The sequence below is a fragment of the Cohnella sp. GbtcB17 genome, assembly GCF_019091135.1.
Lineage (GTDB): Bacteria > Bacillota > Bacilli > Paenibacillales > Paenibacillaceae > Cohnella.
In genome coordinates this window covers 1-107,656 of sequence record NZ_JAGXJW010000025.1, presented here as the reverse complement: position 1 = coordinate 107,656, position 107,656 = coordinate 1, and the positions used below count along the sequence as shown (strand labels likewise).

Genomic DNA, 107,656 nt, shown 5'->3' with positions numbered 1-107,656 from the left:
GGCTTGAGCACGACCGCCTTGCCCGCGGCCAGCGCGGGACCGACCTTGTGCGCGCCCAGGTCCATCGGAAAATTAAACGGCGTAATGGCGCCGGCGACGCCGATCGGCTCGCGCTTCGTGTAGGCGACGCGTCCCTCGCCGCCCGGCGCGGCATCCATCGGAACGGTCTCGCCATGGAGCCGCTTGGCTTCCTCGGCCGCGAACTTGTAGGTGGCAGCCGTGCGGTCGATTTCCGCATAGGCGGCCTTGAGCGGCTTCGCAGCCTCGCGGGCAACGATGCGTGCGGCTTCCTCCCTGCGCTCCGTCAGCAGATCCGACAGCCGCTCCAAAATCGCCGATCGGCGATACCCCGGCATCGCCCGCATCTCCTTCGCGGCCTCCGCCGCGGAAGCGATCGCCAGGTCCACGTCCTCCGGAGCCGCATCGGCAATCTCGGCCAGCTCCGCTCCGTCGTAAGGAGCCGTTAATTTGACGTACGACTTCGTCTCGTACTCGGCGCCGCCGATCCATAGATGCTTGCGCACGCTCATTTTGCATCGCTCCTTCATAAAAAGGATGTTAAACAACCATACTTCCAAGAATAGCACTTGCCGCGATGCGGTTCAAAAGCAAATAAAGGCGTGTTTGACGCAAGCTGATCTTCATGCGATCTTCATGTTTTCGCCGTATGTTTATGCTATGATGAATTCAGAATTTAGATTAAGTCTAAATATAAATTTTGGAGGGATTCGAAATGACCGCAACCAAACAAACCGAACGTCTGAGCGTCGTCCTGAATCGTCAAGTCGCCAACTGGACCGTGCTGTACACGAAGCTGCACCATTTCCACTGGTATGTGAAAGGCAGCGAATTTTTTACGCTTCACGCGAAATTCGAGGAACTGTACGAGGAAGCGGCAGCGCGTATGGACGAGGTCGCCGAGCGTCTGCTCGCCATCGACGGCCGGCCCGTCTCGACGCTGAAGGAGAGCCTGTCGCTTGCGACCGTGGAAGAAGCGGCAGGCGGCGAATCTGCGGCGCAAATGGTCGGCAGCGTGATCGCCGATTACGCCAAGCTCGTCGATGAGCTCGCCGCCGGCATCGAGTCGGCGCAAGCGGCCGGCGACGAAGCGACAGCCGACCTGTTCATCGGACAGACGGCCGACCTGCAGAAGACGATCTGGATGCTGAATGCGTTTCTCGGCAAATAAAACTTAAAAACGGGGCTGTCCAAAGTCCTCTGAAGTTAAAGCGAAGAGCTAGTAAGAAACCGTTCCTTTCGTAAATGGTTGCTCAACACTTCCATTTACCTAAGAACGGTTTCTTTTTGTTTTCGAAAATAAAAAGCTGAGCCGTCTCTCGGGCATTATTTGGCGCAAACAAATAAGTGATCTATTAAACAATCACAACTAAAAACTGAAATTGCCGCAAATTAAAAATATAAATCAGTTGTATTTTAACCATTTATTTGAATCAATCTTTGCTATATAATCAAATCCGGGGCTCGTTTGCGATAGCCAAATAACACATTTTTGCCCCAAATCAATTGTGAGGAGTGATGTTTTCAGCAAGCTGCATCCGGTCAGTCCGCACGGATTCACATCCTAAACGACAAGGGAGATGTTTCATTCATGCGTAAAAAACCGGCTCGGTTCGGCTTGATCCTCACGCTCTGGGCATCAATGCTGCTCGGCGCGCTCGCCCCTGCGGCAGCTGCCGCGGATCCCATCGTCCCGCTTCCTAAACTCGGCGTTTATTACGGCTGGCCCTCGCTCGTCAACGGGGCGGCCGGCAACCTGACGACCGCCGCGAACACCTTCAGCCAATTCGACGTCCTCGTATTCGGCGACGGCATCGAACATGCGACCCACGGCGACAACGCCAACACAAAGACGATCATGGCGACACTGAAGGCGAACGGCAAGAAGGTGTTCGGTTACGTCGACCTCGGCGTGAGCACGCAGAACCTGAGCATCGCGACGCTGCAGACGTACGTCGACGAATGGAAGAGCATGGGTGCCTACGGCATCTTCCTCGACGATTACGGCTTCGATTACGGTGTGACGCGCGCCAGGCAAAATACGATCCTGCAATACATTCACAGCGTCGGCCTCAAAGCGTTCATGAACGCCTGGAATATCGACGACGCTCTCGGCAATCTCGACGAGAACGGCGCGAGCAATCCGCCCAGCGTCGTCGCTGGCGACTATTATCTGGCAGAAAGCTGGCTCATCTCAGGCAACGCCTACCAATCCGTCTCTGCCTGGTCGGCGAAGGCGGACAAAGCGCTCGGCTATTACCGGAGCAAAGGCGTCATCACGGCCGCGCTCGCGACCAATGCGGCGGGCGGAGCCGCGGCAACGGACAACACGACCGATAAATTCAAAATGGCCTGGTGGGCGGCCGCGATGTACGGATTCCCGTTCCAATGGACGGATCTTTGGTACTCCGCCAGCAACAACTCCCTTTATTCGTACAATAACCTGAGTACGTCGTACGGCTCCTCGTTCCCCTCCGATCCCGTGCACGCCAGCGGATCGACGGTCAACACGCGAACGTCCAACACAGGGACCATCACGGTGTCCGGCAATGGATCGACGACGGGTACAGGCTCATATTCGGCGGGCGGCGGCACCGGTTATCCGACCGTCACAATCGATGGCAGCGCATCCGACTGGAGCGGTATCGGGGCGCTCGCGACCGGCTCGACCACCGTACAGACGCTGAAGGCGACGAATGACGGCACCGCCCTCAAGCTGCTAATCCAGGGTACAGCGCTCAATGTCAAAGGACAGTTTTTCATCAACGCGGACAACAACACCGCGACCGGCTACAGCGCTTCCGGCTGGGCCGCCAATGGGGCGGACTTCATGATCGAGAACAATACGGTCTATCAGAATACCGGCGCGGGGTGGACCTGGACCGCCGTACGCACGCTATCCACCTCCGGCACGGGCATTGAATTCAGCAAGAACGCGACGGTCGTCGAGTTGAAGGTACCGCTATGGACGTTCGGCATCGCGACGGGCTCGACCATTAGAGTCGGCTATATCAAGAACGACTCGACGACCGATCGCTTGCCTGCATCCGGCGGTACGCTTCCCGCTTATACGATCTATTAAGTTAAAAGACAGGGCTGTCTCCAAAGGGTCATCAAATGACCCCGGAGACAGCCCTGTTTGTTTTTTGATCATGATCCGGTCAATCCTTCGTCGCCAGCAAATCCGCGACCAGCTTCGCATAAGCCTGCGAGCCGGCTTTGCCCAGATGCACGCCATCCTTGCCGAAGTACTCGTCGCGGTCGGCGCTTGCGCCGTACCAGTCGCCGATCGAGACATTCGGATAGTCGGGCGCGACGTCGTTCAGCATGTCGTTGACCGTATCCTGCCATTTGCGCGGAACGCGGGTGTTCATCAAGATCACTTCGTCCGCGTCGGCAAGCGCGTCCAGCAGCTTCGTCAGCTGTTTTTTCGTGAACGAGCCGTTCGTGCCGAGCTCGACGACGACGCGGTCTCCCAGCTGGCCGTTGCGCTTTAAGGCTTCGATCTCCTCAGGCGCCTCCCGCATCTGCCGGCCGACCTCGCCGTCGACAACGATGCCCGGCAGCGCCGCCTCCAAATACGGCTTTACGTTCAGCATGACCGAATCGCCGATGACGGTGACGCCTTCTCCGCTGCGCGGCTCCGGCGCACTTGCGCTTCCCGAACCGTCCCCCGCGCCTTGCTGCGGCGCCGGAGAGCCGGACGACGTCGGTGTCGGCGTTGCCGTCGGCGTCGGTGTCGGCGAATGCACGGGCTTCGAGGAAGCATTGACGCCCGTGGAAGGCTTAGGCGTCGGCTTGGCCGTTGGATCGGAAGTCGGCTTGGCCGTCGCTTCGGAAGTCGGCGTCGGTGTCGGCTTGGCCGTGCCGATCGGATCTTTGACGGGAATGACTGCCGCGTCCCCTTGCCCGCCGGCGGACGTCGGACCGCCTGACGGGCCGTCGGCGTCCGTATAGGAGCCTGCGGCAACGCCGGTTCCGTCTTCTTGGGCGGCGGCCGTTGAACCGTGACCGAGCGGCTGCGCGCCGCCCGTGCAGGACACGCACAGCAAGATCAGTGCCGTGACGGACAAGCATGCCGCCGGACGGCTCGGAGCGGACGAACGATCGGTTCGCAGGCCGATTGCCAGATTTGCCGTAGCGGCGAGCAAGCCGTCCCGGACGGCGGACAGACCGCGTCGGCGAATCGGGTTTTCGACGTAGCGGTAGGACAGCTCAGCCAAGGCGACGCTGACCGCGAGCTGAAGCGCGATGCGCAGCGGCTCGGGGCCGCCCGTGTTCACTTGCATTTCAGAGAGTGCGATGACCGGATAATGCCATAAATAAATGCCGTAAGACCGCTTGCCGATCCAGCGCATCGGTCCGCAGCCCAGCCAGACGCCGAGTCGGCTGTCCGGATGAGCGAGCGCAGCGACGAGCGCCGCGGCGAGAAGCGAAAGCAAGACCAATCCGCCCCGGTACAGGAAAGAATCGTACTCGCTCGTGTACCGCATCATAAGCAAAATGCCGGCAAGTGCGGCGAATCCGGCGGCGTCGAGACCTACGCGATAGCGCCCCGGCAATCCCGCGGACAGCCTGCCGCTCGGCCAGACGAGCGCGAGCGCTGCGCCGATCAGCAGCCCGAACGCCCGCGTGTCGGTGCCGTAATAAATGCGGCTCGGATCGGCTCCGGGCACGTACAGCACGGCCATCAGAACGGCCGATGCGGCAGCGGCCGCGATAACGGCCAGCACCGTCTTGCCCCGGCGTCCGAGCAGCATGGCCGCAGCCGGCAGGAGCAGCGGCCACAGCAGGTAGAACTGCTCTTCGACCGCCAACGACCACAGATGCCCGAAAGGCGAAGGCGGCCCGAAGCTCTCGAAGTAGGACACGTGATGAAAAATTAAGTACCAATTGCTTGTATAGGTGACGGCCGACCACACGTCGCCTGCCAGCGACGGCAGCCGATCACGGTCGAATAACAGTAAATAAAACGATACGGCGGCCATGACGAGCAGCATGGCGGGCAGCAATCTGCGTGCACGGCGCAGCCAGAACCTTTTCAGATTCAGACGTCCCTCCCGATGAAGCTCGGAGGCGATCTGATCCGTAATGAGGTAACCGGACAGCACAAAAAACACGCCTACGCCCAATAGGCCTCCCGAGGCCCAGTCGAAGTCCAGATGATAGGCGATGACCGCGATGACCGCGATCGCTCTCAGACCGTCCAGACCCGGCATGTAGCGGGATGGTTCTGCTTTAGTTGTATGCATGCTTAGCGGACTCCTTTGGCAGCTCTTGACACTTGCTGGGAAAAACGGATTCGATCTTCTTAAGGACGATATTTGTCGTTCGTTAGCCCCGTTGTCGGGGATGATGCCGTTGCCGGTGCGAAAAGACCCGGGCGATGCCTGATCATGCGGCGTTCTAGCGGTCACTTGCGTGTCAAGGACTAGCGCTGCGTTCGGTCTAACATCCGACTATGCGACTGCTTCGGCATCCCTCCTCTTGTCCCGTGAATCGGACAAATTTCCAATGATTTTGACATTCAAACATTAGACGGCGCACCCCTGTCCAATGTTCAAGGAAAAAAGATATTTTTAATGATTTTCCTATACCAAAAAGAAACGGTCTCCAAAGTCGAGCCCGGAACAACTTTGTGCAGCGGGTAAGCACCCTCTCCAATACGATCCATATGAACATGATATGGCCTCGGACAGTTTTGGCTATCGGCGAGAGGGGCAATTTGTCTGCGAAAAGGGATGGCATGCGTGCGCAAGATGGCAATCTCAGGACGTCCGCAGCGATGGCACGAAAGAGCGCTGCGGCGGGGTAACTTACGGGATTCGAAAAAATGAAAAGAGGGACGCCCCTCGGTCATCAAGGATGACTGAAGGGCGTCCCTCTGGTGCGGCAATGGCCGCTCGGCGGTGCACGTGCGTTTGGGTAAGCACCATTTTGGGGCTTACAGTCACAGCAACGGCCGTGAATCGGCGCACTTGCGTTTCGCAAGCACAGATTTGGTGCTTACAGGCACAACTACGCCCGCGCGGTGGCGGGCTTGCGTTGCGAAAGCACCAGTTTGGTGCTTACAGGCACGGCACTGGCCATGCAGCGGCGCACTTGAGTATCGCAAACACCATTTTGATGCTTACAGGCACAGCAACGCCCGCGCGACAGCGCGTTCCGCCAGCCTCTGCCTTCCATTCGTACATGTCTATGCACGGCTCCCGAGGCCGAATCGCTGCCGGTAGCCGCATTTTCTGCACAGCTCCTCGACCACTTCGCGACGGGAAAAACCGTCGTACATGCGCTTCGCCCGCTCGCCCTCGATAATGTCGGCGAACGGCCGCTCGTGAATATTGCCGAGATTAATGACGCCTTCGCCGTCCAGACAGCAGGGGATGACCGTGCCGTCGGACAGTACGCCCGCCTGATTACGCAGTCCGTGGCAGAAGCCTCTGCCCTCGTCCTCCGGCTCGGCGAGATCCGGCCATTTGAACTCATGGTCCTGGTTCAAATAGATGCGCTCGGCAAGCTTCAAGCCTTTGCCGCGTTCCCAGCTTTCCTCAATCGGACGTTCGAGTCCGAATTCGCGTTCGAGCAGCGTTAAAATGTCGCGGTTGCGGCCTATAGCGGCGTTTTCGGCGTTGTCCTGCTCCAGATTCCACAGCCGCAGCGAGATCGTGACGCCGCTCGACCGCACGGCCTCCTTCGCGAATGCGACGATGCCGAGCACGTAATTTTCCTTATTCGGCGCTTCCATATGCGGTCCTTCGCTATGCAGCGAAAAGTTGATCTGTCTGAGCGCCGGCTTGCCGAGCAGCTTCGGTCCCGCCTTGTGCAGCAGCGTGCCGTTGGTCGTCAGGTTCACCTTGAACCCTTTGTCGTGACTCAAATCCATGAGCTGATCAAGCTTCGGATGAAGCATCGGCTCGCCCTTGACGTGCAGGTATATATGATCCGTAAACGGCTTGACCTGATCGAGCGTGAGCGCGAAGTCTTCGATCTTGATGAACTTCGCCTTCCGTTCGGTCGGCGGGCAGAACGAGCAAGCCAGGTTGCATACGCTCGTAATTTCGATATAAAACTTTTTGAATCTTTTCAAACGAATGTCGCTCCTTCCGGCGTCCGGCGTCAGACGCCTCTAGCCCTTCTGCGCTCCCGCAGCAGCTGCGCCGCGAAAATGCCGGTCAGCGCCACGCAAAACAGTAAATAGGATCCGATCAGCAATCCGATATCGGTCTCGGGGAATAAAATCGACGAGCTGACGATGCCGAACAGCCAGATATGGGACATGACGCCGACAAGCGACGATACCATGTACGACCGATGCGAAATTTTGGACAATGACGCCATAAAAGAAATGACGTTGTTCGGCATGATCGGCAGCGTGCGCAGGAAAATGATCGACCAGACGCCGTATTTCATGAAGTAGCCCTGCCACTTTTCGTAGCGTCCGGCCTTCGCCTTCATCTTGCGGTCGAACCAGTCCGCGAACAAGTACTTGCACGCGTAATAGACGACCAGCGACGCGACGATGCCGACGAGCCAGCTCGTGATCAGACCGTTGACCAGGCCCAGCGCAGAGATCTGCAAAAAGATCAGCGTGGAAAAAGGAAAAATGCCGAAAAAACCTTGTATGATCGCCAGAGGCACGGTGAGGAGCAGCACATAGAATCCTTGGAGATTGGTCGTCTCCAGCAGCCAGTCTATGGCATTGTTGATCATATCGCTCAAGCTCCGTCCCCCTTTATCTCTCTTTATCCTTGTCTGCCATGTCCGTTTGCCGCACGCAGGCTCTTCTTGTACCTTACCATGATGGCGGCCATCCAAGCAAAAGGATTATACGCGGGACAGGGCCGATCAATGCCTCAAAGACATCGTTTTCATCGCCGAGCGGACGCTTTTGCCCTAAAAATTCCCTAAAATTTTCGTTTTTGCGTTTTCGATTCGGCGCTGCGGTGTACATTCAACAAAGTACCACATTTATCTGATTTGAACATCCGACAGAAAAAAGGGAGAGAGAGAAGTCATGAAAATCAAGGCAAATCAAACGAATTCCATCATCAAATGGACGGCCCCGCTCGGTCTGGCGCTGATGCTGGCCGCATGCGGAAACAGCGGAAACAACAATGAACCGGCAGCGACGGAAAGCCCGGCGGCGACGGCGACCGCAACCGTGTCAGCCAGTCCAAGCGCCAGCGCAGACGCAAGCCCGAGCGCGAATGCCAGTCCGAGCGCCAGCGAAAATGCCGGCTCCGCGTCGGAGGCCGCCGCTCCTTCCGCTGGAGCGCTTAAATCGGGCTTCCAGCTGTACGAGGACGCCGACGACGGCTACAGCATTCAATATCCGAAGGATTGGACCGTGCAGACCGACATTACGGGCGTAAGCGCCGCATTTTTGTCGCCGTCCGAAGGCGATTCGGATGCCTTTAAAGAAAACGTGACGCTGGTCGTCCAGGAGTTGGGCGGCGCCACTACAGGCTCGATCGATCAATATGCGGCCGAGACGCAAAAGGCACTTGAAAAAATGATCACGGACTTCAAGCTCGTCAGCTCCGAAAAGTCCGACGAGGACAACGCCTTCTTCCTCGAATATACCGGCAAGCAAGGCCAATACGATCTGCATTGGCAGCAGGCGGCGATCATCGAAAAAGACAAGGCTTATATCGTCACCTACACGGCCGAGCCCGGCAACGTGGAAAAATATCAAGATACGGTCGGCGAAATGATCGATACGCTATCTTACAAATAACGTCCGAACGAATGCCAAGGGACCGAAGGCCGCTTACAAAGCGGCCCCGGTCCCTTTTTCGTCGAGCCTTCCTGCTACTTGAACGATTTCCAATCGAGACGGCTGTTGTCCAGCAAATGCCCGAAGTCGCTCGCGAGCCGCTTCTCCTCCGCCCGCTTGGCCTCCTCTTCGGCCGCCCGCTTCTCCTCCGCCTTCTTCCGGTCTTCTTCCTTGATCGAATCCGCGCGCGCCTTCAGCTTTTGCAGCGTCTCCGCGCTCAGCAAATCCTTTAGCGTCGATCCCAACGCCGCTGGTTGTTCTTCCCGAGCTGCCGGCCTGCGCGGCGCGCCTGCTTTTTTCTTCGCCATCGCGATCACCTCTAGCATTCATTATAGCGCGGTTGTGGAAATTTCGTCCTGCAGGTATAATAGTCAAACAAATGTTCGCATGCCTGCATTTGCATTTGCATTTGCCATCGCCAAACCAGACTTACGGAGGTTCTCGTCATGAAAGGTTCTACCCATCTCGCCATCGGTCTAGTCATCGGCGCCGCCGCGGCCTGCTATTACCCGCCCGGTCCGATTCAATCCTCCGCCTACATAGCGGCAGCCGCCCTGTCCGCGCTCGCGCCCGACTTGGACGGGACGAACATGCTGAGCGCCAAGCTCGGCGGCCTCTCCAGAGCGATCCATCGCGGCGCACTCGGCGGCGGCGTAGTCGCTGCCGCTGTCGCGCTATATCTATATTCGACCGGCCAGGCCGTTCCGGCGGTGCTCGGCTGGATCGGCATTCCGCTCATGCTCGTGCTCATGTCGGTGTCCTCGGGCACGATCCGCAACGGCCTCGTCTCCCTCGTCGGCATCGGACTGGCCGTCGCCGGCTACCGAAGCGGCCAGACGTGGCTCATCGGCCTCGGCGCTTATACGGCATGGGCGCCTTGGCTGAAGCATCGCGGCATGACCCATACCGTCTGGGCGCTGGCCATCTGGTACTGGCTGGGCCGGGAGCTCGAAGCCGAGCGGAACATCCCTGGCATCGCCGTCGTCGCAGCGGCCGGCTACGCCTCCCACTTGGTCGCGGATACGCTGACCTCGCTCGGCGTCAAATGGCTGTATCCCCTCTACCGCAAGTCGATTAAGCTGCCTTTCTTTTGATGCCGCTTCAGAATATTGCCGCTTATCGCTTCGGGAGCAGGCGGACATAGCGGTCCGACAGCCCCATCAGCTTCATGATATAGTCGTAGTCTCCGCGATAAGGCGACAGGTCGTTGACCGGCTCCATCGTGTCGAGCGACACGGCCTTGCCGTCTTCGAAGCCCGTGCCCGGTACGTACAGCACATCGTCGTTAAAAAAGGAGCCCGTCGGCAAGTAATATCGGCTGCCGACCACGTTGCGGTCGATATTCAGCAGGTCATGACCGAAGGCGACGATGCCGGCGTCGCGCGGCTTCTTTCCGAGCAGGTTGGCGATCGTCGGCATCATGTCGAGCTGCCCGCCGACCTGGTCTACCCGCTTTCCGCTCGGCTGGCCAGGCGTATGCACGATGAACGGAATGTTCATGCGGGAGATGCGCGAGTCGTATTTGATGCCGAGCACGTCGCTTACCCATTTAGGATCGTTGTCGTCCGGCTGCAGGCCGTAATGGTCCCCGTATACGGCGAGCGTCGTACGTTCCCACAGCCCTTCCTTTTTAAGCCCCTCGATCAACTGGCCGATCGCATAATCCGTATAATTCGCCGCAATCAAATAATCGCCGAGCTGCGTGCCCTCCAGCGCGTCCGGCACCTGCAGCCTTTGGCGGTCCTTCGGCACCTTGAACGGGAAGTGGCTTGAAGCGGTCACGAATTGCGCGTAAAACGGCGTTCCCGCCGCGCTCGTCTTCGTCAACTCCTCCAGGCCGAACCGATATAGCTCTTCGTCGGACGCGCCGAATTCGTTAAAGCGGTCGTTCTCGTAATAGGGCTTGTCGAAATATTGATCGAAATGAAGCGCCGGATACAGCCGGTTGCGATCCCAGAACTTGACGTCGTTCACATGGAACGTAAAAGCCTTGTAGCCCTCCCGCTGCAATAGACGCGGCAGGCTAGGCAGCGCTCTGTCGCCGTAGCCCGTGGACATCGCGATCTTAGCGGTCGGATAGATCGATGTGTTGGCCATAAATTCGGCGTCAGACGTGTTGCCCTGCCCGATCTGCTGGTAGACGCGGGGAAAATAATACGATTCGTCCGCCAGCTTGTTCAGCACGGGCGTCACCTCAAGTCCCCCGACCTTCAGATGAAGCGGGAAGTTCTGGAACGCCTCGAGCTGGAGCACGATCAGATTGCTGCCGGAAGCTTCGCCGAAATGCGCCGGCATCGCGCCGGCGTTGGCACTATTGCGATAGGGGAACGACGCTTGCAGCGCATCGACCTCGCTTACGGTCTGCGCCAGATCGGCCGCCGACGCTTGCCGGGATTCGCGATTCGCCTTGATCGCGGCGATGACCTGGTAGCTCAAAAAGCCTTCGCGATCGGCGGCGGCCAGCTCGTTGTCGATGCCAAGCCCCTGTCGGACGTCGGTCGCGACGATGCCTGCACAGACGACGAGCGCGACCGCGGCCAACCATCTGCGATTGGCGGCGGAAGCGACCCGGATGGCCGGACGCCTCCGCCAGACGAAGCGCGCCGCCGCCCATACGGGCAAATCGGCGAAATACAAATAATAGAGCGGGTTCATCGTCGATTGAACGCTGGCCTGAACCTGCGGTACCTGGTTCAGCTCCAGCAGCGCCGTATACGTCGGCATCGAGCCGAAGTGAGCGAAATAAAGCGTTGCCGCCAGCAATAGGATCGACACGAGCGCGTCGAACAGCCAGCAGGCGACGAAGCGGCCCCGGCCGGGCAGGATCAAGGCCACAAGACTGGCCAGCGCCGCTACCGCGGCCGCGTCGGCGCCGACATGGCGCCAGGCGACTTCGCCGAACGTAAAGTAGCGGAGCAGCGCCATCTTGATCCAGAGCAAAGCGGTCAGGACGAGATAGACCGAAGGTAGTCTGCGCAAACGACCGATCGCCGGCCTTCCCCTCGACAAACCGACGGAAGCGCCGCCGCCCCCTTCCCGTTCGACGCCGCCGGCCTCATGGCTGCCGTTAATCCGCAACATACGCGATCAGCAGCGCGGCCGTTCCCAATATGGCGTCCGCATGCGTACGCTCCATGCCGTGCGAAGCGTGCACGCCGGGTCCGATGAGCGCGGCGCGCACATTGCTGCCGCCCCGAAGCGCGGCCGTGGCGTCCGAGCCGTAATGCGGATAGATGTCGACCGCATGCGGAATGCCCTCCCGCTTCGCGAGCTCCACCAGGCGCGTCGTCATGCCGTAGTCGTAAGGCCCCGACGAATCCTTGGCACAGATCGAGACGTCCCGCTCCGTCGCGGACAGATCGTCGCCGAGCGCGCCCATATCGACCGCGATCAGCTCCTCGATGTCGGCCGGAATCCAGGCGGCGCCGTGCCCGACCTCCTCGTACGTCGAGAAGACGAGCTTCAGCGTCTTGACCGGCGTCCGGCCCGTTCGCTTCAGCCATTCGAGCAGTCCGAACAATGCTGCGACGCTCGCCTTGTCGTCCAGATGGCGAGACTTGATCCAGCCGTTCGGATAGATCCGTGTCCGGGGATCCCAGGACACGAAGTCGCCGGGCGCGATGCCGAGGGCAAGCGCGTCGTCTTTGGCGCGGACGTACTCGTCCAGCCGAATCTCCATATTTTCTTCCTCGCGCTTCCATTCCCGGGCGTCCGAATAGACGTGGACCGACGGCTTCGTGGACAGCACCGTTCCTTCGTACTTACGTCCGTCGCGCGTATGCACGGTGCAGTATTCGCCTTCGACCGTCTGCATCGCATAGCCGCCGATCGGCGTGAACCGCAGCGTGCCGGCCGCCTTGACCGCGCGCACCATCGCGCCGAGCGTATCGACGTGGGCGGACAGGCCGATGGCCGCCCCGTCCTCGCGCCCCGGCACGGTGACGATCACGTTGCCTTTAGGCGTCGTCTCGCTGGCGTAGCCGAGTCTCGCGGCCTCCTCTTGCAGCATCGACGCGATTTCCATGCAATAGCCGCTCGGGCTCGGACAGCCGAGCAAGCGCGCCAGAAATGCCAGTATATAATCCCGGTCGAGCGACCGGTAGACGGATTCCGTCATCTGAACGACCTCCCGTGAAACTCGCTGATATGCTTGAACAACGCCTTGCCCTCCGGCGCCGGAAAGCGGTCCGGCTCGAAGTATCGGACCATCGCCCGGTAAGGCTCCGGCACCCAAATATATTGATGGACGTAAGCCGTGCGCGCGAACCCGCATTTTTCCCAAAACCGGATGCGGGCCGCGTTGTCCGGCGTGTCCTCCGCCTCTGCCTCGATCAACAGGCCGTCGAGCTTTTGCGTTCTGGCCCAATCGGCGATCAGAGACACAAAGACTGTGCCAACGCCGCGGCCCCGATCGCTCTCGCGAACCGCCAAATAATCGATCAGCAGCAGCTTCGGTCCCTTCAGGACGCCGCAAACGGCCATCGCCTTCATGACGCCGTCTTCCCTGCCCGCCGCCAGCAAGCTGAGCCGCTTTTCGAACATGCGGGCCAAGATCGCATCGGGTTTGCGGCCCTCGGCCGGGAACGCTTCATGGTACAGCGCGAGCGCCTCGCGCCAGCTCGATTCATCCGGCTTGTCCTGTAGCGTGAGCTCCATGGAAGCACCTCCCGCGCGTCCGTTTTTTTATTCCATAATATTAGTCCAGCGGATTTGAAAAGTCCAACGGCTGCGCATCGTCCGCGGCTCATTCTCGTCTTGCGCGCAAAGAGCGCTGGCGTTTTGCCGTTAAATGTGCGATTATAAATCACAGATAAAATACGCAAGCTGGAACGCACAAATCCGATCGCCGAGGTGAAGGCATTATGAAATTAAGCATTCTGGATCAATCGCAAATCGCCGAAGGGCGCACCGCGACCGACGCGCTCCGCGAGACGACCGAGCTGGCCAAAGAAGCGGACCGGCTCGGCTATCACCGCTATTGGGTTGCCGAGCATCACGCCTCCCACGCGCTCGCGTCTTCGAGCCCCGAGGTGCTGATCGCCCATCTGGCCGCCAATACGCAGCGCATCAAGGTCGGCTCCGGCGGCGTCATGCTGTCCCACTACAGCGCCTACAAGGTTGCCGAGAACTTCCGGGTGCTCGAGGCGCTTCATCCGGGACGCATCGACGTCGGCCTCGGGCGCGCGCCGGGCGGCATGCCGATCTCGACCCGCGCGCTGCAGGAAGGCAAAGTCTCGCACATTGACAACTATCCGCAGCAGGTCGCCGATCTGATCGGCTATCTGAACGATGCGCTGCCCGAAAAGCACAGGTTCAAAGGACTGACGGCTTCGCCCTCCATTCCGACGGCGCCCGAGCTTTGGCTGCTAGGATCGAGCTTCGGCAGTGCCGCCATCGCCGCGGAGATCGGGGCCGCTTACGGTTATGCCCAATTTTTCGGCGTCCCCGACAGCGAAGTGTCGGTGCAGCACTACAAGGACCGCTTCAAGCCGTCCGCGCTGAACGAAGCGCCGAAGCTGCTCGCCGCCGTATACGTCGTCTGCGCGGATACCGAGGAGGAGGCGCGCCGCCTGGCCTCGAGCACCGAGCTGTTTTTCTTGTCGCTGGAGAGCGGACGCCTGCTTGACCGCTTCCCGAGCGTCGAGACCGCCGAGGCGTACCCTTATACCGATTACGACCGCATGCGAATCGCGTCCGGCGCCCACCGCCGGATCGTCGGCACGCCGGCGTCCGTCAAGCGGCAGCTCGAGGAGATGTCCGAGCGCCTCGGCATCGACGAGATGATGATCGTCACCGTGACGCATAGCTTCGAGGCGCGGCTGCGCTCGTACCGCCTTATCGCCGAAGCTTTCGGCCTAGAGCAAGCCGGCGTCTGAGCGAACCCGCATACCAGCGAACCCGCGCACCGACGCTTCCGCCTTCCGCTGCGAACGACCGAATAACGACGCAAAGAAGCCGCCTCGCGAGGCGGCTTCTTCTGCGGGTGCGCGATCAACGATCCGCGCCGATCCGATTATTGCTTGTTAAACGTGTCCGTAAGCACCGGCACGATCTGCGACTTGCGGGACACGACGCCCTTGAGGGTCGCCTTGTTGCCGTCCAGCTTGACGCCGTAAGCTTGCTCGACGATCGCGGCGGACTTGCCCAGGGCGACGCCGACCGAATCGTTGTTCAGGATGTCGGTCACGACGAACAGGAACAGGTCGAGTCCCTTCGCCGCGATGATGCCGTTCAGCTTGTCTTCGAGCTCGCCTTGACGGGACAGCACGTCGTTCACGTCGACGGCGTTCACTTGCGCGATCTCGACCTTGGCGGAGCCCATCGAAAACTCCTTCGCGTCAAGCGCGACGAGCTCGTCGATCGACTTGTCGAGCAGGTTCGCGCCTGCCTTCAGCATGTCTAGGCCGTACGCATCGGCGTCGACGCCGGCGATCTCGGCCAGCTCGCGAGCGGCGTCGATGTCTTCCTGCGTGCAGGTCGGCGACTTGAACAGCAAGGAATCGGAGATGATGGCAGAGAGCATCAGGCCCGCGACGTTCTTCTCGATCTCGACGCCGTTTTCCTTGTACAGCTTCTTAAGGATCGTAGCTGTGCAGCCGACCGGCTCGGCGCGGTAATACAGCGGCGCGCTCGTCTCGAAGTTGGCGATCCGGTGGTGGTCGATCACTTCGATCACCTGCACCTGATCGATATCTGCGGCGCTTTGCTGGCGCTCGTTGTGGTCGACGAGAATGACTTGCTTCGCCTCGGAGGCGACCGTCTCGACGAGACGCGGAGCGGCCGCGCCGAACTTGTCGAGCGCGAACTGCGTCTCGGCGCTTACGTTGCCGAGGCGAACGGCTTCGGCTTCGACGCCGAGCTTGTTCTTAAGCGCCGCGTAAGCGATCGCGGAGCAGATCGTATCCGTATCGGGGTTTTTGTGACCGAAGATCAATACTTTTCCCATCTTCATACTCCTCTTTAATAGAATTGGCTTCAAAATTATAACGCACAAGAAGCGGGCCAGGCAAGTCGCCCCTTCCGTATTTTGTCAGTCCTTGCGCTGGACGTACAGATCTTCGCCTTCGCTCCATTCGGCGTACAGCACACTCCTGATGTCCTCGATGCCCCGCCGCTCAAGCTCGCGGACGAGCCATCCGCCGTCCCTTCCGATCTCCCGCAGGCTGGCCGCATCGATTCGCCCGTTGACGACGAGCGCCACCGGAAGCACGACCTCCGCGGTCGGCGGCTTCAGATCCTCGCGCTCCCCCTCCTCTATATCGGATTTGAGCATGACGCTCAGGCTGCCGTTCGTCTCCAGCACCGCGTACTCCACCTGGCTGATCGCAAACACCCCGCTCTGCCTGAGCATCGCATGAAGCTGCTCGAAGTCCAGATTGTTGCGCCTCATCGCGCGATACAAAATTTTGCGATTATGTATAATCAGCTCGGGCTTGCCGCTCGCGAGACGGCCGAGGCGCGGGAACAGGATGCTGAGCTTCTCGAGGCCGATTGACAAACATGTCCAGAGCGCCAGCGCGTACAGCAAGTGAACCAGCTTCACGTCCTTGTCGTAGATCGTATTGCCGACCAGCTCGCTCAGCATAAGCGACGACACGAAGTCGAACGCGGTCAACTGGGAGATTTCCTTTTTCCCGAGCAGCCGCGTCATGACCCAGAGACCGAAGATCGCGATGACCAGCTTAAACGTTATCATCTCAATCATGGACAACCTCTCCTCTCCGGCCGATTCCGGCGAATGCCTCTCATTACCCGCAACGTTCGGGCGCTTAACATGCCAAAATCCCCCGATCGCCGGCGTCGGGGGATTCGCATCGTTTATTTAGGATGTGTGCGCTGCGTTAAGCGTTATAAGTCCTTAGTTTTGACCGTAGTAATTTTGGAGCGCCTGCGCGATGCCCAGCGTGTTTTTGAGGAGCGACGATGCGCTGTAATAAATATCGCCCTGCACCATCGGGCGCGCGGCATTGTATTTAAGCTGGTTAACGATCTCGCCTGACGTCTGCCAGCCGGCTTCCGTAGTGCCCAGCTTATAGGTCGCATGGCCGATGTACAGCTCCACGTTCGTGTCCGCCACTTCGCCGGACCACCAGTCGACCAGCTTGTCGTAACGCGCAGCGGCATTCGACATGCTCCAGTAAATTTGCGGTGCGACATAATCGATCCAGCCCTGCCTGATCCACGTCCGCACGTCGGCGAACATGCTGTCGTACGCGGTCACGCCCGCCTTCGTATCGGAGCCGGTCGGATCGACAGCCTTATTCCGCCATACGCCGAACGGGCTGATCCCGAAAGATACGTTCGGCTTGGCCGCGTGAATCGAGACGCCGAGGTCTCGCACGAACGCATTGATATTGTCGCGCCGCCAATCGGTCTTGAGAAGAATGCCCGAAGGATTGTGCAGCGCGAACGTCGCGTCGTCGCTGAACACGCCGCTCGAAGGATAGAAATAATCGTCCAGGTGCACGCCGTCGATATCGTAGCCGTTCACGACTTCCATGATCGTATCGATGATGTGCTGCCGCGCCTCCGGAATGCCCGGATTGATATACGAAGTCGTGCCCGTCGTCACGATCCATTCGGGATGCTGCACCGACACATGATTGCTGGCGAGCGAAGCAGTCTTCGTGTCCGTATTGGCGCGGAACGGGTTAAACCACGCATGGAACTGCATGCCGCGCCGGTGCGTCTCCTCGATCAGGTACGCCAGCGGGTCATAACCGGGATCGCGTCCCTGCGTGCCCGTGAGCACCTTGGACCAAGGCACGAGCGTCGATCGGTACAAGGCGTCCGATGCCGGACGCACTTGCAGGAATACGGCGTTCAGGCCCATTCGCTGAAACTGGTCGAGCATTGCCGAGAACTCCTGCTTTTGCTTGTTCATATTGCCGGAGGCGGCGGCAGACGGCCAGTCCAGGTTGAAGACGGTCGATATCCACGCACCGCGCAAGCCCTGTGGCTTCGAGCCGCCATTGCCGGGATCGCTGCCCGGAGTGGAGCCTGGCTCCGTGCCCGGATCTGAGCCCGGATTGGAGCCCGGGTCGCCTCCTGGATCGCCTCCACCGGTTTGGCCGTCATTGCCGCCGTTTATCGTGCGCATGACGACGGAACGGGCCGCCGGGTCCCAGACGACGTCAAGACCGAGATTTTCCCCGATAAAGCGAAGCGGCACCATGATTCGGCCCGCCTTATTTTGCACGGACGCGTCAAGCGGCACCGGACTCCCGTTCACGGTCGCCGTCTTTTTGCCGGTCGTTAGTATAATCGTCTCCCCATCCTTGGCGATCGCGGCCGTCTGCGTCTTCTGCGTCCAAACGATCGAAGCGCCCAAGCCTTCGCTTACGGTGCGGATCGGCACCATCGTCGCGCCCAGTTTGGGATCGATGTAGGGCGGCACGTCGGCGGGCAGCTTCACGCCGTCCAAATAGACCGTGATGTCGGCGAGCTTCGCGGCGACGGCCTGCGGCGCGCTCGGCAAGCTCAGCAGCAGCGCGAACAACAGCGGCAGCGCCATTTTCAAAATCCGTTTCAATCGTATAGCCTCCAAGCTCCCGTAGTATGATCGATAGTGACTATCGACTCTATGGGTATAGACGACAATGACCGCCAATTGTTGCTAAAATAAAAAACACGGCGCGATGAGAATGCTCTCATCCGCCGTGCTCGCAGATTTCATTGCCAGGGGATTAGCGTTCCTGGTTCGTATCGACGCCGGTCGTCTGCGTATCCGAAGCGTTGCCGTATTCCTCCAGCGTCTTCCAGGCGTCGGCATCGTCGAAGCGTCCGGCCTGCCGCTGGCGATGTTCGCCCGCGCCGGACGGCGGCCGCGTCATGACGTCTTCCTCTACCGGCCGATAGTCTCCCCGCGCATTGTCTTCGGTCGGGACATGGTCGATGCTGTATCTGGCGGCAGGCATCGCCTCCAGCCGATCGTATCCGATCGGTTCCCCGCTCGCTTCGCACAGTCCGTACGTGCCGTCCTCAAGCTTGGCCAAGGCGCGCTCGACGTCTTCCCTGCGTTCGAAGTACCGCTGGTCGATCGCGGCGTCCCTTTCCCGCTCGAACGTCTCGGTCCCGAGGTCCGCCGGGTGATTGTCGTAGGACGACAGCTCGCCCGTATCGTCGGTGATCGATGTCGTCCCGTCGTCGGCTTCCATCGCGAAGTGACGGTCAATCTCCGACTTCTCCGCCAGCAGCAGCTCCGTCAGCTTGGCGAGCTGCTTTTCGTTTAACCCGTTCATCGCGCCACACCTCCCGGCACGCGACCTTGACGATGCTCAAGCGGCTTATCGGCGGCGATCAGCTCGGCGACCGCCCGCGCCGCCGCACGGGAGGATGCGGGATTTTGGCCCGTTACGAGGCCTCCGTCGACCTCGACATGCTCGGCGAAGTCGGGACCGGCGACAAACTTTGCCTCAAGCTCCCGAAGCCTCGTTTCCAGCAAGAACGGAAGCCGGCCCTGAAGCGGGGTTCCGGCTTCCTCCGCATTGGTGAAGCCGGTCAGCCGTTTGTTCTCCACGAGCCGATTGCTCGTATCCAGCTTCGCGCCGACGAGACCGGCGACGCCGTGGCAGACGGCGCCGATCGGCTTGCCCGCCGTGACGAAGTCCGTCAGCAGATTCTGAAGATGAACGTCGTGCGGCAGATCGAACATCGCACCGTGGCCGCCGGCAAGAAAGATCGCCTCGTAATCCTGCGTTTTAGCCTTGCTTAGCGGCATCGTGTCCGACAGCCATTTTTTATATGAATGCTCCGCTCCTTCGCCGGCTTCCTTCATGCTCGCCGGATCGACGAGGGCTTCGCCTCCTTTGGGACTCGCGATCGTCACTTCATAGCCTCTCGCGGCGAACTCCTCGATCGGCTCCGCGACCTCCGACCACCATACGCCGGCGAGCGGCCCGCCGTCCAGCTGTTTGCCGTTCGTCACGACGATCAGCACGCGATTCGTTTGATTCATATCTAATCACTCCCAGGTGGCAGAATGGATAGCTATGCTCCCTTCTTACCCGCTGAGTGAGGTGTGTAATCCTGTACGCGACGACGGAGGAGAATTAAGCTTCCGCCACGACGGAGCCTGCCGCCGACAGCCTGCGCTTCGCTTCTTCGTAAACGTCCGGCGCCAGCTTCCCTTTTTGTGCCTGGGCGACGTTTTCGCGAAGATGCGCAGGATTTTTCGTGCCGACGATGATCGTCGAAACGTCCGGATGGCTAAGCGTGAAGCGCAGCATAAAGCCGGTTCGGCTCTCCCCAACGTCAAGCAGCTCGTCCATGCTCGCCCGCTCCCAGTACGCCCATTGGTCCTGCTGGCCAAGCCCTGCGCCGGGCTCGCCTCTGCCGACGCCGCCGCGGACGATGACGCCCGCGCCTTGAGCTGCCGCCTTGGATATGAGCGACTCGTGCGCGCGCTCAAGTGCCGAATACGGCATTTGGAACGTATCGAATTCACCTGCCCGGATAAAATGCTCAGCGGCCGGCAAAAAGCTGGAGATGCCGATCCAGCGCACCTTGCCCGACAGTTGAATGTCCCGCAAAAACGAGACGAGCGACTCGCGCTCCGCATCCTCCGGCATCGGGCCGTGCAACTGCAGCAGGTCGACATAATCCGTCTTCAGCCGCCGCAGGCTCTTTTCGAAGCTCTCCGTTAAAAAACGCCTGTCCCAACGGTGCGGCGTGTCGATATGATCGCCGCGGTCGACGGTATCCCGGCCGCACTTTGTGGCAAGCAAGTATTCGTCCCGGCGATGGGCGAGATGATTGCCGATCAACGACTCCGCGATGCCGTAGGAGTAGGCGGTGTCGATAAAATTAATGCCTTGGTCAAGCACCTCGTTCAGCACGCGCCCCGCTTCCGCGTCGTCGATCGGACGGCCGCTCCATACGCGATCGCCGCGCAGCTCCATCGAACCGTATCCGATCGGCGTTACCTGCAGGCCGGTGCGGCCGAGCGTCCTCTTTTCGAATGGCAATTTGATCCCCTCCGAGCTTCCACCTTCATTATGCTTGTTTGTTTGCAACGGGTCAGACTACAAATCCCCGTTTTTGCCGAGCAGCCATTCTCCCGCAATGCCTGGCGAAGTCATCTGATAAGGATCGAGGATGACTTCGATCTCCTCAGGAGTCAGCAGCGCCCGCTCAAGAATGATGTCGCGGATCGGCTGCCCCGTCTTGAGCGCTTCCTTGACGAGCCCCGCGGCGACCTCGTAGCCCAGATGCGGATTGAGGGCGGTCACGATGCCGAAGCTGTCGCGCACGTAGGTCGCGCAACGTTCGAAATTCGCTTCCATGCCGTCCAGCGCGTATTGAATAAACACGTCGACGGCGTTGCGCAAAATGCGCAGCGATTGAAGCAGATTCAGCGCGATGACCGGTCCCATGACGTTAAGCTCGAACTGGCCCGCCTCCGATGCGAGGCAGATCGTATGATCGTTGCCGATCACCTGGAACGCCGTCTGGTTGACGACCTCCGCCATAACCGGATTGACCTTGCCGGGCATGATCGACGAGCCGGGCTGTCTCGGGGGCAGCGCCAGCTCGCCGAGGCCTGCGCGCGGTCCCGACGCCATGAGCCGGATATCGTTGCAAATTTTGGACAGGTTGACCGCACATACCTTGAGCGCCGCGGACAGCTCCGTATAGGCGTCCGTATTTTGCGTGGCGTCGACGAGATTGTCCGCGGACGCAAGGGCGATGCCGAGATCCTCGGCCATCAGCCGCACGACTTCCTTTATGTATTCGGGTTTGGCGTTAAGCCCCGTGCCGACGGCCGTCGCGCCCATGTTTACCGTCAACAGGTGCCCGGTCGCGCTGGCGATGCGCTTGACGTCGCGACCGAGAACGGCTGCGTAGGCGCCGAATTCCTGCCCGAGACGGATCGGCACGGCATCCTGAAGATGCGTTCGCCCCATCTTGATAATGCTGTCCCACTGCGACGCTTTGCGTTCGAACCCTTCCTGCAGCGATTGCAGCGTTTCCAGGAGCCGATGCGCCTGTTGGTACGCCGCGATCTTGATCGCCGTCGGGATCGCATCGTTGCTCGATTGGGACATGTTGACGTGATTGTTCGGGCTGCAGTGAAAATAGTCGCCCTTTTGTTTGCCCATCAGCTCGAGCAACCGGTTCGCGAGCACCTCGTTCATGTTCATATTAATGGAGGTGCCTGCTCCGCCCTGGATCGAGTCGACGATAAATTGGTCGGCCAATCCGCCGCCTATAATCTCGTCCGCCGCCTGCACGATCGCGTCCGCGATAGGCTGCGTCAGCATATGGGTTGACGCGTTCGCGCGCGCAGCCGCTTTTTTGACATGTGCCAACGCGACGATCAGCTCATGATGCACAAAAATGCCGGTGATCGGAAAATTTTCGACCGCGCGCATCGTTTGAATGCCGTAATACGCGTCGATCGGAACCTCTTTTTCTCCAAGAAAGTCGCGTTCGATCCGAAAGTCCAATTTGCTCCCCTCGCCCTCGCCGTATTGTGATGCTCGTGGCATTGCCTTTGGTGCCGATTGTAACATAAGCGTGCCTATTTCCATAATGAAGCAGACGTTCAGTGGGGCCAAAGGGTCCATTCGAAACAAAAAGCGGGATCCCGGCTGTTCGCCCGTCGGATCCCGCTTGGCACCGCTTAGGAACGGCGCTTTCTTATTCGTTTAATGCCGTTAAACAACCTGCTCGATCTTGATCAGATTGGTCGCGCCGGACTTGCCGATCGGCGTGCCCGCCGTGATGACGACGTGATCGCCCGAGGTGATAAGTCTGCTTGCACGGGCATGCCGAACGGCTGCCGCAATGACATCGTCCGTCGACTGCTCCTTCGTCCCTTTGACGGGGATGACGCCCCACAACAGACATAGACGCATCAACGCTTTGTCGTCGTAGGCGATCGCGACGATCGGCGCCTTCGGACGGTACTTGGACACCATTCGCGCGGTGAACCCGCTTTCCGTCGGCGTGAGGATTGCCTTCGCGTTCAGCTCGAGCGCCGAGCTGACGACCGCCTGGCTGATAACCTCGGTCGTCGCCTGCGGCTGGACCCTGGCGCGCTGCAAAAACTCTTCCTTGTAATCAAGCATCGATTCGGCCTTGAGTGCGATGTTAGACATCGTGGCGACCGACTCGACCGGATACTTGCCGGCCGCCGATTCCCCGGACAGCATGACCGAGTCGGCGCCCTGGATGACTGCGTTGGCGACGTCGCTCACCTCGGCGCGCGTCGGACGCGGATTGACCTGCATCGAATCGAGCATATGCGTCGCGACGATGACCGGCTTGCCCGCGCGGTTGCACTTTTCGATCATCTGGCGCTGGATCATCGGCACCTCTTCGACGGGAATCTCGACCCCAAGATCGCCGCGGGCGACCATGATGCCGTCCGACACTTCGATGATGGCATCCAGGTTTTCGACGCCTTCCTCGTTCTCAATTTTCGAGATGATCTGGATGTGCGTCGCGCCCAGTTCTTCGAGTAAGCCGCGAATTTGCAGGATATCTTCGGCGCGGCGCACGAACGAAGGCGCGATGATGTCGACGTTTTCGCCGACGCCATATTTGATGTGCATAATATCGCGCTCGGTCACGCCCGGCAGCGTCGTCTTGATGCCAGGCAGGTTGACGCCTTTGTTGGACTTGATGACCCCACCGTTCACGACGCGCGTGATTACTTCGGTGTCCGTCACATCGGTCACGGTCAGCTCGATGAGACCGTCGTCGATCAGAATCCGGTTGCCCGGCTTCACGACGAGCGGCAGCTCGTTATAGTTGACCGATATGCGCTTCAAATCGCCGACGATGATCTCGGTCGTTAACGCAAGCGTATCGCCGGCCTTCAGCTCGCCGGGCTCGGCCAGCTTGCCGATGCGCACTTCAGGTCCTTTGATATCCATCAGCACGGGCACGAGCGCGTTCATCTCGGCCGCCGCTTCGCGAATGCGCGCGATTCGGCCGCTGTGGTCGGCGAGCTCGCCGTGGGCCATGTTAAGACGCGCGACGTTCATGCCGGCTCCGATCATCCGTTTCAGCGTCTCCGTAGAGTCGCAGGACGGGCCCATCGTACATACGATTTTCGTTTTTCTCAAATTGCTCTTCCTCTCTTTATCGCCTGCTTCGACATTATCCTTCTATATTAGACTTTGAATTGCCGGTTGAATATGAAGCATAGTATGATTAATGGACCATTGTACGATCAGAAAGGAAACTTTGAATGTCGCGCCTCTGTTTGATCGATTTTCGGCTGGACCGCGGGGATACTGCCGCGTCTCGCACGGACGCCCGCAGGCCGTACGATTTATTGGCCGTCGTCACCTACGGCAAAATCCATATGCGAATCGACGACACCGCTTACGCCGCCTCGAAGGGAGATATCGTCTACGTACCGGCAGGCGCCAGCTTCGAAACGGATGCCACGGCGAACGTTTTTCACGAAAAGTACGCGGCCTTGCTCGCCGTGCGCGAATCGGCGACCGGTCTTCCGCTGCTCGACGAGGGCATACCCCTAGTCGCAAAATGCGCGCCATTCGAGTGGATGTCCGACCGGCTCCGGACGCTGCACGGCGAATGGCAGGAACAAGCGCCTTACGCGAGCGTTCGCTGCGAGGCGATCCTGCTCGAGCTTGCCGCCGTGTGGAGCCGCGAGCTGCAGAAGGAACCGCCAAGTCCGTCCTCCCTGCTCTTGACCGAGCGGATGAAAGCTTATATCGCAGGCCACTATCGGGAGAAAATCACGAAAGAGGAGCTCGGCGCGGCGATCGGCCGTACGCCCAACCATGCCGCTGCGCTTTTCAAGCGCTCGACGGGCCAGACGATCAGCGAATACACGCATGCGATGCGGATCAAGACGGCGGTTTATATGCTTAAAGAATCGCTGCTTACAGCGGGCGAGATAGCCGAATATCTCGGCTACCGGGATCTGTCTTATTTCCACCGAATATTCAAAAAACTGACGGGATTCCCGCCCGCCTCCTTCATGGATGGACGGAATCATCAATAATTAATGGAGTTAAACGTCGCGATTAGTCGATTAATGACATAAAATGTTGCTTCACGTGAAACAATTCGTATCCTTAAAAAGCGGTTAGACGGCTGAATAGAAGGAACTGCCAATCGATATAATAACCTCCATCAACGGAGGTGATAGACATGGCCAGAAACAACCAGCTCGTCGTTCCCGAATGCCGCGCCGCACTCGAGCAGTTGAAGTTCGAGATCGCCCGGGAGCTCGGCTTCCAGATCCCGCAGGACGGCTATTACGGCAATATGCTGACACGCGAAGCGGGACAGATCGGCGGCAATATCACAAAAAGACTCGTACAGATCGCAGAACAGCAATTGGGCGGCAGATTCTGAATATCGTCCCAGCTCCCCGTACGCCAAAAAGGAGCCATCGGCGGATGGCTCCTTCGCAGGGAATCGCATGTTTGATTTCGTTAAACGACGTCGTAGCCTTGATCTTCAATCGCCGTCTTAATATCGGCAAGCCCCAGCTTGCTCTCGTCATAGCTCACCGCTACCGAACCGGATGCCAGATCGACCTTCGCCTCCGCGCCAAGCTTCTTAATCGCGCCCTCCACGCTATTCACGCAGTGCCCGCAGGACATGCCTTCTACTTTTAAAGTCGTATTCACGGATAACGGCCTCCTTGTGTTGTTGATAATTTCAATATAATATACCCCCGTAGGGTATGTCAAGTGGCGTTATCGCCGAATCGACGCGGGCAGTCGTAGGCAGCCCCCGCTCCTTCCGTGCAGCCGGCGCATCGCCAAAAAGCCTTCAATCCGAGTCAATCGGACTTGAAGGCTTTCCGCTCTCGCTAAATCGATCAATTTGGCACGTACCGGTTCAGCACCGATCGGTAGGCGTCAATCGGTCGGAGTCCGACGAGCTTCTCCACCGGCTCTCCGTCGTTGAACACGATGACGGTCGGGTTGGCCATTACGCCGAAGCTTGATGCCGTCTCGGGCGACTCGTCCGTATCGACCTTGACGATGGATACCCGTTCGCCGTATTCCTCGGCAAGCGTCTCGATGACCGGCAGCAGCGCCTTGCACGGCGGGCACCAGGTCGCCCCGAAGTCCACCAGCGTCACGCCCGAAGGCCGCACCGCAGATTCAAAATTAACGTCGTTCGCTTCTCTCATCTCGCATCGACTCTCCTTCGCCCTGCTGGGATTCGCCGCGGAAGGAAGCGATGCGGTCGGTCAGATTGTCCCGAATGCGCGTCAGCTGCGCGATCTGCGCCTCGATGTCCGCCAGCTTACTCTCGTACACCGGCAGCACCTCGGTGCAAAACGTCTCCGGACGGCTCAGCACGCAATTCAAAAACCCGGCGATCTGCTCCGTCGTAAGTCCGAGCTGCAAGTAAAACCGGATCGTGCGCACCTGCTCCTCGGCCAGCGGCGAATACTCGCGGTAGCCGTTCGATTCGCGCAGCGGCGCGATCAAGCCCTGCGCTTCATAATAGCGAAGCGACCGGATGCTCGCGCCGGTTCTGCGCGACAACTCCCCGATTTTCATGCGTGACCGCCTCCTTCCTTCCCGGCTGCCTCCAGCATACACCCTGCCATTAATGTCAGGGTCAAGCGGCGCCCGCACGAACTCAGTCGCGTTCGTAAATCGATCCCGAGCGGCTGGCGAAAAACTCGGCATACACCTTTTCCGCATACGCGTCCGTCATACCCGACAAATAATCCGCCACGAGCCGCTCCCACTGCCAGCGGCCTTTGTGCTGCTCGTAGCTCTCGTGCCAGTCCGGCGGGATGATCAGCTTGCCGGTCTCGTACTCCTTGAAGCTGCCCCACAGCCTGCGGATCATGACCTCGCTTCGCTTGTGCAGCCGTTGCACGCGAAAGTCCTTGATCAACGTCACCCAAGCCAGCTTTTTCAAAATCTCCATCGTCCGCAATAGCTCAATGTCCTGCGCGCCGTCGCGGATGAACGTCACCTTTTTCCAGCCTTTGGCCGGGTCGTCCAGAATGCCCACCTGATTGGCGAACTTGCGCACCCAGCGCGCCTTCATCTCTCGCCTCGCCCGCGACGGCTCGCCTCCGCAATCGACGTAGATCTGCTCCCACTGCTCCAGATAGCCGCTCAGCACCGTGCGCACCATGGACGGCAAATCGATCTGCTCCCAGTTCATGCTGTGGTTGCCCGGATCGTCCTTGATCTCCTGAATAAGCGCCGCCACGATGCGCTCGTCCTCGAACAGCGTCCGGCTCATCGGAATTTTGCCCGCGCGGATGCCGTCCTCCAGATCGTGGGTCGAATAAGCGATATCGTCGCACAGGTCCATGAGCTGGGCCTCGAGCGTCGCGCAGCCGTCGGGCATGCCCCACAAGTCTCGCAGATAGCGGATGCCTTCCCATTCCATATGGTAAACGCCCTTGAGCCGTCCCGGCTCGTCGAGGTTATAAGGATACTTGTTGATGCCGAGCAGCACCGACGCGCTCAGGTCAAGTCCGCTGTCGCTCCCGGCCCTCTTTTCGAGAAACATCAGAATGCGGTAATTTTGCGCGTTGCCCTCGTACTTCAGCCCGAACTCTTCCATCAGCAGATCGTTCAGCACCTCTTCGCCCTTGTGGCCGAACGGCGGATGACCGAGATCGTGAGCGAGCGCCGCCACCTCGACGACCTCCGGGTCGATCATAAGGCCCGGATGCTCCCGTCTGCTCAGCAGCTCGTACTGCTTGCCCAGCCGGCGGGCCACCTCGCGGGCGATCTGCGACACCTCGATGGAATGCGTCAGACGCGTCCGATAGTAGTCCCCGCTGCCGGCGCCGAACACCTGCGATTTACCTTGCAGCCGCCTAAACGAGGGGGATTGAATGAGCCGCGCGTAGTCCTTTTCATATTCGTCCCGGTCATCGCCGGAGTGGATGTTTTCCGTATCGAACAATCTCATTTTGCGAAGATTCGTTTGTCCTTTGTGCAGGGTCATCGGCCTCTTGCTCCTCTGCGGTTTGAACGGCAGGTTGGTCCAACCGGCATTGATATCTGGATTAGTATATGCGCCAACCCGTCATGAAGCAAGTCGGATGTGAGCTTCGCGGCAGCTTGTCTGCACGATCGGCGGCGGTTGCGGTCATACGGCCGAATGCGGTAGTCTGAACGAAGGAATCGTCGGCGAAAAAAAGCCGGCAGTCGACACGGGTTAACGTAAAAACGGCGATTCGTCGGCGGAAGGTGCAGCGATGAAAAAAATCGGATGGGCTATCGTCATTTACGGCCTTGTCGTATGGGGATTTTGGCTATACAAAAACGAGCTGCTCGCCTGGATGCAAAGCGGTTCCTTATCGTTATGGACGATGCTGCTGCTCGCTGTGGCGCTCGCGTTCGTTCCCGTTCTTCCTTATAAATTATTCATAGCTATCGCCGCTTACGCGTACGGCGCGCCTGGCGGCGCGCTGATCAGCTGGTTTGGCGCGACGGTCGCGGCCGTGCTTATGTATGTTTACGCACGTTTTTTTCTCGCAGACGCCGCAGAGCGTTGGCTCGCCCGTAGCCCCAAGCTGCAGGCGTTCGCCGAGCGGCTGGGACGGCGGCCGTTTTGGTTCATTTTTGTGGCTAGGCTCGTGCCCTTCCTGCCGCAGCCGCTCGTCAATTTGTACGCGGCGGCCGCGGGGATCCGGCCGCTGCCCTATATCGCGGGCACCGCGCTCGGCAAGCTGCCGATGATGGCGCTGTATGCGTTCGCCGGAGAGAAGCTGCTGGGGATTTTGCTGGGCTGAGCGCAAACATTTTATTAGCGACCCAATTATTCGCTCACGGTTGCGAAAGCCACTCCAAAAACTCTAGTCGATTCCCGAAGGGATCGTTTAAATAAAAGCGCCGCACCCCTTCATCGCTCTCGCTTCATCGTCGATGATCGCCACGCGATTGCGTTGCAAATGTTCACGCAGCGCATCCAGATTCCGCACATGGAACGCCGGGTGCGCTTTTGTCGCGGGAACGAAATCTTTTTGAACGCCGACGTGGACCTGATGCAATCCGCATAGAAACCAAACGCCGCCGCGTTTTTTAAATTTTCAGGCTTTGGAATCTCAGGCCAACCTAATAAGAGATTAAAAAAATTCCTTGCCTCCGCTCCGCATCCTTACGGGCGGCCAGTTGGACGTGGTCCAAGTCCGTAAAATTCGTAAGTCATGTAACCCCCCCCCTTCGTTTTACTGGATGAAACTATGTTTCAAAAAATAATTCCATTTTATAGAAGTGACACTTAATACGTCAATAAATAAAGGTGTCCCAGCTATTGCTACGATGCGCCGTTGCCGAGGAATAGAGGTGTTCCGTGCCGTTATTGTGCCGCCGTTGCCCAGTAATAGTTCGTTTGCGATCTGATGTCCGTTTGAAATAAATGGCATGCCACGTGATGGGAGGTAGAATAGGATTTGTTTGTTTTGAGGAACTAACTGAGAGTTGCGGCGGGCGTGCAAATGGATTTGTTCCCGGTCAGGAACAAACGAAGTCTTGCGTGGGGCTACACATCATTTTTGATCTCTGTTAGGAACAAACCGAGCCTTGCGATAGTGCGGCGCGCCATTTTGTTTTCTGTTGGGAACAAGCTACGGGTGGCGATGGGTTTGCATGGAGATTTGTTCCCCGTCAGGAACATACAGAGCCTTGCGACGGTGCAGCTCGCCATTTTGTTCTCGGTTAGGAACAAGCTGCGGCGGCGACGGGTGGAGGCAACCAAACGCGAATAAAAGGACGAAGCGCGCAGCCTCGTCCTTCCTATTTCGGTTATGAATGGCTTATAGATGCCGCAGCAGCATCCGCTCCACGTGCGCGAGATGCTCGTTCATGCGCAGCGATGCCGCGACCGGCTCCTGCTCCGCGACGGCGTCCAGGATGGCCGAATGCTCCTCGAACAGCCTGCGCGCGACGGAGCGGTTGGCGTACAGCTCGACGCGGCGAATGTCGCGGATCGCCCGCTCCATCTGGCCTGTGATCGACGCGAACAGCGAGATCATGATGTCGTTGCGCGTCGCCTTGGCGAGCAGCAGGTGGAACTGGAGGTCGGTCCGCTCGCCTTCGACATCGTCGCCGATAGCGGCCTCCATCTCGAACTGAAGCGCGCGCAGGGCGTCAAGGTCCTCGCTCGTGCGCTTGGAGGCGGCGATCGAGGCGATCGACACCTCGAGCGTCTGCCGCACCTCGAGCAGCTCGAGCAGCGTCTTGCGGTCGTCCCGCAGCGACAAAAGCTCGGGCGGCTCGACGCCCGCCGCGCCGCCCATCGGCGCATGTCCGGCCGGTGGCGCCGCGGAGACCCGGCAGCCGCCGCCCTGGCGAATGTCGATGAGCCCCATCGCCTTCAGGGCGCTCAGCGCTTCGCGCGTCGTCGAACGGCCGACGCCGAACTGCTCGGAGATTTCCCGCGTCGACGGCAGCTTGTCGCCCGGCTTCAGCCGCCCGTCCTCGATCTGGCGGCGGATCTGCATCGCGATCTCCTCATAATGGTTGCGCTTGGTCAGCGGCTTCGCTTCGATCGGTCTCGCCTCCTTGAACGGCTGCGCTTCAGCCGATAATAACCGCGTAGACGACGCCGGGTCCGTGAACGCCGATCGTCAGATCGTTCTCGATATCCGACGACCGGCTAGGTCCCGTGATAAAGTGAACGCCGGCCGGCAGCGCCTCGCGTCCGCCTTCGTCCATCGGGATAAGCGCTTCGCCTAGCCTCGTGCCGAGCCGTTCGACCGGGATCAAGATGAACAGCACGGTCGGCAGCAAAGAGACCGAGCGCCCCTTGTTCGAAGCCGAGCGCACGACGACCGTCCCCGTATAGGCGAGCGCCTGATCGGCCAACACGACGCCGATATCGGCCTCCGCGGCCCGCGCCTTCCAGGCAACGTCGTCGTCCGCGTTCCACACCGACACCTCGGCCTCCGGCACGGACGCTTCCAAGCCGAGCGATGCCAGCTCCGCCTGGTCCTGCCGCACAATAATGCGAGCGCTAAGCTCCTGCGCACGCTCTGCGATAAAGCGGCCGGCTTCGGCCAAATCAGCTGCGCGCGCCGTATGCCCGCCTACGCTCCGCCAGTTCGCCTCGAAGCGCTCGATCCGCTCCTCCGGCGTCCAGTCGAACGTCCGCCAGAAGTCAGGCGCGCCGCGCACCGGCTGCGCCGGCTTCGACGTCATCCGCGGATGACGAAGCCTCGCGGCGATGCCGTTCATGAACGACTCCTGCTTCGCCCGCGACGCACGTTCCATCTCGGCCAGCCAGGCCGCATGCTTCGCCTCTCCGCCGGCCGCACCGGCTTGCTGCTTAATGTCCGCCATGTCCGCCGCCTCCTTGTCCCCGCTCCTTGACTATCTGTTCCATTCTGCGCTTCATGTCCGGCGCCATTGGCGGCCGCTTGGCATCGAGCTCGCGGTCGAGCCTCTCCCAGCGGTCGCGGAAGGAGCGTCTCGGCAGGCTCGGCGTCACCCGATAGCTGTTCCAGCCTTTGAGCGGCCCGAGCCTGGTCCGGATCTCGCCGCCGCGGACGACGAGCCGCTGGCCGATCTTGCCGATCGCAAGCGCCGCCTTCATCGCCGCGCTCGACCCTGTGAGCGCTGCGAAGCCCTTCATGCCGGCCGTTTCGACCGCCTTGCCGTTGCCGGTCTCGACCTTGCGCCGCCGCAGGTAGATCAGCATCTCGTGCAGCGGAATTTTGACCGGGCACGCCTCGTAGCAAGCGCCGCAAAGGCTCGACGCGTTGGCGATATCGTCCCACTCGGCGACGTTCTTGTTGAGCGCCGGCGTGAGCACCGCGCCGATAGGGCCGCTGTACGTGCTGCCGTAGGCGTGTCCGCCGATATGCCGGTATACCGGGCAGGCGTTCAGGCAGGCGCCGCAGCGGATGCAGTTGAGCAGCTCCTGGAACTCGGGATCGCCGAGCTGCAGCGAACGCCCGTTGTCGACAATGATAATGTGCATCTCTTCGGGACCGTCCGCGTCGGCCATCCGCTTGGGACCGGTAATCGCCGACATGTACATCGTCAGCTTCTGGCCGGTCGCCGAACGCGGCAGCAGCGTCGCCATCACCTCGAGATCCTCAAAAGAAGGAATGATGCGCTCCATGCCCATGAGCGTAATTTGCGTCTTGGGCACCGTCGTGACCATACGCGCGTTGCCTTCGTTTTCGAACAGCACCATCGAGCCGGTCTCCGCGATCGCGAAGTTGCAACCGGTCATCCCGATGTCCGCCTCGAGAAACTTCTCGCGCAGCTTTTTACGCACGAAGCCCGCGAGCACGGTCGTATCCGCCTCGAGCTTTTCTCCCGCCACCTCGGAGAGCAGATCGGCGATCTGGTACCGGTTTTTGTGAATCGCCGGGATGACGATGTGAGAGGGCATCTCGCCCGCCAGCTGGATGATGTATTCGCCAAGGTCGGTCTCGATCGCCTCGACGCCGATCTGCTCGAGCGCGTGATTCAGGTGCAGCTCCTCGGATACCATCGACTTGGACTTGACGACCGTCTTGGCCGCCTTGCGCTGCGCGATGTCCATCGCGATGGCAACCGCGTCCTCGCCCTTGTCGGCGAAGTGCACGTGCACGCCGTTCGCCCGCGCGTTCTCGACGAACAAATTCAAATAATAGTCGAGATGGGCGATCGTATGCAGCCGGATTTGCCGCCCCCGCTCCCGCCATTCATCCCAATTTCCGTGCTCCGCCGAGGCATTTTTTTTCCCGTTGCGAAGCCGCTCGGTCGTGAACTTGACCGCCTTGACGAGAAATTCGTCGTTCAGCGCCAGATTCGCCCGCTCCTTGACCGTCGCTTTGCCTTTTTGCGCGCTCATGCCAGACCCGCTCCTTCCGCCAGCACCTCTGCCAGGTGCATGACCCGCACTTGTTCGCCGCGATAACGCAGATTGCCTGCGATGTTCATGAGGCAGGCCATGTCGAGTCCGACGAGCACCTCCGCCTCGGTCTCCTTCACGTGATCGACCTTCTCCGACACCATCGCCCCGGAAATGTCCGCCATTTTGACCGCGAACGTGCCCCCGAACCCGCAGCAGTCCTCCGCAAACGGCAGCGGCACGAACGTAAGACCGCGAACGTTCGACATGAGCGCCATCGGCTCGTCTTTGACGCCGAGCAGCCGCGTGCCGTGGCAGGACGGATGATAGGTCACCTTGTGCGGAAAGCTGGCGCCGACGTCCGTCACGCCGAGCACGTTGACGAGAAATTGCGTGAATTCGTACGACTTGTCCCGCAGGCGTTCCGCCCGCGCAAGCTGGACCGGATCGGCTTCGAACAGCTTCGGATAATGATGGATCATGCCCGTGCACGAGCCGGACGGCGAGATGACGAAGTCGCTGTCCTCGAATGCGTCGAGAATCGTCTTGGCGCTGGCGCGCGCCTCCTGCCAATACCCGCTGTTGAAGGCCGGCTGGCCGCAGCAGGTTTGAAGCTTCGGAAATTCGAGCGACACGCCGTACTGCGCGAGCACCCGGACCATCGCCTCGCCGACGCGCGGGTAAATAGCGTCTCCGAGGCAGGTGATGAACAATGAGACCTTCATAGCTTGACACCTCGCGGTTTTGAATAGATCTGTCAGGTTGTCAGACAAGTTGATGATAGGAAAAGCGCAGACGAATCTGCGCTGCTGCATAGCTTGACATCCCATGGCCCTTCTATCGACTTCAGGCGATGCTCACGGCGATGCCCCGGGACTCGAGCTCGCGCACGATCTCGCCCGACAAGCGCCGGTCGGTGACGATCCGGTCCACCTCGGACAGCTCGGATACGTGCGTGAACGCCTGCATGCCGAACTTGCTCGAATCCGCCAGCACGTACACGCTGTCCGCCATGCCGATCATCTTGTTTTTGATGCGCGCCTGCAGCTCGTTGGACTCGCTGATGCCCCGCTCAAGATGGACGCCCTTGCACGAGAGAAACAGCTTGTCGACGTGATAGGCGTCGAGCGAGCGCTCGGCGAGCGGACCGACGTACGACAGGGACCTGCGCGCGAGCTGGCCGCCCGTCGAGATGACCTCGATCTTCTCCTTGCCGGACAGCTCGAGTGCGACCTTGATGGAATTGGTCAGCACGGTGAGCGGAATATCCGGCATCTCGCGCGCCATGTACCACGCGGTCGAGCTCGCGTCGAGCAAAATCCGGTCCTTCGGCGAGATGAGCTTGATCGCCTCGATGGCGATGCGGCGCTTGTCGTCCGCGCGGATGATCTCCCGCTCGGAGTAAGGCGTCTCCGGCTGCGTCTGCACGTCCAGATCCTTGACGCTCACCGCGCCGCCGTGCGACCGCCGCAGCCGTCCCGCCTGCTCCAGCCGATCGAGATCGCGGCGGATCGTCTCCTCCGTCACGCCGCATTGCTCGGACAGCTCGGACACGCGGATGCTGCCGCGTTCGTTAACGAGCTCCACGATTTTTTCATAACGTTCCGCGACGAGCATTCGGCGTCCTCCTTTCTTCTATCCTACTTCGACAGCGCCGTCGTCCGCAAGAATTTTCCGTAAGCGTCTGCCCACGTAAGCGCGTCTTCGGGCGCATAGGTCGCGACGTCGAACGAATCGCGGATGACCCGGCGCGCATCGCGCAGATCGGCCAATTCGCCGGACGCGATCCATTGGACCGCGAGATTGCCGATCGCGCTTCCTTCGGCCGGACCGGCCCACACCGGCTTGCCGATCGCGGACGCGGTCCAGCGGCAGAGCAGCGTGTTCTGGATGCCGCCGCCGACCATATGGAGGCCGCCATACTGCACGCCGGTCAGCTCCTCGATCCGTTCGAGCGCATAGCGGTACTTGAGCGCGAGACTTTCGAGAATGATGCGCATCGTTTGGCCTGCGCTCTCCGGCGGCTTCTGCCCGGTTCGGCGGCAGTACTCGGCGATCCGTCCGGGCATGTCTCCTGGCGGCAGAAAGAGATCGTCGTCCGGGTCGATGAAGGCGGCGAACGCAGGCGCTTCCTCGGCCATCGCGACGAGCTCGGGGAACGAATAGACGCTTCCTTCGCGTTCCCAGGCTCTGCGCGATTCGTTGACGATCCACAGTCCCATGATGTTTTTAAGGAGCCGGTACGTGCCGTACGCGCCGCCTTCGTTCGTGAAGTTCAGCTCGCGCGCGCGGCCCGTGAGCACGGGCTCGGTCACCTCCGTGCCGATGAGCGACCATGTTCCGCAGCTGAGGTAAGCAAACTGTTCGTCGAGCGCCGGCACCGCGACGACGGCAGAGCCGGTGTCGTGCTCCGCGACCGCGTACACCGGAATCGCCGGCACGCCGAGCTCTTTGGTCACCGCTTCGCTCAGCGAGCCTGCCCGATCTCCCGGCGCAAGCACAGGACCGAACCATGCCGCCGGCAGGTTCAGCTTCGCGAGCAGCTCCTGGTCCCAATCCTTGGCCGTCGCGCTGAACAGCTGCGTCGTCGACGCATTGGTGAACTCGCCGTGCATCTCCCCCGTCAGGAAGTAACGCAGCAGATCCGGGATCATGAGGAAGCGCCGGGCTTCGCGCAGCAGCGGGTTACCGGCCGTCTTTAGCGCGTACAGCTGAAAAATCGAGTTAAACGGCTGAAACTGAATGCCGGTTCTGGCGAACAGCTCGGTTTCGGGGATCTCGGCGAAAAGCACGGGCATGATACCTGCCGTATGACCGTCCCGGTAATGGTACGGGTTGCCGAGCAGCTCCCCGCTCTCGCCGACAAAGCCGAAGTCGACGGCCCAGGAGTCGATGCCGATGCTCTGGATGTCAGCGCCACGCTGCTTGGCCTTGAGAAGCGCCTGCTTCATTTCGTGCAGCAGCCGGAGAATGTCCCAGTGCAGCCTGCCGCCGACCTGGACCGGATCGTTCGGGAACCGGTGCAGCTCCTCCGTCTCGATCCGGCCGTCCTTCAGCCTGCCGAGCAGCGCCCGGCCGCTGCTCGCTCCCAGATCGTAAGCCAATATGTCGGCCATTTCTCAGCTACCTCCAGTATGTGTCCATGCTCAGCTGCGCGCGGCGAGCACGTCGCGCTCGTACGCCTTGACCTCTTCGAGCCAGCGCTCGCGGACCGGTACGCCTTGCGATTCGCAGTAATAATCCCAGATCGCGCCGAACGGATACGTCTTGAACTCTTCGGTCAGCGCGAGGCGGGACGTGTAGTCGCCCTCAAGCTCGGCCTTGCGAAGCAGATCCGTAGGTTCGAGCAGCGCCTGGAGCAGCGCCTTGATCGTGTTGCGCGTGCCGATGACCCAAGCCGCGACGCGGTTGATGCTTGCGTCGAAGAAGTCGAGGCCGATATGCGTCTTGCCGAGCAGGTCGCCGCGGACGAGCTCCTTGCCGATCTCGTACAGCTCGTCGTCGAGAATGACGACGTGGTCGCTGTCCCAACGAACCGGACGGCTCACGTGCAGCAGCATGCCTTCGGCGAACAGCGACAGCGAGGACAGCTTGCCGGAGATGACCTCCGTCGGATGGAAGTGTCCGGCGTCCAGGCAGATCAGCTTGTTATTTTGCAGGCCGTAGCCCATGTAAAATTCATGCGAGCCGACCGTGTACGCTTCTGCACCGAGGCCGAAAACCTTGCTCTCGACCGCGTCGAGGTTGTGCGCCGGATTGAGCTCCTCCGCGAACACTTCGTCGAGCGCATCCTTCAGGCGCTTGCGCGGCGCGAGACGGTCGACCGGGTTGTCCTTGAAGCCGTCCGGCACCCAGACGTTCGTGACGCACGTCTGTCCGAGCTGTTCGCCGAAGTAGGCGCCGACGCGGCGGGAGCGCTTGCAGTGCTCAATCCAAAAATCGCGGATCTTCGGATCGGCATGGCTCAGTGTAAAGCCGTCCTTGGAATTTTCGTGGGAGAAACAAGTCGGATTGAAATCGAGCCCCAGTCCCTGCGCTTTCGCCCATTCGACCCAACGCTCGTAGTGACGAGGCTCGATCGTGTCGAGGTCCACTTTTTCGTCGGTGTCCGCGTAGATAGCGTGCAGGTTCACCTTGTGCTTGCCGGGAATGAGCGATAACGCTTTTTCCAGGTCGGCCCGCAACTCGTCCGGCGTACGCGCTGCGCCGGGATAGTTGCCGGTAACGGCGATGCCGCCCGTCAGATCCTGGTCGCGATTGAGGAAGCCGCGCACGTCGTCGCCTTGCCAGCAATGCATGGAAATTTTAATCTCGGACAGCTTCTTGAGCGCCGCGTCGACGTCGATGCCGTGAGCTGCGTATTGCGCCTTGGCCGCTTCGTATTGCTTGGTCGTATCGGTGGATGGCAAGTGGGTGTCCTCCTTATATAAGCCAGGCGAGCGACGCGGGTCGTGCGCCGCGCCGCTCGGGCTTGCTATCGTATTGTGATTGCCGGTTGTGATTGCAGGTTCGGGTTGTCAGGCGATCGGAAACGCCATGACCGACATGAGCGCGTTTTCCGCCTGGGTGGCGTCGAGCCGGCTGTATTGCACGATGACCTTGATATCGCTGCGCACCTCGATCGCGTACGGCACGCCGGGCGGGATGCTCTTGCCGTCCTTGGCCAGCGAGGACGTACGGATATGGCGCGTGCGGCGTGCCGGGACGACGACAAGAATGTCCTCGATCGGATCGCGGTCCTCGAAATAGATAGTGAACTGCAGCAGCGCGTCGTCGGATGCGGTGTTCAGCACGCATACCGATTCGTGGCTCGTAAGCTGGCCTGCGCTGTGCTCCGGAATATACGCGTCCGGGATGAACCAGCGTTTTTCGCCAGTCGCTTGGGGCATGCGCGATTCCTCCTTCGTCGGCTATTGAACCGCCAGGCGGGCGATTAGCGCGTGAACGCGGCCGGTACGCCGCCGTCGATCGTCAGCATGCAGCCCGTCGTCTTTTCGGCCTTCGAGGAAGCGAAGAATGCTACGCCTTCCGCGATGTCGCGCGGGTAGATGTTGACGAGCAGCGTCGTGCGCTTGCGGTAGTACTCCTCGAGCTGGTCAGGCTCGATGCCGTAGGCGGCAGCGCGCTCGTTGCGCCAGCTGCCGTTCCAGATCGCGGAGCCTTGCAGGATCGCGTCCGGCAGAATCGTGTTGACACGGATGCCGTGCTCGCCGCCTTCGGCCGCGATGCAGCGCGCAAGATGAGCCTCAAGCGCTTTGGCCGCGCTGTAGGCGGTCGCGTTTTTGCCGGCATAGACGGAGTTTTTGGAGCCGATGAACACCATGCTGCCGCCGACGGCCTGCTCCTTCATCAGCTTGAACGCTTCGCGGGCAACGAGGAAATAGCCGGTGCCGAGCACGTTCATGTTCAGGTTCCATTCCTTCAGCGACGTCTCTTCGAACGGGCTGGAGGTCGCGAGACCCGCATTATTGACGATGATGTCGACGCCGCCGAAAGCGAGCGCGGTAGCCGCATAAGCCGCTTGAACGGCCTCTTCGTTCGTCACGTCCATCTTGACCGCGATCGCACGGTTGTCGCCGTAGCGGGCATTAATCTCTGCCGCGACCTTCTCCGCGCCTTCGAGGTTCAGGTCGGCCAGCACGACATGCGCGCCTTCGGATACGAGGCGGCGAGCCGTCTCGCTACCGATGCCGCCAGCGCCGCCGGTGATGAACGCCACCTTGCGCGAAAACTCGGCTTCGGCCGGCGCCAGCGTCAGCTTATACAGCTCGAGCGGCCAGTACTCGACGTTGTACGATTCGTTCTCGCTGAGCGAGACGAATTCGCCGAGTGCCGTGGCGCCGCGCATAACCGCGATCGCGCGGTGGTAGAGCGCGCCGCTGACCTGGGACATCGCCCAGCTCTTGCCGGTGTTGATCATGCCCACGCCCGGGATGAGGATGACGCGAGGCGCCGGCTCGAACATGACGTCGCCTTCGTTTTTGTTGCGCTCGAAGTACGCTTTGTACTGCTCCTTGTAAGCCTCGACGCTGCTCTTCAGGATCGCCTTCAGGCCTTCGACGTCGTCCGCGTTCGGCGTCCAGTCGACGAACAACGGCACAACCTTCGTGTGCACAAGGTGGTCGGGGCATGCTGCGCCGACTTGGGACAGTTTCGGCGAGCGCTCGCCGCCGACAAACGCCAGCACGTCGTCCGCGTCGTCGAACGACAGGATCATTTTCTTGGCGTCGGAGACGGCGCCGCGGATCGTCGGCATGACCTGCGCCGCGATGCTGCGGCGAACGTCGGCCGGCAGCGCCGCGTGCTTCACGCCGCCGAACAGCGTCGCCGCGTTCACACGCGCTTCGATGAACGCTTCAGCTTCGCTGATGATCTTGATTGTCTGCGCGTAAGCTTCCTCGCTCGTCTCGCCCCAGGTGACGAGACCGTGTTTTTCCATCAGAACGAGCTCTGCGTTCGGGTTGGCCAGCACGCCTTCGGCGATCATCTTGGACAGCTTGAAGCCCGGGCGGATGTATGGCACCCATACGAAGCGGTCGCCGAAAATTTCCTTCGCCAGCTCCTTGCCGTTGTCGGCGCAGCAGAGGCTGATGATCGAATCCGGATGCGTGTGGTCGACGTGCTTGAACGGCAGAAACGCGTGCAGCAGCGTCTCGATCGAGGCGCGCGGGTGCTTGACGTCGATCATGCAGTTGACGAGATAGGCGACCATCTCTTCGTCCGGCATCTCGTCCTTCTCGAACAGCGGGCGGATGTCTTCCATGCGCAGGCCCGTGAAATTGCCGGCTTTCATCGAAGCGAGGTCCGAGCCGCTTCCCTTCACGTACATGACTTCGACGTCGCGGCCGCGGAAATCCTTCACGATCGTCTTGGCGGACGTGTTGCCGCCGCCCCAGTTGCAGACGCGGCGATCGGCGCCGATGATGTTGGAGCGGTAAACGAGCTGATCCAGCGCGTTTTCTTGCTTCGATGCTTCCGAGGAATTCCACAAGCTTTGAACCATGAGATGAGACCTCCGAATAAATGTTTTGTTTTCTTTTGTTTTCACTATATCATCTTTGTTTGTTTTTGAATACGCATTTTCGGAGAAAAACAAAAAAAACATCCTCGCGAAGGAGGATGTAAAAAGAAAAAAACAAACATGAGCGCACTGCGTGGGCTTGCACGAACGTATCGCTGCAAGAGCATTGGCATCGCAATCTTACTCGTCTGCCCGAATAGCGGCCTAAAGTACCGTTATGCCTCGTAGATGGCGGCTCTTTGGGGAAATAGCGGCACGGAACACCTCTATGACTTGGCCACGGCGGCACTTCGGAGCAATAGCGGCACTGGACACCTCTATGACTCGGCCACGGCGGCACTTCGGCGCAATAGCGGCACAGAACACCTCTATGACTCGGCAATGGCGGCAATTCGGAGCAATAGCGGCATCAGAAGCCTCTATTTCTGGCGGGCGGCGGCACTTCGGCCCGATAGCGGCACAGATCACCTCTACCACTAGCCCAGAATCCGCTGGCCACGCATTTACCTACAAAACAGATCCATTCATCGCCTCATCCGACACGCAGACCGACGATGACCAGATCCCGCTCGACGCCATCGAGCTCGGCGACGCGGGGCAGCAGACCCCAGCGTTCGAAGCCGTGCTTGCCGAGCAGGCGGAGACTCGGTTCGTTGTGTCCGAAAACGAGTCCGACCAGCGTCTTGATGCCAAGCGGCGGAGCGGCCGCGATGGCATGGCGGATAAGCAAATCGCCCAGACCTTGGCCCCGCTCGGATTCGGCGACGTAGATGCTGAGCTCCGCCGTCGCATCGTATGCCGCCCTGCTATGGTAGGACGAGAAGCTGAGCCAACCGGCGACGCATCTTTCTTTTCGCAACACCCATAGCGGATGGCGGTCCGGCCGATGCGCATCGAACCAGCCGATCCGGCTCTCGACCGATACAGGCTCGAGATCGGCCGTCACCTGCCGGCCCGCGATCGTGGAGTTGTAAATCGCAACGATGTCCGACAGGTCCTCGTACCGGGCGATTTCAATGCGATATTGTTGTTGCTGCGACACCACTTTCCCTCATTTCCCTCATAATAAGGTTAGTCCAGACGGATGCGAATGTAATGATCGCTCTCCGGCTCCCGCTCGTAAAAGGGCTGCAGCGCGGACTGCCACTCCCCTTGGACGGGGGAACCCATGAAGCCGACGACATGGTCGCCGATGGACTGCCATTTGACGAGCAGCATGTAGCGGCCCTCCTGCTCCACGCATTTGTGGAGCTCATGCGCAATATAGCCTCGCGTACCGACTAGCAGCGACTGTGCCTTGCGGAAACTGCTCTCGAATTCGCTTGCTTGGCCGGGCTTGACGCTGAGCGTCGAAGATTGCAGGATCATCGGTCCACCTCCGAAGTTTTGCCAAACGCGACGCTTGTCGTCACCGAGCTCAGCCTAACGATCATGCGCCTTCATCGCTCGGTCGGATCGCCCGGAGCGCGATGCGATCGTTCTCCCGGACGGCCGAGAGCCCGATGGCGCTCAGCATGACATAGGCATGTCCTTCGCTCCAAAACACAGGCGCTCCCTCATAATAATGGTCCAAAGCACGAAGAACGACCTTCTCGCGGCCCGGCAGCGCGAACGCGTACCCGTTGCCGACGTGTTCGACGTATTTGCGAAGCGCCTTCGTCCGCATATATGCTTCGCCGTCCAACTCCAGCCACTCGTAGCTGGCGCCCGCCTCAGGATAGACGTCGATGCCGATATCGGTGCCGTCGACGACCAATTTCGGCGCGTTTTTAACAAGGCTTCGGACCATATCCGGCGTCGGCGGCAGGTTCAGCAAACGCGCCTGCACGTTTTCGGCGATGCCGATCAAATGCGACAAACCAAGCAAGACGGGACCGCCGAATAGGCTGAGGACGATGAGCGTGACGGAGCCGTTCAAAAATCCGACGACCGTACCGCCTACCAATATCAAATAGCCGAACAAATCGATGATTGCGCGCATTTAAGCCACCGCCCCCCGTTCGCTCAGTCGTTTTCTTCCTCGTCCAAAGACACGACATACACGCAGCGGAAACGCTCGATGCCCGGGTATTTTTCGACCAAGCTTTGTACGGTAAAGCCGATGCTGCGGTAAAAATTGACGCCTTCCTCGTCCGTCTCCGCCTCGATGCGTTCGGGATCCGCGGCGTTCAGCAAGTGCAGCACCATCCCTCTGCCGTACCCTTTGCCCCGCTCGTCCGGATGAACCGCAATATGACGAATGGTCGCGACGCGGTTGCTATTCGTTTCGTAGCCGATGATCCCTATGATCTCTCCGTCGTCCTCGAAGCCGAGCAGACGCCATTCCGGATTTTGCTTGTATTCGCTGAGCACTTCGATAACGCGGTCCGGGTCGGGAAATACGGATAGCTCGAGCAGCTCGTAAATTTGTCGTTGATCCAGTCGGTCCTTCACGTCAACCAGCATGCCGTCTACCATCCTTCGTTTATTAATTAACCGCCTTAATTATTGCCGTTAAATAGTCGATTACGGTCTCCAGCGCGTATCCGATCTGGAAAATTGATATATCGTCCAGGACACGGCAGCCAGCACGCACAGCAGCGCATTCGCGCGGGCCGTATAGACGGCGAATATCAAGCAAAAGACGGTCGCCGTCTGCGCCAGACTGCCGAGCCTCTTGCCCTCCTTATCGGAGAAAGCGGCGATGACGGAAAACAAAAGCAAGACAACGACGACAACGATTGGCAGCATCCAGCCTCAGCTCCTATTGTACGTCGAAGTTAAAATACGTCTTTGGAAACGGCTCCTTTGCAAGCGTGTAATGCCACCATTCCTTGCCGTATGCCTTGAATCCCCGCTTCTCCATCGCCTTCTTCAGCAGGCTGCGGTTTGCCGTCTGCGTCGCGTTCGCGAGCTTCGCCCCGTGCGCGGACACCGGTCCGAGGAAGTCGAAGCTGCCGCCCATGTCGACGAGCTTGCCGGTCTTAAGGCTTGCGATCGACAGGTCGACCGTGCTGCCTCTGGAATGTCCCGACTTGGAAGAGAGGTAACCGAGCTTGAACAGCTTGCTCTTGTCGGTGTCCGGGTAAAAGATGTCTTTCGTCTTCTGGTCCTTCGGATCCTTCGACCAGCGGATGAAATGATCCACCGCTTTTTGTGGCCGGTAAGCGTCGTATACGACCAGCTTGTAGCCTTTGGCGGCGAGATCCGCGGCGACCGCCTTCAGCGCCTTGGCGGCCTGCTGCGTCATAATCGCGTAGGGTGCCTTGTACCCGTCGACGCGGGCGCCTACGAAGTTGTAATCGCTGTAATATCGAATGTCGTACATGGCCGAGGGGATAACTTCGTCCAGATAGACGAACCCTTTAGGCAGTCGGCGCTGTTTGGCCGGCAGAATCACGGCGTTCTCGGCGGCTGCGTCGCCGGACGCCCGGACAGCCGCGGCGGACGTGCCCGCGCTTGTCGCGTCTGCGGCATTCGCTCCGATCCTCGCGGATACGGCGACAGCCGCAACGGCGGAATCGCTCAGCGCGCCGCCTGCCGCGGCCGCGGGAGCGGCTGCCGCCAGAGCGAGCGCCGCGAGCGGGACGATCCATTTGCTGCGCATCAACAAGGCTCCCTCCTTCGCGCGATCGTAACCTTCATTATAGCATCATTCCATCGCGGAAGAAGAGCGAGTTGTTGCAGCTTGCGAAGCGACGGGTATACCTTTTTTGTGTAAAACCAACTTGCCAATCAAAGGAGCGATCGAACATGGCTAACGCTGCACAAGCCGGTGCCGGAAACGGCGATCTTGCAGGAAAGGTCGCGCTGGTTACCGGCGCCGCATCGGGCATCGGGCTCGCGTCGGCCGTCAGACTCGCCCGGGACGGCGCGAAGGTGGCGCTGCTCGGACGGGGCGGCGACGACGAACTGGCGCAGGCGGTACATAAGATCGCCGAAGCCGGCGGCGAAGCGATCCCGGTCGAAGCCGACATCTCCGTCGAAGCCGACATGCAGGCCGCCGTGCAGAAGGTGCTGGATACGTGGGGCCGACTCGACATCGTTGTCGCCAATGCGGGCATCAACGGCGTGCTCCTGCCGATCGAGGATATGGGCATGGACGACTGGAACACGACGATCGGCATCAATCTGACCGGCACCTTCCTCACGGTCAAGTACGCCGTGCCGGCGCTTAAAAAGCAGGGCGGAAGCATCATCATTACGAGCTCCATCAACGGCAACCGCGTATTTTCCAACTTCGGCTTCAGCGCCTACAGCACGTCCAAGGCAGGTCAAGTCGCATTCATGCAGATGGCCGCCCTCGAGCTGGCCAAATACCGCATCCGCGTCAACGCGATCTGTCCGGGCGCGATCGAGACGAACATCGGGGAAAACACGGATCGCCGGCCCGAGGTCGACGAGATCGCGATTCCGGTGGAATTTCCCGAAGGCGATCAGCCGCTTCGCCACAAGCCCGGAAGCGCCAAGCAGGTCGCCAGCCTCGTCAAATTTCTCGCTTCCGACGAGTCTTCGCATATTACCGGGACGCCCATCTACATCGACGGCGCGGAATCGCTCATTCACGGCTGATCCCGGCTTTGCTCCGCTGCGAAGCAACGATAAGCCCAGACGATTCTTTCCACAACCTAGCCAAAGAAGGTGCGCGACATGCAGCTTGAATGCTTCTACCATTCCCCGCGCAGCAACTGGGCTTATTCCTACGACAAGGACACGTTCCATCTGCGAGTGAGGACCAAAAAAGACGATGTCGACGGCGTCGTTGCCGTTACCGGAGACAAATACGATTGGGAGCGTCACCATCACGAATGCCGCATGGAGAAAATCGCCAGCGACCGCCTGTTCGATTACTGGGAATGCGAGGTCAAGCCCGAGCGCAAACGGTTCTCGTACAGCTTTCGGATGGAATCCGGCGACGAACGGGTATGGATGGTCGAATCCGGCATTTTCGAAGAGGAACCCTACCCTCCCGGCGGCTATTACGAGATGCCGTTCATTCACGAGATCGATATCTTCACGCCGCCCGAATGGACGAAGTCGGCCGTCTTCTACCAGATCATGCCCGACCGCTTCGCCAACGGCGATCCGTCCAACGATCCCCAAGGGGTGCTCCCCTGGGGCGGCAAGCCGACACGCGAGAGCTTCTTCGGAGGCGATCTTCAGGGCATTATCGACCGGATCGATTACTTGACTGAGCTCGGTGTGACCGCCGTCTATTTGACGCCGGTGTTCGAAGCGCCCAGCAATCATAAATACGATACGGTCGATTATCGGAAAGTAGACCCGCATTTCGGTGACGCGAAGACGCTCAAAAGGCTGGTCGACGTCGCGCATCAGAACGGCATCCGCATCGTGCTCGATGCCGTCTTTAACCATACGAGCGTGGACTTTCCGCCGTTCAAGGACGTCGTCAAACACGGCGAGAAATCGAAATTTAAAAATTGGTATCACATTTACGATTTTCCGATCCGCATCGAGGAAGGCAATCCAAATTACGATACGTTCGGCTTTTTTGCCCAGATGCCCAAGCTCAATACCGCGAACCCCGAGGTCAAAAACTACTTGCTCGGCGTCGCCGAATACTGGCTGAAGGAAGTGGGCATCGACGGCTGGCGCCTCGACGTCGCCAACGAGATCGACCATACGTTCTGGCGGGACTTCCGTCGAACGGTCAAAAGCGTCAACCCGGATGCGTACATCATCGGCGAGGTATGGTCGGACTCGCTGCGGTGGCTGCTCGGCGACCAGTTCGATTCGGTCATGAACTATCCGTTCGCGGACCGCGTCAACGAATTTTTCAGTCCGGGCGACGCCGATGCCGGCGACTTTGCGAGCAAGATCAACAACGTGCTGATGCGTTACCCGCAGCAGACGAACGAGGTCGTCTTCAACATGCTGAGCAGCCACGACACGCCGCGCATCTTGACGATGATGGGTTCGGATAAGCGGAGACTGAAGCTGGCGATCGTGTTTTTATTAACGTTTATCGGAACGCCCTGCATCTTCTACGGCGACGAAGTCGGACTTGCCGGAGACGGAGACCCCGACTGCCGCAAATGCATGGAGTGGGACTACGACCGGCAGGACCGCGAGTTGTTCGACTTTTACAGGCTGTTGATCGATCTGCGCAAATCGAACCAGGTGCTCCGTTCGGGGCGCTTCCGTTTCCTGAAGGCCGAATCCGGCGACAGCTCCCTCGTCTACGAACGGATCGACGCCGCGAATCATTTTACCGTTTGGATGAACAATGCGGAAGAGGAGACGGTCATCGCGCATCCGATGCAAACCGACGACTGGATCGACGCGCTGAGCGGCGAGCCGGTCAAGCCGGAGGACGGACTGATGCGCATCGGCCTGGAGCCGCTCGGGTACCGGATCTTAAGCCGTTCGATCGTATAATTTGAACCAAGGGATGTTTGCATCGATGATGCGGACATCCCTTTTTTCGGACACATTTTGTTCACAATTGAAAAAAAAGTTCGAGTTTCAAGTTATATAAGCGTTGGTTAATAACTATCTATGATTGATCTGGCAGTCATTTCAAGGAGGAAGAGCAGAGGATGAGCAAGCATAACGTGTTAGCCATGCTATTAGCCGGAGGGGAAGGCAAGCGGCTGCATCCGTTAACGCAGCAATGGGCCAAACCGGCCGTACCTTTCGGTGGAAAACAACGCATCATCGATTTTCCGATCAGCAACTGCTTAAACTCCTTCATCGATAATATCGGCATCGTCACTCAGTACCGTGCCGAATCCATCCACCAATATTTGAGCGAAGCTAAACTATGGAGCGCCGGACCGCGCGTGCAGCGCGGCCAAACCTTGCTGCCGGCCGATCGTCTCGGCGGCGAAGGCTACATAGGCACGGCCGACGCCATCTATCAAAATATAGATTATATCGACAGCCACGAGCCCGAGGACGTCCTGATCCTCTCCGGCGACCATATTTACCAAATGGACTACGCCCCCCTCCTCGCCGCACACCGCAAGAGCGGCGCGAGCGCGACGATCGTCGTGAAAAACGTCGCCTGGGAGGAAGCGAGCCGGTTCGGCATCATGAGTACGGACGAACAAGGCCGCATCGTCGACTTCGCCGAGAAGCCTGCGGCGCCGAAGAGCAACCTTGCCTCGATGGGCGTCTACGTATTCCGCTGGAGCGAGCTGCGCCGCCTGCTGATGCAGGATGCTGCAGATCCCGCTTCCTCGCACGACTTCGGCAAGGACGTCATTCCGCAGATGCTTGCGGACGGCGATTCGCTCTATGCCTACAAGTTCGGCGGCTACTGGCGCGACGTGGGCACGATCGACAGCCTGTGGGAAGCCAACATGGATCTGCTCGACGGCGCCGTTCACGTCGGCACGCCGGAGTGGCCGATGAACGCCTCCGCCCTGTCTTCGGTCGTCCATTTCTCGTCGGGCGTCCACGCGCAAATCCGCGGCTCCCTGATTCATCAGGGCGTGGCGGCGCGCGGCGAGATCGACCGATCCGTCGTCTCGATCGGCAGCCAGATCGGCGCGAGCAGCCACATCCGCGACAGCGTCGTCATGCCTCATGCGAAGATCGGCAAGCATGCGAAGATCAACCGCGCGATCATCGGAGAAGGCGCCATTATCGAGGATTATGCGGTAGTCGGCGACGGTTCGGACATCGTCGTCATCGCTCCGGGCGAACGCGTCAAGGCGAACGTCTTCATGGCGCCGGCGTTTGATCGCATCAAGGACATGAAGGACCGCATCGTTGCCGCCGGCAAGCTGGATCAACCGGCAGCCCTGCTTACGATCGCCGAATAGTCGCTCCAACCGAAGAAGGAGGGCTCCCGACCGGGTGCCCTCCTTCTTTTTTTGACGTATGGCGTATTGAAAAATTGCAGCCGGTTAGCGGCCAGTTAGCGATCGGCAGGCTTTATCGGCTCCGGCTTGCCCCACAAGTAGCCTTGAAACAGACGATACCCCAGCGTTCGGAGCCAGCGGTAATCCTCCTCGCGCTCGATGCCTTCCGCCAGCGGCACGGCTCCGACTTGCCGGGCTGCTCTTAGCAGCTCGCCGGCCATTCGCTGCCGGTCAGGATCGCCGCTCACGCCGTCCGCATAGCCGCGGTCCAGCTTCATATAATGCGGCTTGATCTCGCTCAGCAGTTCCGGCGTACTGAAGCCCTCGCCTACGTCGTCCAGCGCATAGCTGAAGCCCTGTGCGGTGTAATAGGCCAGAATCGACTTCAAATGGTCGATATCCGCGACCTGCTCGCTCTCTACGACCTCGAACACGAACCTTGAGGCTTCCATACCCAGTTCTCGCGTCAGGGCAATGGTCGTCCGCAGACAATTTTGAGGGGAATAAATCGACGTCGGAATGAAGTTAATGAACACTTTGCCCCGCAAATGTACGGCGCTCCGCACGGCGGCCAAGCGGCACATGCGATCGAGCGCATACAGCCGGTTGCGCCGCTTCGCCGCGGCGAACACCTCGGCCGGCGGCATCAGCCAGCCGTCGTCCGCCCTGAAACGCGCCAGCACCTCGTAACCGTAGACTTCGCCGTTTCCCGTCATGATCGGCTGCGCATACGGCACGACGCGCTCTTCGGCGATGATGCCCTCCACCCACCGTTCCCGCAGCTCTTCCGGCAGCATCTCGATCGGCTTCCACTCCCCGTCGTTCACACGGTAATCCATGGAAGCCGTGCTCATATGATCGAGGCAAAAATCGTAAAAATCGGCCACCGCGGATTCGCGAAGCGCGATGATGTCCGTTTGGCCTGGATTCGAAGCGCTCCGTCGTTCCAAAAATCCGGCGATATCGCCGGCCAGCGCTTCGTTCGCGGGGTCGGCAAGCCGTATTTCATACACGGGCTCCCCTGCCATGCATTGTCGGCAACTCATCTTCTGTACACTTCCTTCGATGTCGAGCGCGATTAAGGTCCGACGCTATACATTCGCCGTATGCGCCTTTATTCCTACGTATTCGCAAAAGGAATATAAAAGACAGCCCGAAGGCTGTCCGGTGTGCTGTATAGGATAAGCTGAAGACTATGCGCTCGGCAATTGTAGCGCTGCGAACAATCGTCCCGCCTCGCGGTCGATATCCCCGGGCTCGAAAGTGTAGTTGTACATGCCGAGAAAGGTGCGCGTCGCCTGTTCGTCCGAGCCGATCAAACGATAAGCGCCGAGCAGCTCCGGCGGAAGAGGCGCGTTTCGTGTCATCTGACAGCCGATCTCGAAGCGGCTCATCAGCTTAGCCTTCATTCCTTCCTCGTACCGGGCGGCCATCTCTTCCCATGCGCCGGACCACTGCGCAGGCCGGTAGTCCGACAGCGTCCGCGCCAGCAGCCCTGCGCCGAATACGGCGTCGTGCATCCCCTGGCCGATGGCCGGGTCTTTGAACGAGAAGGCGTCGCCGACGAGCGCCCAGCCTTTGCCCATGCCCTGATGCCAATCGTTGTCGTAGCCGAGCAGCGCGCGTATGCGCCCCGCGAACGTCGCGCCTCGCAGCCGCGCCGGGAAGTCCGTCGCGGACAAGCCTTCTTCGGCGAGCGCCCGCAGGCCCTGCTCGGTCTCATGGCGCAGCCGCTCGATGCGATCGGCGTCGGTCAGCGGGAACATGAACCCGAGGACGTATTGCGCATCGCTCGTCGGAAAAGCGATCGCCAGTTTGTCGCCCTGCTTGTAAAACTCCACGAATCGTTCATCGCCCTGATCGTAGCCGTCCACATACGCGACATACGAAGCATAGTCGGTCGGCACGGCGATTCGCCGCTCGGCGCCCGTCCACTGCCTGACGGACGACCGGCGCCCGTCGGCGCCCACGACGAGCGAGGCTGCGAACGACATCACCCGCCCTTCCTTCGTGACGCCGGTCACGCCTGTCACCGCGCCGTCATCGCCGCGGATGAGCGAGGTCGCGCGAAATCCGCTCATCGCCGTCACGCCCGTTTGAGCTTGCGCATGCCGGAACAAAATATCGTCGATGTATTTGCGCTTTACGCACAGACAGCCGTCGATGCCGTCCACCGCGGGGAAGCGTCCGTCGATCACGGCGCCCTCAAAGTTGATGTGCGCGCGATTGTAGAGCGGGGTTCCCGTGGCGAGCAAGTCGTCCAGTATGCCCATCTCCCTGAACCTGGACAGCGTGTTCGCATAAACGTTGTGCGTGGACAACGTGTCGCTCGGAAATTCGGCGCGATCGAGCAGCAGCGTCCGCAGCCCCAGCCTTGACAGCTCCCAGGCCAGCGTAGCCCCGGCGATCCTCGCTCCTACGATGATAACGTCGTACGACGCGGTCATCCGATCCCTCCTCTTATGCCTGACGGAAAAAGTATAGCGCCATCCTCCGTCATGTCGGCAGTTACGGCGGTCACCGGATTCGTCATCGGTTCGCGGGGCCGGGAGGAGCATCGAATCGGGACGATAGCCCCTAATACGCGTTGGGGCGGTCGAAACGGGGGCGCCGCAAACAACGATAACGTCGCATATCCGGTCTTCCCCTCGCCGGTCAGCTCGGTTAAAGTAGAAGAACCGGTTTATGAATGGAGGCTATATGTTGAACATGCCGTTATTGACGGAGCGAACAGCTGCCGCCAGTCCACGCGCCATTACTGCCAGAGACCATGTCGTTTTTGCTGCCGCTACGCTGCTCTACTGGGCGACAATGTACATTTACGTCCCGATTCTGACGCCTTTCCTTGAGGATCGCGGCCTGCCGCTCGGCACGATCGGGCTTATCGTCGGCAGCTACGGACTAACGCAGGTGCTCATTCGCTTCCCGCTTGGCCTGTATTCGGACCGCCTCAGCAGACGCAAGCCTTTTCTTTTCGTCGGCATGGCCGCCGGACTGCTCAGCTGCGCGCTGTTTATGTATGTAGGAGGCTCACTCGGACCTCTGTCCGGCAGGCTGGTGGCCGGCATCTGCGCATCGACCTGGGTGCCGTTCACCGTGCTGTACGCCTCGTATTATCCGCCGTCGCAGTCGGGGAAGGCGATGAGCACCCTGAGCTTCCTGACTGTAGTCGGACAACTCGGCGGTATGACGTTGAGCGGCTATCTGGCCGGATCCGGCGACTGGAACGCCGCTTTCTTGGCCGGCATCGCCATTGCCGCCGCCGGCGGCGCGCTTGTCGTCTTCGTCCGCGAACCGCGCTCGGCGGCTGCGGTTGACTCGAAGGCCGCGTCTGTTGAGGAGAACGCCGGCAAAAGAGGGACGCTGGCGCTTCTTCGGGACGCGCGGCAGCTGCAGATCGTTTCGTTGCTGTCCTTGCTTGCCCATTGCGTCCTGTTCATTACGATGTTCGGCTTTACGCCGCTGCAAGCCGTCGCGTACGGCGCAGGCAAAAACGGGCTTACCGGCCTCGTCGTCGCCTTCATGGTGCCGCACGCGCTCGTCTCCCTGTGGACAGGCCGCTATATCGCCCCTCGCTTCGGCACGCGGCGCGTGCTCGTATGCGGCTTCTTGCTGGCCGCGGTCTGCACGGCGCTCATTCCGTTCAGCGGCGGCTATGCCGGCCTGCTGGCCACGCAGGCGGTCAACGGCGTGGCGCAAGGCTTGTACTTGCCGCTTCTGCTCGGACTCGCGATTAAGGACATTCGCCCTTCCGAACGCGCGACGGCGATGGGCTTTTACCAATCCGTCTACGCCATCGGCATGTTTGCCGGCCCTTATCTCGCCGGGTGGCTGAACGCCGGCGGCGGACTGAAGGCGGGATTCGCGTTCGGCGCCGCGATCGCGACCGTCGCCGCCGTCGTTGCGCAGCTCGGCACGAAGCCGGAGCGGGCGGCTTAATCGCCGTTTCACATGAGCTTGGGCCGTGCGTCGCTTCCGCCTATCGCGCAAAAGTGCAGGCTTTTCTCCGGACACATCCGATCCCTTGCTTAAATACAGGAGCTAGGTAAAAAAACGGCTTGATAGCATCAAGGCCGCGCACGCAAGCGCGATCACAGCCAGCAGTATGCTGTCGCGCGTTTGCCAGCGCAGACGCTCCGCTTCGGTCGGCGCGTCTCGCCGTCCGATCCCGCGGCTCTCGAGCGCCAGCGTCACCGTCTCTCCCATCCGGAACAGTGCCAGCATAAACGGCACGGCCGTGCTGCGCAGCTTGCGCAGCGCCGCAGCCGGCGAACGCCCGATGTCCTTGCCGCGCGCCAAAGCGATGCGCGCAAAACGGTTCCACTCCGCGAGCAGCTGCGGGACAAATCGCAGGAGCAGCGTCACGGTTAGGACGAGACGCTGCGACCGCCGTCCCGCGCCGCCCTTTCGCGGCAGCGCTTGCGTGAGCGCGCGCCGCAGGCGAAGCGGCGGAATGGCGGCCGGCAGCGCGATTCCGATCGCGAGCACGAGCCACGTTTTCGCGAACGATCTAAACGTCGCGAGACTGTCCGCGGCATGCCACCAGGCGCCGCTCTCACCGCTGCTCCCCGTCAAGCCGGATAAGGCGGCGGATGTGAACGCGAACAGCGCGAACGCGAACAGCGGTCCTTTATATTCGCCCAGCGGCAGCCGGGCGAGCCCGACGACCGCCGCCGTCAGCGCGGCCGACGCCGCCAACCCGCTCCACCCGGGCGCCGCGAACATGGACAGCGACAAAGCCACATATCCGAGCCATATCGCTCTCGGATCGAAGGCGGACAGCCGATTGCGCCGAGCGACGGCCTTCGGAAGTTTTCGCTCCTTTGGCGGCGCGCCGTCCGCTGTCCCGATCGCGACGGCGGCGCCGGCGATTCGCCCGTCTCCCCTATTAATCGCAGCTGCATCGCCAGCGCTGTCCGGTCCTCGTCCTCGGTTAAACGCAGCAACGTCTGCCGGCCTCCAGCACTGCCGTTCCGCAAGTCCAAGACGCCACGCTTCCCGAGCCGCTTCATACGATGGCGGCAGGCGAAGCCCGGCCTCCACCCACCACTCGGGATGCTCCAGAAGCGCGGGCCGGCTGCAGTGCCGAAGCTCGCCGTCCTCACCGAGCAGCAGGAGTTCATCCGCGAGCGGCATCGCCCAGTCGGGATCGTGGGATACGAGCAAAATGCCGCGTCCCTTATATCTTTCCTCCTTAAGGCTTCGCGCCAGACGATCGCAGCCTTGGGCATCGAGTCCTGCCGTCGGCTCGTCCAGCAGCAGCCATGACGCCGGCGCCGCGAGCGCGCAGGCGAGCGCCGTCCGGCGCCGCTCCCCGCCGCTCATGGCAAACGGATCCCGATCGAGCCACGCCGTTCCGAAGCCGACCGCTTGCAGCGCGTCGCCCTTCCTCTCTCCGCGCGCCTCCTTGTCCAAATGATAAGGCCGGATCACATAGTCGAGCTCTTCTTCGACCGTGCGCGCGAACAATTGATCCTCGGGCGACTGTCCGGCGTAGCTGTAAGCGAGCATTCGAAGGCGGCGCGCGGCTTTATTCTCGGCGACAGGCCTCAGCGACGGCATGTCCTCAAAAAAAGTCCGAATGTCCTTAGCCTCGCGCAAGCCCGCCGCGAGCTCAAGCAGATGCGTCTTGCCTGAGCCATTCGGACCGAGAAGGACGACGATGCGGCCGGGGACCAGCGTCAGCGGCCTGCCCCCGGGCAGGTCGCCGTGATCGTCGGCGCGCAGCCGGAGGCCCTCAATGCGCAGCGCTTGCTGCGCATAGGACGGCGCCTCGGAAGGCGTCTCGGAAGGCGTCTCGGACGGTGTTGCAGGCCCCTCCGCTTGGGCCGCCAAATTCGTCGGCCGCTCGAATTCGTGCGGCGATCCGGCAGCCCGTACGCGACCGGCCAAACGACGACGTTGCTCGACCTCCCGCTCAAGCTCGGCGCGGAACGGCAGCCGAAGCCCCGCCAGTAAACAGGGAGGCACGGACGCGCCAGCCTTGCCTTGCGCTTCGCCGTACAAAAACGCATGCGCCTTGCCGTCGTAAATGAGCCGCCCGGCGGCAAGCGCAACAACCCGGCGTTCGGGGTCTTGCTCAAGCTCCTCGATTCGCTGCGTGATCCAGACGACCGCCGCGCCTTCGCGCTGTCTCCTCTGTGCCAGCTTCCGCGCGAGCGATTGCGACTCGCCGTCGAGCATCGAGGTCGCCTCGTCCAGAACGAGCAGCGGCGCATGCCCCGCCGCCGCAGCCGCGACGGCCGCCAGCTGCCGCTGTCCGCCGGACAGCTCGCTCCACGGCAAGTCTGCAGCCGCCGCAAGACCGACTTCGTCCAGCGCCTCGTTCGCCAGACGATGGATGGCGGCGCCGCTCACGCCGAGCCATTCGAGTGCGAATACGATCTCTTCCCTGGGCGTCGTCGCGAAGAGCTGTGCATCCGGCTGCTGCATGACATAAGGCGCCGGAGCGTTCCCCGCGAAGCCGCGCTCCCAACGCTCGGCGCGCAGCTCCCCGGGAATGCCGAGACCCGCGACGATTTTCCCCAGCGTCGACTTGCCGCTGCCGTTCGTCCCGACGACATACAGCCATTCGCCCGGCGACAGCGTCAGGTCGATCCGATCCAGCAGCGCCGCGGCATGCCCCGTCGCCTCGCCGGCTGCCTCCTCTCGGCGGACAGACATCCCTTTGAGGACAAGCGGCAAGCTGCCGGACAATTTAACGGCTTCCGAATCTATCGTTTCCGTCATTGCCGAATTCCCTCTTCCCAAACCGGTATTCCCATGCTAGAATTCCAATTGTTAACCACCAATGTGATTCTAGGTTAACATTTGAGAGGAGAATTGACAATGTCTTTACCAAATCGATCGTCATCCGCATCGAGCGACGCCGGCCGCGAAGCCGACACGACTGTCATCCGGCAACCCGCCCCATCCGTCTGGATCGGCAAAACGGTGTTTACCGCGCTGTTCGCCGCACTGTTCATCGCCTTCAGCTACGTATCGGTGCCGCTCGGCTTCACGGCCGTTCCTATCACGCTCCAGACGCTGGCCGTCATGCTCGCCGGCGGACTGCTCGGCGCGCGACTCGGCTTTTCCAGCATCGCGCTGGTCGTGCTGCTCGCCGCGGCCGGGCTGCCGCTCCTGCACGGACGAGGCGGGCTCGCGACCGTTTTCGGTCCGACCGGCGGTTTTATATGGATGTTCCCGTTCCAGGCGCTGTTCATCGGGATGACGGCAGATCGTCTATTTCGCCAAGGCCGCAAGGCCACGACGCGTACATACGTCCTGCTCGTCGCTTCGATCCTCCTGTTCGGCATCGCGCTTGCCTATGTGGGCGGCGTACCCTGGTATGCATACAAAGCGCATCTCTCGCTGCATGCGGCGTTGATCGGCGCCTGCTATCCGTTTCTCCCCGGCGATCTCGTCAAAGGCGCAGCGGCCGCGATTCTGATCGCCGCGCTGCGTCCGGCGCTGGCTGTCACGCTCAAGCGACTGTCGGGGCGCTGACGGCCGACGCCGGCCGCTTCCGATCTCCCCCGACATGCAAAAGATCGCCCTCTTTCGGCCAATCCCGGAGGAAGGGCGATCTTTTCGCTTTATCGGGTACAACGGAAAGCGGCGGGCGCAGCAATTAAATAACCGTCAGCCCGCCGTATCTCGCCAGTTCCTCGATCAGCCGCTTGTAGATCGGCAGCCTGAATTCCATCGGTCCCGTGCGATGAATGCCGCCGCGGTGATGCACGACGACTTCTTTCGCATACACCGCGTAATACGCGCTCCCCGCCGCGATCGAGCCGTAGGCGATCTCGCCGCTCGCCGTGCGGGCCGCTCTCATCGCCTTGCGATCAAGCCGGACGCTCTCGCAGGGAACGATGCTGACGATATGATCGAACAAGATGTAATAGTTCATATGCGGCTTTTGCACGACAAGCTCGCGCGTCGACAAGGTCAACCCGAACGGGCCTTTTTTGTGAGACACCTTGAGTTCTCCGGTCAAGCCTTTGATTTGCAAAAAATCCGAAATCGTAATCACCTTCCTCCCTGGAATGTACGCCGAGCGGCTCGTGCCCGTGCAGTCGGACAGGGCGCTAGACGAAGGTACAGGCAGCAGTCGGCCGAGCGGCATATTGTGATGACATGCGGCTGCCGCGCGGCAGCAAAGCCCTGCAATCGGGAGCGTGAAACGTTGCGATGATCAGCAGCAAATTGGACCTAATCGTCAGCGACCTGCCGGAACGAACGGTCCAAATGACGTCCGGCTGCGCGTACGGCGAAGAAAATGCCTTGACGGAAATCGGGGACGGTACCGAAGTCACGCTTGTGAACGGAAAATATGCCGAAAAAGCGATCGTTCGCTTTCGCAGCGGAGGCGAATGCTTTTTCGGCAGCTTCGAGCTCGGCGCCCCTTTGGCGAGACGGCTGCGGCTGAGCGGCGACAAGCGCTGCAAGCTCGTCTACGATGAAAAAAGTCAATCGCTCCGCATCGGGCCTTCGCCCGTGTCGGCGGCGTCCGCATCGATCGGCAGCGATGCGAAACTGGGCGCCGGCCGGCTGTCTATCGGATATGCGCTGCTCAGCCGGCTCGGCCTGCCGGACGATGGTCGGAACCATATCCTGACGATCAGGCACGGCGGCCAATCCCGGCGCCTTGCCGTCCGTTCGCCCGCGAATTTATTCGAAGGCGGGCTGAATCTGCACCCGGATGCCGCTCGCGCGCTCAAGCTCCGGACCGGGGCTGCCTACAAGCTCAGCTACGATCAGCGGGCGAAGGAGCTCGTGGTCAAACCGGCAGGCGGGGCGTCCGCCGGCGGAGGTCCGGGCAACGGCGAAGCCAGCCGGCCGAGCGACGCGAGCCGTTCCGGCGGCGCCAACCGCTCCGGCGGCACGAACCGTTCGAGCGGCGCAGCCCGATCCGACGGTCAAAATCGCTCGGCAGGCGCGCCTGGCTCCCGTCAGCCAGCTTCTTCGCCAAGACGTGCGCCAGGCGCCGCCGGCAAGCATGCCGGTCCGCAGCGGCCGCCGGCGCGCGCCGGAACGCGCAAGGAGGCGACGACTGCGGCGCCTCGGACCGGCGCTCGGCCGTCTCCCGGTGCCTCGAAGCCCGATCGGCTTAAAAGCCTTTCACGTCCGGCCCCCGTCTTCCACGCTGCCCATAAAGGCGGCGCCAAGCGGAGCGCGCCCGATACCGCCGCCGTCTTGCCCAAGCCGTATATGCCGAAGGGCCGCGCCTGATGCCGCGGCCCTTCCTGCCGTGAGCCGAGAAAATCCTGCCGGGGCAGGCTCGCGCTTCCCGAAGCTATTTTTAACGGATTTGTCTACCGTTGATCAATCGATGCACGTCTCCGGCTCCTCGACGGGCGGCGTCGCCGCTTCGACGTCGAGCTTCTCCGCGACCGTATCGCGGATGATGCTGACGACGGACTGAAGCATGTAGTTGACGTCCGTCTGGCTTTGCTGGAACTGCTGAACGACCGGCATGCCGTCGAGCTCGTCCTGGAGCACCGCGATCTCGCCTTCGATCTTTTCGACCATCGCCGGATTTTTGAACGTTTTCTGGAACGCGACAAGCTCCTTTTGCTTCTTTTTGATCTGGGAGATCAAGCCTTGCACTCTGTCGTGGCGCTGGATGAGACGCTCCGCGTTCTGGTACGTCCGCACCTCGTCGGCCGTCGTGATCAGCTGCGCGAGCTCCTTGGCCCTGGCGAGGATGTCGTCGCGCAGAATGAGCTCCCGGTTGTCGAATTCGGGAATGACGTAGTCCTCGGGTTGCCCGAGATCGGGCACGCCGTGGCTGCAGCCGTCGTGGCCGTGATCGTGATCGTGCGAATGCTGAGACATAAATTGGGTTCCTCCCGAATGTGATCTGCCTGTTATTCGTTTAAACGCCGCCGGCCGTTCTCGGCAATTCGCTCGCTTCTTCGGCGAGGCCGATCGCCTCGGCCCGGATGAACCAGGTTTGCGGCTGCGTAATGCGCACCATGGCGAACTGTCCGATCCAGGACTTCGGTCCCTCGAAGTGAATGAGCTTGTTGCTGCGCGTGCGTCCGGACAGTACGTTCGCATTGTTCTTGCTCTCGCCTTCGACGAGCACTTCGACGACCTGGCCGGCAAGCTCGAGATTGCTGGCTAGACTCATCTCCGCGATCACCTCGTTCAGGCGGGCGAGCCTGCGCTGCTTGGCCTCGTATGGCACGTTGTCCTCCATCTCCGCTGCCGGCGTGCCGGCACGCGGCGAATAGATGAACGTATATGCCATCGAGATGCCGGCCTCGCGAACGACCTCGATCGTCTCCTCGAATTGTTCATCGGTCTCGCCCGGGAAGCCGACGATGATATCGCTCGTCAGCACGGCGTTCGGCATCGCGGCGCGAATGCGCCCGACCAGGGACAGGAACTGCTCGCGCGTATACTTGCGGCTCATCCGCTTGAGCACCTCGCTGCTGCCCGACTGAAACGGCAGGTGAATGTGCTCCACAAGATTGCCGCCCTTGGCGAGCACCTCGATCAGACGGTCGTCGAAGTCGCGCGGATGGCTCGTCGTGAACCGGACGCGCGGGATGTCGATCTTGCGGATATCGTCCATCAGATCGCCGAACCGGTAGTTCCGGTCCGCGAAGTCTTTGCCGTAGGCGTTGACGTTCTGGCCGAGCAGGGTGATCTCCTTGAAGCCCTGGCGCGCCAGCTCGCGCACTTCGGCGATGACGTCCTCGGGCACCCGGCTGCGTTCCTTGCCCCGCGTGTAAGGCACGATGCAGTATGTGCAAAACTTGTCGCAGCCGTACATGATGTTCACCCAGGCGCGGAGGCCTTCCCGCTTCTTGGGCAAATTTTCGATGATGTCGCCTTCCTTGGACCACACCTCGACGACCATCTCCTTGCCGTAGTGCGCTTCCTTCAGCAGCTCGGGCAGGCGGTGGATGTTGTGCGTGCCGAAAATAAGATCGACATGCGGATGCTTCTCCAAAATGCGGTTGACGACCGACACTTCCTGGGACATGCAGCCGCATACGCCGAGCACAAGATCCGGCTTTTCGAGCTTCAGCCGCTTCAGGTGACCGAGCTCGCCGAACACCTTGTCCTCGGCATTTTCGCGGACCGCGCACGTATTGATCAGGATGACGTCGGCCTGCCGCTTGTCTTCGGTCGCGGTGTAGCCCATCTCCTCGAACAGGCCGCGCATGACCTCCGTGTCGTGCTCGATCATCTGGCTGCCGTACGTGAAGATGCAGTAATACCGGCCGGCGCCGAACGTCTTCATATCCTCGCCGATGCCGGTATCGTAGTGCACCCGGATCTCTTCCTTGCCGCGCTTCTTGCCTTCTCGCAGATCGGGCGGCGAGGAAATTTGAACGTTGCGGCCGTTGATGCGATATGTCGTCTTGCCTTCCTCCTGGGCGATGACCTTCGCGCCAGAGAAGTCGAAGTATTTGGCATAATCTTTAGCCGGACCGGCGGCTTGCCGTCCTTGGCCTTCCTTCGTCATGCGAAGAGATACCTCCTGTCGTGCGCCCTCAAAAGCGATGGGACCATTCGATTCTCCATTATAGCATAGCAAGGAGAGCGGCCCAAGCCTATTCGGACGGCAAAAACGAGCCTTGCGAAGCCTAAAAGCGCGAAAAAACCCGGCAGCGCGGGCTGCCGGGTCGCCGTTCTATCATCTATTTGCGCAAATTGCGCGTGTCGATCATCCGATTTTGCCTGTCGGGGTGACTGTTGGTGCCGACCGCCCGCTGCTGCTTGACCGCTTCGAAGTTCGCTTTCGCCCTGTCCGCGTGCGCCTGCCACTGCTTGCCTTCCTCCTGCACGTCGATCCCTTGCCTGTCCAACCTGCCGTTGTTCGTCATACGAATACACCTCCGGGTTGAATAAGGACTAGTCTTATTTACCCTGGAAAGCGCAATCTTAACCATTCAAAGCTCTCGCAGCCGTTTTTCCGCGCTGCTTCCGCCGTCTCTTAACGCACCTCTTACCTTCGTCTCCAGCCGAACACGCGCACATGGACGAGCGCCTTCGTTCCCCACTTCGAGAGCACGTACAGCACGATAAAGAGCAGCAGCAAGGGCTTGAACAATATCCACGCGACGATCCAGGCGACCCAGATTTGCCAAGGGCGCATTCTTCGAACGTACTTGCCGGGCACCGCGAAAATCCGGTACATCGGATGCGCACGCTGAAGCGCTTCTAAATATTCGTCCTGAAACTGCTTATCTTCCGGATTGAGCCGGACAGCGCTTTTCATATAGGTCTCGTCGAGCTTAAAGTCCCCGCGCGTTCGGGCGGCCCAGGCCAGATGCAAGAGCACATGCGGCGTCTCGGCATCGATCCGGATCGCCTGGGCGTCGAGCTTCGCCGACTCCTCGAAGTCGCCAAGCAAAGCTTCGACGTAGCTCAGCATAGCGAGGTAGACGGGGTTGTGAGGCAACAGTTCGAGCGCGCGAAGCAGCTCCGACTTGGCCTGTGGGAATTGTCCTTTTTTATTGTAATAATTGGCGTTCAAATAATAATAGAAAGACTCGTACGGATCGAGGCGCAGCGCTTCGGTCAGCGATTCCTGGAACGCCTTCAGCCGATCGCTCTCATAATAGGCGGATACGCGCACGAACCAGGCCGACAGGTGCTCCGGATCGCGGCGCAGCGCCTCCTGCGCCCAATGCAGCGCTTCGTCGTGCCGGTCCATGAGTAGATACACGCGCCCGGCAAGGGCCATCGCATCCGCATCCTCCGGATCGAGCGAGAGCAGTCGCTGCGTCTCCTCGAGCGCTTCCTTGTATCTCTTCCATTCGATCAGTTGCTCGGCCGCCCGAAAGGACGCCTGCCAAGCCGCTTGTTCCACCCGCGCCGCCTCCCCGCCTGCCGGACCGCTTATTTGATGCCGTGCTTTTTCGCGTAGTCCAGCACGATTCGATAGTCGCCGTTGGCGTCGCTGAACGTCGCATAATTTTTGGCGGTCGAAAACCATTCCAGCGTCGTCGCCTTGCGCGTCTTGGCCGAACGCCGAAGATCGTCGTTCGTGATCGGCTCGATGCGTCCCGTTCCGAGCATACGCTCCATGGCCGACTCGACGGCGTCCTTGACGACCTGCTCGAGATCGGCGCCCGAGAACAGCTTCGTCTCCGCCGCGATCTTTGCCAGCTGGAGCCCCTCCGCGGGCTTCCCGGACAGCTTGAGCTCCAAAATGCGCTCCCGTTCGGTTTCCTCCGGCGGGGGAACGAAGACGAGATGATTGAACCGCCCCGGACGACGCAGCGCCGAGTCGAGATACCAGGGCGTATTGGTCGCGCCGATGACGAACACATTGTCGTTTTCCGCCTGCAGACCGTCCAGTTCAAGCAGCAGCTGGTTGACCAGCATCCGGTCGTGATGCTGCCTCATCTGGTGCCGGCTGCCGCCCATGGCGTCGAGCTCGTCGATAAAGACGACGCACGGCTTGCTCTGCCTGGCTTTGTCGAATATGTCGTGCAAATTGTGCTCGCTCTGTCCTGCGTACATGGACAATATCGCCTGCAGCTCGATATGCAAGAAGTTCGCGTCGATCTCGCCGGCGACGGCTCTGGCGAGAAACGTCTTGCCGCAGCCCGGCGGGCCGAACAGCAGCAGGCTGCCGCCCGCTTCCTTGCCGTAGGCCGCGAACAGCTCCGGCTGCTGCAGCGGCAAGATGAAGTTCATCCGAATTTTCTTCTTTACGTCTTCAAGGCCGCCGACGTCGGCGAACGTTTCCTTCGGCTTATCCGATTCGACGAGCGTCTGATCGTCCTTGCTGAACTGGATGAGCTTCAGATTTTTTCTTCTTTGCTCCGCGATCTCGTCCCGGTCGGACATCTTCGGTTCCACCTCGGCTTCTTGATTTTCTATGATAAGGAATATACACAGTTTACCATATCTATGAAAAGTCCATCGCGCCCTTTCCGTGCAAGAGGACGCAAAAAACGCGTCCTCCGCCTGTCAGGCGGAAAACGCGTCTGCGAGCCTTCTATTCGAGCAGCTCGGCGAAGTCGCCGGTCGCGGCGCCCGAGGCGTTGCCTTCGTCCGTGTCGATATGCATATCGAGCTTAAACGACGGCGATACGCGCGCGATGACGTTTTCGAACACAAGGCCGCGGTCTCCGCCCAACCGGACTTTAAGAAGTTGCTTGTCCGCGACGCCGAGCCGCTCCGCGTCCGACGTATGGAAATGAATGTGCCTGGCTGCCACGATGACGCCTTCGTCAATCGTCACTTCGCCGGCCGGACCGACGATCCGAATGCCGGGCGTCCCTTCGATATGGCCGGATTCGCGCACCGGCGGCTTCAGACCGAGGGCGAAGGCGTCCGTGCGGGACACTTCCAGCTGCGTCGCCTTGCGGACCGGTCCGAGGATGCGGATCTTCGGAAAAGCGCCTTTCGGGCCGTACACGGCGACCGTCTCGTTCGCGGCGAATTGACCCGGCTGCGACAGCGGCTTCATCTCGGTGAGTTCGGCGCCTTCGCCGAACAGGATCCGGACATGCTCCTGCGTCAGATGAATGTGCCTGGCGGATACGCCGACCGGTATTTTTTTGTCTTCGTTCATCGTCAAGACCTGCCTTTCGCGAGCGGCTTTAGTTTATTGAGCATGTACACGATGTCATTATAACGCAAACATCTGCCGGTTAAGAAGGAAGCGAACACAAGTTCACGGACCGTCCACGCGCTTGCCATACTTCTGCCTTAATTTTACGGATTACGCGTTCAGCCACCGCTCCGCTTGCGCGATCCAGGCGCCGCCTTCGTCCGCAAGCAGCGTATGCCAGCCGAGCGCGGCGCCCTGGGGCAGATTGCTTTTGGCATCGTCGACATACAGAATGTCCGCGAAACCTCCGAGCCTCGCATCCATCAGACCGTAAATTTCCGGCTCCGGCTTGCGGAAACCAACCTCCGCAGAGACGATCACATGATCCGCCAGCGGATACAGTCGCGCGAGCACCGGCGCGATCCATTCGGTCCGGTGATTGCTGAGGATGTTCAGACTCGCCAGGTCCCGCCATCCGGCCAGCCGCTCCAGCGCGGGCAGCGGACGAATTTCCGAGACCAGCCTCTCCCTAGCATCAGCCCCGTCGATCGCTTGGAAACGCCCGGACATTCGTTCCCAAAATTCCGTCTCGGCGATCGCGCCTGTCCATAAATCCGCTCTTACGTCTTTGCGGAACTGCATTAAAGCATCATATGGCACATCGTAATCGTCCGAGAGGCCCTCCCAAAATCGCGGGGTATAGTTGGTGGCGAGCACGCCGCCGACGTCGAGGATCATCGCTTTCTTGTGCTTCAACTTGCATTTCTCTCCCTTTCGATCGACTACCGAAAGTATAGCATTCGCGCACAAATCGTGAACAAGTTAAAAATATGGTGATACCCCCGGCGTGCCCGTTCGTGGTTTAATGAAGGCATATCCGTTTTGCTTCGACAACCTACATAAAGGGAGCGGGTGAAGCCCTCATGCCGAACACGAACGCCTCCACCGCCGCGCCGTTCAAGCTAAGGCTCAAGGACTTTACGTCGTCCTTGTTCATTCGGCTGCTGCTTAGCTTCTTCATCATTATTGCACTATTGGTCACATTTATCTTTTATTCCGTTTTCAATTACCGAAGCGGCATCAAAGACGAGATCATCAAGTACAACACGCTTGGCTTGCAAAAAACGACCGAGGATTACGACAAGCTTTTTGCTTTGATCCAAAGCTCGGTCCTGACGTTCTCGCTCGAGCTGCAGGACGCCGGCGCCGCATCCGTGGACTACGTGCGCGCGGTATCGACGATGCAAAAGCTGCAGGTCCTGCTATCGAACCGGCTGCTCTATCTGGACAATTTGATCCTGATGCACAAAAAGACCGGATTCGCGCTAGAGCAGAGCCGTGGCGCGGACATCGGCACCATGTTCGAACGTTACTACAACAGCACGGCATACGGTTCGTCCTTTTGGATCGAACAATTCGATCGCCCTGGCACGTTCGAGGTGCTGCCTGCCGCCGCCTTCGCCGAAGTAAGCGGCTCCGCACGCGCGGACGAACGCAGGCTCATTCCGATCGTCGTCCGCAACGATCGGATGTCCGATTTTTACATGATCGCGATGGTTCGCGCCGATGCAGCTTATGCAGGTTTGCGGCAGATGACGGACGACCGTTTTTTTATTTTAAACGATCAGGGTCGGACGCTTTACGCGACGGTGACAGACGAATTGAAGACGCTGCCAGACATGCGCGGCGATTCGGGGCATCTGATCGACAAGGGCGCCTATTATTTCTATGAAAAAGGCGCAAACGGCCTCACCTACGTGCTCGAAGTGCCCGATACGACGATATCCGGCCAGATTCGCTGGAATTATACGTTTCTCGCGCTGCTCGCGCTGACGGTCGCCATCAGCCTGATCGCGTCTCTCTTGTTCAGCCTGCGCATTAACCTGCCCGTCAAGCGCATGATCGAGAGCATCCATAAATGGAACGCGCCGATTCGCTGGCAGAGCGGGATCAAGGAGTTCAATATCATTCAGGACAAGATCGGCGAGGTGCTGAAAACGAGCCGAGACATCCATGCAGACATGTCGCAAAAAGAATCGCTGCTGCGCTACTATGCGTACTCCAATGCGCTCAAAAAAATCCGGCATCAGCACGGCGCGCATTTGCCGATCGCGGCGCCGGATCGTCCCTATTCGCTGCTCCTGTTCCAGCTATACTTCAAGCCGAACCTGCGCCAAATCGAGGTGGACGAAGAACGCGCGGCTTCCTTCATCCGCGAATACGTCAACCGGATCGTTACCGAGCTCTATCCGGATTCGGTCACGCTCCAGATGGAGAAGGACCAGATTCTGTCGATCGTGTTCGCAAATCACGACGACCCCGAGATCGCGCGCACGCTCGCTCGCATCGAACACGTGCTGCAGGCCGAGCAGGAATACGTATACCTCACGATCGCGGCAACCGGCGGCGCGCAAGATTGGAATGAGGCTTACCGGAGCGGGCTGGACCTGCTCCGCGCCAGAAGATTCGGCGAACAAACGCAGATCGTCCTCGAGCCGCCGTCCGGCGAGGAACCCGGCGCCTGGTCCCCCGGGCAGGAGGAGGAGCTCGAGACGCATTTGTACCATGGCAACGAGGCGCTCGCGCAGGAGCTCGCCCGGCGCGCGATCGGGAAGCTCAAGAAGCGCGCGCCGAGCGCGGCGCTCGTCCGGCAGTTCGCAGATTCGATCGCAAGCCGAACGCTCAAGATCCTTCGTCAGCGCCAGATCGATCCGGCGCCCGTACGCAAAGCGATCGAGACGCTGTCCGACAGCCGCAACTTCGATCGCTTGGAAGCGTCGATATGCGATTTGATCCGCGAGGCCTGCCTGCTGGTCGGTTCGGAAAAAGACAAGCAGGATCCGACGATTGCGTTCGTATACGACTACATCGCCAAAAACTTCGACAAGGACATCACGCTCGACGTGCTCGCGGACAAATTGAACATCTCACGCAGCTACCTGTCCCGCTACTTCAAGGAGAAGACGGGCGAATACTTCGTCGACTACGTCAATTTGGTCCGGATCGAGGAAGCGAAAAAGCTGCTGCTGCGCCCCGACATCCGAATTCAAGACGCGGCCCAAATCGCGGGCTACCAAAATATCAATTCATTCAACCGGATGTTCAAAAAGTTCACCGGCTTCACGCCGAGCGAATATCGCAAGCAAACGATTCAATGATGCAAGCACAAAGAAAGGAGGGGCTCTCGCCCCTCCTTTCTTTGTTATGCGCGTACGCGTTCCGGACGCTTACTTCCACTCGCCTTGAATGCCGGCATCAGCGAGCAGCTTGTTAACTTCGTCGATCAATTCCTTGCCGCCTTTTTTCATATATTCTTCGACCATCTTGTCCCAGCTTGCTATCGGTTCTTGGCCGACGATCATCTTCGTCTGCCACTCCTTCGCGATCTGTTCAAGTTCGGAGCCCTTCTGCGCGAGCACCTCGGAGTGAATGCGATAGACCGGATCCACGTAAAATTTCGTGTTTTTCAGCAGATCGACGGAAGCTTGCGCAAAGGCGCGCGCCGTCGGATCGGCGTATGTCTTGTATGGTTCCGTCGCTTCGTCCGTTTCCGCCCATTGCGCGACTTTATGGTAGCGGCCTGGACGCTCATCCGCTCCCTCGGGTATCGCCACCGGCAGGCCGTCGACCATTTTATAGGCGACGTTTTCGCCGCCGTTCTGCCAATCGTAATCCGGGTTTTGCGGGCCCCGTTGATCGAAAGGAATGTACGTTCTAAAGTAGTCCTGCATCTGCAAAATTCGGTTGATCTTATCCTCGTCGCCCTTCATCTTGGCATTCAGCGCGGTAACGATATAATAACCTTGACCCGCCGTAAAGCCTTGCTGGCCATCGGCTTGCTTGAACGGTGGAATGACGACGACTTCGGCGGTCGGGGATAGCTCCTTCAGCGTCTTGAACTGATCTCCGCCCATCGAATACGCCTGCTCGTACCAAATGCCGTATTTCCCGGCGAAGAAATCTTTGCCGACGTCGGTCGATTTGCTGACCGCCCAATCCTTGTGAAGCGCGCCAGCTTTGTACAGATTGGCGAGGAACTGCGTTTGCTCCTTATAGCCGTCCGAGATGATGCCCGGGATGAGCTGTCCTTCCGCGTTTTTGTTGTACCAGCCTATATCCCAGGCCGCGCCCATCGACGCTCCGTAGACGATCTGCTTGGACAACGCGAAGCCGTACGTGTCGTCCTTTCCGTTTTTGTCCGGATCGTCCTTCGTGAAGGCGATTGCCACTTTCTCCAGTTCTTCATAGGTCGTCGGCATGGCAAGTCCCAGATTGTCCAGCCAATCTTTGCGGATGATCGGCTTTTTGCCGTATTTTGACGGAAAGTACTGCGGAATCGCATAAATTTTACCTTCGACCGTGACGGCGTCCCATACGTTTTTGGGAACGGCCTTGAGTGTCGGGTACTTGTCTATATAATCGTTCAGCGGCAGAAACGCGCCTTGCTTCGCCCACTTGACGAAGTTGGAGTCGACCGCCTCGATGCCGATGACGTCCGGCAGATCGCCCGCGGCCATGACGACCGGCAGCTTGCTCGAATATTCTTCGTAAGGAACGAATTGCGGCTTGTACTCGACGTTGAATTTTTCATTGATTTTTTTGAGCCCGCCCCCGGTATCGGCGGGGACCGGGGACAGCCAGGTGCCTTCGATGGCGCTTATGGAGATCTTTTTAGACGCGTCGCTCGGCACGGCGCTCGAAGACGGCTGGGAAGCGCTGGCGCTGGCGGATGCCGAGGGGCTTGCGCCCGAAGCGCTTGGCGATGCCGTATTATTGTTGTTGTTCGAAGCGCATGCCGCCATGCTGACGGCCATGCTAGCCAAGAGACCTACGGTTAGCATTTTTTTCATTTTTGGATAACCCTCCCGATAATCGTTGGTATAGCGATGGTACGACGCTGTCCGGCTGCCTGCCCGTCCGGCGGATCTAGCCTTTTACCGAGCCGAGCATCACCCCTTTCGCGAAGTGCTTTTGCAGAAAGGGATAGACGGCCAGAATCGGCAGCGTCGCCAGCAGGATCGCGGCCATTCCGATCGTCTCGCTCGGCGGCAGTTCTCCTGCCAATGCCGCATCGCGTGCGGCCGAGGCGAGCGTATCTTGGTCGTTAAGAATGACGAGCTGTCTCAAGACGACCTGCACGGTCCATTTGGTTGGATCGTTCAAATACAAAATCGCGCCGAAATACGTATTCCAGTTGAGGACTGCATAAAACAATCCGAATGCCGCGATCGCGGGCTTGGACAACGGGAGTATGATTTTGGCGAAGATTTGCAGGTCGTTCGCGCCGTCGATGACCGCGGCCTCGCTCAGCTCGTCGGGGATACCCATAAAAAACTGGCGCATGACGATCAGGTTGAAGGGATTAATCGCACTTGGCAGGATGAGCGACCAGTAACTGTCGATCAGACCGGTCTCCTTGACGATCAGATACGTCGGAATCATGCCTGCGGAAAAAATAAACGTAAACAGCACGAGAAACACATAAAAGCGCTGTCCCCATATATTCCGAGTTATAGCATAGGCCATCGTAGCCGTCAAAACGAGATTGACCAGCGTGCCGAGCGCCGTTACGTAGATCGTTACGCCCATCGACCGTATGAACTCTTTGGAGGACAGAATGTAATCGTAGGCATCGGACACCCAATTTTTCGGCCAGAGGATCAGTTCGCTCGAGGAGAACTCCTTCGCATCTACGAAGGAGACGACGAAGATATAGTAGAATGGCAGCAGCATGAGCAATGCCAACAGGCCTAGCAATACGACGTTTAAGCCGTCCGTCAGCCGCCCGGATAACGTTCCCTTGTGTCGCATCGGACGTTCACCCCCTTTCGTTTAGAACACGCCTTGGTCCCCGTACTTCTTCGCGAGCTTGTTCGCGCCCAATATGAGCAACAGCCCCACGATGCTCTTGAACAAACCGACAGCCGTGCCGAAGCTGAAGTCGGATTGCTGGATGCCTTTGTAATAGACGAACGTATCGAGCACGTTGCCGATATCCATCGTGAACGGATTCAGCATCAGGAATACTTGCTCGAAGCCCGAATCGAGCACGGTGCCCAGACGCAGGATGAACAAGATAACGATCGTGCTGCGCAAGCCTGGAAGCGTAATATGCCAGATCTGCCGCCACCTGCTCGCGCCGTCCACGACCGCCGCTTCGTACAGGCTCGGATTGATGCCGGACAGCGCCGCCAGGAACATAATCGTTCCCCAGCCCGCTTCCTTCCAGATCACCTCGAGCACGAGCAGCGGCATGAACCAGCCGGGCTCCTGCAGGAAGGCCGTCGGCTCCGCGCCGAATAGGGCATGCAGCACCTCGTTGACGAGCCCCTCCGTCTTCAGGAAGATCGTCGCGATGCCGATGACGACGACCCAGGACAGAAAGTGAGGCAAATAAAGGATGGACTGCAGCAAGCGCTTGTACTTCTCGCTCCGAAGCTCGTTCAACATGATTGTCAGCACGATGGGAATCGGGAAAGCGAACGCGATCTGAAGCAAAGATAGCAGAAGCGTGTTGCCCAGCACGCGAACGACTTCAGGATCGCTGAAAATTTTGCGAAAATGGGCGAACCCCACCCAGTCGCTGTGCAGGAAGCCCTGGAACGGACTGAAGTCCTGGAACGCGATCACGTTGCCGAGCATCGGGACGTATCTGTACAAGATGAAGTAAGCGAGCCCCGGCAGCAGCAGCAAATACAGGTACCGCTCCCGCCATAAACGCGCAGTGAGCTTGCCTTTCTTTTTTGGAACCGCGCCGACCGGCGCGGCCTGAATCTCTGTCCCGTCTCCCTCGAAGGGATGCATGATGACACTCTCCTCTTTCAATTCTCTCACCCCCTCATGCCCAACCTTACCGGATTCGCGCGTCAATGCGTATCGCCTGAAATTTGAGATCTTCATCGTTTTTATGAAAAGGATAAAAAGGGTGAAAGAGTGAAAAAAATGACCAATGAGCAGCCGCTGCAGGACGACCGCCGCTTCGGCGCGGGTCGTGCTTGCGGCAGGCCGGAAAGTTTGCTTCTCGGCGAAATATGAAGTTAACGGCGCCATTCTACATTTGTTGAAATAAAAAAAGAGAGAGGATCCTCCCGCTCAGAGGATCCCTTCTCTCTTCGTCAATTATCGGTACGCTGCCTCGCATCACTTTAATGTGATTTTTTTCGTCCAGCTCTTTTCATTTCCTTTGTCGTCCTTGAACAGGAAGCTGACCTCGCCCTCCTGTCCCTTCAGCTCGTCGGGGTAGAAGAATCCCATGAACTGACCGTCGCCGCTGATGTAAAATCCGTTCTCGCCATTGCCGCCATGGGCAATGGCGTCCTGCAGCGTGTTGACGATTTTCGTATCGCCTGACGTCCAGCTCATCTCGGCCAGCGCGTAGCCGGTCGGCACCTGCTTGACGACGAAGTCGAAGCTGTTGCCTTCGATCGGCTTCTCCGTCTGATCGATGACGATCAATATTTTCTGGTCGGCCGGCTCCTCGAACGACGCCGAGGAAGGCGATGCCGATGGGGAAGGCGATGCAACCGCTGACGGCGATGCCGATGGGGAAGCGGACGGCGAAGTTGTCGTGGAAGGCGCCGGCGTCGCTTGCGTAGCAGACGAAGAAGCGCCCGCCGAAGCCTGCGTTTCGGTATTCGTTTTTTCCCCGCAGGCGCTCGTCATCAGCAGCGCTGCGATCGCGGCGGCATACGTCCATTTTTTAAGGTTCATTCGAATCTCCTCCGGTTTCGTTTAAAGTAAAGTAGAAAGCGACGCCGCGCGCCGTATTGCGAACCCCGAACTCGCTTCCGTGCAGCGTTAGTATGTGCTTCACGATGGCGAGGCCAAGGCCCGTGCCGCCCGACTTGCGGTCCCTCGAGCGCTCGGCGCGGTAAAATTGCTCCCAGATGCGGTCCAGGTCGGCTGCGGCGATGGGCGCCCCTTCGTTTTCGATCGTCGCAATTGCTCGGCCCGGCGAATGGCGCGCCACTTCGACCGCAAGCGCGCCGCCTTCGGCAGCATGCCGGATCGCATTGCCGAGCAAATTCATGAGCACCTGCTCGATCCGCTTCGGGTCCGCATGCACTTGCCATTCCTCGTGCGCGTTCGCCGCAAGAAGCAGCCCTTTCTCTTCGATCTGCCCGGAAAACGACCGCAACGCTTCTCGAATCGACGCCGACAAGGAGATCGCTTCCGGCTGCAGCCGCACGGCACTGACCTCGAAGCGGGACAGCTCAAGCATATCCATAATCAGCGCGTTCATCCGATCCGTCTCCGTCACGATGATCGACAGGTACCGTTCCCGCTTGTCGGCGGCGACGCCGTCTTGAAGGCCCTCCGCGAAGCCCTTCACGATGCCGAGCGGCGTCTTCAGCTCATGCGAGATATTCGCGACCAATTCCTTGCGCAGCCGTTCGGAACGTTCTTTTTCCTCGACGTCCCGCTTCAGTTGCTCGTTCGCTTGCCTCAGCTCCGCCAGCGCGGCCTCCAGATTCCGCGACATCGCGGTCATGCGACTCGACAGCTCCCCGAATTCGTCCTTCGACCGAATCTCCTCGTGCCCGGCAAAGTCGAGCTCGGAGAGCCGCGTCGCCGAACGGGTCAGCCTTACGAGCGGTCTTGAGACCATTCTCGAATACACCCAGGACAACAACAGACCGACAACCAATACGACCGGCGCCAAATAAGCGATGTATCGCTTGAGCATGTCTACCGCTTCTCCGACCGGCTGCAGGGAAGTCATGGCGAACAAATAGCGGGCATCCCCGCTCCCCGGCGCAAAAGGCTGCAGCATGGCCGCATAGCGTACCCCGCTCCATGGGTCTGTCCATTCCGTCTTCGCGGTTCCCCCGCCCATCGTTTGGATCGTTGCCTTTTCCGCATCGGTCAGCCATTTAGAGAGCGCTTCATTCATCTGCATATCCTGGTAAAACGGATTGTACGAACGGCGCTCCGGCACGAGGAGATCCGCGATCGTCCCGCTTACCCGCACGAGTCCCTCCTCGAGCGCACGCTCCTCTTGTCCGATGGCGATCGGCTGCATAATCGTATCTTCCTCGTCCATAAAAATGCCGTCGACCGTCAGCCGATCCCCGATCTTGAGTCCCGGCGGCAGCGCGTCCGCCGTCATTCCTTCGCTTGTGAGCGGCACAGTGACCGTCTTGCCGTCCGCGCGCAGCTCGAGAAAATAGGGGTGGGCGGCAATGAGCTCGAATCGTTCGTTCAGCATCGCGATACTCGCGTCGCTCCGGTTCATGAATTCGCCGAGCAGACGCGTTCCGCTGCCCGGCTTCGATTGCTCTGCCTGCCGGTACGCGTTTCCGAACGCCGTCAGGCTCTTCTCGATCGCCTCGTTTTTGGACGTGCGATAAAATCGCTCGAAAAACAGGCCCTCCGCCAGAAGCAGGATTATGAAAAGAAGGAGAACAAGAGCCGCCGTCACCGCGAACAGCTTCATAACGACGCTTCGCCTTTTCATGGCGTCCCCTCGAATTTGTAGCCGGTGCGCACGACCGTGGCGATCAGCCGGCCTTCGGGACCGAGCTTGGCGCGCAGCTTTTTGACATGCGTATCGACCGTACGCGGATCGCCGTCGTATTCGTAGCCCCATACCGAATCCAAAATATAGTCGCGGGCGAGCACTTTGCCTTCGTGCTTCGCGAGAAACGCCAGCAGCTCGAACTCCTTCGGCGACAAATGAAGCGTCTCCCCGGACACAGCGGCGGCATGCGCATGCCGGTCGATCGTCAGCTCGCCGAACACGAGCCGTTCGCCGTCGCGTCCGACCGTCCCTTCGGTCCGGCGCATAAGCGCCGCTGCCCTGGCGACGAGCACGCGCGGGCTGAGCGGTTTGGTCACGTATTCGTCGGCACCGAGCTCGTACCCCAGTATCTGGTCGTCGTCCTCCGCCCGCGCCGTAATGATGATGACCGGCACGTCCGACTTTTCCCGGATGCGCCTGCAAGTCGTCCAGCCGTCCAGCTCAGGCATCATCAGATCGAGCACGACCAGATCGACGGCGTTCCGTTCGAATAGGTCCAGCGCCGTTCGCCCGTTATCCGCTTCGAGCACGTTCCAGCCTTCCCTGACAAAATAATCCGTAATAAACTCTCGCATGAGCGCGTCGTCTTCCGCTAGCAATATCGTTCGCTTCATCGCCGCTCCCCCTCCCCGGCCTGGCATCCGGTACGTCTATAACTTTATCGTACCCTTGTGTCCATCGTGTGTACGCGCGAAAAACAAATAGCGGCAGCCGGGACAGGCTTGCATGTCCCGGCTGCCGCTATCGAAGGCTTGCCTTCCTTGCCTTCCTTATCTGAATTCCGCGAGCAGCTTGTCAAATTCCGCTTCGGGAAGCGTCAGATCCTGCTTCGCCAGCGCCTCGGCCCTGAAGCCGACCGCCATGTCCTCGTACGACTTGCGCGTCGTATCCTGGTAGATCAGGCCCGTCAGCATGCCGCTGGTCTCCATGATTTTCGTCATCGCCGCGATCCGGTTCGACGGGTCGTAGTCGGTGAACTGCTCGAGGTTGACGATGTTCTCCTTGAACCAATCGTAGGTGTTGACTTTATTGAAGGTCACGCAGGGCGAGAATACGTTGATGATCGAGAAGCCTTTGTGCTGAATCGCCTGCTCGATGAGCGAGGTCAGCTGCTTCAGATCGCTGGAAAACGACTGGGCCACAAAAGTGGCGCCAGCGGACAGCGCGATCTCGAGCGGCGACAGCGTCGTCTCGATCGAACCTTCCGGCGTCGACTTCGTCTTGAAGCCTTCCGCGCTGCGGGGAGACGTCTGGCCCTTCGTCAGACCGTAGATCTGATTGTCCATGACGATGTAGGTGAGGTCCAGGTTCCGGCGGATTGCATGCACCGTATGACCCATGCCGATCGCGAAGCCGTCGCCGTCGCCGCCGGAGGCGATGACGGTCAGCTCGCGGTTCGCGAGCTTGACGCCTTGGGCGATCGGCAGTGCGCGGCCGTGTATGCCATGCAGTCCGTACGCGTTAATATAGCCGGAAATACGGCCCGAGCAGCCGATGCCCGAAATGACGGCGAGCTGCTCGGGTTCGAGGCCGACGTTCGCGGCCGCCCGCTGAATCGAAGCCTGCACGGTGAAGTCCCCGCAGCCGGGGCACCAGTTCGGCTTGACGTTGTTGCGGAATTCTTTGAATGTAGCCATTACAGCTTCAGCTCCTTGCAGGCTTGATAAACTTCGGAAGGCAGGAACGGCGTGCCGTCGTATTTGAGCAGATTTACGATTTTGTCGTGATAGCCGACGTTTTGCTTGATCAGGTTGGCGAGCTGGCCCGTCGCGTTGTTCTCGAGCACGACGACCTTGGCCGCCCGCTCCAGGTAAGGCGCAAGCAGGTCGCTCGGGAACGGATGCAACTGGCGCACCGTCACATGGCTCGAGGCGATGCCTTTCTGCGTCAGCCGCTCCTGCGCCTCATTGATCGTGCCGCCCGTAGAGCCCATCGACACGATGAGCAGATCGGCGGGCTCGCTCGGCCCGTCCGACTTGACGGCGTCGGTAATGCGCAGCGCGCCGAGCTTGTTCAATCTCTTATCCATCATCTTGCGGCGGTTGACCGCGCTCTCCGACGGACGGCCTTCCTCGTCGTGCTCGACGCCGGTCACATGGTGAATGCCGTGCTTCGCGCCGGGCAGCACCCGCGGCGAGACGCCGTCCTCGGTGAACTCGTAGCGCTTGAACAGCTTGTTCGGCTCCGTCGGCGCCAGCTCCTGTTCAAGCGGGATAAGCTTGCCGCGCTTGATCTCGATGCGCTTGTAGTCGAGCGGCTCGCACGATTGCTTGCCGAGCGACAGCTGCAGGTCGGTCGCCACGATGACCGGCACCTGGTATTCCTCTGCGATGTTAAACGCTTCGATCATGTCGTAGAAGCATTCCTCGATCGTGCTCGGCGCGATGACGACCTTCGGAATCTCGCCGTGCGTGCCGTAGATCAGCGCGTTGATGTCGGACTGCTCCTGCTTCGTCGGCAAGCCGGTCGAAGGACCGCCGCGCTGCGTATCGATGATGACGAGCGGCGTCTCGGTCATGCCGGACAGCCCGATCGCCTCCATCATGAGCGACAGGCCCGGGCCGGCCGAAGCCGTCATCGTGCGCACGCCGCCGTAGTTCGCCCCGATGGCCATCGTGACCGCCGCGATCTCGTCCTCCGTCTGAATGACGGTGCCCCCGAACTTCGGCAGCTTTTTGATCAGATACTCCATCACTTCCGACGCCGGCGTGATCGGGTAGGCGGACATGAGGCGGCAGCCGGCCGCGACGGAACCGAGTCCGAGCGCTTCGTTGCCGATCATGAACAGCTTTTGCTTGCCGTCCGCTTCGGCCAGCTTAAACGCCTCGATCGGGCCGCCGGCCTGCTCGAGCACGAATTCCGCGCCGCGGCGTACCGCTTCCACGTTTTTCTCGACGACGGCCGCGCCCTTGCGTCCGAACTCCTCTTCGACCGCCCGGTTGAACACCTCGATCGGCAGACCGAGCAGCGCCCAGGAAGCCCCTGACGCGACCATGTTTTTCATCAGCGACGTGCCGAGCTCCTCGGCGATCGCCGTAATAGGCACGGCGAACAGCTGCGCATCAACGCCCTCGGGCACGACAGGCGCGAACTTGGCGTCTGCGACGATAACCCCGCCCGCGCGAAGCTCCTTCGCGTTCAGATCGATGCTCTCCTGGTCGAACGCGACGAGAATATCCAGATCGTCCGAGATCGCGCGTATCGGATGCGTGCTGATGCGGATTTTGTTGTTCGTATGACCGCCCTTGATCCGGGAGGAGAAGTGACGATAGCCGTATAGATAATAGCCGAGCCGGTTGAGCGCCGTCGAAAAAATACGGTCCGTACTCTCGACGCCCTCCCCCTGCTGGCCGCCGATTTTCCAAGAAAGTTGCTCGATCAATGCTTCCATCTCCTCATGCGTAGGGTGACTGGTGTCATCATAGGCCAAGCTTGAAGAATATGTTATATACAAATTCGCGTACGCCATAAACATGACGCCGATCTAATAAATTTTATGATTCGTCTTGTCAAATTGCAATAGTTTCGGTCGAAATATGCGACCATACTTTTGTTTATCGTCATCGTTTTGCCTATCTATTTGCAGGGATTTGCGGAGCGTTAGACGTTATTTCAGATTGTCGGTTAAAAAACGCCGCGCGTGTCCCGACAGCCAGCCGTGAACGAGCCGTTCGGGGTGGCGCGCCAGCAGCGCGTCCGCAAGCGCCGGATAGTCGGCGGGTCCGGCGAGCCCTTGCGTATACGTGTCGATGCCGTCGAAGTCCGAGCCGAACGCGATATGGTTCGCGCCGCCAAGCGCACACACATGTTCGACATGCCGCAGCACGTCGTCGATGCCTGCGGGTCTTAACGCCTGGAGGAAAAACGGAACGAACGTAATGCCGATCAAGCCGTTCGCCGCGACGAGCGCACGAATCTGATCGTCCGTCAGGTTGCGCGGATGCGGGCAAATCGAGCGGGCGTTGGAGTGGGAGGCGATGAACGGCCGCCGCGCGAGCTCCGCGATGTCCCAGAAGCCTTTTTCGGACAGATGCGACACGTCGATCATGATGCCGAGCGCTTCACATTCCGAGACGAGGCTTCTCCCCTCCTTCGTCAAGCCGGCGCCACGCGGCTCCATAATGCCGTCGCAGGCCCAATTCGCTTCGTTCCAGGTGAGTCCGAGCAGCCGAAGTCCGAGCCGATGGAGCAGCCGAAGCGCCCACCGCTCACCGCGCAGCGCGTCCGCGCCTTCGAGCGTCAGCAGCGCTCCTCTTTGGGACGCATCCGGGCTTAATACGGCCTCTACGTCCACGCCGCTTCGCACGAGCCGCATGCCCGGTGCGGACAATACTTTGTCATGGAAAAGCGCTGCCTGGCGCAGCGCGCTTTCCGGCGTTTTCGGCGTTCCCGTCGGCACCCAGATCGCAAACGCCTGAAGTCCGACATTTCCCCTCGCCAATCGTTCGGCGCTCACGTCCAATCCGGCGGGCGCTGCGGCCCAATCCAGCTTCGGGTCTCGATCGAGCTTGCTGAGCGCATCGCAATGCAAATCCGCGATTCGCATGGCGTCTCCCCCTCTTCTTTATTCGGGAACAACAAAAAAACCTGCGGGCGCGAGAGAAGCGAGCTGCGCGGTAAGCTCCGCGGCATCCGCACCCATGCGATGGCAGGTCAGGCTCTCGTAATCGGACGAACGGTTCAGGAATATTATCTGGGCTCGACGATCAGTTTGATGGCCGTGCGGTCTTCCCCGTCGATGACGATATCCGTAAAAGCCGGTATACAAATCAAATCGACGCCGCTCGGCGCGACGAATCCTCTTGCGATCGCGACCGCCTTGACCGCCTGATTCAGCGCGCCGGCGCCGATCGCCTGCAGCTCTGCCCCTCCACGCTCACGTAGCACCCCTGCCAATGCGCCTGCGACGGAGTTTGGGTTCGATTTTGCCGATACCTTTAATACATCCATGACCAGTTCCTCCTTGGGGTTAAGGATGGGCTCACTAACCGATCATATTCGGGATGCCGACGATTAATTCCTGCCCTGCTGGATTGGCTCGGCGATCTAAATTCATAAAATTCAGAAAATGGGGATTTCCTTGAAAAAGCACGATCGAAGATATAAAAAAGCCGCGCTCCTAGGCGCGGCTTCGATCGTATAGGGTCGCTAAATGGTCGCGAACGCGCAAGGCGTCAGGCCGGGATCCAGCTGTCCTCGTCCACGCGAATCGTACGGACGCTGACGGCTTTGCCCGTCGTTTCGTCGATGTCGACGAACAGCCCGTTCAAATGCCACTTCGTCTCGGCGACCTGGAACCGTGTCGGCATGCCCGTTATGAACTTGCGCAGCACGCTCTCCCGTTCCATCCCGAGCACGCCGTCGCGCGGTCCCGTCATTCCCGCATCGGTCACGTACGCGGTGCCTTCAGGCAAAATCCGCTCGTCGTTCGTCTGCACATGGGTATGCGTGCCGAGCACGACCGAGGCGCGTCCGTCGAGATGCCAGCCCATCGCGATCTTCTCGCTCGTCGCTTCGGCATGGAAGTCGACGAGGATGCACTTCGTTTTACGGCGCAGCTCGTCGATGATCTCGTCCGCCTTGCGGAACGGACAGTCGGACGGCGGCAGGAAGGTACGTCCGATCAAGTTCACGATGGCCAGCTCACGGCTGCCACTCTTAATGATCGTATAGCCGCGGCCGGGTGTGCCCGGCGGCAGATTGGCCGGCCGGACCATGCGGGCCTCGTCGTCGATGAACTCGAAGATCTCGCGATTGTCCCAGGTGTGATTGCCCATCGTGATGCCCTGCACGCCGGCCGCGAACAGCTCGCGGGTGATCGCGGCGTTAATGCCCCGCCCGCCTGCGGCATTTTCGCCGTTGGCGATGACGATATGCGGCTGGTACCGGTCCTTAAGCCACGGCAGCAGCCGCTTGACGGTATCCCGGCCGACTTGGCCGACGATATCCCCGATGAAAACGACTTTCATGAAATCCACCTTTCTGTTGCTCGGCCTGTCTGCATTCATTCGGCCCGACAACGAAAGAAATGGCCGCCAATCGTGGCGGCCACTCCCCCGTATAGCGTTGCTGTTACTTGGCGTATTCGACCGCCCGCGTCTCGCGAATGACCGTGACCTTAATATGTCCCGGATAATCGAGTTCGCTCTCGATCTTCTTCGTGATATCGCGCGCGAGCCTGAACGCTTCTCCGTCGTCGACCTTCTCCGGCTGAACCATGACGCGAACCTCGCGTCCGGCCTGGATGGCGTACGACTTCTCGACGCCTTCGAACGACTCCGAGATGGCTTCGAGCTTCTCGAGCCGACGGATGTACGTCTCGAGCGTCTCTCGACGCGCGCCCGGACGGGCTGCGCTGAGCGCGTCGGCCGCGCCGACCAGCATCGCGATGACCGAAGTCGCCTCCACGTCGCCGTGGTGGGACGCGATACTGTTGATGACGACCGGGTGCTCCTTGTATTTCTTCGCCAATTCTACGCCGATCTCGACATGCGAACCTTCCACTTCGTGGTCGAGCGCCTTGCCGATATCATGCAGCAAGCCGGCGCGTTTGGCGAGAGAAATGTCCTCTCCGAGCTCGGCAGCCATCAGTCCGGTCAGATACGCGACCTCCATCGAATGCTTAAGCACATTCTGGCCGTAGCTCGTACGGAACTTCAGGCGACCGAGAATCTTGATGAGGTCCGGATGGAGACCGTGAACCCCTACCTCGAACGTCGCTTGCTCTCCGTATTCGCGAATCCGCTCGTCCACTTCGCGGCGGGACTTCTCCACCATCTCCTCGATGCGGGCAGGGTGAATGCGTCCGTCGGCGACGAGCTTCTCGAGCGCGGTGCGCGCAATCTCGCGGCGGATCGGGTCGAAGCCCGACAGGATGACGGCCTCCGGCGTATCGTCGATGATCAGATCGATGCCGGTGAGCGTCTCCAGCGCGCGGATGTTCCGGCCTTCGCGGCCGATGATCCGACCCTTCATCTCTTCGTTCGGGAGCGTCACGACGGATACCGTCGTCTCCGCCACGTGATCCGCGGCGCAGCGCTGAATCGCGAGCGAGATGATGTCGCGGGCGCGCTTGTCGCCTTCTTCCTTCGCCTGCTGCTCGATGTCTTTGATCAGTTGAGCGGTCTCGTGACGCACTTCCTGCTCGACCGTGGACAGAATCAGCTGCTTGGCGTCTTCCATCGTCAGGTTAGAGATGCGTTCGAGCTCCGTTATTTGCTGCTTATGAAGCGTCTCGATCTGTTCTTGGGTCTCTTCGATCCGTTTCTCTTTGTTGGCGACTTGCTCCTCCTTGCGTTCCAGCTGCTCCAGCTTCCGGTCCAGCGATTCTTCCTTCTGAACCAGCCGTCGTTCCTGCCGCTGAATCTCGTTGCGGCGCTCTCTAATATCGCGTTCCGCTTCGTTCCGGAGCTTGTGCACCTCGTCTTTGGCTTCCAGTACCGTCTCCTTGCGGAGGGCGTCGGCTTCTTTTCTCGCATTTTCTACGATCTGCTTGGCCGCCTCTTCGGCACTGGATATTTTAGCTTCCGCAATGGACTTGCGTACAACATAACCGATCCCAAAGAAAAGCACGCCAACAACGATGACGATCAAGACCCAGATCCATGACTCCATGGTCTTCACCTCCTCGTTGTATCACCAAGGCAAATCTTGGGACACCTATTTAATTGTGCGCCGGTTTCAGAACCGTTCCGTAGTCTCGCGTAAATCGTCGAAAATTCACTATCCGAATCGTTTTTTGGAAGGAAAAAGAATCGGTAGCGCGATGATGGAATACTCACTCATTGTATCTTTTGTGAAAATGGATTGTCAAGCAATGCAAGGACGGGCGCTCCTCGCCCGCCCTTTGTGGCGAATAAGCCTGAATAAAGCGCAAACGCCGGCTCGGAAGCCGGCGCAAGCAACAAGCGGGGTCGGAAAAACCGGAAGCGGTCCCCGCTCTCATTCGTCATTCCAGGCCGTCCTCTTCGTACGGCTCCTCCGGCGTTTCCCAATCCTCGGCCTCTTCTGCGGCTGCGGACGCTTTGCGCACGGCTTCGCGAGCCGCCGCGCCTGGAAAGCCTCTGCGCAGCAGCATGTTCATCAGCTTCATCTGCCGCTCACGTTCGCTCTTGCCCTTAATAGAAGGCCAGCGCTTCACGGCAAGCGCAAGCGCGGAGCTTCGCTCCGCTTCTTCGTCGAGCCCCTTGATCGCCTCGTCGATCTCCCGCTTGTCGACGCCGCGCTGCATGAGCTCCTGACGGACGAGACGGCTTCCTTTCTTTTGCCCCGTCACGCGCTGCTCGGCGAAGCGCTGCGCGAACATGGCGTCATTGATGTATCCTTGCCTGTTCAGCCGCTCGAGGCAGCCGTCGATCGCCTCAGCGGCATACCCTTTGCGGGCCAGCCCCCGCCGCAGCTCCGTCTGCGTACGTGCCTTGAAGTCAAGCATATACAGTGCCGAGCGGTACGCTTCTTCCTTTTCCTGTTCTTTGCGGAGCATCTCCCACTCCTCCGGCGACAAGCGCCGGTCCTTAAGCAGTCGCCAGGCAACGAGCGTGTCCTCGTGGACGCTGATCAGTGCCTGCTCCGCCAAGCCCTCCACAGCGATCGCGAGCTTGTACATGGCGGGCCGCTTCGGGTCCGCCTCCACCGCCACGATGACGGCGGACGCCGGACCTGTTGGCGTCGCCTGCGTTTCATCGTCCTCCGGCTCTACCTTGAGAAGACGCCCCGGCGAAGCCGGGCGCCGCGTGCGCGAACGACTCCACTCCCGCTCGTCGGAGATATCAACGATCCCGTCGGCCGGATTCGACTCTGTTTTTTTTCTGACCATCGACGGTCAACCTCCTCGCCTGCGTATGCGGCGGCCGCGTTCGGGCCGCATATGTCCAAAAGGGCATCCGCGGCTGCGGACGCCCTTAAGCTGCAAAACTTATTCGTTCTCGAAGTCCGGCTCTTCCTCGTCTTCGTCTTGCTGCGCGGCGCTCGTACGGGCCGCCACTGCCACTTCGTTCAGCGTGGCTTCGCGAATTTGCCGTTCGATCTGTCCGGACAGATCCGCATGATCCTTCAGGAACTGCTTGGAATTTTCCCGTCCTTGTCCCAGACGCTCGCCGTTGAAGGAGAACCAGGCGCCGCTCTTCTGCACGATATCCAGCTCGACGCCGATATCGATGATGCTGCCTTCGCGCGAAATGCCTTCGCCGTACATGATGTCGACCTCGGCTTGCTTGAACGGCGGCGCGACCTTGTTCTTCACGACCTTGATGCGCGTCCGGTTGCCCACCACATCGTTGCCTTGCTTGATCGATTCGATCCGGCGCACGTCCAGACGCACGCTGGCGTAGAACTTGAGCGCGCGGCCGCCCGGCGTCGTCTCGGGATTGCCGAACATGACGCCGACCTTCTCGCGAAGCTGGTTGATGAAGATCGCGATCGACTTCGACTTGCTGATGGCGCCGGACAGCTTGCGCATCGCCTGCGACATCAAGCGGGCCTGCAGGCCGACGAACGAGTCGCCCATGTCGCCCTCGATCTCCGCCTTCGGCACGAGCGCCGCGACCGAGTCTACGACCACGATATCGACCGCTCCACTGCGCACGAGCGCCTCTGCGATCTCCAGCGCCTGTTCGCCGGTGTCCGGCTGGCTGAGCAGCAGCTCGTCGATGTTGACGCCCAGGTTGCGCGCATACATCGGATCGAGCGCATGCTCGGCATCGATAAAGGCGGCTTGTCCGCCGGACCGCTGCACCTCGGCGATCGCATGCAGGGCGACGGTCGTCTTACCGGAGGACTCCGGTCCGTACACTTCAATAATCCGGCCCCGCGGGAATCCGCCGATCCCGAGGGCGATATCCAAAGCCAGCGCTCCGCTGGAGTATGTCTCGACTTGAAGGTTGGCTTGCTCTCCCAGCTTCATGATAGAACCTTTGCCGAATTGCTTTTCAATCTGGCGCAATGCCATCTCTAATGCGGCGCGACGATCGGACAACACACCCACATCCTTATCTATTTGATAGTTATATTATAACTTTTTACGAACCGCTTGCCAAGCATTTTGCGAACATTTGTTCGAAAAACTTCCAAAAAAGAACCGTAGCAAAGTATTCTTCGCTACGGTTCTTCCGCAACTTTCCTAATCAATCTATCATAATTCGACTCATGGCGCAAGCGTATGCTCGCGATACGACTCTATTAAACGTGGGCTTTCGATAGAAAACAGCGAGATCCGTAGACTCGCCCCCGCCCCGCAATCAAGCGCTAGGCGCCTAAAGCGAGCCGTCAATCCTTGCCGGTCAACCGCAGCCAAGCCATGTAGAGCGCCCGCTTCGCCGCCCGGATCCGGATGCCTTCGCGGTCGCCTTGCAGCTGGAGCTTCTCCACGCGCACCGGCTTGCCACGCTCGGCGATCCCGACGTAGACGAGTCCGACGGGCTTGCCCTCGGAGGAAGCGGGACCGGCTACGCCGGTCACCGACAACGCCAGATCCGTATCGGTGGCCTGCCGGACGCCTTCCGCCATCGCCCGCGCCGTCTCCTCGCTGACCGCCCCCGGCGCGCCTTCGCCCTCCAGCAGCGCCTCGTCGACGCCGAGCAAATCCCGCTTGACAGGATTGCTGTAGCTGACCACGCCGCCGAGGAACGCGTCCGCGCTGCCCGGCACCGTCGTAAGCAGCGTCGCGATCAGGCCGCCCGTGCAGCTCTCCGCGCAGGAGATCGTCCGCCGCTGCTCCGCGAGCAGCCGAATGACCTCGGCCTCGAGCGCCACGTCGCTCTCCGCATACAAGTACCGTTCGCCGCGTCTGCGAATCTCCTGAAGCGTCGGTGCGAGCCGGGCTTGCGCCTCCTCGGCCGTCGCGGCCTTCGTCGACACGCGAAGCGCGACTTCGCCTTCCTTGGCGTACGTGGCGAGCGTCGGATCGCTCTGCGCCTCGATCAGGTCCTTGTAGAGCTCCTCGAGCGCGGACTCGCCGATCCCGCAAAAGCGAAGCATGGCCGAGTGTAGCGACGCCGCATCGCCGAGCTTTTCCTTCAGCCAGGCGGCGCCGTCGTTCAGGAACATCGGCTTCATCTCGCGCGGCGGTCCCGGCAGCAGCATATAATGCGTGCCGCCTGCTGTGAGCGCGCTGCCGACGGCGAGACCCGCATCGTTGCGCAGCGGCGAAGCGCCGCCCACGAGCATCGCCTGACGGCGGTTGATCTCGATGAGCGAAGGCTCCCTGCCGGCGAACATCGCTTCGATCTTGGCAAGCGACGGCTCGTGCATCTCAATGCCGACGCCCAGATGAGCGGCCAGCGCATCCCGAGTAAGATCGTCCATCGTCGGGCCGAGACCGCCGGTAAAAAGAACGAGATCGGCTCGCGACTCCGCGATCGCGATCGCCTGCCTCAGACGCTCCTCATTGTCCCCAACGACCGTCTGAAAATAGACGTCGATCCCAAGCTCCGCAAGTCGCTGCGACAAAAACTGCGCGTTCGTATTGACGATCTGGCCGAGCAGCAATTCCGTGCCGACCGCGATAATTTCCGCTCTCATGCGTCCCGGCGCGCCCCCTTGCCTTCGCCGGCCGGTGGATCGGACAGCGGGATCAGATTTTTGTTCTTAATGAAGTAATCGACGCCCGAATAGACGGTAATGGCCGCAGCGGCCCAGACCGCGATCGTATCGAGCGGGAAGTGCACGTAGATGAACGGGAAATTGTTCAGCAGCAGCACGATGATCATCGCGATTTGAATCGCCGTTTTCCACTTGCCCCATTTGCTGGCGGCAAGCACGGCGCCTTCGAGCAAGGCGACCTGCCGAAGTCCCGTGACCGCCCACTCGCGGCTGATGATGACGATGGCGACCCAGGCGTCGAGCTTGCCCATCTCGACGAGCGAGATCAGCACGGCCGCGACGAGCAGCTTGTCCGCGAGCGGGTCGAGCAGCTTGCCGAGGTTCGTCACGATCTTGTGCTTGCGGGCGATGTAGCCGTCCAATCCGTCGGTGCACGCCGCGATGATGAACAGGAGCAGCGCGAACACCTGATTGTAGGAAATCGAATAATCGCCGATGGTGAGCGGAGACACGTCCAGCTTGATCAGCAGAAAAAACGTCATGATCGGCACGAGGAAGATACGGACGAGCGTGATTCGATTCGCCAGATTCATGCGGACACCTTCCCTTCGTCGTGCCGGCCGCGCAAAGCCGCGGAACGGATCGGGTTGCGGAGCCTTTGTCCGCGAACGGTCTCTACCATGAATGACTTCCCCCAGGTTTTTCGCCAGATTAAATGTTCATGTCAGTATAAATGAAGGCTCGCCGCACTGTCAAAAACGGTCGAAACGCAAAGCGCGCTCTTAGCGATAATTCGTGAATTGAAGCTCGAGCGGCAGATCCGCGCCCTTTAGAAGCGACATGATCGCCTGCAGATCGTCTTTGCTCTTGCCTGTCACGCGAAGCTGATCGCCCTGGATCTGGCTTTTTACCTTCAGCTTGGAATCCCGAATCAGAATATTGATTTTTTTCGCATTTTCCTGGTCGACGCCCTGCTTAAGCTTGATGCTCTGGCGAACGGTGCTGCCGGACGCCGGCTCGATCTTGCCGTAATCCAGATTGCGAATCGGCACGCCGCGCTTGATCAGCTTGCTCTGCAAAATGTCGATGACGCTCTTGAGCCGGTACTCGTCGTCCGACGCAACGGTCAGCGCTTCGCCTTCGAGCGCGATGCTGCTCTTGCTCCCTTTGAAGTCGAACCGGGTTTCGATTTCCTTGACCGCTTGCTGAACCGCGTTGCTTACTTCCTGAAGCTCAACCTTGGAAACGATGTCGAACGAATATTCGGATGCCATATGTAGTCTTCCTTTCTCTTTCATCGATTGTGTACATTATAAACGATATGCGGCGGGGTTTCCAAGACGACGACCAAGGGGCGGTTGCCGCCGTCGCAAAAAAAAGAATGAGTGCTTTTGGCGCTCATTCTCTTCCTCGGTTCGACTATCTGCCGCGGGCCGGCTCGCGGAACAAATCGAGCACGCCAAGCACGATCCATGCCAGTCCAAAGCCCAGAATGCCGTAGCCCCAGGCGCTCGGCGTCATCACCCAGCCCAGCAGGCTGACCACGACGCCGATCGCGGTCACGATCCAACTGACTGCCATTCGCCCCAACCTCCATGCTAGCGTATCGATGCTAACACTAGCCTGTCTCTTCGGGTTCGCGAATATGCGCAGTTTTGTCGGTCAAGGCGTCGGCGTCGGAGATTGGCCCGTGTCGTCGACGACCGTGAAAATGAATCTTCTGCGGCCCGGAACGTCCTCGTCGTCGACGACGACGCCGTCGATCTCGATCTGCGCGCCTTTGGCGAAGCCCAGGTTCACGTACAGCGGCGTCTCGCCGAGCTCGAACGTCAACTCCGCGGTCTGCTCCGGCGTTTTGCCGTAAATCGACTTGCCCGATGAGTTATTCTCATTCACGCCGACCCAGCTTTTTCCGCCCGGGAACGTAATTTTCAACTGATGCTTGCCTGCCGGGGAGACGTCGAAATAATAACGGCTGTTCTTTTTCTCCCGGAACGTAACGGTCGTCTGCGGCGGCGTCGGCGTTGGTGTCGGAGTGGCGGTAGGCGTCGGCGTAGCCGTCGCGGCGGAAGAGGGCAAAGCCGTCTCCGTCGTAATCGACGGCGGCGTCGACCCCGCCGGCTTGTCCGTCTCCGTCTTGTTGTTCGCATAATAAACGTAAATGACGACGGCGATCAGAATCGGGAACAGCCACATGAGCGAGGTGACGACCACTTTGCCGACCCGATCGTTGTGCTGAACCCTGCGGCTCTTGGGCTGTATATAAGAAGGCTCCGGCGCGCCGGCTTCCGGCGTCTGCGCCTTCGGCAATTCCTTGTGGTAAAGGCGAAGCACCTCTTCGGCGTCGAGACCTACCGTCTCGGCATACGTCTTGACGAAGGCCCGAACGTAGAACGATCCGGGAAGCACTTTATAATCGCCGGTCTCAATGGCTTCAAGGTAGCGTTTGCGTATTTTCGTAATTTCCTGGATGTCGTCGAGGGTGTACCCTCGCTGCTCCCTCGCTTTGCGAAGCAGCAAGCCCAAATCTGACACAAACTTCACCCCCCTGCCGTTTCATACGGATCTGTTCAAAGTCGTTCCATTCAAATTCGTCAAAATCCTTCGTCAAGACCCGCGGTCGTAAAGTTCTCGTACGTAATCTCCTCGTCGGGCGTATTGCGCAGCTCGATGATGCAATCGAAGACGTCGTAGTCGAAGCTCGATTCGCGGACGAAAATGTCGGGATGCTCGATCACCTTCGTCGAAGGCATCGCCATGATGTCCTGCAGCAAGCCGTAATGCTTGTCGTTGGAGCGGATCGTGCTCACGATGCCGTCGATGATGAACACATTGTGCGGATTCATCTCCTCCTCGGACAGCTGGCTGCGCACCGTCTGCCGGAGCAGCGTCGAAGAGACGAACGCCCAGCGCTTGTTCGCGCATACGCTGCCGGCGATGATCGATTCGGTCTTGCCGACGCGGGGCATGCCGCGAAGTCCGATCGTCTGGTTGCCTTCCTGCTTGAACAGCTCGCCGAGAAAATCGACGAGAAGCCCCAGCTCGTCCCGCGTAAAACGGAACGTCTTGCGGTCGTCCGAATCCCGCTCGATATATCTTCCGTGACGGACGGCCAGAATATCCGTCAATCGCGGCGGACGCAGCGTTACGATCGATATATTTTCGACCTTGGCCAGCATTTTGCCGAGCAGCTCGATTTTTTCGTCGTCGTCGGTCTGCAGCAGCATGCCCCGCGTCCGGTCCTCGACGCCGTTGATGGTGAGGATGTTCACCTCGAGCATGCCGAGCAGAGACGCGATGTCTCCGAGCAGACCCGGACGGTTTTTATGTATCTTATATTCCATATACCACTGTTTCGTATTCATTAGACACCTCGTCGCCGATTCCTTCAAACTTCATTCTACAACGGTGAACACGCTCCTGCAAAAGTCAGCAAAAGATTCCTACTAAAGTCCTACGTGTTTCATCGCCCCCGTCAGGTCAGCTGGCAGCGTCTGCAATTTTTCGGTAAACAAAGAAGGCTCCGCCACCGATCGGCAGAGCCTTCCTTCTTGTCCGTCGCCCGGCTTAGCTATGCTTGGCGAGCTTGACCATGAGCGCGGCCATCGTCTTGCGTTCGGACTCGTCGCCGACGTCCCAAAGCTCCTTCAGGACGCGTTGTTCTTCGTTTTTCGGGTCGACTTTGTTGTCGAGGAATTCGCCGATCTCGTACGCGAGCTTGGCAATCGCGTCTTCGCCGATCCCCAAGTCCTTCGCGGCCTCGATCCGGTCGCCCAGAAATTTTTTCCAGGACTCAAAGTTGCTCAGCACGGTAGACATCCGACATCCTCCTTGATGGGTGAGATCAATGCATGGATAGGATGCCCCCGGCACCGCGCATTATTCGGCGTGCCCGGCCGCTACATCCGCCAGCCGCCGGTAAGGCCGATGACCTGGCCCGTGATATAACCGGCGTCGCCGAGCGTCAAAAAGCGAACGAGCTCCGCTACTTCGTTCGGGTCCGCAAATCGCTTCATCGGCACTTCTTCGCGCAGCTCGGCCAGCTCCGAAGGCGCCAGCTCGGCCAGCATGTCCGTCTCGACGAGGCCTGGCGCGACGGCATTCACCGTGACGCCCGCAAAGGCCAGCTCGCGCGCCAGCGCCTTGGTCAATCCGTTCAAGCCGCCTTTGGCCGCGGAATAAGCGGCTTCGCCCGCGGCGCCGACGACGCCCCACACGCTGCTGACGTGCACGATCCGGCCGCGCCGCCGCCACGACATCGCCGGGCCGAAGCGCTTGGCGAGCCCGTAAGCCGCTTTGAGGTGGACATGCTGAATGTCGTCCCACTCGTCTTCTTCCAGATCCTCCAGCAAGCCGTAGTGCGCCGTTCCGGCCGCATGCACCAAAATGTCCGGCATGCGGCCGGCTTGCTCAAGCGATGTCTTGAGCGCGGCGATATCGGCGCTTGACCGGATGTCGGCTGCCGCGACCTCCGCGAACGCGGCGCCGAGCGCCAGGCACTCGGCGGCCACCGCTTCGGCGCGCTCCTGCGATCGGTGGTAATGCACGATCAAGCCGGCGCCGTCCTTTGCCAGCCGGCGCGCGACCGCCGCGACGATGCCGCGGGAAGCGCCGGTGACAAGCGCGCAGCCGGGCGTCCGGCGCATGCGCTCTTCATGCCTTTCAATCGTCACTCGGCATCCGACCTGACGATGCACACCGATCGGCTGCCGGTGTCGCCCAGCAGACGAAGCCGCTCATGAACCTCGTCAAGCGTGATGCTCTCGTACAGGCGCACGACATCGAACAGATCTCCGCCCTTGAAGCGGTAGCGGGTAAATTCGCCCGCGATCGCTTCTGGGCTGTTCAGCATTCGCAAATAGGCCCCGATCTTTTTCGCGCGTGTCCGTTCGAACGATGCCTGCGGCAGGCCGCTCCGAATCGCCTCGTCGATCGCCGCCGCGACGCGCTGCAGCAATTCGTCGGGATCCCGCGTATCCCCGCCAATTACTGTAAAGGCGTAGCCCGGACCCGTATTGTATTCGTGTCCGAAGCTGTCCGAGATCAGATTGTCATCGTACAAACGCTGGTAAACGGGCGAGCTCGAGCCGATCAGCACGTCGAGCATGAGCTTCGCCGCGAGCTCTCTGCGAATGCCCGCTTCTCCTTCCGGAAACGGACCGGCCTCCTTGAAGCCGATCATGCACTTGGGCAGCGATACCGGCAGCTTGACGATGCGGCGAGCCTCCCTGATGCCGGTAGGCTCGGTCTCGAACAGTCGTTCGATAGCACCGCCGGGCGCAAACGTTTTGCGCGCCTGGTTGCGCCTCACACGCTCGAGCGTCTCATTGGGATCGATCCCTCCGACGACGAACAGCGTCATGTTGGACGGATGATAAAAGGTGCGGTAGCAGTCGTAAAGCTGCTCCTTCGTAATCGAACGAACGGACGCTTCCGTGCCTGCAATGTCGATATGCACCGGGTGCTTCGCGTAGAGCGCTTCGATCAAGCCGAAGTAGACGCGCCAATCGGCATTGTCCTTGTACATATTGATTTCCTGGACGATGATGCCTTTTTCTTTTTCCACGTTCTCGTCCGTAAAATACGGATTCTGCACGAAGTCGAGCAGCGTATCGAGGCTCGCAAGGGGATCGCCCGCCGTGGAAAACAAATACGACGTCCGGTCGAAGCTCGTGAACGCGTTGGCGGATGCGCCCTGCTCGGCGAAGCGGGAAAAAACGTCGCCTTCGGGCTCTTCGAACATTTTGTGCTCGAGAAAGTGGGCGATGCCGTCGGGCACGACGCGCGCTTCCTGCCCTTCCGGACGGAAGTGATTGTCGACCGAACCGTACTTGGTCGTAAACGTCGCGTATGTCTTCGTAAAGCCGGGCTTCGGCAGCACGAACACCTCGAGTCCGTTGTCCAGCACCTCGCGGTAAAGCGTCTCCTGCAGCTTCGGATAATCAAGCTTGGACATGGGCCGCCTCCTCCTTCAGATCGCGCAGGAAGTAGATCGTATCCAGTCCGACGCCCCCGGCAACCGCCGCCGCGCGGTCGGCGGTAACGGACTCGATCGCCGCGATCAATTCGTCCGCGCTGCGCTGCTTGCCGGAGACGACGCCGTTAAAATCGAAAGCAATCCGCTCGAAGGCCGAGTCCTGAATCTCGCGCAGCTGATTGACGAGCATCGCCTTCGTCTTGGAAAGCTCCTGCTCCTCGATATGGCCGGCGCGCATCTCGTCAAGCTGCTGGCGAATGATGTCCAGCGCGCGTTCGTAGTTCGCGATCTCGATGCCCGATTGAATCGTGAGCAAGCCTTTGTGGCCGTCCAGACGTGAAGAGGCGTAATAAGCGAGACTGGCTTTTTCCCGAACGTGAATGAACAGCTTGGAATGCGGGAAAGCGCCCAGTACGCCGTTGTAAACGAGCAAATCCGGATAACGGTCGTCGGAATACGCGATCCCGGTCCGCAGCCCGAGGTTAAGCTTGCCCTGCCCGACGTCGAGCCGCTCGACGATCGTCCGCGGCGCCTCCGAGGCGGGCTTGATCTCCGCGGCGCGGTAGGCGCCGGGCTGTCCGTTCGGGAGCTTGAAGTACTGCGACGCCCACTCTGTTACCTGCTCGAGCGACGTATCGCCGGACACGTACAGGTCGAACACCGCTTCGTCCAGCCACTTCCGGTAGCTTTCGTACAACGATGCCGGCGTCATTTGCGGCAGCTCCTCCTTGCGTCCGAGCGCAAGCAGTCTGTAAGGCTCGTTTCGGCACATTTCCTCAAGGCAGCGCTCCGCCGCATAGCGGATCTTATCGTTGATAATGGACTCGATCCGTTTTAGTACGGTCGTTTTTTCCGATTCGACGTACTTGGCGTTAAAGGCGCCGCCATCCAGGGCCGGCTCCGTCAACGCCTCGCCGAGGAAACGCAGCGCTTCTTCCAGCAGCGACTGGCTCGAGGAAACGAAAGCGTCGTTAATAATATCGAGGCGAAATTGAACGATCTGATAGTCACCCCGTTTGTAAATGTCGAAGCCGAAACCGGCGCCGTAAAGCTCGTCGAGACGCTCGCGGAATTGAATGGTCTCCGGATAGGTCCGGGTGCCGCGGCGAAGCACGAACGGCGCGAGCGCGACCGGCGTGACGCGCGATTCGTCCAGCGGTACGCCGGCGAAAAGCGACAAGGAAAAGGTTTTGAATCGGGTGGTCGGCAATACGTGGATGCGCATCCGGCCGACTGCGCCGCGCTGGAACACTTCAGTCTGCAAGGCCTCAGATCCCTTCCCTGATTCTGGATTCAAGCCCATTCTAGCGCATGGTCAAGCCCGAAGCAAATAAGGCGCGTCAGGAAAAAAGGTCAATTGCAAAAAATATGCTGCCCGATCGTCTTGTACTGAGGCCTCGACCAGATCCACTTCGACGTCGCCGTCTTCGGATTGAAGTAGTACAGGCAGCCGTCCGTCGGATCCCAGCCGGACAGCGCGTCCTTGACGGCTTTGGCGGCCGTCTCGTTCGGCGTCAGATAAATCTGTCCGTCCGCCACCGCGGTGAAGGCGCCGGGCTGAAAGATGACGCCCGACACAGTATTCGGGAACTCGGAGGCGCGAACGCGGTTCAAGATAACCGCCGCTACGGCGACCTGTCCTTCGTAAGGCTCGCCGCGCGATTCGCCGTATACGGCGTTGGCCATCAGCTTCAAGTCGTTGGCCGACACGCCCATATCGTTCGACGCCGGCAGGTTAGCCTCGTTCGCGGCACCTCCTCCGCCGCCTCCGCCGTTCCCGGTTTGGCCCGGTTCTGCCTCCTTGCCGAGATCGGCCGCCGTCGGCTTCCAATCCTTCGTCGCTTCCCACAGCTTCAGCTTCGTCTTGCCGCCTACGACGCCGTCCGCCTTCATGCCGAACTTCCATTGGAACCACTTGACGGAATTCAGCGTGGTCGGGCCGAAGTTGCCGTCCACTTTTCCGCTGTAGTAGCCCAAGTATTTAAGTCTGCCCTGAAGCTCGTACACGTCTTTGCCCGACGCGCCGCTCTTGATGACGGCACTGCTGAACGCCTCGCGCGCCGCATGCGGTTTGTCGAGCCGGTTGAGCGTATAAAGCCCGAACAGGCAGCTGACGAGGCACACGGTCAAAATAACCAAACGATAGCGCATATTCATTCACGCCTTCCTCTCCATATTCATCGTTCGTGCGCCGCAACTCCGATAGGACCGCGGGCAAGCTTGAGGTTAGTATGAGGAAGGTCATGGATGGCTATTCATGGACATAAAAACGCCCTCCCGACGAGTCAGGAGGAGCGCTGTTGAAATTGTTCGAGCGTGACGAGCACTTCTCTCGGCTTGCTGCCCTCGTAAGGACCGACGACGCCTCTCGCCTCCATCGAGTCGATCAGGCGCGCCGCCCGGGTGTAGCCGATGCGCATCCGGCGCTGCAGCAGCGAGACCGAAGCCTGCTTGGCCTCGAGCACGATGCCGACGGCCTGATCGAACAACTCGTCGAGCTGCTCGTTGTCCGCGGCGTCGTCCGACTCTTCGATCTCGGGAACGAGCTCTTCGTTGTACTCCGCTTCGGCCTGGCCTCGCGAATATGCGACGACCGACTCGACCTCGTTGTCCGACAGAAATGCGCCCTGCACGCGGATCGGCTTGGAAGCGCCCATCGGCAGGAACAGCATGTCGCCCCGGCCGAGCAGCTTCTCAGCGCCGACCATATCGAGGATCGTGCGCGAGTCCACCTGCGAAGAGACGCCGAACGCGATCCGGCTCGGAATGTTCGCCTTGATGACGCCGGTGATGACGTCGACCGAAGGGCGCTGCGTCGCGATGATCAGGTGGATGCCGGCCGCCCGCGCCATCTGCGCGAGACGGCAGATTGCGTCTTCGACGTCGCCGGCCGCCACCATCATCAGGTCCGCAAGCTCGTCCACGATGACGACGATATACGGCAGCACGCCGTCCGGGTTGTCGCCGCTCAGCATCAAGTTGTTGTAGCCTTCGATGTTCCTCGTGCCGGACTTGGAAAATTTCTCGTAACGCTTTTCCATCTCGACGACGATCTTCTTCAGCGCCAGCGAAGCGCGGCGCGGATCCGTGACGACCGGTGCCAGCAGATGCGGAATGCCGTTGTACACGTTCAGCTCGACCATCTTGGGGTCGATCATCAGAAACTTCACTTCGTCCGGCTTCGCCTTGTACAAGAGGCTCGTAATGATGCCGTTGATGCAAACGGACTTCCCCGAGCCGGTCGCGCCCGCGACGAGCATATGCGGCATGCGGGCAAGGTTGCCGACGATCGGCTGACCGGAAATGTCTCGGCCGAAGGCGATCGTCAGCTTGCTCGGCGCTTCCTGGAAGGTCGGCGTCTCGAGCACCTCGCGCAGCGTCACGACGCTGACTTCGTTGTTCGGAACCTCGATGCCGATCGCCGACTTGCCGGGGATCGGCGCTTCCATCCGAATGTCCTTCGCCGCGAGCGCGAGGGCGATATCGTCGGTCAGGCTGACGATCCGGCTAACCTTGACGCCGACGTCCGGCTGCAGCTCGTAGCGCGTGACCGCCGGGCCTCTGGCCACGTCGAGCACCTTCGCGCGCACGCCGAAGCTCTCGAGCGTCGCCTCCAGCTTGCGCGCCACCTCGCGGCCGCCGTCGCCCGCGCCGCCCTTGCCGCCGCCCTGCGGCTTGCCGAGCAGATGGATCGGCGGCATGCGGTACACCCGCTTCGGCTTGACCGGCGCCGCACCGGCCGGCGCAGCCGAATCGTCCGCGATCGAACCGTTCGGTCCCGCCCCCGGCGCGGCTGCCTGTTCGGGGTCGGATTCGACTCCCGTCGCGTCGGGCAGTACGGTCGCATCGACGACCGGCTCCACGCCGGGGGGCTCGTCCAGCTCAAGCTCGGACTGCTTCCAGGCCGCTTCGTCGGCATCGTCGAACGCGGGCACCTGATCGGCGAAATCGTGAAATCTCGGACCGGGATCCGGTTGCGCGGGCGCTGGCTCCCACTCGTCATCGGGCTCTATGTACGGCGGCTGAACGACGGGCTCCTCCATCGGAACGAACGCGGGCTCCGCATCTTTTTTCCTGCTCTTGCCGCGCCCCTCGGGACGAGCGCCGATGTTGACCGTCGGCGCAGACGGATACAGAGCGGGCTCGCCGTCCAGATCGTCGGGCTCGGCCGTCTCGGCCCCGCCCGGTTTGCCGTGAAACAACTGGAAGAAATACGGCTTCTTCGCATCCGCCCGCCGCGCGATCGGCTCGTCCTGAAAATCGTCGTCTCCCATCGTTGCCATCGCCGCGGCGACCTGTCCCTTTTTCGCCCTCGGCTTGACCGGCACCGCCTTCGCTTTGGCCAGCTTGCGTCCGCCGGACAGCCGCTGCGCCAGCAATGGCAGCAGGCGCTTGCCGAACGTGCGGATGCCTTTCATCATATCCACGTAGGATCGATTCGTGAGCAGCATGAAGGCGATGATAAATTCGACGATCAGCACGAACTTCGCGCCGTAATAGCCGAACAGCCAATAAAAAATCGAATACTGCATCGCCCCGAGTAGCCCGCCGCCGATATCTTTGCCGGTGATCCGCGCTTCGTTTTCGATCGGCGCATTCCACAGCTGCTCGTACAGCTGATGCGTCGTCTGGCTGAAAATCGCCGAAGGCCGAATCGCTTCGAGCGGACCGAGCCGCGAATCGACGAAGCTCATGGAGCTGAGCAGCGTCAAGCCGCAGCACACCATGACGAACCCGCTCCGGCGGATCGTCCAGCCGCGCGGCCAGGCTCTGCGGATCATCACATGCAATCCGAGCCAGATGCCGGCGATCGGGAGCAAAAAATAAAATTTGCCCAGCAAATAACCGAACAGCTTGGAAAGCGAACGACCGCCCGCGGCTTCGCCGTACATGGCGATGACGGATATCGTAATGAGCAGAATGCCGTATATTTCGTATTTGAGGCTTGCGCCCAGCGTATCTTTTTTTCGTTTGCGCTTGGCCAACTCCGCCACCTCCGGTCACCCATTATACCATAGTTTACCGAAGCGTAGCATGAGCCCAACAACGGCCGCCAGACGGTCTAAAGTCCCCGTTCCCCGTCGTCGATCGACGGCGTTCCCGCTGCCGCGTTCGACGGAGCCGCGCCGAAGTAGATCAGCTTGCCGGGCTCGAGCGCCGGCATCAAATAAGCGTCGAGCGGCGCCGAAACGAGACGGACGAGCTTGCCGACGCCGGGGGCGACCGGCGCCAGCAGCATGCGCAGCGCGCCGAGCTCCACCTCGATCATCGGTTGTTGCGCATCGCTCCAGCCTTCGAGCACCAGCTCCATCGGCATCGGCGTATACAGCGTCATTGCACCTCGCCTCCTTGCGGCGCGGCGAACGCCAGCTTGCGCTCCGCGATTCGCCGGTTGAGCTCGCGAAGCGCCTCGCCGATTCCCCCGATCGCATCGATCAAACCGTAGGATACCGCGTCTGGACCGACGACCGTCGTGCCGATGTCGCGTGCGAGCTCCCCCGTCTTGAACATCAGTTCCTTAAACTTGACTTCTCCTACCTTGCTGTGCCTCGTCACGAAGCGAACGACGCGCTCCTGCATTTTGTCCAAATATTCGAACGTCTGCGGCACGCCGATGACAAGACCGTTCATCCGGATCGGATGAATCGTCATCGTCGCACTTTCCGCTATCAACGTATAATCGGCCGCGACGGCGATCGGCACGCCGATCGAATGCCCGCCGCCGAGCACGACCGCCACCTTCGGCTTCGACAGCGACGAGATCATCTCCGCGATCGCAAGGCCCGCCTCGACATCGCCCCCGACGGTGTTGAGCACGATGAGCAAGCCTTCGACCTTCGGGCTCTGCTCGGCGGCCACCAGCTGCGGGATGACGTGTTCGTACTTGGTCGTTTTATTCTGAGGCGGCAGCATCATATGACCTTCGACCTGTCCGATGATCGTCAGGCAAAATACGTTCGATTCGGCCTGCGGCACGGTTGCCGTGCCGAGCTGGACGATATTTTCGGCCGCGACCGAGCCTTTGCGCGCTTCGTCCGGCGTCGCGGGCTGCTCCGATACGCGCGTTTCGTCGTTCGTCGATTTCAGCGAGTTCATTGAATTGATTGAGTTCATCGAGTTCGTCAAGTTGCCACTTCCTTCCCGAATCTGCGATCGCGCCGCGCCGCTTGGGCGCAGGCTTCTGCGGTTCGACATAGTATGAACGCACAGGCGCACATTATTCGATTCGCGAATCGCGGGAAAAATGCCAAAAAAACCGCTTGCCCGGATATGCCGGGGAAGCGGTCTTCGGTTGAGTGTGAGGGTTGCTTGCGATTTCGTTTATACTTCCATGATGATCGGCAGGATCATCGGTCTTCTTCTCGTTTGCTCGTACAGGAAGCGCCCGAGCGCGTCCTTCACGTTGGTCTTCAGGGATGCCCACTCGTTCACATTGTCGCTCATCAGCTTGTGCAGCGTACCCGTCACGATCCGGTTCGCTTCTTCGAGCAAGCCTTCGGATTCGCGCACGTATACGAAGCCGCGAGAGATGATATCCGGACCGGACAAAATCGTGCCGTCCTGCTTGGACAGCGTGACGACGACGACCAGAATGCCGTCCTGGGAGAGCAGCTTGCGGTCGCGAAGCACGATATTGCCTACGTCCCCGACGCCCAATCCGTCGATCAGCACGTTGCCCGAAGGAATCTTGCCGGCCTTGCGCGCAGTGCCGTTCTGGAATTCGACGACGTCGCCGATGTCGCACAGGAAAATATTTTCCCGGTCGATGCCGACCGATTCGCCGAGCAGGGCATGATGCCGAAGCATCCGGTATTCGCCGTGAATCGGAATAAAGTACTGCGGACGGATCAGGTTGAGCATAAGCTTGAGCTCTTCCTGGCTGCCGTGACCGGATACGTGTACGCCGGATACGGAGCCCGGCCCGTAAATGACGTGCGCGCCAAGGCGCATGAGCTCGTCGACCGTTCGGCCGACATATTTCTCATTGCCCGGAATTGGCGTCGCCGAAATGATGACGGTGTCGCCTGCAAGAATGTCCACTTTGCGGTGCGTCGATCGCGCCATGCGCGACAGTGCGGACATCGGCTCGCCCTGGCTGCCCGTCGACAATATGACGACGCGATCGGCCGGCAGCTTGTTCACTTCTTCGGGCTCGATGATCATGCCCTCCGGAACGTCCAAATAGCCCATCTCCGACGCGATCGTCACGACGTTCACCATGCTGCGGCCGACGACGGCCATCTTGCGGCGCGTCTCTGCAGCTGCATTAATGACCTGCTGAACCCGATGGACGTTCGATGCGAACGTGGCCACGACGACGCGCTGCTTCGCCCGACGGAAGATCTCCTCGAATTCCTTGCCGATATTGCTCTCCGACGGCGTGAATCCGGGGCGCTCCGCATTGGTGCTGTCCGACAGCAGCGCAAGCACGCCGCGCTTGCCGATCTCGGCCATCCGCTGCAGGTCCGCGTATTGATCGTTGACCGGCGTATGGTCGAACTTGAAGTCGCCCGTATGCACGACGACGCCTTCGGGCGTCTCGAGGCAAACGCCGACCGAGTCCGGGATACTGTGGTTCGTACGGAAGAAGGACGCCTTGATCGAGCCCATCTGCACTTCCGAATCGGCGGTGATCAGGATGCGCTTCGTATCGCCGAGCAGTCCCGCTTCCTTCAGCTTGTTCTCGATCAGCCCGGTCGTGAGACGCGTGGCGTAGATCGGCACGTTCAGCTGCTTCAGAACGTAAGGAAGTCCGCCGATATGGTCCTCGTGACCGTGCGTGACGAGGATGCCGCGAACCTTCTCGCGGTTGTCCAGCAGGTGCGTAATGTCCGGGATGACGACATCGATGCCGAGCATCTCTTCTTCCGGAAATTTCAAGCCTGCGTCGACGACGACGATATCGTTCCCATACTGAACGACATACATATTTTTCCCGATCTCGCCGACGCCGCCAAGCGCGTAAATCAATAATTTGTCTGTGCTGTTTTTCTTGGACAAGTCTAGTACCTCCTACGATAATTCGACGATCCCGATCTATGGAATTGTCAAGTTGCAAATTTTGGCCGCACCCATTCACTCCACCCCATTATACATGATGCCAATCCACTCGTACAAGTCAGGCTAACGAATACGGCCGAATACGATTAATTTCTCCATTTAACGCAAAACCGATGCCGGAGGCATCGGTCGCTCGAATACATATGGAATAAGAACCAAATCCCGGACGGCATTCAGTTAAATAAAGCTTCGATAAAAGCCTGCTCGTCGGCCGAGGCGGGAGCGAGCGGCAGTCTTACGCCGCCGACGTTAAATCCTTTGACGGAGAGCGCATGCTTGACGGCGACAGGATTCGGCACGGGATGCGGGCACTGGAACAGACCTTTGAATACCGGATACAGCTTGCCGTTGAGCTGTGCCGCCTCCGTCAATCGTCCGTCAAGGAACGCATCGATCAATTGCTTCATCTCCGCGCCGACGACGTGGCTCGCCACGCTGATGATACCATAACCGCCGACGGCAAGCGTCGGCAGCGTGATGCCATCGTCTCCGCTGTACACGACAAAGCCTTCAGGCGCGCCTGCGACCAGCTCGGTAATTTGCTCGACGGACGCGCATTCCTTGGTCGCCACGACGTTCGGAAGCTGCGCGAGTCTGAGCGTCGTCGCGGTGGACAAGCTGACGACGGTACGTCCCGGCACATTGTAAAGAATGACGGGCAGCTTCGTGGATTCGGCGATCGCCTTGAAGTGCAAATACAGGCCTTCTTGATTCGGCTTGTTGTAATAAGGAGCGACGAGCAGCAACGCATCGACGCCCGCCTCTTCGGCGAGCTTGCTCAGATGAATCGAATGGGCCGTATCGTTGCTGCCGGTGCCGGCGATAATCTTTGCGCGCCCCGCCGCGCGGCGCACCGAGAAGCGGAACAGCTCCAGCTTCTCTTCTTCGGTTAATGTCGGCGATTCGCCGGTCGTGCCCGATACGACCAGGCTATCCGACTTCTGTACCTCGATCAGCTCGTCGATCAGCCGACCGGTCGCTTCCCAATCGATCTGCAATTGCTCGTTAAATGGCGTCACCATCGCCGTAATCAGGCGGCCGAAATCCATACCCGTATCCTCCTTCGTCTATAAGCCGATCCTTAGCGTCACATTGGTCATAAATCTCATGATACCGCATGCAAGGCAAAAGCGGAATGGAGCGCGGTTAACGCGGCCGCCATATCCTCCTCGCGCACGAGCACCCATATCGTCGTATTCGAGTCTGCGGACTGCAGGATGGGGATCTGGCGCTCGTCGAGCGCCTCCACGATCTTCGCCATGACGCCCGGCTCTCCGTTCATACCGCCGCCGATGACCGATACTTTCGCGCAGCCGCCGCGCACGCGCGGCTCGAATCCCATCTCGGCGAGCAGCCGCAGCGCGAGCGGCGCATCGTGGTCCGTTACCGTATAAAGGACGCCCGCAGGCATCACATTAATGAAGTCGACGCTGATCCCGTTTTTCGCCATCGCCCGGAACACCTCAAGCTGCGGATTAAGCGCCGTCCTATCGGCCGATACGGAAATTTGCGTGACGCCTCTGACATGCGCCAGCCCCGTCACCGCACGATCGCTCCAGCCGATATGCCCTTCGGCCGCGTTGGCATGCGTGACGAGCGTCCCTTCCCCGTCGGAAAAGGTGGAGCGGACACGCACCGGAATGCCCGCCTTCATCGCGATCTCGACGGCTCTCGGATGAATGACCTTGGCCCCGTTATGAGCCATATTGCAAATCTCGTCGTAGCTCACGACGGCCAGCTGCCGCGCTTCCGATACGACGCGCGGATCGGCCGTCAATATGCCGTCCACGTCCGTGTAAATATCGACCACGTCCGCTTGAAGCGCGGCGCCGAGCGCGGTAGCCGACGTATCGCTGCCGCCGCGTCCGAGCGTCGTAACCTCACCGTCTGCCGTCGCGCCTTGAAAGCCCGTCACGACAACGATCTTGCCCTGCGCAAGGTAGGCGAGGATTCGCTCGGTCTTCACCTCGACGATGCGCGCGGCGCCGAACTTGTTGTCGGTGACGATGCCCGCTTGGGCTCCGGTAAGGACGACGCTCGGCAGATCATGGGCGCTTAGCAGGCTGCATAATGTAGCTGCGGAGATTAGCTCCCCGCAGCTCATCAACAAGTCCTTCTCCCGTTCGGCCAATCCCGCTCCGTTCGTGCCGACCCACTCGAGCAGCGTATCCGTCGCGTACGGTTCGCCCCGGCGCCCCATCGCCGACACGACGACGACCAGCCCTGCGCCGGCCTCGTATTCCCGCCGAATATGACGGAGGACGTGCGCCCGAGCGTTAGCGTCGGACAGCGACGTCCCTCCGAACTTTTGGACCGTAACCATCGAAACATCCTTCCTCGCCTCAAAAATGTCGGAACCGCGATGATGTGTATGGCGCCGCTCGGGAAGGGAATTAGGCCGCATCCGTCAGACCAGCCCTCCCCGGCTTCGGGAAGGGCTGGGGGGCAGACGATTTAAGCTCTCGAGGCTGCGATGTGTTCGGCGATCTGAACGGCGTTCCAGGCGGCGCCTTTGAGCAGATTGTCGGATACGATCCACAGATTGAGCGCGCGCGGGTTGGACAGATCGCGCCGTACGCGCCCGACGAACACTTCGTTCTTGCCCGCCGCGCCGGTTGCGAGCGGATACAGCTGGCTGTCCGGATCGTCCTGCAGCACGATGCCAGGCGCGCCTGCGAGCAATGTCTTCACTTCGCCGACGTCGAAGTCTTGCTTCAGCTCGACGTACACCGATTCGGAGTGTCCGTATACGACCGGGATCCGGACGCAGGTCGCGGTCACTTCGAGCGAATCGTCGTCCATGATCTTTTTCGTTTCGCGGATCATCTTCATCTCTTCGAGCGTGAAGCCGTTGTCCTGGAACTTGTCGATCTGCGGGATTGCGTTAAAAGCGATCTGATGCTTGACGGGCAGCGAGCCGACCGGCAGAATGTCCGGCTTGGGATCGCCTCCGGCAAGCACTTCCTTCGACTGCCGGAGCATCTCGTCGATCGCGCGCGCGCCGGCGCCCGATACGGCCTGATAGGTCGAGACGATGATGCGGGAAATGCCGTAACGATCGTACAGCGGCTTGAGCGCCGCCACCATCTGAATCGTCGAGCAGTTCGGGTTCGCGATGACGCCTTTGTGCTCGGCGACCTTGTCGATGTTGACCTCCGGCACGACCAGCGGCGTTCCCGGATCCATGCGGTAGGCGTTCGTATTGTCGATGCAGACTGCCCCGTGCTCGATCGCGTGCGGGATCAACGCCTTCGAGACGTCGCCGCCTGCGCTGAACAGCGCGATCTCGACGCCCTTGAAGCTGTCGGGCGTCGCTTCTTCGACCGTATAGGTTTGACCTTTAAATTCGATCTTCGTTCCGGCGGAGCGCGCCGAAGAAAGAAGCTTCAGTTCCTTGATGGGGAAGTTGCGCGCTGCGAGCTGCTTCAAGATCTGTTCCCCAACGGCGCCGGTGGCTCCCACAACGGCGACGTTAAACAACGTAGGCGTAGACATGATGACTCTCCCCTCTAATCAAGCGACCATCTCTATATGGATATGTTCAAGCGTATAAAAACCGTTCGATAATCATCGGCTGCAGCTGCTTGCCTTGGAGGGCGGCCTCGCACGTATCGATCGCCAGATCCATCCGCGCGACGAGCGAATTGGGCTTCTGGTCCGGATTGTCCTGGCCGAAGGGCACGAAGTAGATGTTCTTCGCGACGAGCAGCCGGGCGATATTCGCGGCATTCAGCCCGAGGCCGTCGTTCGTGGATATCGCCAGCACGAGCGGCCTGCCGTTGCGCATCTGGGCCTTGGCGGCCATCAGCACCGGTCCGTCCGTCATCGCGTTGGCCAGCTTGCTCGTCGTATTGCCCGTGCAAGGGGCGATGATCATGACGTCGAAGCGCTTGGAAGGTCCGAGCGGCTCCGCGTCCACGATCGTGCTGATAATCTCGTTGCCCGTCATCCGGGTCAATTCGGACCGCCAATGCGCCGACGCCCCGAAGCGCGTATCCGTCGTCAGCACGCTCTGACTGACGACGGGCACGACGTTCGCTCCGGCATCGACGAAGCGCTGAATCTGAGGCATAATCTCCGGCAGCGTGCAGTGAGAGCCGGATAATGCGTACCCGACCGTGATTCCTTGCCAATTCATGGCGCTTCCCCCTGTTTGTAGTCGTCCAGAATGCTCTGGCACAGACTGTTCGCGATGATGCGTCCTGCCGTCTTGGGGGCGACGATGCCGGGCAACCCGGGCGCCAGCAGCGCCTTGATGCCGCGCTTCTCCGCGAACCGGAAATCGGTGCCGCCGGGCTTGGATGCAAGGTCGATAATGACCGCGCGAAGGGGAAGTTTGGAGATCACTTGTGCTGTGACTATCATATTCGGTATCGTATTAAAAATCAAGTCAATATTCCCCGCAAGCCGCGCCAAATCAGCGATGTAGAAGGGCTCGAAGCCCATCTCGTACGCCCTCGCGAACGCGTCTTCCCGGCGCACCCCCGCCATGACGGACGCCCCCAGCCCCTGCAGCGCGCGAGCCATCGTCATCCCCGTCCGGCCGAGTCCGAGCACCATGCATTTCGATCCGTGAATCGTGATGTCCGTATGCTGAATCGCCATCATCAAGGCGCCTTCCGCCGTCGGTATCGAGTTGTAAATGGCCACGTCGTCCCGTTCGAACAGCTCTACGACCGTCAGCCGATGCTTCTCGGCAAGCTTGCGCAAATAGCTCCTCGCAAGTCCCGTATATACTTTGCAGGTTTTCGGCAATGCCGCGGCATAATCGTCCGTCAGTTTTAACTCTTGATCCGTGAATATCGCCGAAATCGCACCGTCCTCTTCCGTACCGGCCACCGGCAGCAGCAGCGCGTCCGCGCTTCGCAGCGCATCGGGCGTCCACTCCCCTTTGGTCACGCCCGAAAAAGGCGTGTCGAGACGCTCGAATCCCATCAGCGTTACCGTCGCATCCAGTTCGGTAAGCCGTCTAATGACCTCGAGCTGCCGCGCGTCGCCTCCGGCGACGATAATATGCACGCCCGTAAGCATGACTTCTCCCTCCTTTGACCTTGGCGCCTGGCGGCTTCCTCAGCGCGAGACGGCCGAGGTCGATGCCTCCCGGGCGATGGCGTCGCGGCTCGGGCGGCACGCATCGCGACTTGCATAACTCATCGTATGCAACCGCCCCCCGGCGGGTGCGGAGCAGGGCGCATCCGCGCCGCCGGTTTACAAGGGCACAAAAAAACGTCTTGCGGGGCATGTGCGCCCTGCAAGACGTTCCTATGCAAATTCAAACTCCCGTGTGACCGAAGCCGCCGGCGCCTCGCACCGTGTCGGGCAGCTCGTCGGTCTCCTCGATCGCAACCTGCGGCACCCGCTGGAATACCATCTGCGCAATGCGCTCGCCCCGCTCGATCGCGAACGGCTCCTGCCCCAAATTCACAAGCAGCACCTTCACCTCGCCGCGGTAATCGGCATCGATCGTGCCGGGCGAGTTCAAGCAGGTAATGCCGTGCTTGTAGGCGAGGCCGCTGCGGGGCCTGATCTGCGCTTCAAGCTCGGCCGGCATCGCCATCGCGAAGCCTGCCGGAATCAACGCCCGTTCGCCCGGCGCGAGCACGACCGGCTGCGCGACCGCGGCGTGCAGATCGAAGCCCGCCGCCCATTCGGACATGCGGCGCGGCAGCGGAACGTCTTCATTCCCCGGCAGCCGCTTCAACTGGATTGGATACAACGAATTCCCTCCCTATGCCCGACAATACCTTTTCCTGCGAGCCCACGAGCGCCAATGCCGCCGGCTGGCTCATGATACGTTTCATCATGTTCGCGACGTCGTCCATCGTGACCGCCTCGATTCGTTCGATCATCTCGTCGAGCGTCAGATGGCGCCCGAGCATCAGCTCGTTTTTGCCGAGCCGGTTCATCCGGCTGCTCGTACTCTCGAGGCTCAGGATCAGGTTGCCTTTGAGCTGCTCCTTGCCGCGGCTCACTTCGGCTTCGCTTAATCCGTTGGCGTACGCCTCGTTAAGCATCTCCATCGTCAGATCGTATACGTCCCTCGTCTGCTTGGGCGCGGTGCCTGCATAGACGGTGAACAGTCCGCTGTCGGCATAGCTCGTATGGTACGAATAGACCGAATAGGCCAATCCGCGCTTTTCCCGGATCTCCTGGAACAGGCGCGAGCTCATTCCGCCGCCGAGCGCGTTGTTCAGCAGCGTCATCGCGTACATTTTCGGGTCGTCGATCGGGCAGCCCGGAAACGTAAGGCACAAATGATTCTGCTCCGTTTTTTTGGCATGGAACAGCGCGTCGGGTCTGAACGCGGGCGCCGACAGCGTCGGCGCTTCCGAATGGATCGCGAAGGCGCCGAAGTGCTTTTCAAGCAGCTCGAGCACGCTCTCGTCCACGTTGCCGGCGAGGCTGACGACCGTATTTTCGATCGTGTACCTGCGCTTCATGTAGTCCCGCAGATCGTCCGGTCCCATCGCATGGAGGCGCTCGGCCGTGCCCAAGATCGAATAGGCGAGCGGATGATCGCCGAATGCGGCCGTCGACGCCAGATCGTGAACCGTGTCGTCGGGCGTATCGTCGTACATCGCGATCTCTTCGAGGATGACGTTCTTTTCCTTGGCCAGCTCCTCTTCGGCGAGCTGGGATTCAAAAAACATATCCGACAAAATGTCAACGGCGATCGGCAGATGCTGGTCGAGCACCTTGGCGTAATAACACGTATACTCCTTGGCGGTGAAGGCGTTGACGTTGCCGCCGATCCCGTCGAAGCGGTCGGCGATATCCTTCGCCGAATGGCGGCGCGTGCCCTTGAACAGCATATGCTCGACAAAATGCGAGATTCCGTTGTCCGTCGTCGTCTCGTAGCGGGACCCCGTCTTCACCCATATTCCGAACGCAACCGACCTGCTGGTCGGGATATTCTCGATCATCACGCGCAAGCCGTTCTTCAGCGTGTACTTATTCAACCGTTCTCCCCCTTGCCATGAATGATAACATGATATCAAAAATCGACATCCCTCACAACCGAAGAAGCGCCGCGAAGCGCCCCTATGAACATTTAATTACCCGTCGCCGAAGCATCCAACCGGCGTTCGGACAGCACCTCCGACACCGTTCCCGGCACCAGCCCCTTGGCCCTCGCCGCACGAATGATTCCTTTGAGCGCTTGTTCGGTCGTCGGCGTCGGATGCATTAAAATAAGCGTTCCCGGACCTACGCCGGCCGCGATTTTCGCGACGACGCCGGCCGCGGGCGGCCGTTTCCAGTCGACGGTGTCGAGCGTCCACAAAACCGTCGTCAATCCGAGCCCTGCCGCGATCCGCACCGTTCTGGCGTCGAAATCCCCGGAAGGAGGGGCGAACAGGCGGTTGTCGACATCAAGCGTTTTTTTCAACAGCGTCTGCGTCTTGGCGATCTCTTCGAGCTGCTTGGCATCCGTGATCGTACTCATATTTTTGTGGGAATACGCATGATTGGACACCTCGTGACCGCGCCGCTTGATCTCTTCCGCCGCCTCCGCGTTTTTGCCGAGCCAGCTTCCGTCGAGAAAAAACGTCGCTTTCGCATGCTCTTCGTCAAGCGTATTTAATATAGAAGCTAAATATTCGTTGCCCCAGGCCACGTTGATCATGAGCCCGACCGCGGGCTTCGCCGCATTGCCGCGATAGACCGGCGAAGGCGGCAGGTCCTGCAGCGACACTTGAGGCGCGATCTCCCGGTAAACCCACGGAATCTTGTCCGGAGCGGCCGCCGCCTTACTTGCGGTCCAACCCGCGGCTTTTGCTTTGGCATAGGTGGCGTCGATGTCCACCGTCCTGCCGTTATAGCCGGGAATCGCTTTCCAGACGCGGTCGACGACGGCGTTTTTCGGTTTGACCTCGCGTTTGGGCGCCTCCGCGTCCAGCCAAGCCTTCAGCGATCGTTGTTCGTTCGTCTGCCCCTCGTCCGCCGTCTGCCGCTCCTTGTCCCCGAGTAATCCCGTCTCCGCGTACGTCGCTTCCCCGCTTGCGGACTTGGCGGACTCCACGTAAGCGTGCAGCGGGCCGTACCTGCCCGCCCCGAGCAGCAGGACTAGCAGCGCCACCATGACCGCGGACGGCCAACGCGTTTTGCTCATGGCTCATTCCCAGCTCCCATCCGGGCGCGGACGCGCCCATCGCTTGTCTACATCCTATGCGATTCGGACGGAAAATATGAAAAATCGCGGGAAGGCGCAGTCCCTTCGTACGCCGGCAAGCGGTAGCCGACCAATAAAAAAAAGAGACTGAAAAAACCGGTCTCTTTTGCTTGGCGTATGCGGTTAGTGAAGCCTGCTGCGATTACTGGCCGCTCTGCACCTGCTCGGTCGTGAGCAAGGCTTTGCGGGACAGGTTGACGCGACCCATGTTGTCGATCTCGGTGACCTTGACTATGATCTTGTCGCCGATGGCGACCGCGTCCTCGACCTTGGCCACGCGCTCGGTGGACAGCTGCGAGATGTGAACGAGACCGTCCTTGCCCGGCAAAATCTCGACGAACGCGCCGAACTTCTCAATGCGCTTAACCGTGCCGAGATACGTCTCGCCGACGATCACTTCGCGGACGATGCCTTCGATGATCGAACGCGCCTTGTCGTTGGCGGCCGCATCGGAGGAAGCGATATAGACGGTGCCGTCCTGCTCGATATCGATCTTGACGCCGGTGTCCTCGATGATCTTGTTGATGATCTTGCCGCCGGAGCCGATGACGTCGCGGATCTTGTCCGGATTGATGTGCATCGTGATGATCTTCGGCGCGTATTTGCTCAATTCCTTGCGCGGCTCGGACATCACTTCCATCATCTTGCCGAGGATGAACATGCGGCCTTCCTTCGCTTGTTCGAGCGACTGCGTCAGGATGGAACGGTCGATGCCGTCGATCTTGATGTCCATCTGGATGGCCGTTACGCCCTTCGCCGTACCTGCGACCTTGAAGTCCATATCGCCGAGATGGTCTTCCATCCCTTGAATGTCCGTCAGGATCGTGAATTGGTCCCCGTCCTTGATAAGACCCATCGCGACGCCTGCGACAGGCGCTTTGATCGGCACGCCTGCGTCCATCATGGCCAGCGTGCTGGCGCAGATGCTCGCCTGGGAGGTCGAACCGTTGGATTCGAGCACTTCGGAGACGAGACGGATCGTATACGGGAACTCTGCTTCAGACGGGATGACCTTCAGCAGCGCGCGCTCGCCGAGCGCGCCGTGACCGATCTCGCGGCGGCCCGGCGCACGCAGCGGACGGGCTTCGCCGACCGAAAATGGCGGGAAGTTGTAGTGGTGCATGAAACGCTTGGATTCTTCGAGGCCGATGCCGTCGAGAATTTGCACTTCGCCGAGCGGGCCGAGCGTACAGATGCTGAGCGCTTGTGTCTGTCCGCGGGTGAACAGCCCGGAGCCGTGGGTGCGCGGCAGCAGCGACACGTCGCCCGAGATCGGACGGATCTCTTCCGGCTTGCGGCCGTCTGGACGTACCTTGTCGTGCGTGATCAAGCGGCGCACTTCGTTTTTGACGATATCGTACAGCACTTCCTTGACGTCGCCGAGCTTGCCCGGCTCCTCCGCGTAAACGGCGGAGAAATGCTCGACCGTCTCGGCGTTGATCGCGTCGATCGCTTCCTGGCGGGCGTGCTTCTCTTCGATGCGGACGGCTTCGACGAGTCTCGCTTGAGCATACGCGTTGACGTCGCTCTCGACGGCGGCGTCTACGGCATGCAGCTTGACCTCCATCTTCGGCTGGCCGGCGACGGCGACAAGCTCATTAATCTTGTCCACGATCTTCTTGATCTCGTCGTGACCGAACATGATCGCTTCGAGCACGTCGGCTTCCGGCACTTCGTCGGCTTCGGCTTCGACCATCATGATCGCGTCCTTCGTGCCTGCCACGACGACGTGCATGTCGCTCTTTTCCTCTTCGGCGACAGTCGGGTTAATGATGAATTTGCCTCCGACGCGGCCGACGATGACGCCGCCGATCGGGCCGTCGAACGGCACGTTGGAGATGGCGAGCGCCGCGGAAGTGCCGATCATCGCTGCGATCTCCGGCGGGCAATCCTGATCCACGCTCATGACGAGGCTGACGATTTGCACGTCGTTGCGGAAGCCTTCGGGGAACAGCGGGCGGATCGGCCGGTCGGTCAGACGGGAAGCCAGGATGGCCTTTTCGCTGGGACGGCCTTCGCGCTTGATGAAGCCTCCTGGAATTTTGCCGACGGCGTACAGCTTTTCTTCATAGTTGACGGTGAGCGGGAAAAAATCCAGGTCCTTCGGTCCGGAAGAAGCCGTAACCGTGGACAAAACAACCGTATCTCCGTAGCGGACGACAACGGCGCCGTTCGCCTGCTTGGCCAGACGTCCCGTCTCCAAAGATAACGGGCGGCCGCCGAGCGACATCTCTACTTGGTGTGCCAGTGCAATCCCTCCTCTAAATTAGACATATGTAAATTCGACATGCTCTCTATTATTTCCTGCCGGACGAATCTTAGGCGCGGAGGACAAGCCCTAAGCTTGAAAAAAGCAACCCGCCGCCCCGGACCGAGGCCCGAATGGCTAAGCAGGTTGCTTGTGTCGCGAAGCGAATTAACGGCGCAGGCCGAGCTTCACGATCAGCGCGCTGTAACGCTTGACGTCCTTGTTCTTCAGGTATGCCAGC

General features: G+C 60.1%; 99 protein-coding genes and 2 pseudogenes. 15 read left to right on the top strand and 86 right to left on the bottom strand.

What is annotated here, in order from left to right:
• The coding region (locus KVT38_RS15645; protein WP_217594666.1) for an aldehyde dehydrogenase family protein at nucleotides 1-524 on the bottom strand (524 nt) is incomplete at its 3' end.
• 209 nt (nucleotides 525-733) lie between these two features.
• Here KVT38_RS15645 and KVT38_RS15640 point away from each other — a divergent pair.
• Complete coding sequence (locus KVT38_RS15640; protein ID WP_217594652.1) at nucleotides 734-1,189, top strand: Dps family protein; 456 nt, start codon at nucleotides 734-736, stop codon at nucleotides 1,187-1,189.
• Nucleotides 1,190-1,609: 420 nt separating this feature from the next.
• Complete coding sequence (locus KVT38_RS15635) at nucleotides 1,610-3,100, top strand: hypothetical protein (protein WP_217594651.1); 1,491 nt, start codon at nucleotides 1,610-1,612, stop codon at nucleotides 3,098-3,100.
• 79 nt (nucleotides 3,101-3,179) lie between these two features.
• Here KVT38_RS15635 and KVT38_RS15630 read toward each other — a convergent pair whose 3' ends face one another.
• From KVT38_RS15630 to KVT38_RS15620, 3 genes are all read right to left on the bottom strand, one after another.
• Nucleotides 3,180-5,270, bottom strand: coding sequence for an acyltransferase family protein (locus KVT38_RS15630; protein WP_217594650.1), 2,091 nt, complete (start codon nucleotides 5,268-5,270; stop codon nucleotides 3,180-3,182).
• Between the two features lie 944 nt (nucleotides 5,271-6,214).
• A complete protein-coding gene (locus tag KVT38_RS15625) occupies nucleotides 6,215-7,105 on the bottom strand; it encodes a radical SAM/SPASM domain-containing protein (protein ID WP_217594649.1) in 891 nt (296 codons plus the stop codon).
• 29 nt (nucleotides 7,106-7,134) lie between these two features.
• Nucleotides 7,135-7,728 (bottom strand): TVP38/TMEM64 family protein, encoded by a 594-nt coding sequence (locus KVT38_RS15620; protein WP_217594665.1) that lies wholly within the window; start codon nucleotides 7,726-7,728, stop codon nucleotides 7,135-7,137.
• 304 nt (nucleotides 7,729-8,032) lie between these two features.
• On the opposite strand from KVT38_RS15620, the gene KVT38_RS15615 reads away from it, so the two are divergent.
• On the top strand, nucleotides 8,033-8,755 hold the full coding sequence (locus KVT38_RS15615; protein ID WP_217594648.1) for a PsbP-related protein: 723 nt from the start codon (nucleotides 8,033-8,035) through the stop codon (nucleotides 8,753-8,755).
• A 74-nt stretch (nucleotides 8,756-8,829) separates the two neighbouring features.
• Here the strand turns inward: KVT38_RS15615 and KVT38_RS15610 are convergent, their stop codons facing one another.
• Nucleotides 8,830-9,102 carry a YqkE family protein gene (locus KVT38_RS15610; protein ID WP_217594647.1) on the bottom strand — a complete coding sequence of 91 codons (273 nt, stop codon included), beginning with the start codon at nucleotides 9,100-9,102 and terminating at the stop codon, nucleotides 8,830-8,832.
• A 138-nt stretch (nucleotides 9,103-9,240) separates the two neighbouring features.
• Here KVT38_RS15610 and KVT38_RS15605 point away from each other — a divergent pair, with 138 nt between their 5' ends.
• Nucleotides 9,241-9,888 carry a metal-dependent hydrolase gene (locus tag KVT38_RS15605; protein WP_217594646.1) on the top strand — a complete coding sequence of 216 codons (648 nt, stop codon included), beginning with the start codon at nucleotides 9,241-9,243 and terminating at the stop codon, nucleotides 9,886-9,888.
• Between the two features lie 22 nt (nucleotides 9,889-9,910).
• Here the strand turns inward: KVT38_RS15605 and KVT38_RS15600 are convergent, their stop codons facing one another.
• From KVT38_RS15600 to KVT38_RS15590, 3 genes are read right to left on the bottom strand one after another with little or no spacing between them, the layout of a single operon-like run.
• Nucleotides 9,911-11,875 (bottom strand): LTA synthase family protein, encoded by a 1,965-nt coding sequence (locus tag KVT38_RS15600; protein ID WP_217594645.1) that lies wholly within the window; start codon nucleotides 11,873-11,875, stop codon nucleotides 9,911-9,913.
• The gene (locus tag KVT38_RS15595; protein ID WP_217594644.1) at nucleotides 11,862-12,911 is read right to left on the bottom strand and encodes a M42 family metallopeptidase; all 1,050 of its coding nucleotides are present in this window, start codon (nucleotides 12,909-12,911) and stop codon (nucleotides 11,862-11,864) included. The genes KVT38_RS15600 and KVT38_RS15595 overlap by 14 nt, the downstream gene beginning before the upstream one ends.
• A complete protein-coding gene (locus KVT38_RS15590) occupies nucleotides 12,908-13,450 on the bottom strand; it encodes a GNAT family N-acetyltransferase (RefSeq protein ID WP_217594643.1) in 543 nt (180 codons plus the stop codon). The genes KVT38_RS15595 and KVT38_RS15590 overlap by 4 nt, the downstream gene beginning before the upstream one ends.
• Before the next feature lie 203 nt (nucleotides 13,451-13,653).
• On the opposite strand from KVT38_RS15590, the gene KVT38_RS15585 reads away from it, so the two are divergent.
• Complete coding sequence (locus KVT38_RS15585; RefSeq protein ID WP_217594664.1) at nucleotides 13,654-14,670, top strand: LLM class flavin-dependent oxidoreductase; 1,017 nt, start codon at nucleotides 13,654-13,656, stop codon at nucleotides 14,668-14,670.
• Nucleotides 14,671-14,807: 137 nt separating this feature from the next.
• Here KVT38_RS15585 and KVT38_RS15580 read toward each other — a convergent pair whose 3' ends face one another.
• The 8 genes from KVT38_RS15580 to pyk all read right to left on the bottom strand — a co-directional run bounded on the left by KVT38_RS15580 (nucleotide 14,808) and on the right by pyk (nucleotide 23,868).
• On the bottom strand, nucleotides 14,808-15,740 hold the full coding sequence (locus KVT38_RS15580; protein ID WP_217594642.1) for a manganese-dependent inorganic pyrophosphatase: 933 nt from the start codon (nucleotides 15,738-15,740) through the stop codon (nucleotides 14,808-14,810).
• 84 nt (nucleotides 15,741-15,824) lie between these two features.
• Nucleotides 15,825-16,499, bottom strand: coding sequence for a DUF421 domain-containing protein (locus KVT38_RS15575; RefSeq protein ID WP_217594641.1), 675 nt, complete (start codon nucleotides 16,497-16,499; stop codon nucleotides 15,825-15,827).
• Nucleotides 16,500-16,652: 153 nt separating this feature from the next.
• On the bottom strand, nucleotides 16,653-18,308 hold the full coding sequence (locus tag KVT38_RS15570; RefSeq protein WP_217594663.1) for a family 10 glycosylhydrolase: 1,656 nt from the start codon (nucleotides 18,306-18,308) through the stop codon (nucleotides 16,653-16,655).
• Nucleotides 18,309-18,480: 172 nt separating this feature from the next.
• Nucleotides 18,481-19,035, bottom strand: coding sequence for a TraR/DksA C4-type zinc finger protein (locus KVT38_RS15565; protein WP_217594640.1), 555 nt, complete (start codon nucleotides 19,033-19,035; stop codon nucleotides 18,481-18,483).
• Nucleotides 19,032-19,751, bottom strand: coding sequence for a type 1 glutamine amidotransferase domain-containing protein (locus tag KVT38_RS15560; protein WP_217594639.1), 720 nt, complete (start codon nucleotides 19,749-19,751; stop codon nucleotides 19,032-19,034). Before KVT38_RS15560 ends, KVT38_RS15565 begins: the two co-directional genes overlap by 4 nt.
• Before the next feature lie 94 nt (nucleotides 19,752-19,845).
• Entirely contained in the window at nucleotides 19,846-20,760 is a 915-nt protein-coding gene (locus KVT38_RS15555; protein WP_254639254.1) for an aldo/keto reductase, read from the bottom strand.
• A gap of 57 nt (nucleotides 20,761-20,817) precedes the next feature.
• A complete protein-coding gene (aspA, locus tag KVT38_RS15550; protein ID WP_217594638.1) occupies nucleotides 20,818-22,284 on the bottom strand; it encodes an aspartate ammonia-lyase in 1,467 nt (488 codons plus the stop codon).
• 168 nt (nucleotides 22,285-22,452) lie between these two features.
• Nucleotides 22,453-23,868, bottom strand: coding sequence for a pyruvate kinase (gene pyk, locus KVT38_RS15545; protein WP_217594637.1), 1,416 nt, complete (start codon nucleotides 23,866-23,868; stop codon nucleotides 22,453-22,455).
• 125 nt (nucleotides 23,869-23,993) lie between these two features.
• On the opposite strand from pyk, the gene KVT38_RS15540 reads away from it, so the two are divergent.
• Together KVT38_RS15540 and KVT38_RS15535 are read left to right on the top strand one after the other, a co-directional pair.
• Nucleotides 23,994-24,779 (top strand): helix-turn-helix domain-containing protein, encoded by a 786-nt coding sequence (locus KVT38_RS15540; RefSeq protein ID WP_217594636.1) that lies wholly within the window; start codon nucleotides 23,994-23,996, stop codon nucleotides 24,777-24,779.
• A 149-nt stretch (nucleotides 24,780-24,928) separates the two neighbouring features.
• A complete protein-coding gene (locus KVT38_RS15535) occupies nucleotides 24,929-25,135 on the top strand; it encodes an alpha/beta-type small acid-soluble spore protein (protein WP_217594635.1) in 207 nt (68 codons plus the stop codon).
• Between the two features lie 80 nt (nucleotides 25,136-25,215).
• Here the strand turns inward: KVT38_RS15535 and KVT38_RS15530 are convergent, their stop codons facing one another.
• The 4 genes from KVT38_RS15530 to KVT38_RS15515 all read right to left on the bottom strand — a co-directional run bounded on the left by KVT38_RS15530 (nucleotide 25,216) and on the right by KVT38_RS15515 (nucleotide 27,721).
• A complete protein-coding gene (locus tag KVT38_RS15530) occupies nucleotides 25,216-25,413 on the bottom strand; it encodes a cation transporter (protein ID WP_368859106.1) in 198 nt (65 codons plus the stop codon).
• Nucleotides 25,414-25,607: 194 nt separating this feature from the next.
• The gene (locus KVT38_RS15525) at nucleotides 25,608-25,925 is read right to left on the bottom strand and encodes a thioredoxin family protein (protein WP_217594634.1); all 318 of its coding nucleotides are present in this window, start codon (nucleotides 25,923-25,925) and stop codon (nucleotides 25,608-25,610) included.
• Entirely contained in the window at nucleotides 25,903-26,301 is a 399-nt protein-coding gene (locus tag KVT38_RS15520; protein ID WP_217594633.1) for a MerR family transcriptional regulator, read from the bottom strand. The genes KVT38_RS15525 and KVT38_RS15520 overlap by 23 nt, the downstream gene beginning before the upstream one ends.
• A gap of 82 nt (nucleotides 26,302-26,383) precedes the next feature.
• Nucleotides 26,384-27,721, bottom strand: coding sequence for a deoxyguanosinetriphosphate triphosphohydrolase family protein (locus tag KVT38_RS15515; RefSeq protein WP_483298175.1), 1,338 nt, complete (start codon nucleotides 27,719-27,721; stop codon nucleotides 26,384-26,386).
• A gap of 253 nt (nucleotides 27,722-27,974) precedes the next feature.
• Here KVT38_RS15515 and KVT38_RS15510 point away from each other — a divergent pair, with 253 nt between their 5' ends.
• A complete protein-coding gene (locus KVT38_RS15510; RefSeq protein WP_217594632.1) occupies nucleotides 27,975-28,511 on the top strand; it encodes a TVP38/TMEM64 family protein in 537 nt (178 codons plus the stop codon).
• 34 nt (nucleotides 28,512-28,545) lie between these two features.
• On the opposite strand, the pseudogene KVT38_RS34790 reads toward KVT38_RS15510, so the two are convergent.
• The 16 genes and pseudogenes from KVT38_RS34790 to KVT38_RS15435 all read right to left on the bottom strand — a co-directional run bounded on the left by KVT38_RS34790 (nucleotide 28,546) and on the right by KVT38_RS15435 (nucleotide 43,170).
• Nucleotides 28,546-28,905, bottom strand: a pseudogene (locus KVT38_RS34790) (VOC family protein).
• A 629-nt stretch (nucleotides 28,906-29,534) separates the two neighbouring features.
• Nucleotides 29,535-30,254, bottom strand: coding sequence for a FadR/GntR family transcriptional regulator (locus KVT38_RS15505; RefSeq protein ID WP_256454862.1), 720 nt, complete (start codon nucleotides 30,252-30,254; stop codon nucleotides 29,535-29,537).
• A 43-nt stretch (nucleotides 30,255-30,297) separates the two neighbouring features.
• Nucleotides 30,298-31,059, bottom strand: coding sequence for a LutC/YkgG family protein (locus tag KVT38_RS15500; protein ID WP_217594631.1), 762 nt, complete (start codon nucleotides 31,057-31,059; stop codon nucleotides 30,298-30,300).
• A complete protein-coding gene (locus tag KVT38_RS15495) occupies nucleotides 31,046-32,563 on the bottom strand; it encodes a LutB/LldF family L-lactate oxidation iron-sulfur protein (protein WP_217594630.1) in 1,518 nt (505 codons plus the stop codon). The genes KVT38_RS15500 and KVT38_RS15495 overlap by 14 nt, the downstream gene beginning before the upstream one ends.
• Entirely contained in the window at nucleotides 32,560-33,288 is a 729-nt protein-coding gene (locus KVT38_RS15490; RefSeq protein ID WP_217594629.1) for a (Fe-S)-binding protein, read from the bottom strand. Before KVT38_RS15490 ends, KVT38_RS15495 begins: the two co-directional genes overlap by 4 nt.
• A 121-nt stretch (nucleotides 33,289-33,409) precedes the next feature.
• On the bottom strand, nucleotides 33,410-34,180 hold the full coding sequence (locus KVT38_RS15485; protein WP_217594628.1) for a DeoR/GlpR family DNA-binding transcription regulator: 771 nt from the start codon (nucleotides 34,178-34,180) through the stop codon (nucleotides 33,410-33,412).
• 23 nt (nucleotides 34,181-34,203) lie between these two features.
• Complete coding sequence (locus KVT38_RS15480; RefSeq protein WP_217594627.1) at nucleotides 34,204-35,679, bottom strand: rhamnulokinase; 1,476 nt, start codon at nucleotides 35,677-35,679, stop codon at nucleotides 34,204-34,206.
• Nucleotides 35,680-35,709: 30 nt separating this feature from the next.
• The gene (gene rhaA / locus KVT38_RS15475) at nucleotides 35,710-36,972 is read right to left on the bottom strand and encodes an L-rhamnose isomerase (protein ID WP_217594626.1); all 1,263 of its coding nucleotides are present in this window, start codon (nucleotides 36,970-36,972) and stop codon (nucleotides 35,710-35,712) included.
• Between the two features lie 108 nt (nucleotides 36,973-37,080).
• Nucleotides 37,081-37,452, bottom strand: coding sequence for a sensory rhodopsin transducer (locus KVT38_RS15470; RefSeq protein WP_217594625.1), 372 nt, complete (start codon nucleotides 37,450-37,452; stop codon nucleotides 37,081-37,083).
• A gap of 44 nt (nucleotides 37,453-37,496) precedes the next feature.
• Nucleotides 37,497-39,566: a bifunctional aldolase/short-chain dehydrogenase gene (locus KVT38_RS15465; protein ID WP_217594624.1), complete on the bottom strand. Its 2,070-nt coding sequence runs from the start codon at nucleotides 39,564-39,566 to the stop codon at nucleotides 37,497-37,499.
• A 550-nt stretch (nucleotides 39,567-40,116) separates the two neighbouring features.
• Nucleotides 40,117-40,626: a GNAT family N-acetyltransferase gene (locus KVT38_RS15460; protein ID WP_217594623.1), complete on the bottom strand. Its 510-nt coding sequence runs from the start codon at nucleotides 40,624-40,626 to the stop codon at nucleotides 40,117-40,119.
• A 29-nt stretch (nucleotides 40,627-40,655) separates the two neighbouring features.
• The gene (locus tag KVT38_RS15455) at nucleotides 40,656-40,952 is read right to left on the bottom strand and encodes an antibiotic biosynthesis monooxygenase family protein (protein WP_217594622.1); all 297 of its coding nucleotides are present in this window, start codon (nucleotides 40,950-40,952) and stop codon (nucleotides 40,656-40,658) included.
• Nucleotides 40,953-41,013: 61 nt separating this feature from the next.
• A complete protein-coding gene (locus KVT38_RS15450; RefSeq protein WP_217594621.1) occupies nucleotides 41,014-41,565 on the bottom strand; it encodes a hypothetical protein in 552 nt (183 codons plus the stop codon).
• A 23-nt stretch (nucleotides 41,566-41,588) separates the two neighbouring features.
• Nucleotides 41,589-42,029: a GNAT family N-acetyltransferase gene (locus KVT38_RS15445; RefSeq protein ID WP_217594620.1), complete on the bottom strand. Its 441-nt coding sequence runs from the start codon at nucleotides 42,027-42,029 to the stop codon at nucleotides 41,589-41,591.
• Between the two features lie 60 nt (nucleotides 42,030-42,089).
• Entirely contained in the window at nucleotides 42,090-42,314 is a 225-nt protein-coding gene (locus KVT38_RS15440; RefSeq protein ID WP_217594619.1) for a hypothetical protein, read from the bottom strand.
• A 13-nt stretch (nucleotides 42,315-42,327) separates the two neighbouring features.
• Nucleotides 42,328-43,170 carry a M15 family metallopeptidase gene (locus KVT38_RS15435; protein ID WP_217594618.1) on the bottom strand — a complete coding sequence of 281 codons (843 nt, stop codon included), beginning with the start codon at nucleotides 43,168-43,170 and terminating at the stop codon, nucleotides 42,328-42,330.
• 146 nt (nucleotides 43,171-43,316) lie between these two features.
• Here KVT38_RS15435 and KVT38_RS15430 point away from each other — a divergent pair, with 146 nt between their 5' ends.
• From KVT38_RS15430 to KVT38_RS15420, 3 genes are all read left to right on the top strand, one after another.
• Nucleotides 43,317-44,135 carry an SDR family oxidoreductase gene (locus KVT38_RS15430; protein WP_217594617.1) on the top strand — a complete coding sequence of 273 codons (819 nt, stop codon included), beginning with the start codon at nucleotides 43,317-43,319 and terminating at the stop codon, nucleotides 44,133-44,135.
• A gap of 78 nt (nucleotides 44,136-44,213) precedes the next feature.
• Nucleotides 44,214-45,962, top strand: a complete 1,749-nt coding sequence (locus KVT38_RS15425; RefSeq protein ID WP_217594616.1) for an alpha-glycosidase — start codon at nucleotides 44,214-44,216, stop codon at nucleotides 45,960-45,962.
• Nucleotides 45,963-46,123: 161 nt separating this feature from the next.
• Nucleotides 46,124-47,353: a sugar phosphate nucleotidyltransferase gene (locus tag KVT38_RS15420; protein ID WP_217594615.1), complete on the top strand. Its 1,230-nt coding sequence runs from the start codon at nucleotides 46,124-46,126 to the stop codon at nucleotides 47,351-47,353.
• Nucleotides 47,354-47,448: 95 nt separating this feature from the next.
• On the opposite strand, the gene KVT38_RS15415 is transcribed toward KVT38_RS15420, so the two are convergent.
• Together KVT38_RS15415 and KVT38_RS15410 are read right to left on the bottom strand one after the other, a co-directional pair.
• Entirely contained in the window at nucleotides 47,449-48,438 is a 990-nt protein-coding gene (locus KVT38_RS15415; RefSeq protein WP_217594614.1) for an EAL domain-containing protein, read from the bottom strand.
• 147 nt (nucleotides 48,439-48,585) lie between these two features.
• A complete protein-coding gene (locus KVT38_RS15410) occupies nucleotides 48,586-49,839 on the bottom strand; it encodes an NAD(P)/FAD-dependent oxidoreductase (protein WP_217594613.1) in 1,254 nt (417 codons plus the stop codon).
• Nucleotides 49,840-50,101: 262 nt separating this feature from the next.
• Between KVT38_RS15410 and KVT38_RS15405 the strand changes: the two genes are divergently transcribed.
• On the top strand, nucleotides 50,102-51,331 hold the full coding sequence (locus KVT38_RS15405; RefSeq protein WP_217594612.1) for an MFS transporter: 1,230 nt from the start codon (nucleotides 50,102-50,104) through the stop codon (nucleotides 51,329-51,331).
• A 102-nt stretch (nucleotides 51,332-51,433) separates the two neighbouring features.
• Here KVT38_RS15405 and KVT38_RS15400 read toward each other — a convergent pair whose 3' ends face one another.
• Entirely contained in the window at nucleotides 51,434-54,121 is a 2,688-nt protein-coding gene (locus KVT38_RS15400; RefSeq protein ID WP_217594611.1) for an ATP-binding cassette domain-containing protein, read from the bottom strand.
• A 99-nt stretch (nucleotides 54,122-54,220) separates the two neighbouring features.
• Between KVT38_RS15400 and KVT38_RS15395 the strand changes: the two genes are divergently transcribed.
• The gene (locus KVT38_RS15395; RefSeq protein ID WP_217594610.1) at nucleotides 54,221-54,880 is read left to right on the top strand and encodes a biotin transporter BioY; all 660 of its coding nucleotides are present in this window, start codon (nucleotides 54,221-54,223) and stop codon (nucleotides 54,878-54,880) included.
• A gap of 124 nt (nucleotides 54,881-55,004) precedes the next feature.
• Here KVT38_RS15395 and KVT38_RS15390 read toward each other — a convergent pair whose 3' ends face one another.
• Nucleotides 55,005-55,352, bottom strand: coding sequence for a hypothetical protein (locus KVT38_RS15390; RefSeq protein ID WP_217594609.1), 348 nt, complete (start codon nucleotides 55,350-55,352; stop codon nucleotides 55,005-55,007).
• 212 nt (nucleotides 55,353-55,564) lie between these two features.
• On the opposite strand from KVT38_RS15390, the gene KVT38_RS15385 reads away from it, so the two are divergent.
• Nucleotides 55,565-56,605 (top strand): hypothetical protein, encoded by a 1,041-nt coding sequence (locus KVT38_RS15385; RefSeq protein WP_217594608.1) that lies wholly within the window; start codon nucleotides 55,565-55,567, stop codon nucleotides 56,603-56,605.
• 93 nt (nucleotides 56,606-56,698) lie between these two features.
• Here the strand turns inward: KVT38_RS15385 and KVT38_RS15380 are convergent, their stop codons facing one another.
• From KVT38_RS15380 to KVT38_RS15350, 7 genes are all read right to left on the bottom strand, one after another.
• Nucleotides 56,699-57,211 carry a YlbF/YmcA family competence regulator gene (locus KVT38_RS15380; RefSeq protein ID WP_217594607.1) on the bottom strand — a complete coding sequence of 171 codons (513 nt, stop codon included), beginning with the start codon at nucleotides 57,209-57,211 and terminating at the stop codon, nucleotides 56,699-56,701.
• 40 nt (nucleotides 57,212-57,251) lie between these two features.
• Entirely contained in the window at nucleotides 57,252-58,856 is a 1,605-nt protein-coding gene (miaB, locus tag KVT38_RS15375) for a tRNA (N6-isopentenyl adenosine(37)-C2)-methylthiotransferase MiaB (RefSeq protein WP_217594606.1), read from the bottom strand.
• A gap of 175 nt (nucleotides 58,857-59,031) precedes the next feature.
• Nucleotides 59,032-59,217, bottom strand: coding sequence for a hypothetical protein (locus tag KVT38_RS15370; RefSeq protein WP_217594605.1), 186 nt, complete (start codon nucleotides 59,215-59,217; stop codon nucleotides 59,032-59,034).
• A 122-nt stretch (nucleotides 59,218-59,339) separates the two neighbouring features.
• Nucleotides 59,340-60,206, bottom strand: coding sequence for a tetratricopeptide repeat protein (locus KVT38_RS15365; RefSeq protein ID WP_368859105.1), 867 nt, complete (start codon nucleotides 60,204-60,206; stop codon nucleotides 59,340-59,342).
• Nucleotides 60,207-60,235: 29 nt separating this feature from the next.
• Nucleotides 60,236-61,192 (bottom strand): ATP-binding protein, encoded by a 957-nt coding sequence (locus KVT38_RS15360; protein WP_217594603.1) that lies wholly within the window; start codon nucleotides 61,190-61,192, stop codon nucleotides 60,236-60,238.
• A gap of 151 nt (nucleotides 61,193-61,343) precedes the next feature.
• Nucleotides 61,344-61,922, bottom strand: a complete 579-nt coding sequence (gene pduL, locus KVT38_RS15355; RefSeq protein WP_217594602.1) for a phosphate propanoyltransferase — start codon at nucleotides 61,920-61,922, stop codon at nucleotides 61,344-61,346.
• 150 nt (nucleotides 61,923-62,072) lie between these two features.
• Nucleotides 62,073-62,657 (bottom strand): HAD-IA family hydrolase, encoded by a 585-nt coding sequence (locus tag KVT38_RS15350; RefSeq protein WP_217594601.1) that lies wholly within the window; start codon nucleotides 62,655-62,657, stop codon nucleotides 62,073-62,075.
• Between the two features lie 167 nt (nucleotides 62,658-62,824).
• Here KVT38_RS15350 and KVT38_RS15345 point away from each other — a divergent pair, with 167 nt between their 5' ends.
• On the top strand, nucleotides 62,825-65,059 hold the full coding sequence (locus KVT38_RS15345; protein WP_217594600.1) for a helix-turn-helix domain-containing protein: 2,235 nt from the start codon (nucleotides 62,825-62,827) through the stop codon (nucleotides 65,057-65,059).
• A gap of 69 nt (nucleotides 65,060-65,128) precedes the next feature.
• Here KVT38_RS15345 and KVT38_RS15340 read toward each other — a convergent pair whose 3' ends face one another.
• From KVT38_RS15340 to rpsO, 39 genes and pseudogenes are all read right to left on the bottom strand, one after another.
• Nucleotides 65,129-66,751 (bottom strand): extracellular solute-binding protein, encoded by a 1,623-nt coding sequence (locus KVT38_RS15340; RefSeq protein ID WP_217594599.1) that lies wholly within the window; start codon nucleotides 66,749-66,751, stop codon nucleotides 65,129-65,131.
• Between the two features lie 76 nt (nucleotides 66,752-66,827).
• Entirely contained in the window at nucleotides 66,828-67,712 is an 885-nt protein-coding gene (locus KVT38_RS15335; RefSeq protein ID WP_217594598.1) for a carbohydrate ABC transporter permease, read from the bottom strand.
• Nucleotides 67,713-67,733: 21 nt separating this feature from the next.
• Nucleotides 67,734-68,726 carry an ABC transporter permease gene (locus tag KVT38_RS15330; RefSeq protein WP_254639251.1) on the bottom strand — a complete coding sequence of 331 codons (993 nt, stop codon included), beginning with the start codon at nucleotides 68,724-68,726 and terminating at the stop codon, nucleotides 67,734-67,736.
• 315 nt (nucleotides 68,727-69,041) lie between these two features.
• Nucleotides 69,042-69,611, bottom strand: coding sequence for a hypothetical protein (locus KVT38_RS15325; RefSeq protein WP_217594597.1), 570 nt, complete (start codon nucleotides 69,609-69,611; stop codon nucleotides 69,042-69,044).
• On the bottom strand, nucleotides 69,601-71,358 hold the full coding sequence (locus KVT38_RS15320) for a sensor histidine kinase (protein WP_217594596.1): 1,758 nt from the start codon (nucleotides 71,356-71,358) through the stop codon (nucleotides 69,601-69,603). Before KVT38_RS15320 ends, KVT38_RS15325 begins: the two co-directional genes overlap by 11 nt.
• Nucleotides 71,355-72,035: a response regulator transcription factor gene (locus KVT38_RS15315; RefSeq protein ID WP_217594595.1), complete on the bottom strand. Its 681-nt coding sequence runs from the start codon at nucleotides 72,033-72,035 to the stop codon at nucleotides 71,355-71,357. The genes KVT38_RS15320 and KVT38_RS15315 overlap by 4 nt, the downstream gene beginning before the upstream one ends.
• A gap of 156 nt (nucleotides 72,036-72,191) precedes the next feature.
• Complete coding sequence (locus tag KVT38_RS15310) at nucleotides 72,192-73,058, bottom strand: 2-oxoacid:ferredoxin oxidoreductase subunit beta (RefSeq protein ID WP_217594594.1); 867 nt, start codon at nucleotides 73,056-73,058, stop codon at nucleotides 72,192-72,194.
• Nucleotides 73,058-74,803 carry a 2-oxoacid:acceptor oxidoreductase subunit alpha gene (locus tag KVT38_RS15305; protein ID WP_217594593.1) on the bottom strand — a complete coding sequence of 582 codons (1,746 nt, stop codon included), beginning with the start codon at nucleotides 74,801-74,803 and terminating at the stop codon, nucleotides 73,058-73,060. The genes KVT38_RS15310 and KVT38_RS15305 overlap by 1 nt, the downstream gene beginning before the upstream one ends.
• A gap of 225 nt (nucleotides 74,804-75,028) precedes the next feature.
• A complete protein-coding gene (locus KVT38_RS15300; RefSeq protein ID WP_217594592.1) occupies nucleotides 75,029-75,967 on the bottom strand; it encodes a dipeptidase in 939 nt (312 codons plus the stop codon).
• Nucleotides 75,968-76,110: 143 nt separating this feature from the next.
• Nucleotides 76,111-76,371, bottom strand: coding sequence for a stage V sporulation protein S (locus KVT38_RS15295; RefSeq protein WP_044877525.1), 261 nt, complete (start codon nucleotides 76,369-76,371; stop codon nucleotides 76,111-76,113).
• Between the two features lie 224 nt (nucleotides 76,372-76,595).
• The gene (locus KVT38_RS15290) at nucleotides 76,596-77,390 is read right to left on the bottom strand and encodes a TIGR00282 family metallophosphoesterase (RefSeq protein ID WP_217594591.1); all 795 of its coding nucleotides are present in this window, start codon (nucleotides 77,388-77,390) and stop codon (nucleotides 76,596-76,598) included.
• A gap of 103 nt (nucleotides 77,391-77,493) precedes the next feature.
• The gene (gene rny / locus KVT38_RS15285) at nucleotides 77,494-79,035 is read right to left on the bottom strand and encodes a ribonuclease Y (RefSeq protein WP_090115788.1); all 1,542 of its coding nucleotides are present in this window, start codon (nucleotides 79,033-79,035) and stop codon (nucleotides 77,494-77,496) included.
• A 334-nt stretch (nucleotides 79,036-79,369) separates the two neighbouring features.
• A complete protein-coding gene (locus tag KVT38_RS15280; RefSeq protein WP_217594590.1) occupies nucleotides 79,370-80,236 on the bottom strand; it encodes a regulatory protein RecX in 867 nt (288 codons plus the stop codon).
• Nucleotides 80,237-80,335: 99 nt separating this feature from the next.
• Entirely contained in the window at nucleotides 80,336-81,394 is a 1,059-nt protein-coding gene (gene recA / locus KVT38_RS15275; protein ID WP_217594589.1) for a recombinase RecA, read from the bottom strand.
• Between the two features lie 290 nt (nucleotides 81,395-81,684).
• On the bottom strand, nucleotides 81,685-82,938 hold the full coding sequence (locus tag KVT38_RS15270; protein ID WP_217594588.1) for a competence/damage-inducible protein A: 1,254 nt from the start codon (nucleotides 82,936-82,938) through the stop codon (nucleotides 81,685-81,687).
• Nucleotides 82,935-83,552 carry a CDP-diacylglycerol--glycerol-3-phosphate 3-phosphatidyltransferase gene (pgsA, locus tag KVT38_RS15265; RefSeq protein ID WP_217594587.1) on the bottom strand — a complete coding sequence of 206 codons (618 nt, stop codon included), beginning with the start codon at nucleotides 83,550-83,552 and terminating at the stop codon, nucleotides 82,935-82,937. Before pgsA ends, KVT38_RS15270 begins: the two co-directional genes overlap by 4 nt.
• 189 nt (nucleotides 83,553-83,741) lie before the next feature.
• Nucleotides 83,742-84,233, bottom strand: a complete 492-nt coding sequence (locus KVT38_RS15260) for a YajQ family cyclic di-GMP-binding protein (protein WP_217594586.1) — start codon at nucleotides 84,231-84,233, stop codon at nucleotides 83,742-83,744.
• 145 nt (nucleotides 84,234-84,378) lie between these two features.
• Nucleotides 84,379-84,540, bottom strand: coding sequence for a hypothetical protein (locus KVT38_RS15255; protein ID WP_217594585.1), 162 nt, complete (start codon nucleotides 84,538-84,540; stop codon nucleotides 84,379-84,381).
• A gap of 81 nt (nucleotides 84,541-84,621) precedes the next feature.
• Entirely contained in the window at nucleotides 84,622-85,494 is an 873-nt protein-coding gene (locus KVT38_RS15250) for a helix-turn-helix domain-containing protein (RefSeq protein WP_217594584.1), read from the bottom strand.
• Between the two features lie 59 nt (nucleotides 85,495-85,553).
• Nucleotides 85,554-86,324, bottom strand: coding sequence for a DUF3388 domain-containing protein (locus KVT38_RS15245; RefSeq protein ID WP_217594583.1), 771 nt, complete (start codon nucleotides 86,322-86,324; stop codon nucleotides 85,554-85,556).
• A 202-nt stretch (nucleotides 86,325-86,526) separates the two neighbouring features.
• A complete protein-coding gene (locus KVT38_RS15240; protein WP_090115780.1) occupies nucleotides 86,527-86,778 on the bottom strand; it encodes a DUF3243 domain-containing protein in 252 nt (83 codons plus the stop codon).
• Nucleotides 86,779-86,858: 80 nt separating this feature from the next.
• Complete coding sequence (gene ymfI / locus KVT38_RS15235; protein ID WP_368859104.1) at nucleotides 86,859-87,632, bottom strand: elongation factor P 5-aminopentanone reductase; 774 nt, start codon at nucleotides 87,630-87,632, stop codon at nucleotides 86,859-86,861.
• Nucleotides 87,629-88,915 carry an EF-P 5-aminopentanol modification-associated protein YfmH gene (gene yfmH, locus KVT38_RS15230; protein WP_217594582.1) on the bottom strand — a complete coding sequence of 429 codons (1,287 nt, stop codon included), beginning with the start codon at nucleotides 88,913-88,915 and terminating at the stop codon, nucleotides 87,629-87,631. Before yfmH ends, ymfI begins: the two co-directional genes overlap by 4 nt.
• A complete protein-coding gene (gene yfmF / locus KVT38_RS15225; protein ID WP_254639250.1) occupies nucleotides 88,902-90,200 on the bottom strand; it encodes an EF-P 5-aminopentanol modification-associated protein YfmF in 1,299 nt (432 codons plus the stop codon). The genes yfmH and yfmF overlap by 14 nt, the downstream gene beginning before the upstream one ends.
• 89 nt (nucleotides 90,201-90,289) lie before the next feature.
• Nucleotides 90,290-91,087, bottom strand: coding sequence for a spore cortex-lytic enzyme (sleB, locus tag KVT38_RS15220; RefSeq protein WP_217594656.1), 798 nt, complete (start codon nucleotides 91,085-91,087; stop codon nucleotides 90,290-90,292).
• A gap of 134 nt (nucleotides 91,088-91,221) precedes the next feature.
• Nucleotides 91,222-93,921 carry an FtsK/SpoIIIE family DNA translocase gene (locus KVT38_RS15215; protein ID WP_254639249.1) on the bottom strand — a complete coding sequence of 900 codons (2,700 nt, stop codon included), beginning with the start codon at nucleotides 93,919-93,921 and terminating at the stop codon, nucleotides 91,222-91,224.
• A 77-nt stretch (nucleotides 93,922-93,998) separates the two neighbouring features.
• A complete protein-coding gene (locus KVT38_RS15210; protein ID WP_217594580.1) occupies nucleotides 93,999-94,271 on the bottom strand; it encodes a YlzJ-like family protein in 273 nt (90 codons plus the stop codon).
• Nucleotides 94,268-95,032, bottom strand: a complete 765-nt coding sequence (locus KVT38_RS15205; RefSeq protein ID WP_217594654.1) for a ClpP family protease — start codon at nucleotides 95,030-95,032, stop codon at nucleotides 94,268-94,270. Before KVT38_RS15205 ends, KVT38_RS15210 begins: the two co-directional genes overlap by 4 nt.
• Nucleotides 95,033-95,257: 225 nt before the next feature.
• Nucleotides 95,258-96,937 carry a ribonuclease J gene (locus tag KVT38_RS15200; RefSeq protein ID WP_217594579.1) on the bottom strand — a complete coding sequence of 560 codons (1,680 nt, stop codon included), beginning with the start codon at nucleotides 96,935-96,937 and terminating at the stop codon, nucleotides 95,258-95,260.
• A 233-nt stretch (nucleotides 96,938-97,170) separates the two neighbouring features.
• The gene (dapA, locus tag KVT38_RS15195; RefSeq protein WP_217594578.1) at nucleotides 97,171-98,046 is read right to left on the bottom strand and encodes a 4-hydroxy-tetrahydrodipicolinate synthase; all 876 of its coding nucleotides are present in this window, start codon (nucleotides 98,044-98,046) and stop codon (nucleotides 97,171-97,173) included.
• Nucleotides 98,047-98,102: 56 nt separating this feature from the next.
• Nucleotides 98,103-99,320, bottom strand: coding sequence for an aspartate kinase (gene dapG / locus KVT38_RS15190; RefSeq protein WP_217594577.1), 1,218 nt, complete (start codon nucleotides 99,318-99,320; stop codon nucleotides 98,103-98,105).
• A gap of 131 nt (nucleotides 99,321-99,451) precedes the next feature.
• Nucleotides 99,452-100,492, bottom strand: coding sequence for an aspartate-semialdehyde dehydrogenase (locus KVT38_RS15185; protein WP_217594576.1), 1,041 nt, complete (start codon nucleotides 100,490-100,492; stop codon nucleotides 99,452-99,454).
• A 46-nt stretch (nucleotides 100,493-100,538) separates the two neighbouring features.
• Entirely contained in the window at nucleotides 100,539-101,135 is a 597-nt protein-coding gene (locus KVT38_RS15180) for a dipicolinate synthase subunit B (protein ID WP_217594575.1), read from the bottom strand.
• Nucleotides 101,132-102,028 (bottom strand): dipicolinic acid synthetase subunit A, encoded by an 897-nt coding sequence (gene dpsA, locus KVT38_RS15175; protein ID WP_217594574.1) that lies wholly within the window; start codon nucleotides 102,026-102,028, stop codon nucleotides 101,132-101,134. Before dpsA ends, KVT38_RS15180 begins: the two co-directional genes overlap by 4 nt.
• A 241-nt stretch (nucleotides 102,029-102,269) precedes the next feature.
• Complete coding sequence (dut, locus tag KVT38_RS15170) at nucleotides 102,270-102,713, bottom strand: dUTP diphosphatase (RefSeq protein WP_217594573.1); 444 nt, start codon at nucleotides 102,711-102,713, stop codon at nucleotides 102,270-102,272.
• The gene (locus tag KVT38_RS15165) at nucleotides 102,676-103,956 is read right to left on the bottom strand and encodes a M16 family metallopeptidase (RefSeq protein ID WP_217594572.1); all 1,281 of its coding nucleotides are present in this window, start codon (nucleotides 103,954-103,956) and stop codon (nucleotides 102,676-102,678) included. Before KVT38_RS15165 ends, dut begins: the two co-directional genes overlap by 38 nt.
• A 92-nt stretch (nucleotides 103,957-104,048) precedes the next feature.
• Nucleotides 104,049-105,107 (bottom strand): polysaccharide deacetylase family protein, encoded by a 1,059-nt coding sequence (locus tag KVT38_RS15160; RefSeq protein ID WP_217594571.1) that lies wholly within the window; start codon nucleotides 105,105-105,107, stop codon nucleotides 104,049-104,051.
• A gap of 202 nt (nucleotides 105,108-105,309) precedes the next feature.
• Nucleotides 105,310-107,415, bottom strand: a complete 2,106-nt coding sequence (pnp, locus tag KVT38_RS15155; RefSeq protein ID WP_217594653.1) for a polyribonucleotide nucleotidyltransferase — start codon at nucleotides 107,413-107,415, stop codon at nucleotides 105,310-105,312.
• A gap of 168 nt (nucleotides 107,416-107,583) precedes the next feature.
• Nucleotides 107,584-107,656 (bottom strand): annotated as a pseudogene (gene rpsO, locus KVT38_RS15150) (30S ribosomal protein S15); the annotation flags it as partial.

Bases quoted from the DNA above. Each gene is read 5' to 3' on its own strand.
- KVT38_RS15370 (WP_217594605.1), bottom strand. From the start codon at position 59,217: ATGACGAACAACGGCAGGTTGGACAGGCAAGGGATCGACGTGCAGGAG.
- KVT38_RS15480 (WP_217594627.1), bottom strand. From the start codon at position 35,679: ATGGCCGACATATTGGCTTACGATCTGGGAGCGAGCAGCGGCCGGGCG.
- KVT38_RS15500 (WP_217594631.1), bottom strand. From the start codon at position 31,059: ATGGCGGACATTAAGCAGCAAGCCGGTGCGGCCGGCGGAGAGGCGAAG.
- KVT38_RS15315 (WP_217594595.1), bottom strand. From the start codon at position 72,035: ATGAAGCGAACGATATTGCTAGCGGAAGACGACGCGCTCATGCGAGAG.
- KVT38_RS15490 (WP_217594629.1), bottom strand. From the start codon at position 33,288: ATGAAGGTCTCATTGTTCATCACCTGCCTCGGAGACGCTATTTACCCG.
- KVT38_RS15605 (WP_217594646.1), top strand. From the start codon at position 9,241: ATGAAAGGTTCTACCCATCTCGCCATCGGTCTAGTCATCGGCGCCGCC.
- KVT38_RS15640 (WP_217594652.1), top strand. From the start codon at position 734: ATGACCGCAACCAAACAAACCGAACGTCTGAGCGTCGTCCTGAATCGT.
- KVT38_RS15510 (WP_217594632.1), top strand. From the start codon at position 27,975: ATGAAAAAAATCGGATGGGCTATCGTCATTTACGGCCTTGTCGTATGG.
- KVT38_RS15210 (WP_217594580.1), bottom strand. From the start codon at position 94,271: ATGACGCTGTATACGCCGATGCCGATGGAGCTGGTGCTCGAAGGCTGG.
- KVT38_RS15440 (WP_217594619.1), bottom strand. From the start codon at position 42,314: ATGCTGCCAATCGTTGTCGTCGTTGTCTTGCTTTTGTTTTCCGTCATC.
- KVT38_RS15310 (WP_217594594.1), bottom strand. From the start codon at position 73,058: ATGGCTACATTCAAAGAATTCCGCAACAACGTCAAGCCGAACTGGTGC.
- dpsA (WP_217594574.1), bottom strand. From the start codon at position 102,028: ATGCTTACGGGCGTGCATATTATCGTCGCCGGAGGCGACGCGCGGCAG.
- pduL (WP_217594602.1), bottom strand. From the start codon at position 61,922: ATGAACGAAGACAAAAAAATACCGGTCGGCGTATCCGCCAGGCACATT.
- KVT38_RS15630 (WP_217594650.1), bottom strand. From the start codon at position 5,270: ATGCATACAACTAAAGCAGAACCATCCCGCTACATGCCGGGTCTGGAC.
- KVT38_RS15525 (WP_217594634.1), bottom strand. From the start codon at position 25,925: ATGAGAGAAGCGAACGACGTTAATTTTGAATCTGCGGTGCGGCCTTCG.
- dapG (WP_217594577.1), bottom strand. From the start codon at position 99,320: ATGGTTACGGTCCAAAAGTTCGGAGGGACGTCGCTGTCCGACGCTAAC.
- KVT38_RS15325 (WP_217594597.1), bottom strand. From the start codon at position 69,611: ATGAACCTTAAAAAATGGACGTATGCCGCCGCGATCGCAGCGCTGCTG.
- KVT38_RS15160 (WP_217594571.1), bottom strand. From the start codon at position 105,107: ATGAGCAAAACGCGTTGGCCGTCCGCGGTCATGGTGGCGCTGCTAGTC.
- KVT38_RS15565 (WP_217594640.1), bottom strand. From the start codon at position 19,035: ATGAACGGGTTAAACGAAAAGCAGCTCGCCAAGCTGACGGAGCTGCTG.
- KVT38_RS15240 (WP_090115780.1), bottom strand. From the start codon at position 86,778: ATGTCTACCGTGCTGAGCAACTTTGAGTCCTGGAAAAAATTTCTGGGC.
- rny (WP_090115788.1), bottom strand. From the start codon at position 79,035: ATGGAGTCATGGATCTGGGTCTTGATCGTCATCGTTGTTGGCGTGCTT.
- KVT38_RS15395 (WP_217594610.1), top strand. From the start codon at position 54,221: ATGTCTTTACCAAATCGATCGTCATCCGCATCGAGCGACGCCGGCCGC.
- dapA (WP_217594578.1), bottom strand. From the start codon at position 98,046: ATGGATTTCGGCCGCCTGATTACGGCGATGGTGACGCCATTTAACGAG.
- KVT38_RS15410 (WP_217594613.1), bottom strand. From the start codon at position 49,839: ATGACCGCGTCGTACGACGTTATCATCGTAGGAGCGAGGATCGCCGGG.
- KVT38_RS15445 (WP_217594620.1), bottom strand. From the start codon at position 42,029: ATGCTGGTTGACGTGAAGGACCGACTGGATCAACGACAAATTTACGAG.
- KVT38_RS15520 (WP_217594633.1), bottom strand. From the start codon at position 26,301: ATGAAAATCGGGGAGTTGTCGCGCAGAACCGGCGCGAGCATCCGGTCG.
- KVT38_RS15430 (WP_217594617.1), top strand. From the start codon at position 43,317: ATGGCTAACGCTGCACAAGCCGGTGCCGGAAACGGCGATCTTGCAGGA.
- KVT38_RS15255 (WP_217594585.1), bottom strand. From the start codon at position 84,540: ATGGCAGTCAGTTGGATCGTGACCGCGATCGGCGTCGTGGTCAGCCTG.
- KVT38_RS15385 (WP_217594608.1), top strand. From the start codon at position 55,565: ATGATCAGCAGCAAATTGGACCTAATCGTCAGCGACCTGCCGGAACGA.
- aspA (WP_217594638.1), bottom strand. From the start codon at position 22,284: ATGCCACGAGCATCACAATACGGCGAGGGCGAGGGGAGCAAATTGGAC.
- KVT38_RS15260 (WP_217594586.1), bottom strand. From the start codon at position 84,233: ATGGCATCCGAATATTCGTTCGACATCGTTTCCAAGGTTGAGCTTCAG.
- KVT38_RS15380 (WP_217594607.1), bottom strand. From the start codon at position 57,211: ATGTCTCAGCATTCGCACGATCACGATCACGGCCACGACGGCTGCAGC.
- KVT38_RS15205 (WP_217594654.1), bottom strand. From the start codon at position 95,032: ATGAACTCGCTGAAATCGACGAACGACGAAACGCGCGTATCGGAGCAG.
- KVT38_RS15560 (WP_217594639.1), bottom strand. From the start codon at position 19,751: ATGAATCAAACGAATCGCGTGCTGATCGTCGTGACGAACGGCAAACAG.
- KVT38_RS15515 (WP_483298175.1), bottom strand. From the start codon at position 27,721: ATGACCCTGCACAAAGGACAAACGAATCTTCGCAAAATGAGATTGTTC.
- KVT38_RS15245 (WP_217594583.1), bottom strand. From the start codon at position 86,324: ATGAATACGAAACAGTGGTATATGGAATATAAGATACATAAAAACCGT.
- KVT38_RS15270 (WP_217594588.1), bottom strand. From the start codon at position 82,938: ATGAGAGCGGAAATTATCGCGGTCGGCACGGAATTGCTGCTCGGCCAG.
- pgsA (WP_217594587.1), bottom strand. From the start codon at position 83,552: ATGAATCTGGCGAATCGAATCACGCTCGTCCGTATCTTCCTCGTGCCG.
- KVT38_RS15290 (WP_217594591.1), bottom strand. From the start codon at position 77,390: ATGAAAGTCGTTTTCATCGGGGATATCGTCGGCCAAGTCGGCCGGGAT.
- KVT38_RS15470 (WP_217594625.1), bottom strand. From the start codon at position 37,452: ATGCCCCAAGCGACTGGCGAAAAACGCTGGTTCATCCCGGACGCGTAT.
- miaB (WP_217594606.1), bottom strand. From the start codon at position 58,856: ATGACGAAGGAAGGCCAAGGACGGCAAGCCGCCGGTCCGGCTAAAGAT.
- KVT38_RS15360 (WP_217594603.1), bottom strand. From the start codon at position 61,192: ATGTCCGACCGGGACGAGATCGCGGAGCAAAGAAGAAAAAATCTGAAG.
- KVT38_RS15570 (WP_217594663.1), bottom strand. From the start codon at position 18,308: ATGGCGCTGCCGCTGTTGTTCGCGCTGCTGCTGAGCTTGCCGAGCGCG.
- KVT38_RS15320 (WP_217594596.1), bottom strand. From the start codon at position 71,358: ATGAAAAGGCGAAGCGTCGTTATGAAGCTGTTCGCGGTGACGGCGGCT.
- KVT38_RS15610 (WP_217594647.1), bottom strand. From the start codon at position 9,102: ATGGCGAAGAAAAAAGCAGGCGCGCCGCGCAGGCCGGCAGCTCGGGAA.
- KVT38_RS15345 (WP_217594600.1), top strand. From the start codon at position 62,825: ATGCCGAACACGAACGCCTCCACCGCCGCGCCGTTCAAGCTAAGGCTC.
- KVT38_RS15615 (WP_217594648.1), top strand. From the start codon at position 8,033: ATGAAAATCAAGGCAAATCAAACGAATTCCATCATCAAATGGACGGCC.
- KVT38_RS15420 (WP_217594615.1), top strand. From the start codon at position 46,124: ATGAGCAAGCATAACGTGTTAGCCATGCTATTAGCCGGAGGGGAAGGC.
- KVT38_RS15495 (WP_217594630.1), bottom strand. From the start codon at position 32,563: ATGAGCGCGCAAAAAGGCAAAGCGACGGTCAAGGAGCGGGCGAATCTG.
- KVT38_RS15580 (WP_217594642.1), bottom strand. From the start codon at position 15,740: ATGGGAAAAGTATTGATCTTCGGTCACAAAAACCCCGATACGGATACG.
- KVT38_RS15280 (WP_217594590.1), bottom strand. From the start codon at position 80,236: ATGGTCAGAAAAAAAACAGAGTCGAATCCGGCCGACGGGATCGTTGAT.
- KVT38_RS15455 (WP_217594622.1), bottom strand. From the start codon at position 40,952: ATGATCCTGCAATCTTCGACGCTCAGCGTCAAGCCCGGCCAAGCAAGC.
- KVT38_RS15340 (WP_217594599.1), bottom strand. From the start codon at position 66,751: ATGAAAAAAATGCTAACCGTAGGTCTCTTGGCTAGCATGGCCGTCAGC.
- KVT38_RS15590 (WP_217594643.1), bottom strand. From the start codon at position 13,450: ATGGAGCTCACGCTACAGGACAAGCCGGATGAATCGAGCTGGCGCGAG.
- KVT38_RS15620 (WP_217594665.1), bottom strand. From the start codon at position 7,728: ATGATCAACAATGCCATAGACTGGCTGCTGGAGACGACCAATCTCCAA.
- KVT38_RS15180 (WP_217594575.1), bottom strand. From the start codon at position 101,135: ATGAATTGGCAAGGAATCACGGTCGGGTACGCATTATCCGGCTCTCAC.
- KVT38_RS15465 (WP_217594624.1), bottom strand. From the start codon at position 39,566: ATGGTTCAAAGCTTGTGGAATTCCTCGGAAGCATCGAAGCAAGAAAAC.
- KVT38_RS15535 (WP_217594635.1), top strand. From the start codon at position 24,929: ATGGCCAGAAACAACCAGCTCGTCGTTCCCGAATGCCGCGCCGCACTC.
- KVT38_RS15400 (WP_217594611.1), bottom strand. From the start codon at position 54,121: ATGACGGAAACGATAGATTCGGAAGCCGTTAAATTGTCCGGCAGCTTG.
- KVT38_RS15335 (WP_217594598.1), bottom strand. From the start codon at position 67,712: ATGCGACACAAGGGAACGTTATCCGGGCGGCTGACGGACGGCTTAAAC.
- sleB (WP_217594656.1), bottom strand. From the start codon at position 91,087: ATGCGCTATCGTTTGGTTATTTTGACCGTGTGCCTCGTCAGCTGCCTG.
- KVT38_RS15595 (WP_217594644.1), bottom strand. From the start codon at position 12,911: ATGACGGAATCCGTCTACCGGTCGCTCGACCGGGATTATATACTGGCA.
- KVT38_RS15600 (WP_217594645.1), bottom strand. From the start codon at position 11,875: ATGTTGCGGATTAACGGCAGCCATGAGGCCGGCGGCGTCGAACGGGAA.
- KVT38_RS15450 (WP_217594621.1), bottom strand. From the start codon at position 41,565: ATGCGCGCAATCATCGATTTGTTCGGCTATTTGATATTGGTAGGCGGT.
- KVT38_RS15185 (WP_217594576.1), bottom strand. From the start codon at position 100,492: ATGTCTACGCCTACGTTGTTTAACGTCGCCGTTGTGGGAGCCACCGGC.
- yfmH (WP_217594582.1), bottom strand. From the start codon at position 88,915: ATGTCCAAGCTTGATTATCCGAAGCTGCAGGAGACGCTTTACCGCGAG.
- KVT38_RS15300 (WP_217594592.1), bottom strand. From the start codon at position 75,967: ATGCGAATCGCGGATTTGCATTGCGATGCGCTCAGCAAGCTCGATCGA.
- KVT38_RS15575 (WP_217594641.1), bottom strand. From the start codon at position 16,499: ATGATTGAGATGATAACGTTTAAGCTGGTCATCGCGATCTTCGGTCTC.
- KVT38_RS15635 (WP_217594651.1), top strand. From the start codon at position 1,610: ATGCGTAAAAAACCGGCTCGGTTCGGCTTGATCCTCACGCTCTGGGCA.
- KVT38_RS15405 (WP_217594612.1), top strand. From the start codon at position 50,102: ATGCCGTTATTGACGGAGCGAACAGCTGCCGCCAGTCCACGCGCCATT.
- KVT38_RS15485 (WP_217594628.1), bottom strand. From the start codon at position 34,180: ATGCTCGTCGCGGAACGTTATGAAAAAATCGTGGAGCTCGTTAACGAA.
- KVT38_RS15295 (WP_044877525.1), bottom strand. From the start codon at position 76,371: ATGGATGTATTAAAGGTATCGGCAAAATCGAACCCAAACTCCGTCGCA.
- KVT38_RS15435 (WP_217594618.1), bottom strand. From the start codon at position 43,170: ATGCGCAGCAAATGGATCGTCCCGCTCGCGGCGCTCGCTCTGGCGGCA.
- KVT38_RS15415 (WP_217594614.1), bottom strand. From the start codon at position 48,438: ATGAGTTGCCGACAATGCATGGCAGGGGAGCCCGTGTATGAAATACGG.
- KVT38_RS15425 (WP_217594616.1), top strand. From the start codon at position 44,214: ATGCAGCTTGAATGCTTCTACCATTCCCCGCGCAGCAACTGGGCTTAT.
- KVT38_RS15540 (WP_217594636.1), top strand. From the start codon at position 23,994: ATGTCGCGCCTCTGTTTGATCGATTTTCGGCTGGACCGCGGGGATACT.